The sequence below is a fragment of the Comamonas odontotermitis genome, from assembly GCF_014207855.1.
Classification (GTDB): Bacteria; Pseudomonadota; Gammaproteobacteria; order Burkholderiales; family Burkholderiaceae_C; genus Comamonas; species Comamonas odontotermitis_A.
On record NZ_JACHKZ010000019.1, the window covers coordinates 1 to 82,710 of the forward strand.

An 82,710-nucleotide genomic window follows, 5' to 3' on the forward strand; every position below is an offset into this window, starting at 1 on the left:
CAGTTTGTGGTGCGGTACTTGCGCCGACCCCAGTTCGTCTCACTCATCATCCGAGCCTACTACCGCTGCGGCCCGGATTTGTGCAACAAAGCCGTGCCAAAGTACTGTATTTGACTAGACAGCAGGGCCGTGTTGCTTTGCACAGCTTGCTAGCTTGGATGTTTCCGCCTGGGCCGTTGCCCAAGCTCTCATTGGCGGCCGGCAAAAATAGCTGATTCACAGCTCAGTAATATAGAGATTTTTTCAATTTAACTAATCGTAAATAAAGATCTTTCCGCGACACCTCCAAAATCGTCATTCTGCAGAAATTTAGGCTCCACTCTTCCTTTAGAGAATTTCAAATTATAATAAACCTCATCAATATCATCCGATTCACATATTTCAAAATATATTGAATACGAACCGACATCTATTTCAATATTTATTTTGTGTTTTGTTACCACTGACGCGATATATAAATCATTTAAGCTAACAACATCAAATGGAACAACCATCGCCCTCAATGCATTTGAATCAGGGGCATAATATTCTTGCAAAGAGATATTTATTTTTGCAGCGAATGCACCGTCAACAATCGGATCGAATATAACATGTCCATGATTTATTAGAACTCCCTGAGCCACACTTTCATCATTCCATTGGACATTGCTATCCAAGAATGGTACTGATCGGACCTGAATTTGATGGTGTGATATCTGCAAATCTACTTCTTGATTCATGTCATTCTCCTATGCGCACTCTGATTTTTGTACCATCTGGCAAATCTTGCAATATATTCCCAATACTTGAGCCTGCTCCACGATTATCTGATGGATCAATATGTCTAACACTGGCACCTTTCCCTCCCTCTTTAAAGACAGCCATAGGCCATTCGTCTCTATCTTTTTGTGGAGCAGTTTTTATTCCTTTAAGACTTGCTCGCCTGTTGGTATTGGCGCCACTTCGGTCAATAGTTACTATATCTGGATGCCCCGCTTTAATTGCGTCACCAATATGACCTGCCGTCTGCGGATATTGGCCTTTCGAAATAGTTAAATCATAATCATGAGTATTTTCATTTGATTTGGTTAGAGTGCACCCAAGCAGACCTATTGGATCGATCCAAGTAATAGGATTAGGCGAATAACTCCCTAAATTGATTCCTCCAGCCAACCCAATCGGATCAGGGCAGATGAACCGCCCTACATCCGGGTCATAGTACCGGAATGTGTTGTAGTGCAGCCCGGTGTAGCGGTCAAGGTACTGGCCTTGGAAGCGCAGGTTTTGCTGTTGATCGGCTTTGGCGGGACTGTCGCCTTCGTCGAGTTTGTGAACCGGGCTGCCTGCAAGTGTCTTGACTTCCCACTCTTCGGCAACCGTTGATCCCCAGGTTTTGTAGCTGGCCTGCCAGATCACCTGCCCTTGGGCATTGGTCAGCTCTTGCGGCATACCTACCTGGTTGGTTAAAAAGCAGTAGAACTAATTTGATCGCTATTATTGCCAAGCTGTACTGCCATCATGTCTCTAGTCCTCGATGCGCAGGGTTTACGTCTTCTGTCTAATGATTCTAAAAAAACAAAATCGCTCAATTCTTAATTCCATTTATTACTTCATTAGGCCCAATTTAACCAACTCATTAAAAATAGAATTCACTTTATCCATCTCACCCGGTCTAGGTTGAAATTTATCCTTCAATAGCTTGACTTTTTCATAAGCAAACTCTATCTTGCTCAAATCATTGTTCTTAATTGCATATCCAATCATAAAAAGAACAAACTGCATATATGGCTGAGACGGCCATTTCCAGTGGAAAGAGCTCATATTCTTCTTTACCACATTAGATTCATCAGAGTATGGCTCATAAAAGATGGATTCAGTCTCTTTGATTTTATCTCTAAAAAAATCAATCAGCAACTTCACATCAGATTCTACTGTTAATTTAAAAGAGCTGAAATCAATATTCCTGGAAACAATTCCAACGATCAAAGGATCGTCTTGGGTAAAAATTGAATCGAGTTTGCTTTTTAAAATGGCACTATATTCGTTATAGGAAACATCCTGAGATGAATATATGGAATATTCTTCCCTGCCAGACAAATTAAAGCTCACCCCCCATGTGTTTGCGCCATTTTTTTTTCTTAGCCCATAGATTTCTGGATTACCCAAATCTTTCTCCCACCCACTCTTCTTTAATTCATCGAAGAGTAAATCACCTATTTTTTTTTGAAAATCACCCCTCTTACTCATGGCAACTCCTATTTCCTTAATATCTTTCCTGTAGCAGGGTCAACAGTAACTTCAACTGTTCGTACAGGGCCTGTTGGATCTCCCTTTTTTATTCCTGTAGATGGTTCTCCTGGTCGACCCTCTACGCGTCGGCTACCCCATACTGTTCCCTCACCAGAAGCAATTTCTTTATCTCGTGCAATTTGCTTCGGGTCTCTGGTTGCATTTCCTGTCTTGGTTTCAACCTGAATAACCTCACCAGTCTTACGATCTCTAACGATAATATCCCCTTGCCTCCAATTCCCCTCTTTTGGGGTCTTTATTCTAACTTCTGTATTGATCAACTCGTATCTTCTAGAGCGACTTAGTCGATCTGCCAATTTATCTCTACCTGCATCGCCTTGTATTTTATTATCCGAGCAATTTAATCCCCAAGGATCAATCCATCCTATCGGGTTGAATCCATAAGAACTTAAATTAATACCTCCCATTAACCCAATCGGATCAGGGCAGATGAACCGCCCTACATCCGGGTCATAGTACCGGAATGTGTTGTAGTGCAGCCCGGTGTCGCGGTCAAGGTACTGGCCTTGGAAGCGCAGGTTTTGCTGTTGATCGGCTTTGGTAGGGCTGTCGCCTTCATCAAGTTTGTGAACCGGGCTGCCTGCAAGTGTCTTGACTTCCCACTCTTCGGCAACCGTTGACCCCCAGGTTTTGTAGCTGGCCTGCCAGATCACCTGCCCTTGGGCATTGGTCAGCTCTTGCGGCATGCCTACCTGGTCGGTGTGGAAGTAGTAGACCTTGCATAGCTGGGCTTGGTCAGCGCTTGCCGTCACCCTTTCTGTTCCGGTACCCCAGTCCTGGATTTGCAGCGCTTGCGCTTTTTGCCGCGCCGTTTCGTTCAGCGATGCCCAGTAACGGCTTTCCGCATCGTCGGCCGCAGTTTTTGAAGGATTTGAGCCTGTAGCGCCTGTCTGGCTTGCGCTGAATGCAACACTATTGATAGCATCTGGCGGCTGCGCATCATCTACAGTGCCCAGCCCACCTTGGTCTGTTTTCTCTCCGTCTGCATCCAGCCTTGCCAGTGGTACGTAGCTGCCGGGCTCGTACACGTAGCTGATGGTGTTGCCACCCCGCCTCTCTTCGATCAGCCGCATGCCTTCCCAGATGAAGGTGGTGGTGCCAAAGCTGTCGTGTTTGGCGACTCTGCGCCCTATGGCGTCATAGTCAAACCGTGTGGTTTGTGTTGCCTGGTGTTCGGTGCCAGGGCGTCTGGTTGTGATGACTTCGATCAGGTGGTTTTCTTCATCCCACCTGAATTGCTGTTCGGTGTGTCTACCTACAAGTTTGCGGATCAGTCTGCCATGGCCATCGTAGAAGTAGCGCTTGTCTTCAAACACCCGCACCAGGTTGTCACGCACGTAGCCGCGTTGCGACAGGGCCGTGCTGCTGCGCACTGCCTGCTGTGTAGCGGCATCCTGGATATTGCCAGCCGGATCGTAGCCAAAGCTTTCATTGGCCGCCTGCGCAAATGGCTGGCGTACACCAGCCAGAGGGGCGTGCTGGGTGTGCAGGATGCGGCCCGTGGCGTCGTACTGGTGGCCGGTGTCGCCTTGCAGGCTGTGGCGGCTGGCTCGCAGCTCACCCACCTTGTCGTACTGCCAGGCCTTGAGCAGCCCTTGCGGGCGCTGTACCTGACTGGCGGGGTCTTGCTGCAACGCGGCCAGCGCGCTGCGCCATTGGCCTGCTGCAGCATCGTGGGGCCCAAACGGCTGGCTGGGTGTGTCGGCCGCTTGTGTCCAGGCCCCGGCAAGGCGCCCTACAGGGTCGTGGCTGTAGCGGGTGTGGGCGCGGCCCTGGCTGCGCAGTATTTCCTGGTGCAGGTCGTCACGCTCGATGTCGCAGATGAGCTGGTGCACAGCCTGCGCATCTGCGGCTGCCGTGTTTTGCTGGCTGTAGTTGACCTGGTGGAGGTGGCCCGAGCCGTAGTAGAGGTAGTTGAGCGCTCGCTTGTGCAACGGCTGATGGGGCAACTGCGGCAGCACGGTCTGCGTGCGGTTGCCCAGAAGGTCGTGCTGGTGCTGGAGTGTGTGGCACTGGCCAGTGGTGTGGTCAATGCTCTCTTCCTGCACCACGTCGCCCATCAGGTTGTAGGCAATGCGTGTTGTGTGCAGCGGTTGGGTCTGCGGGCTACTGCCGGGGGGTGTAGTGTCTGCGGGGCCGGTGTCGATGATTTTGAGTTTGACAGCCTCCACCAGTTGGTCAAGCAGGTCGTACTGATAGCGGTAGAGGTATTCTGCAGTTCGCTTTTCTACCAGCCTGCCCACTTTGTCGCGCACCAGCTCGATGCGACGAGGCTGTACGCCTGGCGCGGCAGCCTGGCCAGCATGGGTTGTTCCCCAACCGGGCACCTCTGGCGTCGCACCTGCGCCCGAGGTACCAGCTGCGCTGCCGATGTCATCGCCCAGCCCTGGGTGGTAGGTGACAGCAATGGGCATGCCTGTCAGGTTGTATTCAATGTCTACCTTGACACCGCCAACGCGCGTTTCCTGTACCAAGCGATCGGCCAGGTCGTAGGCAAATTCAAAGGATTCACCGTTTTCGTTGACGAGCCTTTGCAGCCGCAGCGCGCTGTCGTACCCAAAGTTGACTTCTCGTTGCTCCTTGTCGATGGTGCGCAGCAACTGGCCGCGGCTGTTGAAGGAGAAGCCGGTGACGCGGCTCAAGGCATCGGCAATGTTTTGCAGCATGCCGCTTTCGTCGTAACCATAGTTGGTGTTGGCGCCATCTGCCGTGGTGGATGCGAGCAGGCGCCCTTGTGCATCGTGCACATAGCGCGTGACTGCGCCGCGCGCGTCCGTAGCGGTGCTCAGGTTTCCCCAGCCGTCATAGGTGAAACGCGTGGTTTTGTCAGAGCAATCGGTGTATGACGCAAGCTGGGCTCTGGGCGTCCAGGTCAAATACTTGACGCCGCCTTTGGCATCCACGATCTTGGTGGCAAGGCCTTTGTCGTCGTACACATACTGGGTAAGGCTGCCATCGGGCGCTTTAATGCTGGTGAGATCGCCCGAGTCGCTATAGGTGTAGAGGTAGGATTGGCCATTGGGTAGGCCTTGGAGCCATGGCAGGCCCATGTCGTTCCAACCCGTGGCGGTAACCCGGCCAATGGGGTCGGTCACACCGCTGACGTTGCCTTTGGCGTCGTAGCGTACCAGCGAGGTATTGCCACCGGGCTCTGTGTATTTGCTGACCAGCCAGCGGTCGTTGTATTCGAGCTTCCAGTGCTGCTGCTCTGGCCGGATGGCTTCCAATAATTCGTAGTGCGGATTCCAGGTGCACAGGTAGCGTCTGCCCAGATGATCCACGACTTCGGTTCCGCCAAAGACGTCGTTAGGCCCAGGAGCCTGCGCGTCCCACTGACCCTGGAGCAGTCGATAGGCAAAATGGTAGGTTTCACCATCATTGGTCCAGTTCTTGACGACCCGGGGCCGATCTTCGAACTGCTGCCATTCGTAGTAACTCTCCAGTCCCGAAGCATGCGCGTGCATGCTCATCAGCCGTTGGGCGTTGTAGGCAAAGCGCCGTGAGATTTTCTGGGTGCGGTCAATCACATGTTGCAGCTGACCGTGGGCATCGTAGCGGTACTGCACGAGCGGCCCCACATTCTCGCCAGGTGCTGCCTTGGTGATGGCAATGCTTTGGAGCTTGCCGCCAAGCTGTGTTGCATAGTTGAAGCGCAGAACGCGGCCGGTACTATCCGTGCATTCTTCCAGCTTCCCTGTGCCTGGTTGGCGGCGCAGCGATATGTAGTTGGCATGCCGGTCTTCGATGCGTTCCAGATCGTGAATCAGCGCATTTTGGGTAGAGTCGGCACGTGCCTGTTCTTCGAACAGGTAGTACATGCCATCGGCTGCGGACACAAAATACCGGTCGCCCTCTGTGCGGTACAGAGACAGTTGCTCTACCTCGTGGTACCACCCTTGAGCACGCGGGAGATCAGGAAATTCGATTTCCCGCCCGCCATAGCTGATGAACTTGAGCGTACGCTCGCCATCCTGCGCCGTTTCAATCTTGAGCTGCAGGCACAAAGGAGTGCTCCAGCCTTGGCCGAGCAGCGCGTTGTCCCTCGTATCCGCACTGCTGTAGATGCGGTGCCAGTCAAGCGGCAAGGGGCCTGGCAGTGAAAAATCCACTTCAGGTTGCAAGACCTTGATGCCTGTCGCCAGATGCACCGGGTTGCCCATGACTTGCTCGACCTCGGTCAAGATACCGTTGACGGCAAAACCAACCGACGCACCAGCCTGAAAAAGGCACGGCAGGTTTTTGGCGAGCCGCGGCACTGCAGTCAAGCACTTCCAGGCCTTTCTGAGGTTATGCAACTGCCATAACACATTGGCAACCCGCAGGATCGTAGAGACCTCGCTCGCAACATCACGAACGCGGGCCTTTGGATCTCCGATGAACACATCCGGAGAGCCACTCTCGATCCGCGCGCCACATTCGACTTTGTCTCCCACCCGAGACGCCACGCAGGTATTGACAAATACCGTCTCTGCCCCTTCGGCAATCAGTATCTGCGGGGTATGCTTGCTACAAATAACTTCATCGATCGGAGAATCGGGTGTTGCTCTTGCTGCGCCGGTGGATTCGCTGTTGATGAACACATCCTGAGAGGCAGTAATGATCTCTCCAGTGATCTCGTATTCTTCGGGGCATATCTCGTCGACGAGAGGCTCCATGGCCTCAGCCCCTAACGATGCCCCATACACGCTGCCAGCCACTCGTGCCGCTACCACCACCAGACCCACGGCGATCACCGCGCCGGTACCCAGCGAGATGCCGGTCAAGAAGGTACCCAGGGCCACAGCACCCGTCACCAGTGCTGCTGCGGCAATTCCCCCCAGCATGCCACCTATGGCACCGCCGATACCGCCAACGACAAGTTTGGTAAGGTAACGCCAATTGGGGTTTTTCTGGTGCGCAATCGGATCGTGCAGCCGCGCTGCTGGGTGACTGGCTACCGACATCAGGCCCCCTCTCTGAACCTGAAGCTCTGGAGAATTTTTTGCCAGTACTCTTCGTCGGCTGCAGACATGGTGCCGCCAGTACTGGCCGTAAAAATAAGCAAATCATCAGAGGCAGGCAGCTGCATCACCACCTGCTGCTGAAAAGTTGCGACACCGTTTTGCTTGAACTGCAGTTTCAGCAAATAGCCCTGCAGTTTCTTGGTGGACGAGGCTTGCACCGCCATTGGCACCTGACCATTCGACTTGAAGCCACTCAAATAGGACTTCATCTTCTTGAGCTGCCGCTCAATGAATTGCTCCAGGCTCTCGCCAGCTTCAAGCACATCGCGGGTCACCACAATGGAGATGCCGACGCCATCTTCAGGCATCAACACATTGGTGGTGCGGTCAATGTGGGGCTTTGGCAAGTCAAGCGTGCCTTCTTGGATATGGTATTTCATGAACATCAATTGGTCGTAAATATCGATCTTCAGCCTGCAGCACCGCCCCCGCCGCCTTCTTGCGCCTTGACTGCCAACGGCGCAGCACAATTCAGCAGGATTTTTCCACCACGCTCGTCGAGTTGCTCCGTAAAACTGATCAGACCGATCTTTCCTACGATCAGTACTTCGCCTGTGTCTTTGAGCGTCAGCGATGCGCCGTCGCCTTTGCCTGCAACCAAGGTGATGCTGCTGTTCGCTTCCAATCTGATGTGTTGACCTGCCTTGATAAGCACCGAGTCATCATTGGCCCGGATGTTGACGTTTTGCTTGGCCATCACAGATGCATCATTGTTTGTCGACGCCATGGTGATGCGCTCTTTGGCTGTGAGATTGAAGTTGCCCGTTTGTGCGTCGTGAGCAATATCACCACCCGTCACCGTCGTGCGCTGACCACCAGCAGTGACGTGAGTGAGCATGCCTGCTTTTGCAAGCAGACTCAGCTGATCCTGCGTGGAGGAAACCGTGACGCTGCCCGTGCCACGCATCGTGACCGACTGCCCCGAGCTGATCACCACCGGCTTGGGACTGATCATGGAGTGCCCCTCGGGACTGACGATCGACACAATGGGCTTGTTGATGTCCTTGGATCGCGTAAGCAGATCATTAGCCCCCGGCAGCGCAGGATCGGTATTCAGCGGCATCTGCATCTCGGGTCCCGTTCCTGATTTGCTTCCGGCCGCCGCAAAGGCCTGCATGGCAGCAGCCATGCCGCCCAGCGAGGTCTTCGCAGCCTCTTTTCCCACCATTGAAAGGATGCCGGAGGCAAGCTCTGACATGTGGTCTTTCTTGATATCGTTCAGGCCTGAAATCACTGCATCCATGGCAGATACGGCAGACGATGCTTCCTGCATCAAAGTCTTGCTGTCGGCCAGGTGTTCGCCCAGATGCTCAAAGCCGTCCGGATTGTCATGGGTGATTTTGTTTTTGAAGTCCTGCGTATACGTGGTGATCAGCAAGCCTTTATCCGCGCGGATAGCTCCCCACTCATTGGTTCGTAACTCAAAGCCGTAGCTGCGTTTGGCTTCCGTGCTTTGGTTCATCAGGTAACCCATATGCAAATGGGTGTTGCCATGGTCGCTGGACAACTCCAAATGCTCGATGCCCTTTTGGTCCTCGAAGCGCAGCATGTTCTTGCCCCCACCGCCCTTGCTCCAGTTGGTCTGCGTACCAGATTGGGTCTTGTGTTTGGGCAGCTCCCACGGGGGCATCTGCATGGCGTTGTAGACACGGCCTGTGATGATGGGGTAGTCCGGGTCACCGTTCAGAAAGTCCACAATGACTTCCTGCCCGATGCGCGGGATGTGCATGCCGCCGTAGTTGCTGCCCGCCCAGGTCTGGCTCACACGGATCCAGCAGCTGCTGTTTTCGTCAAACGTGCCGTAGCGATCCCAGTGGAACTGCACTTTGACCCGCCCGTATTTGTCGGTGTAGATTTCTTCGCCCGCAGGGCCTGTGATGACGGCTGTCTGCGGCCCCGTGGTGTGGGGCTTGGGGGTGACGCGCTGGCTTCTGTAGGCGGTGCTTTTGGGCATGACTGCAAAGCTCAGCCGGTAGGTGGTGCCGCTGTCGATGCCTCCTCGCTTGGCTGCGCCCGAGCCCCCTGCACCATCACTGCGGCGCACGTTTTCTTCAAACCGGTAGTGGGCCGATTCGATGAGGTATTCCTTGTTCTGGTCCCCCCGTGGGTATTTGCTGAAGGTAAAGAGGTAGCCGGGGGCGATGTTGCGGGCGTTGCCTTCGCCTTGCGCGATTTCCCGCTGTGCCTTTTGCTGCTCGATGCGGATGCGCGCGTAGTTCTCGCCGTCGCCATGCTCGGTGTAGCCGCCCGGCCATTCGTATTGCTCGCGGCTGTCTTCGCTGTGGCCTGCAGGCTGCTGCTGGCGGGTGTCGAGGATGGCCTTGGGCTTTTCGAAGTCGTAGTCGTCGGCTGCAAAGTTGCCGCTGGCGATGTCTTCGGCATAGACCCATGCGTCGATGAAGTCTTCATCGTGGACGTGTGCCGCACGGCTTTCCGGGTAGTACGGGATGGTGCTGGGGCCATTGGGCAACGGGCTGTGGCTGCCGATATCATCGGCCAGCACGAGGGTGTGGCTGCCCATGCTGTGGCTGAAGTAGTAGTAGCCGCCTTCAAGCTCCAGGAGGCGAGAGACGAAGTTGAAATCGCTCTCGCCGTATTGGACGATATAGGGCCATTCGCGGTAGGTGCCCGTCAGCTTGTCTTCGATGGAAAAGCCATATTTGCCCAACACTTCTTTGATGATGTCGGGGGCTTTTTTGAACTGGAAGATTTTGAAATCACTGCGGCGCGTGGCGTGCCACAGCCAGGGGCGCAGAATGCTTTCGTAAAGGTAAAAGTCACCGTCTCTGCCGACGTAGGTGAACTGCGTCACCTGCCCCGAGATGAACCGTTTGCCCCCGCCCCCCTTCTCGGTGGTGAGGTCGACTTCGACGCTCATGTCCTTGCCCAACAGGCTTTTGGCTGAGATGGATGAGTTCTGGCTGATCAGCCGCACCCGAAACTCAAACAGCCGCGATATCTGCTCGGTTCCCTCCAGCGAGCGAAATTCCAATTGATCGCCCAATGGGCTGTGGGCGATAAAGGTGCGGTTCATGTACCCAAACTCCTCAAAGCAGTGCTATCAATTTATTCAGCTTTACCGACTATCAATCGGGTTGAAGCAATAGAAATTTGATCGTATGATAGCTAAAAAATTTTGGGAAATTTCCAACGATAGCCAATGGTCTAGTTATCATTTTTGAACGAAAATGATGTAAATTGCAACTTCAATTGCGGATAGCTATCGAGAAATTTGGTCTATCCAATTACTGCGGGGCACAGATATGACGACAAGCATGAACATCAAGCAGCGCTTGGCTGCACGAGGCAAAAGCGGACAGAAATTCATTGCCCGCAACCGCGCCCCACGGGTTCAGATCGAGTACGACGTCGAGGTCTACGGGTCTGAAAAAAAGATACAGCTTCCTTTTGTCATGGGAGTGATGGCTGATTTGTCAGGAAAACCTGCGGAGCCGCTGCCAGAAATCAGTGACCGCAAGTTTCTCGAAATCGATGTCGACAATTTCGACAGTCGCATGAAGGCCATCAAGCCCCGTGTTTCCTTTCAGGTGCCCAATACCCTGACTGGCGAAGGAAACATGGCTATCGACATCACGTTCGACAGCATGGATGACTTCTCTCCCGATGCCGTTGCAAAAAAAGTGGATTCGCTCAACAAGTTGCTGGAAGCTCGCACGCAGCTGGCCAATCTGCTGTCGTATATGGACGGTAAATCTGGCGCGGAAGACCTGATTGCGAAAGTGCTGGCCGATCCAGCACTGATGAAGGCTTTGTCTTCAACCCCTAATCAATCCACCGACAAGCCCGCAGCCGAAGAGCAGTAAGCGCACTTTCCTGCCAGCAGTAAATTAGAGGACAAAGTATGGCGACCACTGAAAAGCAAGGCCTCGGTCAGACCGTGGCTTTGGAGCGCGATGAATTTGCAGCGCTGCTCAACAAGGAATTCAAGCCAAAGACTGACCAGGCACAGGAAGCGGTTGTTTCTGCTGTGCGTACCTTGGCCGAGCATGCGCTGGCCAATACCAATATCATCTCCGGAGACGCATATCGCACCGTCGAGGGAATGATTGCCGAGATTGATCGCAAGCTGTCTGAGCAGGTCAACCAGATCATCCATCACCAGGATTTCCAGCGCCTTGAAGGTAGCTGGAGAGGTCTGCACTACTTGGTCAATAATACCGAGACGGATGAAATGTTGAAGATTCAGGTTTTCAACATCAGTAAGAAAGATTTGGGAAGGACGCTGCAACGCCACAAAGGCATTCTGTGGGATCAAAGCCCAATCTTCAAGAAGGTTTATGAAGCCGAATATGGTCAATTCGGTGGTGAACCCTTTGGCTGTCTGGTTGGCGATTACTATTTTGATCACAATCCCCAGGACGTGGCTCTGCTGACAGAGATGTCCAAGATTGCAGCTTCTGCGCATTGCCCGTTCATCTCCGGAGCAGATTCAAGCCTGATGCAGATGGAGTCGTGGCAGGAACTCGCCAATCCACGTGATCTGACCAAGATTTTTGGAAATACCGAATACATCAAATGGCGCGCTTTGCGTGACTCCGATGATTCTCGCTATCTCGGACTGACCATGCCGCGTTATCTGGCACGTCTGCCCTACAGCACCAAAGACAATCCAGTGGACGGCTTCGATTTCGAAGAAGATACAGCGGGCGCCAACCACAACAATTTCTGCTGGTCGAATTCTGCCTATGCCATGGCGACCAATATCAATCGTTCCTTCAAGTATTACGGTTGGTGCACCTCCATTCGAGGAGTTGAGTCGGGCGGCATTGTGGAGGATCTGCCTGTTCACATCTTCCCAAGTGACGATGGCGGCGTTGACATCAAATGCCCTACTGAAATTGCCATCAGTGATCGCCGTGAGGCTGAGTTGGCCAAAAACGGTTTGATGCCGCTGGTCTACCGCAAGAACAGCGATGTGGCCGCCTTCATCGGTGCTCAATCGCTGCAGAAACCCGCTGAATACTACGATGCAGATGCAACTGCCAATGCCAATCTGTCGGCCCGGCTTCCCTATCTGTTTGCCTGCTGCCGGTTTGCGCATTACCTCAAGTGCATTGTGCGTGACAAGATTGGCTCGTTCAAAGAGCGCAATGATGTGGAGCGCTGGCTGAACAACTGGATCATGAATTATGTCGACGGCGATCCAGCCAATTCTTCTGAAGGCATCAAGGCGATGAAGCCATTGGCTGCCGCTGAGGTTGTAGTTGAAGAGATTGAAGACAACCCTGGCTACTACACCGCCAAGTTCTTCCTGCGCCCTCACTACCAGTTGGAAGGCCTTACGGTTTCGTTGCGGTTGGTTTCCAAATTGCCCTCGGTCAAACAAGCAGTTACCCAATAATTTTTCCCGCTAGCAGTTATTTATTTATTCATTTGGAGGTACAGAAATGGCGATTAATCGTTTGAACAGCCCAGTTGCCAACGTTGCTCCTGAGCAGCGCCTGGGTGGTGTAGTAGATATTTATTGCAAGATTGATGGCGTCGATGGCGAAGCACAAGACGCAAAACACCAGGGCTGGATCCATGTAGAAGCTATTGCCGGTGGCGTAGCGAACGCTGGCGCATTTGCGTACGGTGGTGGTGGTGGCTCTGGTAAGGCACAGTGGCAGGACATTACCGTCCGGGGCAAGTTTGACAAGTGTTTCGCTACCTTGATGCAGAAGTGCGCAACGGGCGAGCACATCGGCAAGGTTGAAATCTCTGCCTGCAAGGCTGGTGGCGAGCAACAAGAGTTCCTGAACATCAAGATGGAAGATGTGATCATCTCTTCATTGAACCTGTCGGGCGCGGAGTCTACCGAGCCTATGTTCGACTGCGGTTTCAACTTTGCCAAGGTAACCGTAACCGGCAAGGGCCAGGACAACAAGGGCAGCATGGGCGGTGCAGTTACTGCGGGCTACAACGTCAAGCTCAACCAAAAGATTTGAGCGGATCACACTCCCGCTCAATGGAGGGGCTATATGCCCCTCTTTTTTTCTTATCACGCCTCACTTGACTGTCCAAATCATGCCCGATCAATCGCTTGTAGAAAAGGTTTCGCAGGTTCAAGGCTCGATCCGTCAAAAACCTTCCGACGACAAGCTGCGAATCCATCTTTTTCAACTGTATGTCCAAGAAGGCAAGTGGCAAAAGGCGCTGGTGCAACTGCAAATGGCGGCGCAACTCAATGCTTCGCACAAAATGATGGCGCAGGCCTATCGGCTTGCCATCCGTGCAGAGATGCTGCGTGAAGATGTGTTCAAGGGAAGGCGATCTCCCAATGTACTGGGGCAGCCGCTGCAATGGATCAGCTTTCTCATCGAGGCGCTGCAAGAGGATGGAAAAGGTAATCCTTTGGCAGCACTTGAGCTGCGGCTTCAGGCCCTCGATGAGGCCAACGCAGTATCGGGCAGGCTGAATGAACAACCTTTCAATTGGATCGCCGATGCCGACTCCCGGCTTGGCCCCGTTCTGGAAGTATTGGTCAATGGCGACTATTATTGGCTGCCGTTTGAAGCGATTAGCGAGGTCAAGATCGATGCGCCAGTGGACCTTCGGGATCTGGTGTGGATTCCCGCGCACGTGAAGCTTGTGAATGAGGGGTATCACCCCATGCTCCTGCCCGCTCGCTATCCGCTTCTTGACATGCCAATGGAGGATGCGCATCTACAGTCAAAAATCTCGACCTGGACAGCCATGGAAGGAGATTTGTTGTGCGGCCAAGGCGTGAAGGTCCTGTCGACCGACACCAGTGAGGCATCTCTTTTGGACGTTCGATCCATCCATCTGCAAAGCGCATTGTCAGAGAGTTGAAGGTATCGCTGTTCATGAGTCAGAACGACCATTCGCTTCCCAGCCACGGAAATGCAGACAACTTGCTTCCAACGCTTCTGGATCGCCTTACAGACCATGCACCCCAACGCGAAAAAGACACGCTGTCTGAAATAGTCGTCTCTCGTAAACAGCTGCGCCAGATTATTCTGCGAGACCTGTCCTGGTTACTCAATGCGACCAATGCAGATTCCGATTCTGCCTTTCGTGAATTTCCGCAGGTCCGGCGTTCTGCACTCAATTTTGGACTGCCAGCATTTTCGGGCAAACGCGCCTCGGATGTGAAGCTCGGCGAGTTGGAAGAAGAAATACGCCGCGCCATTGCGCTGTTTGAACCCCGCGTGATGAGCAGCACACTGTCTGTGCGGGGGATTGTGTCCTCGGATAATGAAGCGGCCCACAACATGGTCGTTTTCGAGATTCGCGGCCAGATCTGGGCGCACCCCTATCCAATAGAAATGTTGCTCAAATCAAGCATTGACCTGGAGACTGGGTCCGTGTCGCTGCTGGATCAGTTAGGAGACAACTGATGGACCCTCGCCTACTCGATTACTACAACCGCGAGCTGTCCTATATGCGTGAGCTGGGGCAGGAATTTGCACAGGAGCACCCCAAAATTGCCGGACGCCTGGGCATCAAGGGAACCGACATCGCAGACCCGTTTGTCGAGCGCCTGCTGGAAGGCTTTGCGCTGCTGACAGGCCGTATCCAGTTAAAGATGGATGCAGAATTTCCCAGGTTTTCTCAGCGCCTGCTGGAACTCATCTACCCGCACTATCTCGCGCCAACACCCTCGATGGGCATTGTGCGTATGCATCCCGGGAAGGCTGACAGTGGAATCACAGGGCCGTTCCTGGTGCCCCGTCATACACTCCTGCGAGCACCCATCTCACCCGGGCAGGTCACTGCCTGCCAATTTCGGACTGCGCACGATGTGGAGTTGCTCCCCCTTGCTATCCAACAGGCCTGGATCGAGGGAAAGTCCAGCGACGTACGTATCCCCCATAGCACCAAAAAGGTCGCCAGCAGCCTGCATCTGAGCTTTGCTTCTGTTGACAACCGTCCCATTGGCAAGATTGGGTTTGACAAGCTTCCCGTCTATATTGGTGGGCCATTGGAGCGTGCACTTTTCATGCTCGAGCTCATCTGCGGCCGCAGGGTTGGAGCAGCCCTTCATTGGAGCGAAGCAGGCAAGGAACGACAGGCGTGGCTGTCACCCGAGCAGATCGCAGGCATGGGGTTTGATGCGGAGGAAGCACTGATTCCTTACGGCGCTCAAGGCTTCAGCGGCTATCGCTTGCTGCAGGAGTTTTTTGCGTGTCCTGATCGATATCGGTTCTTCAACATCAAGGGGCTTGACCCGCTGCTACGCAGAATTTCAGACACGCAGTTCAGGCTGGTTCTCCATTTCGATCGGCCCGCAACCGAGCTGGAAAAGCTCATTGACCAGCATAGTTTTCACCTTTTCTGCACGCCCATCGTCAATCTGTTCCCCAAGCGGGGGGACCGCATCGATGTTTCAATGGCTCACTTTGAGCACCATCTTCTCGCTGACAGAACCCGTCCGCTGGACTATGAGGTCTATTCCGTGTCGGCCATTCATGGGTTTTCCGCTGAGAACACTGAAATTCAGACATTCCTGCCAATTTACGAGACACTCGGCGCTCTTCAAGAGGCTGACTCCCAGGCCTATTTTTCTCTGCGCAGAGAGCCGCGCAAGCTCTCTGAAGTAGCCAAAAGGCATGGGCCGCGGACTGGGTACATTGGCAGCGAAGTCTTTGCTCAACTGGTGGATCGGCAAGATACACCTTATCCGCAGACGCTCAACCGGATCGCACCTGACATGTTGTGCACCAACAGAGACTTGGCTTTGCTGATCAGTACTTCGGGGGAGCGGAACTTTCAACTGGCTGTATCGGCCCCGGTGAAACAGGTAGAGCTGGTGACGAATTTGACCCGGCCAACGCCCGCGATCGCGGAAATGCGCGCAACATGGCGTCTGCTAAGCCATCTGCAGCTGAACTACCAGACGCTGACGGATTCCAGCCCGGAGGAAGGCGCAAAAGTCATGCGTGAGCTGCTGAACCTCTACGCACTTCTGAGCCACCAGGACGGTATACAGCAAGCCGACTCGGTTTCGTCCATGCGCGTGTCTCCAATGCATGTCAGAGCGCCACAACCAGGCCCTATTCTCTTTGGCCGGGGAGTTGACATCCAGCTTGTGATTGACCAATCCAAATTTGGTGGAAGCAGCCCCTGGTTGTTTGGCGCGGTGCTCGAGCGGTTTCTATCGCGCCATGTCAGTATCAATTGCGCGACCCGTCTGAAGATGGACACGCTGCAACATGGCTCCTTTGCAAGCTGGCCTACACGAATGGGCTTGCGGCCCAACGCATGAATTCTCTTCTGCCATGTCTGTAGAAATTGATCCGCCGCAACCTCCATATGCTTCAGTGACTGCGCTCGATCCTGCCGAGCAAATGCTGGCACGCAACGCACTGCCTGCAGAAGCATTGGATCTCTTTGCACTTCTGCGGCATATAGATGCATTGAGCAAAGGAGCGAAGCTGGGCTACTCGCATACACCTCGTGATGAGCGTGTGCGTCTTGGCCAGAACCCTTCCACCCTGTTTGCGCCATCTACCATCTTTAGCATCGATAGCCCAAGGCGCGATAAGCGTCCAGTCATCAAGATTCTGAGTTTTGGCGTTTTTGGCCCCAATGGCGCCCTGCCTCTGCATTTGACGGAATATGTACGCGAGCGCCTGCACAACAACCTCGATAGCTCGCCAGCGGACTTCATTGACATATTTCACCATCGCCTCATATCGCTGTTCTACCGCGCATGGGCCGATTCTCAGTCTGTGGTTCAGCTCGACCAGCCTGGTATAGACAAATTCAGTTTTTATGCCGGCGCTTTGATTGGCATGGGGTTTGAGGGCAGTTGGAGACGGAACACCGTTGAAGACAGCGCCAAGCTTTATGCTGCTGGCCATCTTTTGCGCCTGACGAGAAACCCCGAGGGCCTGGAAAACCTGTTGGCCCACTATTTCGGCACACCATGCCGGATTACCGAATTCAACAGCACATGGATTCGCATTGACGAGGACGAACAAACCCGCCTCTCTGGGTGGGGTATGAACAACCAGTTGGGCGTGAATGCTGTCGCGGGAGCCAGGATACAAGATGTGCAGAGCAAATTCAGGATCGCTCTGGGAGCCATGCCGCTTGTCCTCTACGAGAGCTTTCTGCCGAGTTCTCGCAACAACCGCAAGATCCGGGATTGGGTTCGGGACTATGTTGGCATCGAAATGGACTGGGATTTACAGTTGCTTCTTGCGCCCGAGGAAGTGCCTCCAAGCAAGCTTGGCGGTACTACACGCCTTGGATGGACGAGCTGGCTCGGGGAGCGAAAAACCAAGGCACCGGCAAACGATCTGCGCCTGAACCCTGAAAAGGATGCCACAAGGTTCGTCAAGCTGGCACCCGCTTGACGAACCATCAAGCGCTTACTCGAACTGTAGCACCAGCCCCTGATCAGGCACGGCGGTGAGCCGCACCGTGGAGAGTGTCTGCGCATTCATTGTCCGGTGCAGAACCTCTTTGCTGATCCCCGCCAGAACGTTGGTCGAGAGGATTGCATCAACCATCCGGCCTCCCGACTCGATATCGGAGGCTCGTTCGATGATGGCTTTCACGGCATCCTCTTGCCAATGGAAGTGGGCACCGTGATTGTCCCGAATTCGAGACTGGATACGTCCCAGCTTGAGTTCCACGATCTTTGCCATCACATCGGGGGCCAGCGGGAAATAAGGCACAACGGTCATGCGCCCCAAGAACGCAGCGGGAAACACTTTCAGCAAGGGCTCTCGCATGGAGCTGGCGAGCACGCCTGGGTTCGGAATCAAATCCGGATCACCGCACATGTTCATGATCAGATCCGACCCAACGTTGGAGGTCAGAATGATGACCGTATTCTTGAAATCGATGAGGCGGCCCTCCCCATCTTCCATGAAGCCTTTGTCAAAAACCTGGAAAAAGATTTCGTGAACGTCCGGGTGGGCCTTCTCGATCTCGTCCAGCAGTACCACGCTGTATGGCTTGCGGCGAACAGCTTCCGTCAGCACGCCCCCTTCTCCATAACCGACATAGCCCGGCGGCGCGCCTTTGAGGGTTGATACCGTATGGGCCTCCTGGAACTCACTCATATTGATGGTGATCAGATTTTGCTCACCTCCATACAAGGACTCCGCCAATGCCAAGGCCGTTTCCGTCTTGCCTACACCGCTTGGCCCCACCAGCATGAATACCCCAATGGGCTTGGAGGCATCCTCCACCTTGGCACGCGAGATCTGAATGCGCTGGGCAATCGTTTCAAGACTGTGCCCCTGCCCTACCACGCGCCGGCCCAGGGTGTCGGCCAAGGCGAGCACCGCAGCGATCTCATCCTTGACCATGCGCCCAACAGGAATACCCGTCCATTCGGAAACCACAGTTGCCACAGCCTGCTCATCAACCGAAGGCAAAACCAGCGGCTGCTCGCCCTGTATCGCGGCAAGTTCCGCCTGAGCCTGCGCCAATTGCTCCACCAACTGAGCGCGCTCCTCCTCGGTCAAGGACGATTCCACCGCCGCATCCGAATCATCTGAAGTTGGAGCGACCGATATCGGCGCTGGCACAGCATCCGAAGGCACAGCAGCATCTTCTTTGGGGATCGGTGAAAGACTTCCGAAAGCAGCTTGCGGATTGAGTTTCTGGCGCAACTCGAAAACCTTCGCGACGACTACATGTTCGCGCTCCCAGCGTTCGCGGCTCTCGCGCAGGGAAGCATCCAGAGCGCTGAGCCTCGAGGCAATGAATTGCGCGCGCTCTGCATGCCCGATACCAATCGATTCTTCACGAAGAAGGATGTCTCTTTCGGTACGAAGCAATGCTATCTCGCGCTCAATGGCTTCGATATGGACGGGCGTTGCATGCTGCGTCAACGAGACACGCGCACAGGCTGTGTCCAGCAAGCTGACAGCCTTGTCAGGCAATTGGCGCGCAGGAATATAGCGGTGAGACAGTTGCACCGCAGCAGCAATGGCCTCATCCAGAATCAAGATCTTGTGATGCGCTTCCATTTGCGCAGTGATGCCTCGAAGCATCGCAATGGCCTTCTCCTCCGAGGGCTCATGGATCTGCACCACCTGAAAGCGGCGCGTCAATGCGGGATCTTTTTCGATATATTTCTTGTACTCTGCCCAGGTGGTTGCACCAATCGTGCGCAAATTGCCGCGTGCCAATGCAGGCTTGAGCAAGTTCGCCGCATCCCCTGTGCCCTGCGCACCACCTGCACCCACCAACGTATGCACTTCGTCAATGAACAGAATGATTTTGTTGGCACTTGCCTGAACTTCGTCGATGACCTGGCGCAGCCGCTGCTCAAACTCACCCTTCATGCTGGCTCCCGCCTGGAGCAGACCCACATCTAGCGTATATACCGAGACATCTTTTAATGGCGGAGGGACATCCCCAGTTGCAACCCGGGCGGCAAAGCCCTCCACCACCGCCGTCTTGCCGACTCCGGCCTCTCCGGTCAGCAATGGATTGTTCTGTCGGCGGCGAAGCAAAATGTCCACAATTTGACGGATTTCATCATCACGCCCAGTGACAGGATCCAGCTTGCCTTCTTTAGCCTTGGCGGTCAGATCAACCGCATATTTTTTCAACGCGCTGCTTTTGGAATGGCCCGGGCCCATGGCCTGGCTCGCCTCACCAGGCTGAACACCCAACTCGCCGGAGCCATCCGTGGCTCGCAGCACATCTTCGGGAGAGCCTTTGGTCCACTGAGTCAGACCATCTGCCACCTGATCAGGCTGGAGTTTGCGAAACTCCGCAGACATGCGATGCAGGACAGCACGCAAGTTGGTCGTTTTCAGGATACCTACCAGCAGGTATCCGCTTCGGATCACCTCATCGCCATAGAGCAAAGTGGAATAGATCCAGGAGCGCTCGATGGCCAGATCAATATGCTCGGAAAAATCCACAATGGCCGTCGCTCCCCGGGGAAGCCGGTCCAGTTCGGCAACGATGTCCTTTTCCAGTGCTGCCTGGTTTATGCCGAAGTGCTTCAACACTCTACGGAAATCTGAATCCTGATCCTGGAGGATTTGTTGAATCCAATGCACGAGCTCGACGTATGGGTTGCCTCTGATTTTGCATGCAACAGTTGCAGCTTCAGCCGCACGAAATAGTTGCTCATTCAACTTGCCAAACAAGTGGCTGCGGCTGATCTCCGACATTCCGTCCCCCAAAAAAATGTCTATCAACAAACAGGACGCCGTATGACCTGCCCAAGAGAGCAGGAATGCAGCGCTTCCGGACCGGGTTGCAGGCACTCAACTCTGCAAACGCATGCAACGCCATTACTTTTATTCAAAATAAACAGCCGCTATTGAGTAGCCCAAATAACATGCATCTACACTATCATATTCGAATCTAGGCATTGGGCGCATGTGGCGCGTGGCGGGAGCAAGAAAAGTGGAAGATTTCAATGTAGACGTGAATTGGGCGGTGCCTATTTCAGACACAGAGCCTTCAGGAAAGAACACTGAATTCGAAACAAAGTACGCAGAACTGGAAACTGCAGCGCTCTTCAGCCCTGAGCAGCAATACGGCGACACCGTCATCGCCAGCAAGGAGCCTGATTGGCAACAGATGCTCAGGCTGGCCGCCGATCTCTCATCTGAGACAAAAGACCTGAGAGTCATGCTTCTCCTCACCCGCGCATTGACGCGTATGCACGGCCTGCAGGGATTGCACTATGGGCTCAAGAGCGTAAATACGGTGTGTCAGCTTTTTTGGTCGTCGGTACATCCCCAATTGGAGATTGACGGAGCGCAAGATCCGCAGATGCGCTATAGCGTATTTAGCGATTTTGGCGACATAGGAGCACTTGTGGCCGACATGCGCCAAAGCATCCTGCTCCCAAGCCATATAGGCGCTTTCAGTATCAAAGATCTGGAGCGATTGGCGGACAACGGCTCCATCGATATCAACGGCATATCCGTCACCCCAACCCAAATCTCACAGATCGTGCAGGAGCAGGCACAGTCTCCAGATACCGAATTGCTGGCTCTTCCTGAACAGATCATTGCAGAAATTGCAGCTATACAACTCAGATGCCAACAGGAGTTGGGAAGTGAATTCGAGCCAGATCTTCTGCCCCTGTCCCGTCCGCTCCAGAAAATTCTGAAGCTGATTCGAGCAGACGGCCCGGGCACGGATCCAGCCCAGACAAGCGAAGGAGGTGCTTCCGGGGCTGTAGAGGCGATGCCAATGCCTGCGGCGGCTGGAGATATCCGGTCCCGCAAGGATGCTGTCAGGCAGCTGGAGCTGGTTTGCCAATACCTTGAAAAAAATGAGCCGACCAACCCAGCCCCATTGCTGATCCAGCGGGCAATCAAAGTCATGGAGATGAGTTTCATGGATATCGTGAAGAACATGGCGCCCGACGGACTCAACCAGGCCATGTTCATTACCGGCGCTGAAGCGTCAGACGATTGAATGCTGTTCTTCAGATACTCCCTCCCAGAGACAGCAGGTTGACATAGGGAATCGCCATGTTTTTGCAGTTAAGAGCCAATGTTGTCTATGCCAACGGTACCGAAAATATTGTTCAGCACGTCTTTGATTCTCAAGGCGGGACCATTGGACGTGACACACACTGCCAGATGGTTCTTCAGGATCCGTTTCGCAGAATTTCCCGCATTCAGGCGCAGATTGTTTTTGATTCCGGCCTGTTTTCGCTCATCAACGCGAGCACGTCCAATCCGATTTACGTGGACGGGCAGGAACTGAGTCCTGGTGAGACCTGTGCAATTCACAGCGGCTCTAGTTGGCAGACGGGCAACTACACCATCACCGTGGAACACGTAGGAGAGGCGCAGCCAGTCGACCAGCGCCCCTTACAGAGCCAACCTGCAAAGCAACCTGATGTGGCGCCCGCCGCAAGTCTTCTGCCATCGCATGTGCCTCGCGGTCCGTTTGATGATTTGCTTGGTGAACCGGTCCAAGCCCCATCGGAGCAAGCCTCTCGTGACGAGGGGTTGGTTCATAGCACCGCAGCGCTGTCACCGTTTTCCGCGCCCCTGGCAGCAACCGCGATTCAGGAGCCGGCACCCATGCAGCCATCCGTGGCGCTTCACCAGCTCGGCGCTGATCCGTTTGCAGATTTACTGGCTACTCCACTGAGCAACCAGGTCGCGTCGGCGCCTGTGCGTTTGCATACGGGCGATGCAACCAACCCGCTCCAGGGCCGATCACTGATTCCAGACGATTTCAATCCGCTTGCATTGCAAGGTATATCGCCTCGCAACACTGCAGACCCTCTTGCGTACGTCCAAGACGAACAGAGCATCCAGGAAATGTTCCCTGGCCGCTCTGTCGATGCGATTTTTCACCCTGGCGAAGGCAACATTGGAGAGTTGATTCAAGACCCGCTGAATGCCAGCCAAAATCAAGCGCTGGTAGATGCAAATATTCATCTTGATCCGCTTGAGCTCTTTGCAAAACAGGGGTCGCAGGATCGACTCGACCCTTCAGTTCTGTTTCAGGAACGCACAACGCAGCCTCGTTCCGTCTCAGACCATCGGGTAGAGGTCGGGTCGTTTTTTAGAGCGCCACGTGCATTTGATCCATCTCAAGAAAAGTCCAGCGCTGAACCAGCTCGTGGTGATGTGCTCGCACCACTCCCTGAACAAAGCCAGCCATATTCACCAACACCTGCAAGCAACGCTGAGGTTCATAGGGAAGATTCACTGGAATCACTTTTCAATATTGATTCCGCCCCTATCGAGTCTATCGATTTGGGCTTGCACACTATCGCCTCCACAGAGGCTCCCAGTGATAGAGCCAGTGATAAACCACGGCACGTTGACCAAAAAGAGATGGAGCACTCCGCAACAAGCGTCCGGTCAGATGCAGAGGCGACTCCCCTTGCGGCATTGCCACAACCTGTGCCACAGGCCGCTGTTGTCGAAATTGCACCCGCGGATGCAGCCTCTGATCGCGCACCTTTGCCAGCGAAAGCCGGATCAAGTGGCAATGACACACCCTCCAAAGACTCCGAACATTCTGCAGCAGATCTGCTGAACAGTTTCAAGGCCGGAGCGGGCCTGTCAGACTGCAAGTATCCAGAAAATTTAACCCCCGAGTTCATGCACATGGTCGGGCAAATGCTGGGGGCGTCCGTGCAAGGCTGCATGGATCTTCTCAGCTCCAGGGCTGCAGCAAAGCAGGAGGTCCGAGTTTCTGTGACGCTCATCAATGCAGAAGCCAACAATCCACTGAAATTTCTTCCTGCAGGGCCTTCGGCTCTTGCGCAGATTTTTGGACCGCGCATGCCCGGCTTCCAAGCTGGCCCCGCCGCCATAGACAGCGCATTTCAGGACCTGCGCGCCCACGAGATGGCAATGATGGCAGGCATTCAAGCGGCTGTTCGAGGTTTGTTTGATCGATTCGATCCTGTGCACCTGGAGGAGCAGCTCCAAGCCCTGGGTAAATCCAAGGCACTCTTCAGTAGCCAAAAAAATGCCCGGTTGTGGGAGCTGTATTGCAGCCGCTACGAATGGTTGAAGGACGAGATGAAGAACCAGAGTCCGGCCGCATGGGGTACAGAATTTCTGAGCGCCTATCAAGCAGAAGTATCACAAAACAGAGAAGGCAATATAGCGTGACGCCGCAAGAAAATACCTATTCAGGATCGTCGTTGGGATTGGTACATCACTCACAGACTCACAAGGGAGACCGTACCTACAACGAAGACGCATATTGCCATGCAAGGGATAAACATATCGTGTCATTCGCTGTGGCAGATGGCATGGGTGGCGCCGCTGGTGGGCTGCAGGCCTCCCACCTGGCCATGCAGGCGGTAAGAACGTCCGCCCTGACACTTGAGCCCCAGACGTTTCACGACCAGATGTTGGCGATCTCTGAATTGATTCAGGCCGAGCAGCAATCGCACCCAGAGCACAGCAGCATGAGTACGACCGTGGCAGAACTGCGGATCGACACATATTCCCAGAAGGCAATATGGGCCCATTGGGGCGACTCGCGGATCTATTGGTTTCGAGCCAAGGAGCTGGTGGCCATGACCATTGACCATAGCGTAGTACAAAGCCTTGTCAGCGCAGGATTGCTATCTGCCGAGGATGCAAGAACCTACCCCAAGAAGAACATATTGCTGGGCGCGGTCGGAGTGAACAGTGAGGTCGGGCCTGAAGTTTTGAGTCATCCTGTGGATGTTTCCTCGGAAGACGCCTTTTTGCTTTGCACGGACGGCATCTGGAACAATTTGAGTCCAGAGCAGATTCAGGAATCACTCAAGCAGTCATCGTCGGTGCAGGATTGGATTTCTGATCTCATGACAGCTGTTGAGCAGGCGGGTCGCGGGAAAAATGACAATTTCACAGCCACAGGCGTCTGGATTACCAGCGACAGCGAGCGAACCTTGCTGCTGAAAAGAGAAGGTCATGAGAGCGCCATCTCGGACGCCCTTGGATCATAAGGAAAACATCGAGCCATGAGGCGCTGAGACCCTCAGGCCCTGAGGCCAAAGCACGCGCTCCTCACCTGCTTGCCGAAGGAAATAAAGACAGTCCCAGCTTTGCCGTTGACGCTACCCTCCGTCAAAAATAGCGAAATGCGGGACGCTGACCATCCAATATCTGTGTGGTCAGCGCCCCGCATCAGGCTTGGGCTCTCCTACCGGTTTTCCCGGTTGTTCCATACCCCTCAGGAGGCCACCAGCACCTCCACCATGTAGCGCCGGTTGCCTGCGGCATCCAGCTCCACTTCGCGCCCGTGGATATCGGATTCAAATCCAGGCAGTTCGGCGTCCTGCTTTTCGGCAATCTGCAAATAGGTGAAGATGGCTTCTGCCTTGTCGTCATACCGTTCGCCAGGCATGATCAGTGGAATACCTGGTGGATACGGCACCAGCATGGTTGCGGCAATGCGCCCCTTGAGCATTTTGGCCTCCACCTTCTCGACCTGGCCTTGCACCATCAGGTTGTAGGCATCCGCAGGAATCATGGCCATATCGGGTTTTTCTACATACATTTCGCGCATCACCTGAGGAACGTCGTGGTTCACGTTGAACTGGTGCAGACGATCGCACAAATCGCGCAGACCCATGTCGGTATATACCTGCGGGTGGTGTTCCACGAGATCGGGAAGCACCAAGGCCAACGCCGTATTGGCTTCGTAATGCTGCTTGAAGCTCATCAACTCCGCAACCAAGGTACCCCACTTTCCCTTGGTGATCCCCATCGAGAACAGAACCAATAGCGAGTAAAGGTTGGTTTTTTCCACCACGATGCCGCGAGTCCACAGAAACTTGCTGACTACGCTGGCAGGAATGCCTTGCTGGCCCATTTGACCGTCCATGCTCAGCCCAGGCATCGTGAGCGTGACCTTGATCGGGTCGATCATCACAAAGTCATCGCTGAGCTTGTCAAAACCATGCCATTTTGCCTGGGGATGCAGTTGCCATTCCTTGGGCTGGGCAGGTGGAACATGGGCTGACGATTTCAGCAGTCCGTCCGCCACCGACTCGGGCTGCCAGACTTCAAACCACCAATCGTTCCTGTCCAGATCGGATTTGATCTGCAGCATGGCCCGTCGGAAAGCCAGGGATTCATCATGCATCTCCTGCACCAGTGACTCCCCTGCTGCCCCCTCCATCATCTTGGAGGCAACATCACATGCAGCGATCACCGGGTAGAGCGGACTGGTAGAGGTATGCATCATGAATGCTTCATTGAAGCGCCCCATATCCAGCTTGCGCTTACGGCTATCGCGCACATGCACCATGGATGCCTGCGAAAACGCTGCCAGCAGCTTATGGGTGGAGTGCGTGGTGAAGACAATGGCATCCTGCTCGCGCGGCTTGCCCTTTGCCATGCCGTAATAGTGCTCATAGAACGGATGAAAGGCGGCATAGGCGTACCAGGCTTCATCAAAGTGCAGAAAATCGACCGCACTGCCAATGCTCCTGGCAATTTTTTCGGCGTTGTAGCACAGGCCGTCATACGTGGAGTTGGTCACTACCGCGATGCGCAGCTTGGCGCCATTTTTGATGGCTTGCGCTGCCAGCGGAACTTTTGCAATGCTGGCCTGCATTGCCTCGGGCGAGAACTGATCTTCGCTGATCGGCCCGATGATGCCATGTGCATTTCTGCTAGGCGAAAAGTACACAGGAATGGCTCCCGTCATGATCAACGAGTGCAACAGCGACTTGTGGCAATTGCGATCCACAAACACCACATCGCCCCTTGCCACGGTGCCATGCCAGACAATTTTGTTGGCGGTAGAGGTGCCATTGGTCACAAAGAACGTGTGATCTGCCCCAAAATTTTTGGCGGCATCGGCTTCAGCCTGTCTGATCGGTCCGCTGTGATCCAGCAGTGAACCCAGCTCCGGCACGGAGATGGAGAGATCGCTGCGCAAGGTGTTCTCGCCATAGTATTGGTGGAAGGCTCGCCCCACTGCCGATTTGGTGAAGGCCACTCCTCCTGCGTGCCCCGGGGTGTACCAGGAATAGTTGGATTTCGCGGTGTGCTTGATCAGGGCCTTGAAGAATGGCGGCAGCAGATGCTCCATGTACTCTTCAGCGGCGCGCATCACCTGGCGTGCAATGAAACTCTTGGTGTCCTCAAACAAGTAGAAATAGCCGCGTGCATATTTCACGAGATTGGTGGGGATCTTCTCCACCGATCCACGCTCGCCATAGAAAAACACTGGCAGATGAGGATGCCGCGCCAGATTGTCTTCCAGCAGATCCTGAATCTTGCGGAACTGCACGACCACATCTTCCTGCGCATCGATGGAGATCAGCACCGCCGATGCAGCCAGATAGGTACGCGCCGCAACACGCGCATCGTCAAGCGTCAGGTTGGCCATTACGCGCTGGTTCGAGTTTTCCAGCTCTTCGGCCAGTGCGCGGATGATGCTGCCCCGCAAACGGGGTGAGTTGAACTCGCTGTCGATGATGACGGTCGGATAGTCCAGTGCTTTGAAGAACATTGTTCAGACTCCTTTGTGTTGATGGAGAAAAAGGTTGGAGGGAAAGCCAGGCTCGTGCGTTCAGCCGTGCTCAAGCGGCATTGCCGGCATCGGCGCGCGCCTTGTCCAGTCGCAACATGCGGGTGCTGACAAAACCATAGAGCGTGAACCCGACGATGGTTGCCAACCCGCCCAGCATCAGGGCCTCAGTGCCTGAGCTGTATAGCGCCAGATAGCTGTAGGCAGCTGCTATCCAGGAGATGATGTTGACGAACAAGGCTTTCTTGGGCGGCACGCCAGCAACTTTCTGGATGGTCATCAACGCCGCCATCGACATGATGTAGGGCACGATGTTCGTGACGACGGCCAGATTCACCAACTTGTCGAACTGCTTGGTCAAATCCGGGCTCATCGTGAGCAGGGCCAGACCCGTTTGTGCCGCAAGCAAGATCAGCATGGCAACAATGGGCGTACCGGCCTTGTTCACCTTTGCAAAAACCGGCAGGAAATAACCCGTGTCAGCAGAACTCTTGAAGACCTGCGCAATGGTGAACTGCCAGCCCAACAGCGAGCCAATGCATGCAAGCACCATCAGCCCCATGACAATCTGGCCGACAACGGGTGTGAACATATGGGCGAACACCAGTCCAAAAGGCGCTGTGGACGCTGCCAACTCAGGGTTGGAAACAATGCCGGCCATGACATTGGTTGATGCGATATAGATCACCGCAGCGCCAATGGTGCCCCCCAGAACGGCAATGGGAATGTTCTTTTCGGGATTTTCGACGGCATCGGCATTGGCACAAGCAGATTCCATGCCCAGAAATGCCCAGAGGGTGATTGCAACCGACGAGCTTGCCGCCTGAGCCAACGACAGATTGTGCGGATTCCATGCCTGCGCATAGGTAGCGGCGCTGAACCAGAACCAACCGATAGTGGAAACCCCCGCTACAGGAAGAATGACACCCCAGACAGTGACACCGCCAATTTTGCCCGTCACGCCCGCCCCTCCAAAATTGGCGAAGGTGGTAATCCAAAGCAGTGCGATAGTGGCCAAACTAACGCCAACGGGGCTTAGCTGCACAGAAAATAGCTCGGTCAGATAACCTACGGCAGTAATTCCGATGGCGACGTTTGCAATCAGCAAAGAGAAGCCATAGGTGTAATTCACCATATAGTTTCCTGAACGTCCAAAAGCGTATTCGGCGTACCCACCCATGCCACCGGACTTGCGACTGAGCATGCCGCACTGCGCAAATGCATATGCCAGCGCGAGAGAGCCCGTCGCGGTAATCAACCACGACAGAATGGAAATGGCGCCTACTTGCGCCAATTTGGTGGGTAGCAGCACAATGCCAGAACCCAGCATATTGACTGCTGTGAGCATGGTTAGCTGCGTAACCGTCATTTTTTTTGCCTGTGACATCTTTGTCCCTATCTCTAATGATTAAAAACTACACTCGGCGTCAAATAGCAAAGGAAGAAAATCATTTCAAAATATCATCCATATAAAATCAATAACCAATTTTAATTCATATTAATTTCATTAATTTCTATTAATATAAACTAAAACAATAGATTAATTAAATCAACAAAGAAAATTATTTAGATTTAATTAAAAAATCTACAGTTTTCAATTTATGAACGTTTGCAATCAGGTTAATCCCTTTATGCTTCATTTATACTGAAAATACTGTTGTTTTTTTGATGCATTTGATTCAAATCAATGATTGACAATTGAGTTGAATAGAAATATTTAATAAATATCATCCAACTCGAATTCACTGAGATAATTTTCGCCCTTCCCGGTGAATTCACCCCAAGAGGAATGGGAGTCTTTGTATGGTTTGCTGCCGCAGATCCCCCTCTCCAGAACTTGGAGCCGGTACCAGGCTTGGAGGCAATACACGACTGGGCCACAGCAAGATTGAACGCCCCAAAGAAGCATTGCTGAGCGACTGGCACCACGAATCCTGCTCTTGCCTCTTGCATTGGTGGTCAGCAAGGCGTCATAAGCAGGCCTTAGCAGCAGGGGGTTACGGCGCGTCACGCATCCACAAAACATGCAGATCCGCTATGCGCCCAATGGGCTGGGGATCGGGAGCCGCCAGAAAAAACAAAAGGACGCGGCTTCCTTTGAAGCCACGCCCTCACCATGCGTGGTCGGGTGGGTGGGATTCGAACTCGTGCACTCTGCATCCGATGGCAGGTGCACGGCCAGACTGGGGCGCAGTCCGGCGAACGGATCATCCCAAGAGCCTGTTCAAAGCCTCCTCATATCCATGGCTCATAGCTGTATGGATCCCTCACCGAATAAGACCCGACAGAGCTCGCCATGAAAAAACCCGCTGCAATCGCTTGCAGCGGGTTTTCAATAATGGTCGGAGCGGCGGGATTCGAACTCGCGACCCTCTGCTCCCAAAGCAGATGCGCTACCAGACTGCGCTACGCTCCGACAAGCCGTTATTCTAAACGCTGCAAAGCGGTCAAAAACCGAAATTGCAGCCTGATCTTCAAAAAATATGAAAAAGAAAAAACCCGTTGCAATGGCTTACAACGGGTTTTCAATGAATGGTCGGAGCGGCGGGATTCGAACTCGCGACCCTCTGCTCCCAAAGCAGATGCGCTACCAGACTGCGCTACGCTCCGACATGTGATGATTGTAACCAGCTTCTGGACTGCTTTTGGGAAAAACTGCCACAATTTTTGCAGCAGGCTTTGCAGTACTGGTTTGCGCTACAGGCCAAAAAGACTCAAATTCTTCTGGCACTGCAACTTGCATTAACGGTTGGTGGCTGGAGCCGGGCCGCGACCAGGCAGGTGACGGAACGTGATGCGGCCCTTGGTCAGGTCGTAGGGCGACATCTCCAGCGACACCTTATCACCCGCCAGAATGCGGATGTGGTGCTTGCGCATCTTGCCACCCGTGTATGCAATCAGTTCGTGGCCGTTGTCCAGAGTCACGCGAAAGCGCGAATCGGGCAACACTTCGGTCACAGAGCCTTGCATCTCGATCAGTTCTTCTTTAGCCATAAAAGTCGGTGAATCCTTGTCCTAGTTGTGCAGTACAGCGCCTGCTCCGTTGCGGGTTTGCCAGCTGACTCTCTACCAGCCAAGCCATCTAACATGGCTGAGGCAGTCAACGGATACGGCTTGGTCTAAAGCATTCATGGCCGCTCGCGGACTGGTGCAGTGGGCCCCCGAATCCGTCTTGCAGGCACTGGAACTACGCCGTACGCTGCCGCACTCCTAAATGCATTAGTTTGCAAAGCCCGCTATTGTACTATGCATGCAGTTTTTATGCATGCACGCCATGTGGCATGACCGTTTTGGTATTTGATTTTTCAGTCTTTTGCCTGCGAACTGTGCGGCAATATGGCCATACACCCCACTCCTATGCGCAATTCCCTTGATTTCAGTTCCTGGCAATCGCTGCTGTCAACCGTGCTGGGGCTGTTGTTTGTCACCCTGTTGATGCTGGGCATCCGGCTGGTGTTCATGCAGACCGTGCAGCGCAAGCGCGAGCGGGAAAACCGCCAGATCAATGAGCGGCTCAAGACCTTGATTGCGGCGTACAAGACGCTGGGCAGCTCATTCACCGGCGAGCTGTCAGTCGATCCAAGCCACCTGAAGGAGCTGCGGGCCTTGAATGACGCAGAGGAGGCCCCCGCTCAAGATTGGGAAGCATTCAAGGCCCAGACGGAGCGCCGCAGGCGCATGCGCGATGCCGTGGAGGCCGCGCTGTCGGACATCATCCTCCTGGGCACAGAGGAGCAAGTGGCGCTTGCCGCCCGTGCCGCGCAAGACATGGTGGCAGGCCGCGCCGTGCGCACGAGCGAGCTGGTGGTGTCGCTGCGCAACTTCATCCGGCAGGCGCTTGATCTGGAGGCTATTGCCGAGTCCGTCGCCATTCCCGAACAAGGCCCACAGCGCATTGCGGCCGGGGGTGGCCCGGGCAAGCGTGGCGCTGGCACTGCTGCCAGCAGCGGCCCAGGCGCTGGCGGAAGTAAAGGCGGCAGCGGAAATGGAGGCGCCATGGGCGCTGGCGGTTTGGCCGTTGGCGCAGGTGCAGGGGTACATGCCGCCAGCACAGCGCCGTCGGACGGTGTCCAAACCCCTGCGACACCTGCGGCGCGAGAGACCGACCCTCTGGCTTGGGTTGATAATCCGCGTTAAGGAACCCCTGCAACCTGCGTTTCATGACCATGACTGCCCTATCTCCCCGCTACTGGCTGATGAAGAACGAGCCAGACGAGTATTCGATTGACCACGCGCTGGCGGCGCCCCAGCAGACCATTGCCTGGGATGGGGTGCGCAACTACCAGGCGCGCAATTTCATGCGCGATGACATGCAGGTGGGCGATGGGGTGCTGTATTGGCATTCCAGCTGCGCCGAGCCCGGCATCTACGGCATTGCCCGCATTGCAGGTAATTTGCGCACCGACGACAGCCAGTTCGACCCCGCTTCGCCCTACTTCGACCCCAAATGCAGCCCGGATAAACCGCGCTGGTTGATGCTGGATGTGCAGGCCCTGCGCAAGGTGGGGCCCATTACGGTTGCAACACTGTGCCAGTATCCGCAGCTCGAAGACATGCGCGTGCTGCAAAAGGGCAACCGCCTTTCGATCACTCCTGTGGATGCGCGCCACTGGGATTTCATCATGCGATTGATCGAGGGCCGCGTCTGAACCTGGCTGGCCCCAAGCTAGGCAGCGCATTGCCCCCAGACCCAGGTACGCGGTCTTCCCTTCCCCGCGCGCCTGAAAAAGACCCCAACCATATCCAGCACGAGCATGAGAATACGCCACGCATGGGGGTAGAGCGCGAGGCAACTTCCACCATGCAGCCAGTCCCGTTCATGGGGGCGGCACTTTCAGCCGCTATGCTTGCAAGCCATGACCGCCGCCGCTGCTCCACACCAACCTATTGATACCGGGCCACCGCGCCATGGCGCCTGGCAGGTGTTCTGGGTGTTTCTGCAGCTGGGGCTGACCTCGTTTGGCGGGCCGGTCGCGCATCTGGGTTATTTTCGCCAAGCCCTGGTGGTGCAGCGCCAGTGGCTCACCGATGCCCAGTATGCCGATCTGGTGGGGCTGTGCCAGTTTCTGCCCGGGCCCGCCAGCAGCCAAGTAGGCATGGCATTGGGCTTGATGCGCGCCGGGTGGCGTGGCTGCCTTGCCGCCTGGCTGGGCTTTACCATGCCCAGCGCTGTCGCCTTGATGGGCCTGGCTGCGGGCCTGAATCATTGGCCGCACCTGGCAGACAGCGCCATCGTGCACGGGCTCAAACTGGTGGCCGTCGCGGTAGTGGCGCATGCGGTCTGGGGCATGTGGCGCAATCTCTGCAAAGGCTGGCTGCGCAAGTGCCTGGCGGTTGGCAGCGCAATCCTGTTGCTGGCATGGCCTGGGGCAGCGCTTCAAGTGCTGGTACTTGCCATGGGTGGGCTGGTGGGATGGCGCTTTCTGCGCGCGCCGCCTGGCACGGCGCAGCAAGCGGGCCCTGCATTGTCGCTGCCACTGGGCCGCACGGCGGGGTTGAGCCTGTTGCTGCTGTGCGGGCTGCTGCTGTTGTGTTTGCCGGTTGCCGCGCAGATGTGGCCCAACGTTGCCATGCGGGCGTTTGCGGCCTTCTACCAGGCTGGTGCGCTGGTATTTGGCGGTGGCCATGTGGTGCTGCCATTGCTGCAGGCCAGCGTTGTTTCCCCCGGCTGGGTGAGCGATGCCCAGTTTTTGACCGGCTATGCCGCCGCGCAGGCCGTACCCGGCCCCTTGTTCACGCTGGCAGCTTACCTGGGGGCGTTGCTTGCGCTGCCTGCGCCCTGGGCAGGCTGGGCTGGCGGCCTTTTGATGCTGGCCGCCATATTTCTGCCCGCCTTCTTGCTGGTGGCCGGCGCCCTGCCCTGGTGGCAGCGGCTGCGAGAAAACCTCGCGGCGCAGCGCGCGCTGGCGGGCATCAATGCGGCAGTGGTGGGTGTGCTGCTTGCTGCCTTTGTCCACCCGGTGTGGACCAGCGCCATCCGCCAGCCCAGCGATGCATGCATTGCAGCCATTGCCTTTGCACTGCTGCAGTGGCTGCGGGTACCGCCTGTTGTGGTGGTGCTGCTGACTGCTCTGGCCGCCTGGGGCATGCAGCTATTGCATAATGCCTGAAGTGACCGCGGGTGCCCATCCAATAAGCGCCTACAGCTATTGATTTGATACCGATCTGCTTTTCAAGGACAACGACCATGGCTTTTGCCGACAACCTCAAGACCCTGCCCTCCATTGCCCATGTTGCCGAGCTGCAGCTGATCGATGCGGACGGCAACCTGGCTGCAAGCATCCCCAACGCCCCGGGCAAGGCAGGCTCGGTCACCGTCTACAACGCGCTGGCGGCCAAGCATGGCAGCATCAATGTGGCGGCGGGCCAGGAAGGCCTGCAGCTGTTTGCCGAACACACCGAAGACGCCAAGGCACGCCCGGGCGCACACCCCAATATCGACCGCCTGCTGGAGGTGATCGCCACCGGCAAGGGCTATGCGGTAAAAGTGATCGCAGCCTGAAAGGCTTCGCAGGCTGCGTCTGCCGGTCATCCAGTCTCCTGGGCCACTGCGCGCTTAGCGACGCAATTGTGGTCTGAGCGGCCCCGCCTTACTCCGTTCCGCGAAACCGCAGCGTGGACTGCCGTACCACCTCTGGCAACTGCTGTGCCTGGCTGTAGGCATCACGCAGGCGGCGGGCATCGTTCATGCCGTCGTTCACCGTCTTGCGCAGTTGCTGCAGGGCTTCGCGGCTGCCCTCGGGCACATGGCTCTGTATTTTCTGCATCGTGAGCAGAATATGCTCGCGCAGGCCAAACTGCTCGCTGGTGGCCGGATCTACATACGTGCCTTCCAGCCCGAAGCGGCATGCCTGGAAGCGGTTGTAGGTGTAGACCAGGTAATCGTCTTCCTGGGGCTCGAACGGGCTCTCGCTCAAAAACCAGCTGCCCAGCGCCTGCACATAGGCGGCCAGCGCCGCAGCCCGTTCGATGGACAGCGGGGTATCGAACACCCGCACCTCCACCGTGCCAAACTCGGGCTTGGGGCGAATGTCCCAGTAGAAATCCTTCATGCTGTGGATCACGCCAGTGGCAGTCATCTTGTCGAAGTAGCGTTCAAAATCCTCCCAGTGCAGCGCAAACGGCGCGCGACCCGAGAGCGGAAACGCGAACACCGAATTGAGCCGTGCCGAATCGAACGCCGTATCCTGCCCCTGTACATAGGGGCTTGATGCCGACAGCGCAATGAAGTGCGGAATGTAGCGCGACAGCCGGTGCAGCATCAGCAACGCATCGTCGGCGCTCGGGCAGCCCACATGCACATGCTGGCCAAAAATGGTGAACTGTTTGGTCAGGTAACCATAGAGCGCCGTGATCTCCTTGAAGCGCGGCTTGTCGTAAATGCGCTGCTGGTGCCACTGCTGAAACGGATGCGTGCCGCCACCCGCCAGTGCGATATTGAGCCGGTTTGCGGCCTTGACCAGCGCGTCGCGTGTGGTCGTGAGCTGCTGCAGCGCGTCCTGCGCATCGCGGCAGATGCCGGTCGAAATCTCGATCATGCTCGTCGTCACCTCGGGCACGATCGAGCCAGGCACCTGCGCATTCTTGAGCAGGGCCAGCATATCGGGGGCATACGGCGTCAGGTTGTAGTGGTTGGTATTGACCAGCTGCAACTCCAGCTCCACGCCCAGCGTCAGCGCATCGGATTGTTGAAAGGCTTCAAGCGTCATGGCGTTTCTCCTTGGCGTTCAGGGCAGACAGGCCAATGCCCCGGTGCGCCTCACCGCTGCGCCACAGGGCCAGCGATGCCACCAGCACACCCAGCACCTCGCACAGCACCACCATGGGCAGCGCAATCGCCGTCAGTGCCCCTGCTACCCCTGCATTCACCGCCGCCCACTGCATGGCCAGCGCAGACGCCAGCACCAGCGCGAGGCCCGAGCTTGCCGATTGCGCGCAGGCCACTGGCCACTGCCGCTGCCACCCCAGGCCGGTACCCAGGCCCAGCAACAGCACGCCTCCCATCTTGCCCACCAGCCGGGCCAGCGCGGCAGCGGCAATCACGCTCACCAGGCCCACCGTTGGAACCACCTGACCCGCCATGCTGGCAACCAGCACAAACATCAGCAGGCTCAGCATCGTATTGGCTGCCGTGAAGGCACTGGGCCATACCAGCGGCTTGGGGCTCATGTTGCGCAGCAACAAGCCGGCTACCAGAAAGCCCAGTGCCGCAGAGCCACCCCAGCGCGTGGCCAGCAGGCTCACTGCCACCAGCGCAGCCAGCATATACAGCGCGGTTGAATCACTGCGAGATGACTGCCAGCGCAGCACCGGCCACAGCGCCACCGTGGTCAATACGGCCCACAGCACCGTCAGCCCCAGGCTCAGCAGCAATTGGCCAAGCCCCATGGCTGTGAGCACCAGGCTGGCTTGGGCATCTTCCACCCCGGCGCCTGCTGCCGCGGCAGGCGACCAGGCAACAGTAATCACCAGGCCCAAAACCAGCGCATACACGCCGCTCAAAGTGGCCAGCAACAGGCTGCGGTCAGTGACGGCGCCGCTCGCACGCAAATCGGACACCACGCGCAGCAACACTGCGGGTGACGCCGCCATGGCCACCACGCCAACGCCCAGCGACACGGCCCAGCCCATGCCCAGCAACTGCAACACCCCCGTTACCAACACCAGTGCAGCCACCGATTCCGCAAAGCTCTGCAGCAGCAACCAGGGCTGACGCAGCAACCAGGGCAGTGAAATCTGCGAGGCCGCCATCAACAGGCTGGTACCCACCGCCGTCTGCAGCAGCACCTGCGTGTTGCCCTGCAACGGCCAGGGCAGATCACCAAAGCCCAGCCAGCCTGCCAGCAGCCCCACCACCGTATAGCCCAGCAGGCGCGGAAAACCGCTGAGCCTGAACACCAGATGGCCCGCAATGGCAGCAGCGGCAACCAGCACGCACCAGCTCATCAGCGGGCCAGCGTGCGCATCCAGCCAACTGCCGATGTGCGGTGAAGGCAAGATCGGTAGGGAATTCGGAGCCATAGGCGCCCTCCTGTATCAGATGCCGCGGCAGCCCCAGGCAGCGCCGCAGACGGGTTGGTGCAGACAGTGTTGCCAAAAGTGACGACCTGGGTCGCAAGACATGGCCGGCCAGCAGCCAGAAGACGCAACACCTGCAAGACAGCGGATGGCATGAAAGTACAGATCACAAAACCTGCTGCACTTGCTACAGCTGCCACGCCGCGAATGAAAACAAACCGCAAGCTCATTTACATAATAAGTGGCAAGATTCAAACGCCTACCCCAAGGCCATCGAGAAAAGGCTTTGTCTTACAGCGGCACGACACTTTCCCTCGAGAAATTGCCTGTAATCAAAAATCCCGCTGAAGCTTGCTCAATGGGCACATTAAGCTCTATAAACAATAGCAATCAACTGCCTGCATAACACCGTTTACCAAGCCCTGCAGTGGGCATCCGGCGACGAGATGCGCACCGTTGGCGAGCGCCAGTCGCCATCAATTCAGGATTCACTGCCCTCGCCAGCGGCCTCACCTTGATCCTGGTCATCGCCTTTCGCGGCCAGCATGTGCCCGGTGCGGCTGCGGGCCGTGGCAACCAGGGTGCTGATCGCCTGGGTTTCAGGCAGATTTTTCCAGTAGCGGCGCGGCATTTCGCGCAGCATGGCCTGTTCCTTGAGGCGCGCGGGGTTGAAGGTGGATTGGTAGTAGGCAAGCCAGAGCGACTCGCCCGCATCGGGCCCGGGCGCCTGGGCCGCCGTTGCGCCGGGCGCCCAGCGCAGGGTTTGCAGATCCCACAGCACGCTGCAATCGGGGGTGAGAATGGCCCAGCGCATATTGGTGAAGCGCCGCATGAAAAAGCCTGAGGCTGCGCGCACGATGTAGTGCTCTGGCTCGAACCAGGCCATGTGCAGTGGCTCACCGCTCGCGTCCTGCGCGGGTCGAAAACGCACAAACGCATGCATTTTGTGGATTTCGCGCCCTACGGCATGGGCGAGGCGCTCCAGATCTCGCCAATCAGTATCCAGCGCATCGCCTGCCAGCCGGGGCGTGCGCAGCACGCGCCAGAGCCAGCGGTAGCACAGCGCAAACCGCCCCGGGTTGCGATGGCAGCAGGCATCACGCAGCACGGCCAGCTGTGGTTTTCGGATATGCACGGGCCTGCCAGGCGTCGGCGCCAGGCGGTCCAGCGCATCGGGGCTCAGTACCCGGTCTTGCTCAGCTGGGGAAGCGCTGTTGGCAAACAGGTCGTCCTCCGCTACGCGGGTGGCCAGCGTGTCATTCCACCGCCAGTGAATGTCGTCAGGTGCAGCGCCCAGCGCCAGCAATGCCCGCGCCGCTTGCCGAAAGCCCGCAAAATCATCGGGTGCCTCCAGCATGACGGTCAGCATCTGCCCATTCTTCAGCAAGGCCTGCATGGTCAGAACAGTGCCATCTGGCCCGCAGCAGCCAGGCGCATGCCACTGTGCCTGCGCTGCGCGGCGCCCTGCGCCATCTGCGCGATCAGCTGTTCGCGCAATTGGACGCTCTCCAGCGCGCCTGGGCGCGGGTGGTAATCGGCCAGCTCCACAAAGGCCAGTACCTTGGCGCTGGCCACATGCAGTTGCTGCAGATCGGCCAGCCGCAAGCTGCGCACGCTTCGCGCGGCCAGCAGGCGCTCCACGCTGCGCCCGCCCAGGCCGGGTACGCGCAGCAGCCATTCCCTGGGTGCGCGGTTCAGGTTGATAGGGAAATGCTGGCGGTGCGCCAGCGCCCAGGCCAGCTTGGGGTCGATTTCCAGATCCAGCATGCCAGCGGCGCCGGGGGCGATGATCTCCTCATGCGCAAAGCCGTAAAAGCGCATGAGCCAGTCGGCCTGGTACAGACGGTGTTCGCGGATCAAGGGCGGCGCCTGCAGCGGCAGATCTGCCGATGCATCTGGTATCGGGCTGAAGGCCGAGTAGTACACGCGGCGCAGACGGTGGCCGGTGTAGAGCGCGCTGCTGGTGCGCAGAATGACGGCATCGCTTGTGCCATCGGCCCCCACGATCATCTGCGTGCTTTGTCCGCCCGGCGCGTAACGCGCTGGCGTGGCGCGCCGCGCACGTTGCGCGCCGGGTAGCGAGACGGGCTTTTGGGCAGCGTGCGCCACGCTCTCTTGCCTTGCCTCTTCGATATGCCTGGCGACGTCGCCCATGGCCGATGCAATGCCAGAAGCATTTTTTTCGGGAGCAAGCTGCTGGAGGCCTTGGGAGGTGGGAAGCTCGATATTGATGCTCAGGCGGTCTGCATAGCGCCCGGCAAGCGCCAGCAACTGGGGGTCTGCATCGGGAATGGTCTTGAGATGGATGTAGCCGCGAAAATCATGGTCTTCGCGCAGGCTGCGTGCCACTTCCACCAGCTGCTCCATGGTGTAGTTGGACGACTGGATGATGCCGCTGGAAAGAAACAGCCCCTCGATGCAGTTGCGGCGGTAAAAGTCCAGGGTGAGCGCCACCACCTCAGCCGCCGTGAACCGCGCCCGCAGCACATTGGAGCTTTTTCGATTGATGCAGTAGCGGCAGTCGTAGATGCAGAAGTTGGTGAGCAGTATCTTGAGCAGCGAAACGCAGCGGCCATCTGGCGTGTAGCTGTGGCAGATGCCCATGCCTTCTGCCGACCCCATGCCCTTGCCATCCAGCGAGTCACGTCCCTTGACGCCGCTGGAAGCACAGCTGGCGTCGTACTTGGCAGCGTCGGCCAGGATGCGGAGCTTGGCGATGGTTTGCATACGAATACTGTAAATAACAACAGTATTTTAGCAAGCTTGGCATGCCAATCCGCCCAGCGACCCTGTGAATAGAAAAATATCGGTATAGAGGGCCTTCGACCCTTTTCCACAGGGCGCACTGCGCTCTCTATTGAATGGAGATACAACCGGACTCAGGCAGCCAGCTGGCGAATGCGCTGCACCTGGGCAGTTGGATCGGAAGCGCTGGCGCCAAACTCCGTGGCAAACCACTTTCTCTCGTCCAGTTGCCGCGCGTCCATCAGGTGCAGATCGGCTGCCGTTTCGGTGCGGGGCAGCAGCACCAGGGCTTCGGCGCCGCGCTTCCATACCGTGTTGGGCAGGTCTTGCATATGAGCGGCGGTGTGAGGCTCTTGCAGCACGGGCGGGCCAAAACGCTGCCGCAAATCGGCCAGCAGCGGTGCAATGGGCACATCCTTGTATTCCACCGCGATGCTGACCACGGCTCTGTCGCCCTCCGCGCGCAACTGCGGCTCGGCAAACAGCGGCGCTTCCCCCGTGCGCCAGGGGCGAATGATACCGTCCGGCATCTGCTCTGCCACGATGCCCAGCCTTTGAAACGGTACCCCCAGCACATTGCCATACAGGCCCCATGCAGCCTCTGCCAGAGCCTGCGCGTTCTCCACCGTGGCCGCTGTGCCTGCGGGCCAGTTGGCCAGGACCAGCGCCACGGCCTTGGCCCAATCGGGCTCGCCTGACATGGCGCGGGCCTGCAATCTGGCGGCTGCCGATACGGGCGATGTTGCCTGGGGATCAGCAACGCCCAGCTCGGCCAGTGCCGCGAGCCACAAGCGATCTCGCAAACGACTGGCCTGCATGTCGAGCCCCCAGTCCGGTACCACGGCCAGCGCGGGTTGCGCCGTCAATGCCAGTACCACCGGCAAACCCAGACACAATGGCGGCGCCGATTCGCTGCCGTCGCCAGTCTTGCGCGGCAGGGTGAAAAATTGATCACTGGCAAGGTCTGGCATCAGGGCGCTGCCGGTTTGGGCAACCGCCTGCGATGCGGCGCCCTGCTTCTGGCAGGCTGCCAGCGCTGGCAGCAGAAACACGCTGCTGCTCCATGCCAGCCAGCGCCTGCGTGTCGATGGTTGTGTATGCATTGCCGCGCATTGTAGGGGCCGGTTAAGCGCGCGACAGCTCGCACGGTGCGAAACCGCACGCAGCACCCACAATGCTCTTGCCTGCGGCCATCCCCATCCATACCCAACGTACACGACGCGCGCAAAACACACAGCGTGCGCCCATGTGCATTGCATGCAGGCAATTGACCTTATAAGGAGACCCGTCCATGCCCCTGTTCCGCTTTTCTCTGCTCGCTACTGCACTGGCTGGCCAGATGCTCGCTGCCCCCGCCTTTGCGCAGGACAAGCCCACCGTGCAGTTCATTGCTACCGGCGGCACGATTGCGATGAAGATCGATCCGGTGAAGAACGCGCCGGTACCGGCCATCTCGGGTGACGACCTGCTTGCCACCGTGCCAGACGTGGGCATGTATGCGCAAATTCAGGTGAACAACCTCTCGAACGTGCCGTCCGACTACATGGACCCGGCCCGCTGGGTGCAATTGACGGCTGCCGTACAGGCCGCCTTGGAAAAACCCGAGGTGGCAGGCGTCATTGTCTCGCACGGCACCGACACCCTGGAGGAGACCGCCTTCTGGCTTGATGTGACCGTGCAGTCGCCCAAGCCCGTTGTGCTGATCGGCGCGCAGCGCAATGCCTCGGTGTCGGATTTTGATGGCCCACGTAACCTGCTCAATGCCGTGCGCATTGCCGTCGATCCTCAGTCGCAAAACAAGGGCGCCATGCTGGCCATGAACAACCAGATCAACGCCGCCCGCTACGTGACCAAGACGCACACGGCCAATGTGGAGACATTCCGCTCCGGCGAATACGGCTTTCTGGGCGAGGTCTACCCCGACCGCGTGGTTTACGGCAATGCACCGGTGCGCCGCCAGCACATCGCCATTGCGACGCAGACCATGCCCGAGGTGGAAATCTTCCCCATGTACGGTGGCGCCAACGGAGAGGCGGTGCGGCAGGCGGTGGATCGCGGCGTCAAGGGTATCGTCATCGACGCGCTGGGCATGGGCAACATGAATGTACCCATGCTGAACGCCTCCAAGTACGCCATGGGCAAGGGGGTGCCCGTGGTCGTCACCACCCGCGTGCACAACGGCCGTGTGATGCCCAGCTACGGTTTTGAAGGCGGCGGCAAGACCTCGTACGACGCAGGCGCCATCATGGCTGGCGACCTGAAGGCGCCCAAGGCGCGTATCCTGCTGATGCTGGCACTGCAGGCGGGCCAGAAGGAGCGCGCGCAGCTGCAGGCGCTGTTCGACAAGTAGGCTGGCCCGGTAGTCTTCCCGCCCCCGCTCCTGCCCATGTCTGCGCAGACCAGGCAGGTCACTTACTGGTTGCAGGGGCCAGCTGGGCCGCTCTCAGTGGCTGTAATCTACGGGGTCGCGGTAGGCCGCCTCGTCATGCATGGCCCAGTAAGCTTCCTGCAGCCGCTGGGTGACGGGGCCAGGGCCAGGCAAACCGGTGAGCGCCACCCCGTCAATCTTGGAGATGGGCATGACGCCGCCAGCCGTCGAGGTGATGAACACCTCGTCTGCCGTGCGCAGCGCCTGCTGCGTTACCGGCTGGGCATGCGCGGTAATGCCCAAGCGCTGGCACAGCTCCAGCGCCGTCTGGCGCGATATGCCCATCAGAACCCCGCGCGCCGGGGTGCTCACCACACCGTCCTTGACCATGAAGAGGTTGAAACCCGGCCCCTCGGCAATATGGCCTGCTCCATCCACCACGCAACTGGTGTCATGCCCGCCGTCGTACGCGTCGAACAGCGACTGCACCAGATCGAGCCAGTGGTAATTCTTGACCGTGGGGTCGACCGACTCCGGGGCGATGCGCACGCGCTGGCTGATGTGCAGGTCCAGCCCCTGCTTCTGTTTTTCGGGGCTGGCAATCCATACATAGGGCAAGGCGTAGGCATAGAAGCGGTTTTCTGCCAGACGCGGATCGCGCACCCCCTTGGGCGCCACGCCGCGTGTACACACCATGCCCACATAGGCGCTTTGCAGGCCAGCGGCGCGCACGCAACCGTGCAGGATTGCGCGTACCTGGGCCTTGTCATACGTAATCTGCATGCGCAGCGCCTGCATGCTGGCAAAAAACCGCTCAATGTGGGCATCCAGGCGAAAGAAAGCGCCCTGCCACACACCCACCACGTCATAGGTCACGTCCGATCGGGTAAAGCCCCAGTCAAACAGAGAAACCTTGGCTTCGGACAGTGGCACATAGGCACCGTCGGCAAAGGCGCAACCGCCGTCCAGGCTGGATGCGGCGGGCGGAGTGGGAAGCGTCATGGCAAACCTCATGAAGTGAACATGGCAAACGCCCAGCTTAGGCTCGCCACCGGCGCATGGCTGTCGCCTTGGGTGCATCAGCGCCTGCCAGCGCAGCACGCCCTGAGAACTATCAGAAATTTACTCCGCCGTTGCCCCCGACTGCTTGACCGCCCGGCCCCACTCCACGATCTCGCTCGCCACAAAGCGATCCATCTCTGCGGGCGTGGTGGGAGCGGGCTCCGACCCACGGTCGCGGATGAACTTTTGCATATCTGCGCTGTTCAGGATGGCCACGGCTTCCAGGTTCAGCCTGTCCACCACGGCCTGCGGCGTGCCTTTGGGAGCCATCAGACCCAGCCAACCCACAGCTTCAAAACCCTTGAACTCGGGCAGACCGGATTCGGCAATGGTGGGCACATCCGGCAACTGGCTTGACCGAGTGGCCGATGTCACCCCCAGCGGCACGGCCTTGCCCGCCTGGATATTGGCGAGCGCGGCAGTGACGGAGTCCACCATCAGCGGCACCTGGTTGCCCAGAAAATCGGCCTGTGCCGGGCCGCTGCCTTTGTAGGGAATGTGTTCCAGCTGCAATTTGGCGCGCGCTTTCACCATTTCTGCGCTTAGATGCTGGGTGTCACCGATGCCGGCGCTGGCATAGCTGAGCTTGCCTGGCTCTGCGCGGGCCTTGCCCACCAGATCATTCATGGTTTTGATGCCGGTGGCCGGGTTGGCCAGAAAGACGAGCGGCACCTTGGCAACCAGGGTGATGCCGACCAGATCGACACGCGGGTCAAAGTTCACCTTTTTGTAGAGCGTCTGGTTCACGGCCATGGCGCTGCCAGCCACCAGCAGGGTGTAGCCATCCGGGGCGCTGCGCACAACCTGCTCGGTACCGATGTTGCTGCCAGCACCTGCCTTGTTCTCCACCACCAGTGGCTGGCCGAGCTTTTGGCCCAGTTTTTCTGCAATGGCCCGGGCGAAGATATCGGTCGCCTGGCCGGGCGGGAAAGGCACGATGAGCTTGATCGGCTTGTCGGGGTATGCAGCAAGCGCAGGCGACGATGCCACCACCAGCAAGGCAGCGGCAAGCAAGGATGCAGAGGGGCGGCGCGGGCTCGTGGGTGCAGCAGGTGTTTTCATGGGGCGTGTCTCCGGCCGTCCAAAGGCCATTTGGCAGCCGCCTCTATGCCTGCGCAGTAGTACGACGCGGGAGCGCTGCCGGGTGTTCTCGATAGCGCCGATCTTCGTCGATACCCCGTCATCCTGTAATAGCGACGTGTCTCCGAGATAACTGGTCACACGGCGAGAGGCTAAAAAGAGGCCGAAACACAGGGATTTGACTTTCGCCGCAGAACCAGGAGGACCGGTCCCAAGGACGCGCATGGGGCGCAGGTGTTCCGGAAGGAGGCCCAGGCCATTACCAGTGCCAGCGGCAGCGATCAGGTTCCAGCAGTAATGACCGGTGTCAATTACAGGTGTCAATTACCGGTATACGGCAGCGATGAATGGTGCACCACGATGCGCAGCTTGCCTGCATCGTCCTTGACGAAGCTCCAGGTCTTGTCCACCGAGGTCACTTTGCCATCCTTACCTGTGAAGATCACATTGCCCATCGTGCTGGCGGATCCACCAGCGATGAAGATACCTGCATTGGCAATTTCACACTTTGTCCACCCCTTGAGCGCGAAGCCCGTGTCTTTGGGATAGGCCGGGTCTCCGCCCACAAAGTAGGCAAGCGCGCCTTCGCGGCTGGTACGGAAAGCCTGGGGCGCCATGGCCAAGGTTGGCTTGAACAGCACGGCCCCCATCTGGTAGCCATATGCCTCGTCGATGACTTTCTCTGCGAGCGCCTTGGCTGCCGCCGGGCCGCTGCTGGTGTTGGTACTGCTGATATCCACCAGCGCCTTGCACCAGGCCTGCTGCGCAGCCAGCACTTCGGCTTCGGAGATGGCGTGGTTGACGACCGGCCCCCTGGCAGCTGCAGGCAATGCGGCGATACCCATGAGAATGCTGGCGACGGTGATGCAGGTGAGTTTTTTCATGCTTTGGATCGATTGAAGTGGTCAGATCCCACTCTGGCGCGAGAGCCAGCGTGGCACTACAGTTCACCAAAGCAACATGAGCGGCCTCTGAAGCCCGCGTTAAGGCAACGTGAGCAGAAGATGAACAGGTGATGAACACGCCCCATCGCCCTGCTTTGCAAGCTGCGCGCAAGGCATGCCGCAACCCGCTTGAACCACGAATGGCACGAGAAGAAAGCGCAGATCAATCCGCCATGGCATCCAACCGATAGCCAAAGCCCCGCACGGTCTTGATGAGCATCAAATCATGACCGTCATCAATTTTGGCGCGCAGCCGCCGCACATAGACGTCGACGACGTTGGTCAGCGGGTCTTCATTGGTTCCCCAGACATTGGAGAGAATGCGTTCGCGGCTGTACACGCGGCCCGGCGCGCTCATGAGCAGCTCCAGAAATGCCAGCTCTCGCGCGGTCAGCATGATGGGTTGCCCAGCCCGGCTGGCCTGCATGCGCTCCAGATCGAGCACCAGATCAGCCACCTGCAACGTGCTGGCCCGGGGCCGTTGCTCCCGCCCCCTGCGCAGCAGCGCCTCGATACGGGCCAGCAACTCTTCAAACACGAACGGCTTGGTAAGGTAGTCATCCGCCCCCAGTCGCAGGCCGTTGACCTTGTCTTCCGTATTGCTCAGCGCGCTGAGCATCAGCACAGGCATGTGGCGGCCTTCGGCGCGCAGGGTCTGGCACAGCTCCAGACCGCTGAGCCCGGGCAGCATCAAGTCCAGCAGCAGCAACACGCCGGGTTCGGCGCCACGCGCCATGGCCAGGCCCTCCGGGCCGGTGCGAACCAGCTCTACCCGATAGCCCTCAGCCTTGAGGCCGCGCTCCAGAAAATCCGCCACCCGCACATCGTCTTCCACCACCAGGATCTGGTTGTTCATGCTGCCACTCCTGCCTCTTGCCCTGTGCTCTGCGCGACCCTGCGCGCTGGTGTCGCCATCCACGGCAACGCAATGCGCACCTCCGTGCCCTGCTTTGGCACGCTGGCAATGGCAATACGGCCCTGGTGCCTTTGCACAATCGACTGGGCAATCGACAGGCCGATGCCTGTGCCATCCGCCCGGTGGTCGCGCGCGCGCCGTCCGCGCAAAAATCGCTCAAACACGCGCGGCAGTTCATCCGCATCAATGCCTATGCCCTCGTCACGCACCACCACTTCGATCTCGGGCTTCTCGCCTTCGCCTGCTCCCCTCTGCAGAGCAATGCGCACCGTGCTGCCCCGCTCTGAATAGCGCACGGCATTGTCCAACACGATTACCAGCGCCTGGCGCAGCCGGTCCGCGTCCGCGTACACGGCCACGGAGCCGGTTGGCATGGCGGTGCCAGCATCGGCTCCATCATTGGTATTCCACACCACCCGTACGCCGTGCGGAGCCCCCAGCGCAGCGGCCTGATCTACCACGTCAGCCAGCAGATGACGCAGGTCCATCCAGGATGGGTGCATCACCAGTTGATCGGCCTCCGCCTTGGCAGTGAACAGCAGATCGTGGATGACACGGGTGAGCTGATCCACCCCGCCTACGATGCGCCCAAGCGCCTGGCGATACTCTTCGGCCGGCCGGTCGCCTCCGCGCAGGGCAATCTCGGCTTCGCCGCGAATTGAGGTGGCGGGCGTGCGCAATTCGTGGCCCAGATCGGCAAACAGCTGGCGGCGGCGATGGTCCAGATGCTGCAAGGTCTGGTGCGCTGCACTCAACTCCTGGGTGCGCGCCTCTACCGCGTCTTCCAGCTCGCGCCGCGCCGCGTCTGCCCTCGCGCGGTGCTGCTGCAGCTCGGCAGCCATGGCATTGAAGTGCTGGGCCACACGGTCGAATTCATCCTTGGAGCCAGTGGCCACGCGATGATCCAGCGCCCCGGCCTGCAGAGCCTGCGTGCCTTGCAGCAAGCGGTCCAGTGGGCGCTGCAGCCGCCGCTTGAGGTTCAACGCCAGCACCACGGCCAGTACCAGCGTGACGACGGCCATGCCAATGGCCTGCACGCGCAGCGAATTCAGCCCGCGTTCGGTAGCGGCACGCGCTATCGGGACAGCAGCACGCTGGCGGGCAATGGCCCCCTTGATCAATTCGCGCAGATCGCGCCCGCGAGCCAAGTCGAACACCTGTGTCAATTCCGCCCAGAGCGCCGGGAAATCGGTGCCCTGGTCCAGCGGCACCAATTGCGCCAGCCTTGCCTCGACGGCCCGGATATTGTCATGCAGCAGCTCCGTCACGCTCACGAGCTGGGGCACTTCGGGCGGCATGCGCACATTCTCGCGGTGCACCATTTCTGTCCATAAGGCCAGGTCGCGCCGTGCCAGGTCGTCCAGATTGGCGGCGCTGGTGTACATCGCATCCACCAGTCGATCACGCTGCTCGGGCTGGACGCCAGTGTTCATGAGGCGCTGCATGGCCCAGACTCGCAGGCGCTGCTTGTTGGCAGAAAGATCCAGCAGCTCGGCCTGGATATCGCTGGCAAGCCTGCTGTGCTGCGCATAGTCGTTGACGCGATTGGTTCCCCAGTACACAAAGGCGGCCTGGACGCACACCAAAGCTACCAGGGCAGCAAATGCCAGAGAAAGTCGAGCGCGGTACATGATGGGAAAACGCCCCTCCGCAATCACGGAGGGAAATCAGGGCGTAGCTGACAGGTTCCAACAATCACCTGCCGAGACCGGACTGGAGCGGCCGCTGCATTGCACCTTCCTGACCACGGCTTGACCCGGGCATGGAGGCGGCGGCTCCGTCACAGGAACTTTAGCCTACCGATATGCAGTTTTCGGGAGCAAGCCCCATTGATTATTTTGAACTGCGAACTATGCAGACAGGTGCAGCTTGTCGGAACGCCCGGCCAGTTCAGAGCCGCTTGTGACAGTGATCTTGTACTCTCCTACGGCCACACGGTCACCGGCATAGAGGACTTGCCGTTTGACGCGCACGCCATTGACGAATGTGCCGTTGGCACTGTCATGGTCTTCCACCGTCAAGATGCCGAGGTAGTAGGTAAAGGCGCCGTGGTCACGGCTGACACTGGGGTCTTCCAGTTGAATTCTGCAGCTTTGACCACGGCCGATCAATGTGCTGCCCCTCCCCAATGTGAGGGAGCCTGGAGACATTCTGGAGCGAGAACTGATCTGGATTTTTGGAAGCACTTTAGACACCTGTCAAGTCATCAAAACCACAAAAAAATGGCCTCAGAGGTGCTAACACTTTCAGATAAGTAGGCCCGAGGTTGAAACGAAGCGAGGCCGCAATGGCGTGCCCGAGGCACACAAAGCGGAGGCTGCGAAGCACCGCGGTCGCGTTGGCAACTCTTTAATGGAAACAAAGCGTAATTGTCCCGCATGGTGAAGGTTTTGATTGAGAACAATAGCAAACGCGCACATTGCAAAATTTCATGCTGCAGCGCCCTGTCAGCAGCTATTGCACGGGTGATCCGCGTAATGCACGTAATGGGTGTATCGGATGCATTGCAGCTGCCTTCTGTCTGGCGAGCAGATCATGCCCCGCATCCACTTCTGCCTCTGGCCATAGTTTGGGAAAGAGAAAACGCAGCGCATGCTGGGGCATGCCAAAGCGCACCTTTCCTTGCGAACTGTCGCTTTTGAGCAGGCCACGCTTGATCAACGCGCCCAAGGCATCGGTTGCCATGCGGTCACCCAGGCCCAGCACCCTCGGCCACATCCCAGTCCTGTTCGGGCAGGCGGCCAAACAGTTCGCGGTGCAGATCCTGTATGCCTGCCAAGCTGTAGAGAGCGCGCGCGCCCTCTTCGCCCTGATAGCGCTGCTCCAGCGCAGCTTCTGCCTCGATATGGGCAACAGCCAGACGCTGTTTGGCTGCCAGTTCTTTGTTCGCCGAGAAATCCCTGGACAAGGCCTGCTCGATCTCGTGTGGGCGGGTATGCAGGCCCTCGATGCGATTGGTGTAGTAGGAATTCATGCTGCGCAGCAAGGTACGCAGCTCGGGCGGAATGCGTTTGCCCGCCAACGCAGTTGCAGCACGCGCCACGTCACCCACCCTGGAGAGCAAGGGCTCCATGGCACGGTCTGAGGGCATCAGGGGTTCAAACTGGTGGGGAGACGCATATAGCGCAACCATATGCCAAATTTACATCATCATCAAATAATTGATTTCATTAGATAAAATATCAAAAATCAAAATAATATTGCCAAGTTTTTTGCCACGATAATTACTAGGTCGGCGCTATGTGTACAAACGCCCCCAGGTTGGTCGATTCTGAGGGCATTGCCTGCAACGCTGCGCCCGCTACATCGCCCACCAGCTTCAACAACAAAAAAAGGCAGCCCGAGAGCTGCCTTTGGCATTGACGCAAATCCGCCGATTTACTTGCGAGCGGGCGGAACGTCCGTGCAAGTGCCGTGCGCCACTTCTGCCGCCATGCCGATGCTTTCGCCCAGTGTGGGGTGTGGGTGGATGGTCTTGCCGATGTCCACGGTGTCTGCGCCCATCTCGATGGCCAGGGCGATTTCACCAATCATGTCGCCAGCGTGCGTGCCGACGATACCGCCCCCCAGAATCCTGCCGTGGCCATGGGCCTCTGGCGAGTCATCGAACAGCAGCTTGGTGAAGCCTTCGTCACGGCCATTGGCAATGGCGCGGCCCGACGCTGCCCAGGGGAACAGGCCCTTCTTGACTTTGATGCCCTGCGCCTTGGCCTGGTCTTCGGTCAGACCCACCCATGCCACTTCGGGGTCGGTATAAGCCACGCTTGGGATCACGCGGGCATTGAAGGCGGCCGAGGCCAGCTCCTTGTTGCCCTGCAGTTCACCAGCGATGACTTCGGCGGCCACATGCGCTTCATGCACGGCCTTGTGTGCCAGCATGGGCTGGCCCACGATGTCGCCGATTGCGAAGATGTTGGGCACATTGGTGCGCATCTGGATGTCGACATTGATGAAGCCACGGTCGGTGACGGACACTCCAGCGGCTTCGGCGCCGATCTTCTTGCCATTGGGCGTGCGGCCTACGGCCTGCAGCACCAGGTCGTATACCTGGGGCTCGGGCACGGTGACGCCGTCCTTGGCGGGCTCGAAGCTGACCTTGATGCCTTCGGGCGTGGCCTCGGCACCCACGGTCTTGGTATTGACCATGATGTTGTCAAAGCGCGGCGCGTTCATCTTCTGCCAGACCTTGACCAGATCGCGGTCAGCGCCCTGCATCAGGCCGTCCATCATCTCCACCACATCCAGGCGTACGCCCAGCGTGCTATAGACGGTGCCCATTTCCAGGCCGATGATGCCGCCGCCCAAGATCAGCATGCGCTTGGGCACGCTCTTCAAGGCCAGTGCGCCGGTCGAATCGACAATGCGCTCGTCCTTGGGCAGGAAAGGCAGATGCACGGCCTCGGAGCCTGCAGCGATGATGGCTTTCTTGAACTGCACGACTTTCTTGGTGCCGGTCTTCTCCTGGCCGTCGCCCGAGGTTTCCTGCACTTCGATGTGGTTGGCGCTCACAAAATTGCCATAGCCGCGTACGATGGTGACCTTGCGCATCTTGGCCATGCCTGCGAGGCCGCCGGTCAGCTTGCCGATCACTTTTTCCTTGTGGCCCCGCAAGGTATCGATATTGACCTTGGGCGCGCCGCCGTAGTCGATGCCCAGCGCAGCAAGGTGGCTGACCTCGTCCATGACCGCGGCCACGTGCAAGAGCGCCTTGGAAGGAATGCAGCCCACGTTCAGGCACACGCCGCCCAGCGTCTTGTAGCGCTCGATCAAAACGACCTTCAGACCCAGGTCTGCCGCGCGGAAAGCAGCAGAGTAGCCGCCAGGGCCACCGCCCAGCACCACCACGTCGCAGTCTTCATCGACTTGGCCGCTGTAGTTGCTTGCGATGGGGGCAGGAGCCGCTGGCGCTTGCGCTGCGGGCGCCGGAGCCGGTTGTGGTGCGGGTGCCGATGCGGCGCCCTCCGCCGCTTCCAACGACAGGATCACTGAGCCTTCGGCAACCTTGTCGCCGATCTTGACCTTGAGTTCCTTGACCACGCCAGCGTGGCTCGACGGGATTTCCATCGAGGCCTTGTCCGACTCCACGGTGATCAGCGACTGGTCCTTGGCGACGGTATCGCCAGGCTTTACCAGCAGTTCGATCACGCCCACTTCAGCGAAATCACCAATGTCGGGGACTTTGATATCTACGATTGCCATAGTGTGCGTCTCCGATTACAGGATGATGCGGCGGTAATCCGCCAGCACCTGGCCCAGATAGGCATTGAAGCGTGCGGCAGAGGCACCGTCGATGACGCGGTGGTCGTACGACAGCGACAGCGGCAGCATCAGGCGCGGCACGAACTGCTTGCCGTCCCACACCGGTTTGATGGCCGATTTGGACAGGCCCAGAATGGCCACTTCCGGCGCGTTCACGATGGGCGTGAAGTGCGTGCCACCAATGCCACCCAGCGACGAGATGGAGATGCAGCCGCCTTGCATGTCGGCAGCGCCCAGCTTGCCGTCGCGCGCCTTCTTGGCCAGCTCGCCCATTTCTGCGCTGATCTGGATGATTCCCTTCTTGTCGGCATCCTTGAGCACCGGCACGACCAAGCCATTGGGCGTGTCAGCGGCAAAGCCGATGTTGAAGTACTGCTTGTAGACGAGCGTGTCGCCGTCCAGGCTGGTGTTGAACTCAGGAAATTTCTTGAGTGCAGCAACCAGCGCCTTGATGACGAAGGCCAGCATGGTGACCTTGACGCCACTCTTCTCGTTTTCCTTGTTGGTGGAGACACGGAAGGCTTCGAGCTCGGTGATGTCCGCTTCGTCGTTGTTGGTGACGTGCGGGATCATGACCCAGTTGCGGTGCAGGTTGGCGCCCGAGATTTTCTTGATGCGCGACAAATCCTTGCGCTCCACGGCGCCGAACTTGCTGAAATCCACCTTCGGCCATGGCAGCAGGTCCATGCCTACGCCAGCGCCACCGGCAGGTGCCTTGGCAGCCTGGGCCTTGGTCTGCACGGCACCAGCCATCACCTGCTTGGTGAAGTTCTGCACGTCGTCCGCCGTGATGCGGCCCTTATTGCCCGAACCCTTGACCTCTTCCAGCGGCACGCCCAGTTCACGCGCAAACTTGCGCACCGAAGGCGACGCATACGGCAGGCTGCCGGTAGGCGCCACGGTCGGATTGTGTGCGGGCACAGCAGCGGCAGGTGCGGCGCTCGCGGGCGCTGCCTGCGAGGATGCCGGCGCCGCTGCAGGCGCTTCTGCCTTGGGGGCGGCCTGTGCAGGTGCTGCAGCAGCTGCGGGCGCAGTTGCCGTACTACCTTCGAGAACCGCCACCAGATCGCCCACGTTGACCTTGTCGCCGATCTTGATCTTGAGCTCCTTGACCACCCCGGCGGCGGGCGACGGGATTTCCATCGAAGCCTTGTCGGATTCCACGGTAAAGAGCGACTGCTCCTTGGTGACGGTGTCGCCCACCTTCACCAGCAGCTCGATCACGGCCACATCCTTGAAGTCGCCAATGTCAGGGACGTTGACGTTGATGGGGCCCGACGCAGCAGGTGCTGCTGCGGGTGCGGGGGCCGGTGCAGCCTGCACAGGTGCTGCGGCCGGAGCCTGGGTAGCCGCTGCAGGTGCGGGTGCCGCAGCGCCACCGGCTGCTTCCATCTTGATGATGACCGAGCCCTCGGCAACCTTGTCGCCGATCTTGACGAGGATTTCCTTGACCACGCCTGCGTGGCTGGACGGAATCTCCATCGATGCCTTGTCGGACTCGACGGTGATCAGCGACTGGTCCTTGGCGACAGTGTCGCCAGGCTTGACGAGCAGCTCGATCACGCCCACTTCTGCAAAGTCACCAATATCGGGAACTTGAATGTCAATCAATGCCATTGTGTTGTCTCCTGCTGGCTTTAAGCGTAGAGCGGGTTGATCTTGTCGGCGTTGATGCCGTACTTGGCAATCGCATCGGCCACCTTCTGTGCAGGCAGCTTGCCTTCATCGGCCAGCGCCTTCAGGGCTGCCACGACGATGTAGTGGCGGTCGATTTCGAAGTGCTCGCGCAGCTTGCGGCGGAAGTCCGAGCGGCCAAAGCCGTCGGTGCCCAGCACCTTGTAGGTGCGGCCAGCAGGAACGAACGGACGAATCTGCTCGGCGTACGACTTCATGTAGTCGGTCGAAGCGATCACCGGGCCGGTGCTGCCTGCCAGCTCTGCCGTCACGAAAGCCACCTTGGGCGCTTCGGTCGGGTGCAGCATGTTCCAGCGCTCGGCATCCTGGCCGTCGCGGGTGAGTTCGTTGAACGATGGGCAGCTCCACACGTCGGCGGCAATGCCCCAATCCTGGGCCAGCAGTTCCTGGGCGAAGAAGGATTCGCGCAGGATGGTGCCCGAGCCGAGCAGCTGCACGCGCTGCTCGCCCTTGCCACCCGACTTGCACAGGTACATGCCCTTGAGAATCTTGTCCTCGGTGCCGGGCGTCAGGCCTGGCATGGCGTAGTTTTCGTTCAGCAGCGTCAGGTAGTAGAAGACGTTTTCCTGGTTCTGCACCATGCGGCGCAGGCCGTCCTGCATGATCACGGCCACTTCATGGGCGAAGGTGGGGTCGTAGCTGATGCAGTTGGGAATGGTACCCGCCAGGATGTGGCTGTGGCCGTCTTCGTGCTGCAGGCCTTCGCCGTTGAGCGTGGTGCGGCCCGAGGTGCCGCCCAGCAGGAAGCCGCGTGCCTGCAGATCGCCTGCGGCCCAGGCCAGATCGCCAATGCGCTGGAATCCGAACATCGAGTAGTAGATGTAGAACGGAATCATGATGCGGTTGCTGTGGCTGTAGCTGGTTGCCGCTGCAATCCAGCTGGACATGCCGCCCGCTTCGTTGATGCCTTCCTGCAGGATCTGGCCCTTGGTGTCTTCCTTGTAGTACATCACCTGGTCCTTGTCGACCGGGGTGTACTGCTGGCCATGCGGGTTGTAGATGCCGATCTGGCGGAACAGGCCTTCCATACCGAAGGTACGGGCTTCGTCCACCAGGATGGGCACCACACGGGGGCCGACTTCCTTGTCGCGCAGCAGTTGCGTGAGGAATCGCACATAGGCCTGCGTGGTCGAGATTTCGCGGCCTTCCGGCGTGGGCTCCAGCACTGCCTTGAAGGTGTCGAGCGAAGGCACGGTGAACTGCTCGTCGGCCTTGGCGCGGCGCTGGGGCAGGTAGCCGCCCAGGGCCTTGCGGCGCTCGTGCAGGTACTTCATTTCCGGAGTGTCGTCAGCCGGCTTGTAGAACGGCAGGTCGGCGATCTGGCTGTCCGGGATGGGGATGTTGAAACGGTCGCGGAAGGCCTTGATGTCCTCGTCAGCCAGCTTCTTGGTCTGGTGGACATTGTTCTTGCCTTCGCCAACCTTGCCCATGCCAAAGCCCTTGACGGTCTTGACCAGCAGCACGGTAGGCTGACCCTGGTGGTTCTGTGCCGCGTGGAAGGCAGCGTAGACCTTTTGAGAGTCGTGGCCGCCGCGCTGCAGGTTCCAGATCTCGTCATCGCTCATGTGCTCGACCATCTTGAGCGTGCGTGGATCGCGGCCGAAGAAGTTCTTGCGGACGTAGGCGCCGTCATTGGCCTTGAAGGCCTGGTAGTCGCCGTCGTTGCATTCCATCATGATCTTGCGCAGCGCGCCATCGTGATCCTTGGCGAGCAGTGCATCCCAGCCCTTGCCCCAGATCAGCTTAACCACGTTCCAGCCAGCACCGCGGAACTCGCCTTCCAGTTCCTGGATGATCTTGCCGTTGCCACGCACCGGGCCGTCCAGGCGCTGCAGGTTGCAGTTGATGACGAAAACGAGGTTGTCCAGGTTTTCACGCGCAGCCAGGCCAATGGCACCCAGGGATTCGACTTCGTCCATTTCGCCGTCGCCACAGAACACCCAGACCTTGCGGTTTTCGGTGTTGGCAATGCCGCGGGCATGCAGGTACTTCAGGAAACGCGCCTGGTAGATCGCCATCAGCGGGCCCAGCCCCATCGAGACGGTAGGGAACTGCCAGAAATCAGGCATCAGCTTGGGGTGCGGATAGCTGGAGAGGCCCTTGCCATCCACTTCCTGGCGGAAGTTCAGCAGTTGCTCTTCGGAGATGCGGCCTTCGAGGTAGGCGCGGGCATAGATGCCGGGCGAGACGTGGCCCTGGATGTAGAGGCAGTCACCGCCGTGGTTTTCGCTCTCGGCGTGCCAGAAATGGTTGAAGCCGGCGCCAAACATGCTGGCCAGCGATGCGAACGAGCCGATGTGACCGCCCAGGTCGCCGCCTTCGGGCGGGTGAATGCGGTTGGCCTTGACAACCATGGCCATGGCGTTCCAGCGCATGTAGGCGCGCAGACGCTGCTCAATTTCGAGATTGCCGGGGCTGCGCGCTTCCTGCTCAGGCTCGATGGTGTTGACGTAGCCGGTATTGGCAGAAAACGGCAGGTCCACGCTGTTCTGGCGAGCATGCTCCAGCAGTTGTTCGATCAGCGAATGGGCGTATTCCGCGCCTTCTCGGTCGATCACTGCGGACAGCGCATCCATCCACTCGCGGGTTTCTTGGTTGTCGGTTCGGGGGGCGGCGCCTACGGCCTTTTGTTCAGATGGCTCGGACATGCTATGCGTCTCCTTTGGATTGAACTATTGCGAATGACTTTGCCAGAGTTTCTCACATTTTCCGCATATTTCAAATAGCGGTCTTCATTTTCATATTATGGAAAAATGCTGCAAACGCACAATTGACGGGCGTTTGCGCTGGCTGCAGACACCACGATACGCCAGTTTCAGACGGTGATTCGCCTGCCCTCGTCTACACTCTGGGCCATGAATCCGAACGAGAGTTCCGTCGCCGAAACGGAAAACAGCCGCCCCAGCCTGGTCCAGATGTGGCGCACCTGGTGGAAGGGTTTGTCGCCTGCGCGACAGGATCGCTATGCATCGATTGCCCCGCTGGTGGCGGTCGTGATGTTTTTTATCGCCATCGTTGCAGCCTTTTGGTACCTGCGTATCGAAGAATTCGAGCGCGAGCGCGAATCCATGCGCCGTGATGTGGAATACGCCCAGCAGCGCATTCGCCTGCGCCTGTCCGAGCGGCAGGAGCAATTGATGCGTCTGGCGCGTGACGTAGGCAACCAGGACATCGACAAGAACGGCTTCAACGACCGTGCCGACACCATGATCAGCCAGTACGCCGAGCTGCAGGCGCTGAGCTGGCTGGACGCCAAGCGCCAGGTGCGCGCCACGCAGTTTGGGCCGAGCGTGGCCTCCGAAGACCTGCTGACCGTGGACGAAGTCATCAGCAAGAAGGAGTTGATCGACCTTTTTGATATGGCGCGCGACCTGCAGCAGCCGGTGTATTCGCAGCCGTTGTCTACCAAAGGCAGCTCGCCCATGCTGCTGCTAGAGGTGCCCGTCAGCCAGAAGGGGCGTTTTGGCGGCGTGCTGCTGGCGGAATTCTCCATCGACAACCTGCTGCGCTACGCCACGCCCACGGAAGTACTGGCGCGCTATGCCGTCACGCTCAAGGATGGCAATGGCACGACCATTGCCGGCACTCCGCTCGCCCCGCGCGCAGCGGCCCAGCGCCTGCTGCCCTGGCGCACCGTGCCCAATGAGTATGAGATCCCCATCGCACCGGTCGGCAACAGCCTCAAGCTGCGCGCCCAGGCCTACCACACCTCGCTGGGCCTGGTCAGCAACGGACTGTTCTGGCTGGTGGGTGTGCTCAGCTTCATGACGGCCTGGCTGCTGCTGGCCACCTGGCGCCACACACGCAAGCGCATCCGCGCGCAGGAAGCGCTGCAGGGCGAGACCAATTTCCGCCGCGCCATGGAAAACAGCGTGCTCACCGGCATGCGCGCGCTCGATCTGCAGGGCCGCATCACCTATGTGAACGCCGCGTTCTGCCAGATGACCGGCTGGAGCGAGGGCGAGCTGGTGGGAAAGATGCCGCCCTACCCCTATTGGCCCGAAGGCGACCAGAGCACCTACCACGACATGCTGATCGACGAGATGAGCGGCAAAGTCTTTCCCGGAGGCTTTCAGATGCGCGTGCGGCGCAAGAACGGCTCCATGTTCGAGGCGCGCCTTTATGTGTCGCCACTGATTGACGGCCACGGCCGCCAGACCGGCTGGATGACCTCGATGACCGACATCACCGAGCCCAACCGCATCCGCGAGCAGCTGTCCGCGTCGTATGAACGCTTCACCATCGTGCTTGAAGCGCTGGACGCCTCTGTGTCCGTAGCTCCACTGGGCAGCGCAGAACTGTTGTTTGCCAACAAGCTGTACCGCCAGTGGTTTGGCTCGCAGACCGTGGGCCACCTGCAACTTGTCGCCCAGGCCGGCGTGCTGCCCAGCAACAACCAGGCTTCCACCAGCCTGGACGACGAAGACGGCCTGATGGGCCTGCCCAGCGACGAAATCACCACCGCTGTGGCAGGCAACGCAGAAATCTACATTCCAGAGCTGGGCAAGTGGCTGGAAGTGCGCTCGCGCTACCTCAACTGGGTGGATGGGCGCCTGGCCCAGATGGTGATTGCCACCGACATCACCCAGCGCCGCCTGGCCGAAGAACAGGCCGCCCGCCAGGCCGAAAAAGCCGCCACCGTCAGCCGCCTGGTCACTATGGGAGAGATGGCCTCCAGCGTGGCGCACGAGCTGAACCAGCCGCTGTCAGCCATCAGCAACTACTGCAGCGGCATGGTCTCGCGCATCAAGAACGGTACGCTGAGCGAAGAAGCACTGCTGGGCGCGCTGGAGAAGACCGCCCACCAGGCGCAGCGCGCCGGACAGGTGATCCACCGCATCCGTGCATTCGTCAAGCGCAGCGAGCCCAACCACGAACTCGCCGATGTGGCGGAGATCGTCAGCGAAGCGGTGGAACTGGGCTCCATCGAGCTCAAGCGCCACAACGTGCGTCTGTCGCACCATGTGGCCGCGCGCCTGCCCCAGATCCGGGTCGACAGCATCCTGATCGAACAGGTGCTGATCAATCTGATGAAGAATGGCGCCGAATCGATTGCCAATGCGGGCCGCCCTCCGCACCAGCGCATGGTGGAATTGCGTGTGGTGCCACGCAAGATTGGCGACGCGGATGTGATAGAGTTTTCTGTTCAAGACACGGGGCGCGGCCTGTCACCCGAGGTTCTGGACAGATTGTTCCAGGCCTTCTTCTCTACCAAGAGCGAAGGCATGGGCATTGGCCTGAATCTTTGCCGCTCGATTGTGGAATCGCACCATGGCCGTATGCAGGCCGATAACATCTACAATGGCAACGAGGTGACGGGTTGTAAGTTCAGCTTCTGGATTCCGGTGGCCCGTGCTGCTGAATCTGCTGAATCGCCGGCGCGACAGCAATACTGATAGAAGGAATTGTGCATGAGCTTGATCCCGAAGAAGGGCACGGTATACGTGGTGGATGACGACGAGGCAGTTCGTGATTCGCTGCAATGGCTGCTGGAGGGCAAGGACTACCGCGTACGTTGCTTTGACTCTGCCGAGTCGTTCCTGGCGCGCTACGACCCACGCGAAGTGGCCTGTCTGATCGTGGATATCCGCATGGGCGGCATGAGCGGCCTGGAACTGCAGGATCGCCTCATCGAAAACAAATCCCCGCTGCCAGTCGTCTTCATCACCGGCCACGGCGATGTGCCGATGGCCGTGGACACGATGAAAAAAGGCGCCATGGACTTCATCCAGAAGCCCTTTGACGAAGCCCATCTGGACTCCCTGGTCGAGCGCATGCTGGACAAGGCCCGCGACTCGTTCGCAGGCCACCAGCAGGCCGCAAGCCGCGATGCCCTGTTGGCCAAGCTCACCAGCCGCGAATCGCAAGTGCTGGAGCGCATCGTGGCCGGGCGCCTGAACAAGCAGATCGCCGACGATCTGGGCATCAGCATCAAGACCGTTGAGGCGCACCGCGCCAACATCATGGAAAAGCTGGGCGCCAATACCGTGGCCGACCTGCTCAAGATTGCACTGGGATCGCAAGCGCCAGCCAAGGCATCGTGATAAATTAGCGGCCTTCCCGCCCGGACAAAGAACTACGGTTTTTATAGCTACATGCGCTTGTACCGCCTGAGGTACGGCGCATTTTCTTTTGGCATTTTGGATCCAGACATGACTGCTCAACTGATCGATGGCAAGGCCCTCTCCCAGCAACTGCGTGCCGATGTGAAAGCACGCGCCGACAAGCTCAAAGCCCGGGGGATCGTGCCCGGCCTCGCCGTCATCCTGGTGGGCGACAACCAGGCCAGCCAGGTCTATGTGCGCAACAAGGTCAAGTCCTGCGAGGAATGCGGCTTTCACTCGGTACTGGAAAAGTACGATGCCAGCATGACCGAGGCCGAGCTGCTCGCTCGCGTCGAGGCGCTCAACAACGACCCCAGCATCCATGGCATCCTGGTGCAGTTGCCCCTGCCCAAGCACATCGACGACCACAAGGTAATCGAAGCCATCTCGCCCAAGAAGGACGTGGACGGTTTTCACGTGGCGAGCGCTGGCGCACTGATGGTGGGCGAAGTCGGCTTCAAGGCCTGCACGCCCTACGGCTGCATGAAGATGCTCGAATCCATCGGCATGAAAGACCTGCGCGGCAAGCATGCCGTGGTAATCGGCCGCTCCAACATCGTGGGCAAGCCCATGGCGATGATGCTGCTGGCTGCCAATGCCACCGTCACCATCACCCACAGCGGCACCACCGACCTCGCGGCCATGACCCGCCAGGCGGACATCGTGGTTGCCGCCGTGGGCAAGGTGGGCGTGCTGACGGCCGACATGGTCAAGCCCGGCGCCGTGGTCATCGATGTGGGTATGAACCGCGATGCCGATGGCAAGCTGTGCGGCGACGTGGATTTTGACGGAGTCAAGGAAGTGGCGGGCTACATCACTCCCGTGCCCGGCGGCGTAGGCCCGATGACCATCACCATGCTCATGGTCAACACGCTGGAGTCGGCCGAGCGGGCCTGAGGGCTCCCGCCACAGGCAAACAGGGCCTTTGGCCGACCTGTTAAAAACTATTAAAACGATAGCTGCTGGTGTGCACCCATTGCGCGCCAGCGGCTTTTTTTCATGTTCAAATGGCTGTCAATGCCCTGTTCACCAGCAGTAGTTCAGATATTGCGCCAATAATGCATTGATTGCAGGCCAATGCGCCCCATCTAACCAGCACCATGACCAATCCATTGCTCGACTTCAGCGGTCTGCCCCGCTTTGACCAGGTACAACCCGAACACATTGCGCCCGCCATCGACCAGTTGCTGGCCGAGAGCGAAGCCGCCCTCAAGACGGTGACAGCGCCGGATTTTCCCGCGCAATGGAGCGAAATTGCCAAGGTGCTGGATGTGACGACCGAGAAGCTCGGCCGCGCCTGGGGCATGGTGGGCCACCTCAATTCGGTGGCAGACACGCCCGAGCTGCGGGCTGCCTACAACGCCGAAATGCCCAAAGTCACCGCGTTCTGGACGCAACTGGGCTCGGACGAAGCACTGTATGCCAAGTACAAGGCCATCGACCCCGCCACCTTGAATGCAGAGCAAAAGCAGGCCTGGGACAACGCCATGCGCAACTTTGTGCTTGGCGGCGCCGAGCTGCAGGGCAAGGCCCGCGATGACTATGCAGCATTGCAGGAAAAAAGCGCCCTCGCCTGCCAGAAGTACAGCGAAAACGCCATGGATGCGACCGACCAGTTCGCCTACTACGCAACGCTGCAAGAGCTGGATGGCGTGCCTCAGGATGTGATCGCAGCAGCCCGGGCTGCTGCAGAGGCCGACGGCAAGGAAGGCTACAAGCTCACCCTGAAAATCCCCAGTTACCTGCCCGTGATGCAGTTTGGCAGGAGCAGCGCCCTGCGCGAGACGCTCTACCGCGCCTACACCACCCGTGCCAGCGAATTTGGCGACGACAAACTCGACAATACGCCGCTGATGGTCGACATCCTGAAAATGCGCGAGGAAGAAGCGCATCTGCTGGGGTATGCGAATTTCGGTGAACTCTCCGTGGCGCCGAAGATGGCCAAGTCTTCCCGCCAAGTGCTGGACTTCTTGCAGGAGCTGGCCAGCAAGGCCAAGCCTTTTGGCGAAAAAGACGTGCAGGACCTGCGCGACTATGCCCGCACGGAGCTGGGTCTGGCTGACCCGCAGGCCTGGGATTGGGGCTATATCGGCGAGCACCTGAAGGAAGCGCGCTACGCCTTCAGCGAGCAGGAGCTCAAGCAGTACTTCCCCGCTCCCAAGGTGCTGGCAGGCCTGTTTCGCATCGTCGAGACGCTGTTTGGCGTGCAGATCAAGCAGGATATGGCGCCAGTGTGGAACGAGGCAGTGCAGTTCTACCGCATCGAGCGCAATGGCGAACTGGTAGGCCAGTTCTACCTGGATCCGCCTGCACGCAACGGCAAACGTGGCGGCGCCTGGATGGACGATGTGCGCACCCGCTGGCTGCGGCCAGACAACGGCCAGCTGCAGACGCCGATTGCCCATCTGGTGTGCAACTTTGCCGCCGGCGTGGATGGCAAGCCGCCGCTGCTCACGCACGACGACGTCATCACCCTCTTCCACGAAACGGGCCATGGCCTACACCACATGCTCACCCAGGTGAACGAGCGCGATGTCTCGGGCATCAGCGGCGTGGAATGGGATGCGGTGGAGCTGCCCAGCCAGTTCATGGAGAACTTCTGCTGGGAGTGGGAAGTGCTGCGCCACATGACCGCCCATGTCGATACCGGCGAGCCGCTGCCGCGCGCACTGTATGACAAGATGATTGCGGCCAAGAACTTCCAGTCGGGCATGCAGACCTTGCGCCAGATTGAGTTTGCGCTGTTTGACATGCGCATTCACACCGAACTGCAGGGCGACGGCATCACCGCCAATGCCATCTACGACGTAATGCGCGATGTGCGCCGCCAGGTGGCGGTGCTGCCCCAGCCCGCCTTCAACCGCATGCCCAACACCTTCACGCACATTTTTGCGGGCGGTTACGCTGCGGGTTACTACAGCTACAAATGGGCAGAAGTGCTGAGCGCCGATGCCTTTGCAGGCTTTGAGGAAGCCGCCCGGGCCAAGGGCAGCAGCGACGTGGTCGATGCCGAAGTGGGCCAGCGCTACCTGCATGCCATTCTGGAAGCTGGCGGTAGCCGCCCTGCGATGGAATCGTTCAAGGCCTTCCGGGGACGGGAGCCGCAACTGGATGCCTTGCTTCGCCACCAGGGCATGCAGGCGGAGCCAGCCACCGCCTGAGAGAACACATACCCACGACCCTCACCAGGGGTGCAGGGCCGCAGAGCCTCGCAGCAACCTACCAAGGGCTTGCTGCGAGGCTTTTTTACAAACGCATACGCAAAACCCCGCCTGTGTAGCGCCAAGCCTTGGTTCCAGTTGCACGCCGCCATGGAAGCAGTGCATCTTTTGGGCATAATGGGCCGGATAACACGACAATGAATTGAGGGATCACATGCAGATCAGAGCTATTGTTTCCGTCCCGGCTGCCGCAATTGCCGCAGCCTTGCTGGTGTGCGCAGCCGGCCCGGCTGCTGCCCAGAAGGTCTATCGCATCGTCGGCCCCGATGGCAGGGTCACCTTCTCCGATCGCGCACCTTCGAGCGACACACCGTCTCAGTCGGTATCCGGCGCAACAGGCAGCGAGTCTGCGGGCGCCAATCTGGCCGGCCTGCCGCTGGAAGTCAAACAGGCAGCAAGCAAGTACCCTCTGACCTTGTACACGGCCAAGGAGTGCAGCGGCTGCGACGCAGCACGCAGCTATCTGCAAGGCCGCGGTGTGCCATACGCCGAAAAAACCATCACATCCAACGAAGAGATCGCTGCGCTCAAGAAACTCAGCGGCGCAGACAGCGTTCCATTCGCCACGCTCGGCGGCCAGCATCTCAAGGGCTTCAACAGCAATGACTGGGGTGCATATCTGGACGCAGCCGGTTACCCCGCCAAATCACAATTACCCGCGAGCTACCGCCAGGCAGCTGCCTCGCCGATGATTCCCAAGGCTGTCAAGCCCGCAGGTGCGGCTGGCAAGGGTGCAGCCGCATCCGACGAGGATGCAGCCCCCGCAGGAGGCAATTCCATCGTGCCGCAACGGGTGACGCCAGACAACCCGAATGGCATCGTGTTCTAGACGCTGCTGGCTCCATAAAAAAAAGCCTGCGCAAGCAGGCTTTTTGGTGTCTGAGACTATCAACCGATAGCAAATTGCTCTTCAGGCAAACTCCAGCGTCTCCACGCCCTGCTCGGTACCCAGCAGGCACACGGCTGCTTTCTGATGGGCAAAAACACCTACGGTGATGACGCCGGCCCATTGGTTCACTTCTGTCTCGAATGCCAGCGGGTCGGCAATCGCAAGACCGGTCACATCCAGAATATGTTGGCCATTGTCGGTCACCAGCGGCTGGCCGTCTTTCATGCGCAAGGTGGCGGTGCCTCCTTTGGCAGCAAAATGGCGAGCAATCTGCGCAGCAGCCATGGGAATCACCTCCACAGGCAGAGGAAAAACACCCAGCGTCTGCACGCGCTTGGATGCGTCGGCAATACAGACAAAGCGCTCGGCAAGCGACGCCACGATCTTCTCGCGGGTCAGCGCCGCGCCGCCGCCCTTGACCATATAGCCCTGGTGATCGATTTCGTCCGCACCGTCGATATAGACGGCGAGGTTGGTCACCTCATTCGCGTCGAACACCTTGATACCCAGTGCCTGCAAGCGCTCGGTGCTCGCCACCGAGCTGGACACCGCGCCAGGGATCTGGTCCTTGATGGTGGCCAGGGCATCGATGAATTTGTTGACCGTGGAGCCGGTGCCCACGCCTACAATCTCGCCCGCCACCACGTATTGCAGGGCCGCACGGCCAACTTCGGCCTTCAATTCGTCTTGAGTCATGTTGGTGCCTGTCAGATCAGCGAAAATACAAACAATTGCGCAATTATCCCATCCCATGTCCCTGATTCCCTATTCCCTGTCCCGAGCCATCCTGTTTGGCATGCAGCCCGAGGCTGCGCACGACTTCACCATGGACATGCTGGCCAAGGGCCAGAATTCCCCGCTGGCCTGTGCCTGGCGCCAGACGCGGGTGTCCGATCCGGTGACCCTTGCAGGCCTGAGTTTTCCCAACCGTGTGGGTATGGCTGCGGGGCTGGACAAGAACGCACGCGCCATCGACGGGCTGGGCGCCATGGGATTTGGCTTTGTCGAAGTGGGCACCGTCACGCCACTGGCCCAGCCGGGCAACCCCAAGCCGCGCATGTTCCGCATTCCCGAGCGCGACGCCCTCATCAACCGCCTGGGTTTCAACAATGGCGGCCTGGAGGCCTTTATCGCCAATGTGAAAAAGGCGCAGTTCCGCAACCAGGCCAACCCACTGCTGCTGGGCCTGAACATTGGCAAGAATGCCGCCACCCCGATTGAAGAGGCCACCAGCGACTACCTCCGATGCCTGGACGCCGTCTACCCGCACGCCGACTACATCACCGTCAACATCAGCTCGCCCAACACCAAGAATCTGCGCGCGCTGCAAAGCGACGAAGCGCTTGACGCCCTGCTCTCGGCCCTGGTGGCACGCCGCGAACAACTGGCGCGCGAGCATGGCAGGCACAAGCCGGTCTTCCTCAAGATTGCCCCAGACCTGACGGAAGAGCAGGTCGCCGTCATTGCAGCCAGCCTCCAGGCCCATGGCATGGATGGTGTGATTGCCACCAATACCACCATCAGCCGCGACGCGGTGCAAGGCCTGCAGCACGCGGAAGAAACCGGAGGCCTCTCGGGCCGCCCGGTATTCGAGGCGAGCAATGCAGTCATTCGCCAGTTGCGTGCAGCGCTGGGGCCTCAGTTCCCGATCATTGGCGTGGGCGGGATTATGAGCGGCGCCGATGCGGTTGAAAAGATCAAGGCAGGCGCCGATGTGGTGCAGATCTATACCGGGCTGATCTACAAGGGCCCGGCCCTGGTTCCCGAGATCGCCCAGGCGCTCAAGGCGCAGGGCGGACGGCGCTAAGAGCCGCTCATACAACCCAGCAAATCACAGATTTGCGGTTGAGACGAGGCCCCGGGCCGCGCTAGGCGAAGCCGCAGACAGTACAGACGTACGACAAGGCTGGGCGCCCCCGGCTAGGCGCCCCCGGCTAGGCGCCCCCGGCTAGGCACCCCCGGCCAAGCAACGACGTATCAAGGGTTGTATTAGCGGGTCAAAGCCTGCTCCAACTCGCGCACCGCATGTGCGAGGCGCTCCACCCCCTTCTCAATCACTTCGGGCTGCAGCAAGGCGTAACCCGTGACCAGCCCGCAGGGCCGGGGCAATGCCCGGTCTGGAGCCTGCGGGTGGAACAAGGGGCTGAGCGGATGGACCCGCACTCCCAGCCGTTGCGCTGCAGCCACCAATAACGGCTCTGCGCTTGCGGGCAAGGAAGGCAGCCTCACGACCACATGCAGACCGCTGGCGGCGCCCTGCACCTGCGCCTTGGCGCCCAGATGGCGTTGCAGGGCCTGCAAAAGTGCCGTCTGGCGTGCCTGCTGCAAGCGACGCATGCGGCGCACGTGCCTGTCGTAGCTGCCATCTTCCAGCAACAGCGCCAGGGCGCGCTGCACGCCAGTGGCAGCATGCCGGTCAGTAACACGCTTGGCCGCCGTGAATGGCTCAATCAGCGAAGGCGGCAGCACCATATAACCCAGCCGAAGCTGGGGCGAGAGTGTTTTCGAGAACGTTCCCACATGGATCACGCAGCCATGCGCATCCAGCGATAGCAGCGTGGCTTCCGGGCGCACGGCGTAGCGGTACTCGCTGTCGTAGTCGTCTTCGATGACCCAGGCTTTGCTGCGCCCTGCCCATTCCAGCAACTGTCGCCGTCGGCCAATGGGCAAAAAACCTCCCAACGGAAACTGGTGCGTAGGCGTTACGTAAGCCAATTTGGCGTTGGTCAGGCAATCCAGTCCGTCAGTCTTTGCACCGTGTTCGTCGATAGCCAGAAAGCGCAGTCGTGCGCCATAGGCTTCAAAGGCATGGTGCGCCATCCGGTAGCCCGGGTTCTCGACAGCCACCTCGTCACCCGGGTCCACAAGCAGACGCGCGCACAGGTCCAAGGCCTGCTGCGAGCCGCTCACGATCACGATCTGCTCGGCGCTGCACGCCAGCCCCCGCGTCCGGCTCAAATGGGCCTGCAAGGCCGCGCGCAACGCGATGCTGCCGCGCGGATCGTCATACTCCAGCCGGTTGCTGCGCTGGCGCTCGGCAGCGCGCAAGGCTTTCGTCCAGGCCAGGGTTGGAAAATCGGCGCCCGACAAGGGGCCATAGACAAAGTCGATGTTCTGTGCGCCCGCCGTCGGGTTGGGCGTTGCCAGCCCCAGGGCCGCAATGCGCTGGCCGATGGCCGACAACGGCCTTGCCAGGTGCGCAGGCTTGGCGTTCGATGGCACTGATAGCAATGATTGCGGCGAACCTGCCATTGCAGCCGCACCGTTCGCCACGCGGCTGGCCGCCCCCGGGCGGGTTTCGATAAAACCATCTGCTGCGAGCTGTTCATACACCAGCGTGACCGTTGCACGGGAGAGACCCCGCTCTGCCGCGAACGCGCGGGTCGATGGCATGGGGGCTCCAATGGCATAGGTGCCATCGGCCATCCGCGCCCGAATCTCTTCGTAGAGCGCATGGCTTAACCCGAGGCGCCGGTGCTGCAATGAGGCCATCAACTGGTATGGTAAATATTCAGAAAACTGGCTATTTTATGCATACCACAAATGCGGCACAGTAGCGCCTGGCCGGTGCAATCCGGCTTTTTTTCCAAAGACCACCATGTACCTCCCACCCGCATTTGCCGAAACCGATGTCCAGGAACTCCATCGCATCATGCGAGAGAACGCCCTGGGCATGCTCATTACCCATACCGCCAACGGGCTGGAGGCCAACCATCTGCCGCTGCTTCTCGACGATGGCGTGCTGATTGCTCACGTAGCGCGCGCCAATCCACTGTGGCGCGAGGTTCGTGATGGCGATGAGGTGCTGGCGGTGTTCCGTGGCGCGCAAGGCTATATCTCGCCCAACTGGTATCCCAGCAAGCAGGAGACGCACCGGCGCGTCCCCACTTGGAACTACGAGGTGGTGCACGCCCATGGAACCATCCATGTGCGTGATGAAGAAAAGTTCGTTCGCCGCGTGGTGGGGCTGCTGACACGCCAGCATGAAGCGGGCCAGCCCAAGCCCTGGAAGATGGCGGATGCTCCTGCAGACTTCCTTCAGGAGCAGCTGGGCCACATCGTAGGCATCGAAATCCGCGTGCAGCGCCTTGAAGCCAAGCGCAAGCTCAACCAGCACCACGCCACACCCGACCGGGAAGGCGCCATGGCCGGGCTGGAGACGCAGGGCAACCACGCCCTGGCCCAGGCTATGCGAAGCACGGCCTTGCCAACGGGATAAATCGGTTCCTACGGGCACGCCAGTTTCCGTATGATGCCGCGCCCGGTAAAACTGCCAGGGGCCTTGGCGTTATGCGGGCACTTTGCAAGTGCGTGCGGGCATGCCCAGCTTGGCGAGCAGGCGCGCGTCGGCATCCGCCTCCGGGTTGCCGGTCACCAGCAGCTTGTCGCCATAGAAGATGGAGTTGGCGCCGGCCAGAAAACACAGCGCCTGTACGGCTTCTCCCAACTGCTGGCGGCCTGCCGACAGGCGCACCCGGGCTTTGGGCATCAGAATGCGGGCAACGGCAATCACCCGCACAAAATCCAGCGGATCGACCGGGTCGCTGTCGGCCAGCGGCGTGCCCGGTACACGCACCAGGCTGTTGATGGGCACCGATTCCGGATAGGGCTCCATATTGGCCAACTGGGCCAGCAGGCCCGCACGGTGCACGGGGGCCTCCCCCATGCCGACAATACCCCCACAACAGACGCTGATTCCGGCCCCGCGCACCGCAGCCAGCGTGTCAAGCCTGTCCTGGTACTGGCGGCTGCTGACCACATCGCTGTAGTATTCAGGCGCGGTATCGAGGTTGTGGTTGTAGTAATCCAACCCTGCCTCGCGCAAGGCCTGCGCCTGGTGCGGGGCCAGCATGCCCAGCGTGGCACAGCTTTGCAGGCCCAGGCCCTTGACGGCCGCAATCAACTCGCCCACCTTCTCGATATCGCGGTCCTTGGGGGCACGCCACGCAGCTCCCATGCAAAAACGGGTGGCGCCAGCATCCCTGGCTGCCTGGGCTGCAGCGGTTACCTCGGCAACGCTCATCAGCTTCTCAGCCTTCACCCCGGTATCAAATTCCGCCGACTGCGGGCAATAGCCACAGTTTTCTGGACAACCGCCTGTCTTGACAGACAGCAAGGTCGCCAGCTCCATGTCGCCCTCTGGCCAGTGCGCGCGATGCACGGTCTGCGCGCGGTACATCAACTCCATAAATGGCAGATTCAGCAGTTCCTGCACGGCCTGCACCGGCCAGCGCTCTGTTATGGCGGGTTGCGCCTGCTTTACCGCAGGGTGCCAGTGCACGGCAGTGGTGGCGGGTGCCGATCCGGAAATATGAGATGGGCTGGACATGGGGCTCCTCAATGAAGGCCAAAGCCGATCTGGCCTGGCATGGAGCCCATTGTCTGCAGAAGCAGCGCCGATCCCAAGCGCATGGCATGCCCTGCGGGAGTCGGTTTTGGCAGATATCCAGATGCGGCATATTTGCCTGCAGATAGAAGCTCATAGCCTGCACGAAGACAGGCAAATACAGCAAGCCGCGTCAACCGCCCTTCAATTTCCTTCAAATCACGGAAGTGCTGCGCGTCTACTGCGGTCTGTTACCGGCCGTTTGGTGGCAATTGACGTGGTTTGCCCGAGGGAGACGAGCGCTGCTGGATGAAATGCCACAGAAGTGCTTCAATTGCCGCAACAGGACTGGCAGGATTTGGGAGCTTTTAGCGCCATGGCGATGTATTCAATCCCGAGTGGCATTTACGGGTATTTCGGACTGCGCACAAGAAAGCGCTACATCAGCGAGAAGTCCGGTGCTTGAACCAATCAGGGAAGTCGGCCCACGATGTATTCCGTGGGCCCAAGGCAGATGGCGCGATGTGGGAGTGTTCCCGCTAGGGAACCTCTGCAAAACCCTCGCCAGATGGGATGGACGCGGATCGGGATGAGCCGCAAGGCGTCTTTTGAAGGCGAGCCGTAGCTATTGGCGAGGAAGACAACGCAGCGGATCGCCCGAGACCGCGTTCAGACCACGGCAGGGAGTTTTGCAGAGGTTCCCTAGGGCGAGGCAGGGGCCGCCTCGTCCTGCAACTCTTCAAAGAACACGATGCGATTGCCAAACGGGTCGGCAATGCGCAATTCCTGCATGCCCCAGGGCATGCGCTCCAGCCCTGGCTTGGCGTTGCGGTAGTTCTTGGCCAGCAAGGCCTGCTGGAAAGCCGCCAGCCCCGGCCATTCAATGCGCACATTGGCGCCGGGGCTTGCATCCCCATGATGCTCGCTCAGGTGCAGGATGCAGACGCGGCCATCCTGGCCTTTGAGGCTCACTTGTTGGTAGAGCGGGAAGTCATCGCCAAAACGGTGCGTCCAGTCTTGTGTAAAGCCCAGAAATGCCTGGTAGAACTCGACAGCCTTGGCTTCATCAAAGCTGCGCAGTACGGGAATGATGGGGTTGCTCAGCATGGCTAATACCTTGATTCGCTATCATTTTTGCTATGGTGACGCTTGCAGACAGGCGCAAGCGGCAGATGGGGTAAGAGCCGCCCCCTTCAACCCAGTGCAGCAATCACCTCGGCAGAGGCTTGTACCAACTCGATCAGCACGCCTTCGCCGGCAATGGGAAACTCATCATTGCTCTTGGGGTGCAGAAAGGTGATGTCATAGCCCGCAGCGCCTTTGCGGATGCCACCTGGCGCAAAACGCACACCGTTGGCAGTCAGCCATTGAACAGCGGCAGGCAGATCATCGATCCACAGGCCGATGTGGTTGAGCGGGGTGGCATGCACAGCCGGCTTTTTCTCGATATCCATGGGCTGCATGATGTCCACTTCCACCTTCATGGCACCTTTGCCCATCGCCAGAATGTCTTCATCCACATTCTCTCGCTCGCTCTGGAAGCTACCCGTCTGCTCCAGCCCCAGCATATCCACCCACAGCTTTTTCATGCGGCCCTTGTCGGTGCCACCGATGGCGACTTGCTGAATACCTAAAACTTTGAACGGGCGCGCTTGTGACATATATATGTATCTCCTTGAACAATACCACTGGGCGCATCCCTGGGCGCGCCGCTGCCACCATTGTGCCAAGGCTTTGCTGTCACATGCCTGACTACGCAATGCCCCCTGCCACCCTGTCAGACGTCACGCCCTTCCCTGCGATGTGCCGCAGATTACGGGATTGACAGTAGATGCGAACCAACCGCCTCCATCTTTGTAAGAATTAAAAATCAGCAACATTTTTTGAAAAAATAGTAATAAACTATCTCTAGAATAGCGTCCATCAACTCCAAATATGAGCATCGACTCAATTTGCAACCGCCATTTTTGAAGACACTCCACTCCATGCAAGGCCCAAGTACCTGTCAATGCCCTCAACAGGCTGAGCAATTGGTGACTCAGCCATGGCAGTAGGTACGACCATGGACTACTATGCCTCGCAACGCCCCACCGCCTCAGGCACGGCGGCGAGTGGCACGGCGGACTCACATTGGCGACGCAGTCTGCGCACGCTGCGCAGTATCTGGCCCTTCATTGCGCTGGCGCTGGTACAAGCCACATTGGCGCTCATCAGTCTGCAGACGCTCAGCGCACTGCGCTCCTTCAGCACGGGAGAGAGCCAGTGGAGCAAAGGCCAAAAGGACGCCATCTATGCCCTGAGCCATTACGCCACCACAGGCGATGTCAACGCTTACGACCAGTTCATCAAGGGCCTCAGCGTTCCCCTGAGCGACTTGCAGGCCCGCAAGCTGCTTGAGGCGCAAGGCAGCAAGGCCGAACCCCAGGCATCACTGCTGCTCGAACAAGGGCGTAACGATCCCCAAGAAATCAACGAACTGCTCTGGCTGACGGGCTACTTCAGAGACACGGCCCTGGTCGGCCCCCTGCTGGACAAATGGCGCGCCAGCGACAGCGCATTGATGGAGCTGCAAGCCGTTGGCAACTTGATTCATGCCAGTCTGCAAGCCAACGCCCCCACCTCCACGCAACAGCAAGGCTGGCTGACCAAGATCAATGCCCTGCAATCCCAGCTCGCGGCGATCGAGCAGGACTTCTCCAGCATCCTCAACACATCGGCGCGCAAGCTCAAGGCAAACCTGCTGTGGCTCAACATTGGTGGCGCCCTGCTCATGCTTGTGCTGCTGATGTGGCACACCAGCCGTCTCAAGCGCGATACCGAACAGGTGGAAAACACCCTCGACATGGTGAGCCAGCGCGCCACCACCACCCTGGCTGCGATTGGCGACGCCGTCATCACCACCAATGCGGCAGGCGACGTGCTTTATATGAACAAGGCCGCCGAACAGTTGCTGGGCGCCAGCCTTCACCAGCTTTTCATGCGCAACCTGGCCGAGCGCATGCGCACCCCGCCAGCAGAGCTCGAAAGCTACCTGGTCCAGGACGCGATCCTGGATGCTTTGAGCGGCAAATCGCTGGTCAATGAAGCCATATTCACCATTTACGACAGCCACCGCCGCGCACGACAGGTAAAAATGGCCTACACGCCGCTTGGAACGCATACCGGCACCACCGAGGCAGTCTTTGTTTTCCATGATGTAAGCCAGGAGCAGACCTTCATCCGCGAGCTGGCTTGGCAAGCCACGCACGACCAGCTGACGGGCCTGGTCAATCGCTATGAATTCGAGCGGCGCCTGGGGCTGGTGTTGACCCAGCCGCACAAGCACGATGGCCCCGCTGGTGCCATCATGTATCTGGATCTCGACCAGTTCAAGGTCATCAACGACACCGGCGGCCACTCTGCGGGAGATGCCATGCTGCGAGCCATCAGCACCATGCTGCAGCATGGCCTGCGGGCAGAAGACACCCTGGCCCGCGTGGGCGGTGATGAATTCGCCATCCTGCTGGAAAACTGCTCCTTCGATCTGGCCAAGGAGCTGGCGGAGCAGATCCGCGATGCCGCGCAGCATCTGCGCATCCAATGGGGAGAGCGCAGCCTCAGCTCAAGCATCAGCATTGGCCTCGTCAAACTCTGCGCACCCCTCGACTCGGTGGAAGAAGTCTTCCGCGTGGCCGATATGGCATGCTTTGGCGCCAAGCAGCGTGGCCGCAACGCCGTGTATGCCTACGATCCGGCTGTAGATCAGGAAATTGCCCGCTATGTGGGCGAGATGGAATGGGTGGAGCGCATCAAGACGGCGCTCGAAGGCGACCAGTTCATTCTGCACGCCCAGCCAATCCATGCTTTGAACAACAGTGCGGAGGCCGCTGCCGGCCATGCTCTGCATGTAGAAGTGCAGATACGCATGCGCATGCCAGACGGCAGCGTGATCAGCCCTGTGCACTTCATCCCCGCCGCAGAGCGCTATGGCCTGATGCCGCTGGTGGATCGCTGGGTGGTCAACAAATCGCTGGAAACGCTGGCGGCCATGCAAAAGGCCTGGCATGTGATGCCCATCTCATGCTGTGCCATCAATCTCTCGGGCACGACGCTGGGCGATGAAAAGCTGCTGGATTTTCTGCGCCACCAGATCGAACTGCATGGCATCAACCCGCGCATCCTGTGCTTTGAAATCACCGAGACAGCAGCCATCACCCATCTGCCCAATGCAATCCGCCTGGTCAAATCGCTCAAGGAAATGGGCTGCAAGTTCTCGATGGACGATTTCGGCGCAGGCGTCTCGTCCTTCGCATCCCTGAAAAATCTGCCAGTTGATTTTCTGAAAATCGACGGTGCCATTGTGGCTGACATGCAGCGCGAACCCGCACACCGCGCCATGGTGGAAGCCATCAACCACCTGGGCCACGCGCTGGGCATGAAGACCATCGCCGAATTTGCAGCCACGCCAGAGATCGTGGAGATGCTGCGTGACATGGGCGTGGACTATGCCCAAGGTTATGCAACTGGTGCGCCCAAGCCCTTTCCGGGGGTGCACGCCTCCCCCGCCGCCAATGAGGCCGCTGCAGCAGCCGCCCCTGCTGCCGGTGCCAGGCTCGGCAGCCCTGCGCCAAACCTGCCGCTGTCCATGGCACGCGGCGTGATCTAGAAATCCTCTTTGAACAGGTTCTTAGGCGCGGGCGCCTGGCTACTTCGGCCCCGCTCTCAAAAACAAAGCCCGATGCGATCGGGCTTTGTTTTTGCGGGCCGCTGTGGGGTCAACCGGGTCTGCGCACCTTGCCAGGCTTGCCTGCCTTGCCGCTGACTTTGACACCTGCGCGCGGTGGCAAGCCCGTGTGCTGTGTCAGCATCTGGCCTGCCTTGGGCTGCTGCGCCGAGCGGAACCGGACATCGCCCTTGGGCTCTTGCTGGGCCTGCGGACGGCGAGGCGCCAAGGCAACCGCCTTGCCATCCTTGTTCACGGTGTAACCCAGTCCGCCGCCACCGGGCTTGGCCGCGGTGCTGTTCTTCTTGCGCGCACTCTGGTAGCTGCCATCCACCAGGGGCTGAAAGGTTGGAATCAGGTGGTGCTTGCCGTTACCGATCAGATCGGAGCGGCCCATGGCCTTGAGCGCATCGCGCAGCACAGGCCAGTTGTTCGGATCGTGGTAGCGCAGAAACGCCTTGTGCAGGCGCCGACGCTTTTCGCCGCGCACGATGTCCACCGACTCCTCATCCGCATCGCGCATCTGACGCCGCACCTTGGTGAGCGTGTTGCGGCCGCTGTGGTACATGGCCGTCGCGGTGGCCATGGGACTGGGGTAGAAGGTCTGCACCTGGTCGGCGCGAAATCCATTCTTCTTGAGCCAGATGGCAAGGTTCATCATGTCCTCATCGCTGGTGCCCGGGTGGGCGGCAATGAAGTATGGAATCAGGTACTGCTTCTTGCCCGCCTCTTCGCTGAACTTCTCGAACAGCTGCTTGAAGCGGTCGTAGCTGCCAATGCCGGGCTTCATCATCTTGGACAGCGGACCGGTCTCGGTGTGCTCAGGCGCAATCTTCAGGTAGCCGCCCACATGGTGTTGCACCAGTTCCTTCACATACTCGGGCGACTTCACAGCCAGGTCGTAGCGCAGGCCCGAGCCGATCAGGATCTTCTTGATGCCAGGCAGCTTGCGCGCGCGGCGGTAGATCTTGATGAGCGGCGCGTGGTCGGTGTGCAGGTTCTGGCAGATGCCGGGAAAGACACAGCTGGGCTTGCGGCAGGCCGCTTCAATTTCGGGGCTCTTGCATCCCAGGCGGTACATATTGGCCGTAGGGCCGCCCAGGTCGGAGATGGTGCCGGTGAAACCCTTGACCTTGTCGCGGATATCCTCCACCTCCTGAATGATCGAATCCTCGGAGCGGCTCTGGATGATGCGGCCCTCATGCTCGGTGATCGAGCAGAAGGTACAGCCGCCAAAGCAGCCCCGCATGATGTTGACCGAGGTGCGGATCATCTCCCAGGCAGGAATCTTGGTCTCGCCCTCGTGGCTGCCCTGCTCGTCTGCGTAACGGGGGTGTGGGCTGCGCGCATATGGCAGACCGAAAACCCAGTCCATCTCGGCGGTGGTGAGCGGGATGGGGGGCGGGTTCAGCCACACATCACGGGCCGTGGCACCTTCACCATGCGCCTGCACCAATGCGCGGGCATTGCCCGGGTTGGTTTCCAGGTGCAGTACCCGGTTGGCGTGGGCGTAAAGAATCGGATCGGCCTTGACCTGCTCGTAGCTGGGCAGGCGCAGCACCGTCTTGTCACGCGGCGGCTGCTTGCCCTTGGCACGCAGCGAAAGATTGGGGACGAACTGGATGGGCTGAATGGCTGGCCCTGCCTCGGCATTCTTGAGGCTGCCAGCGCTTATGGCATTTGCGCTCAACGCACCTGAATCAGCGGCATCTTCCTTGGAGCAGGTCTGCCCCTGGGCTTCGGCCTGCTCGCTGGTCGTCATATACGGATTGATGTGGGGTTCCACAACACCGGGCTCGTCCACAATGGTGGAATCCACTTCATACCAGCCCTCTTCCGATGCGCGGCGGAAGAACGCGGTACCGCGCACATCGGTAATGCTTTCCACAGGCTCGCGCGCCGCAATGCGATGCGCCACCTCAACCAGCGCCCGCTCGGCATTGCCGTACAGCAGGATGTCACACTTGCTGTCCACCACGATGGAGCGGCGCACTTTGTCGCTCCAGTAGTCGTAGTGGGCGATACGGCGCAGGCTGCCTTCAATGCCGCCCAGCACAATGGGCACATCCTTGTAAGCTTCGCGGCAGCGCTGGCTGTAGACGATGGCCGCGCGGTCAGGCCGCTTGCCGCCTACGTCGCCAGGCGTATAGGCATCGTCCGAGCGGATCTTGCGGTCTGCCGTGTACCGGTTGATCATCGAATCCATGTTGCCCGCCGTCACGCCCCAGAACAGATTGGGCTTGCCCAGGGCCTTGAAGGCCTCGGCACTGTGCCAGTCGGGCTGGGCAATGATGCCCACGCGAAAGCCCTGCGCTTCCAGCACACGGCCGATCACCGACATGCCAAAGCTCGGGTGATCGACATAGGCATCGCCCGTGACCAGAATGATGTCGCAGCTGTCCCAGCCCAGCTGATCCATCTCGGCGCGGCTCATGGGCAGGAAAGGCGCCGTACCAAAACGCTTGGCCCAGTAAGGCTTGTAGCTGGTCAGCGGCTTGGCGGCACGCTCAAAAAAGGAGACGTCAATGGGGGCAGTCATGGGGCAGCAGTCATGTAAAGCACGCTCTGGCTCGGGCAGGCCACAGCAGGAACAGGCCCGATATTCTAGGTAAATAGCCCGTAGCGCGCTTTCATACGGGTATTGTTGCTATTAGTTTTATAGTTTTCGCAACTTGCAGCGCAGGCGGCCAACAGCGAAAGCCCCCATACAGATATTGCGCTGCATCAATGTTCCGCACATTGTCGCATGTTTGACTCGAATCGCAAAAACCAAGGGCAGCCACTGCTGCCCTCTTTCAGTCTGTCAGTGGTGGCTCCATCAGCCCGGTATCCACCCTGTTTCAGACTCCAAACATACCGGATTGCGGAAAGCAACCGTTACCACTCTCCGCATTCGCGCACACGCTGCGCCAGATCCACATAGCCATCGTCATCATTGGCGCTGGGATGTGCAGGCAAGGCAGCCACAAGTTCGGTCGCATAAGCAGGCAGCTCCATGCCTGCTCGACCAAAGCCATGGTTGTTCAAGGCGTCCAAGTTGGTTTGCAGTTGGTGTTGCATATACGCTCCCCGAAAAAGATCTGTGTGAATAAAAGGGCTGAAGTTGATAAAAAAGAATCGAGGTAGACTCGCGCCTTGCCTCGTTGTCCCTGTTTGCCTGACGCTGTACACCGGCCTGGATGCACCCCGTCATTGAAACAATGGTATGTGTCTAACGCATGACGTTGCTGTCCCGTTGACGCCATCATGTTGTAAGCAAACATCTCTTTCTTCGTCCGATGCCCTACACCCTGGCGCAAGCCGTCCATAGCGATCTGCTGATCAAGAAAAGCCGATTCATCGGCTGCGTGCAGCCCGTTGCAGACCGTGCGCAAGCCCAGACCATCGTGCAGCGTCTGCGCGCCGAACACCCCAGCGCCAACCATGTATGCTGGGCCTTGCTGGCAGGCGGTCAATCGGCAGCGGTGGATGATGGTGAGCCCAGCGGCACCGCTGGCCGACCCATGCTCGATGTGCTGCGCCACCAGCAGCTCGAAGGCGCGCTGGCCACCGTGGTGCGGTACTTCGGCGGCGTCAAGCTGGGTGCTGGCGGTCTGGTGCGCGCCTACACCGATGCCATTGCCCAGGCACTGCTGCAGGCAGAAAAGGTGGAACGCCGGGCCATGGCCTGCCTGCAATGCAGCATTCCCTATGCGCTGGAAGGTACGCTGCGCCGAGAAATTGCACAGGCCCACGCCCAGTTGCTGGCCATCGAACATGCAAGCCAGGTGGTCGCCACCATCGAACTGCCAGCCAGCGCTGCCCCCGCCTTCATCGAGCGAATGAACGATCTGGCCCAAGGCCGCATTGGCTGGATCGATATACCCGACCTGCTCTAGCCTGGGGGAGCACCACCCGTTGAACAGCAACCACCGCACAACATTGCCGCTGGCGCGGTTGGGTCAACATACCTATTTTTGTGTTTAATATTCGTATCGTTAAATTCAAAAATGTATGCCTTTGCGCATCGTTATTGGCAGGAGTGATCGATGGCAATTCATTTGTGGGACTATGCACCGGACGCCTTGGAAGTGGCGATGAGCGAGCTTTTGGTGGCCACCGCCGACAATGCAGATACGCTGATTGACCAGAACGTGAAAGAGGTGCTGCACGGCCTGCGCGAGCACCTGAACATGGATGTGATCTTTGTATCGGAAATCCGCGACGGCAGGCGCATGTTCAAGTACGTCAACCACAAGCCCGACCGCGCGCTCATCGAAACAGGCGGCGGCTCTTCGCTGGAAGAATCCTTCTGCCAATGCGTGCTGGATGGCCGGCTCCCTCGTCTGGTGCACGATGCCGCGGCCTACGCCGCACAAGCCCAGTTGCCTCCAACGCCCTTTCGGATCGGAGCACATCTGAGCACGCCCATCGTGCTATCGGATGGCCAAGTCTACGGCACGCTATGCTGCTTCAGCACCCAGCCCGACCCCAGTCTGCAGGAGCAGGATCTGCAAAAGCTCGAGTGCATTGCCAAATACACGGCCAAACGGATCGATGTACGCCGCAATCTTGAACGCGAAGCCGAAAGCGGCCAGTGGAAGCTCCAGCCCCTGGAGGACGGCCGCCCCACGCTGCCCAAACCCCGTGCGCGCACCTGACCGGGCACCGGAAATACCGCAAGAGTCGCATTGCTGCCACGAAGCTGGAAAGCACACCGGAACGCACCTCTTCTGCGACTACAATAAGCCCCACTCTGCGGGTGTCGTTCAATGGTAGGACTCTTGCTTCCCAAGCAAATAACGTGGGTTCGATTCCCATCACCCGCTCCAGGATCAAAAGCAAAAAAACGCGCCAGGTAGCGCGTTTTTTATTGCTGGTACTACCGTACGTCGCTTAGTGCGTGTGCAGGCCACCGTTCACAGAGAACTCGGCGCCAGTTGCATAGCCGCCGTCTTCCGACGCCAACCAAGCAATGATGGCTGCAATTTCCTGCGGCTCGCCCAGGCGCTTCATAGGGATGGTGCCGACGATCTTCTCCAGCACATCGGGGCGGATGGCCTTGACCATGTCCGTGCCGATATAGCCAGGGCTTACGGTGTTGACCGTGACGCCCTTGCCTGCCAGCTCCTGCGCCAGCGCCATCGAGAAACCGTGCATGCCTGCCTTGGCGGCCGAGTAGTTGGTTTGCCCCGCCTGCCCCTTGGCGCCATTGACCGAGCTGATATTGACGATGCGGCCCCAGCCCTTTTCCACCATGTCGCCAACGACCTGTTTGGTCACATTGAACATGGAATTCAGGTTGGTTTCGATCACCGTCTGCCAGTCTTCGGGGGTCATCTTGATGAACATGCGATCGCGGGTGATACCGGCGTTGTTCACCAGCACATCGATGGTGCCGTGTTCCGCCTTGGTCTTGGCAAATGCCTCGACCGTGGACTCCCAGCTGCCGACATTGCCGACCGATGCGTAGAAGGTATAGCCCTGTGCCTTTTGCTCGTCCAGCCACTTCTGGAAATCACGCGTGGGGCCACAGCCCGCAATCACCTTGAATCCGTCTTTGTGCAAGCGTTGGCAAATGGCCGTTCCAATGCCTCCCATACCGCCGGTTACATAGGCCACTTTTTGACTCATTCATATCTCCTTGGTATTTCGTGGATTGATAGCGCACTACCACTTTAACCAAGAAACAAGGCCCCGAGACCCTCGTTTACGCCAAGCGCTCAGAATCTTGGTTTGGCGCCATTTTTTGATGAAAATGTCATGCGCAAACAACAAAAACGCGCTCCTTGGAGCGCGCTTTTTTTCCTTTGAATTCGAGCCATTTTAAAGGCTATCGAAACGAAGGGTTCGATTGCAGAAAGTCACAAAGCTGCCATCAATGCATGACGGCCTTCGTGGGCGATATCTGCCTATACACGCTCCACAGCCAGGGCTACACCCATGCCACCGCCAATGCACAGACCGGCAATGCCGCGCTTGGAGCCGCGGCGCTTCATCTCGTGCAGCAGCGTCACCAGGATACGAGCGCCGGATGCACCGATGGGGTGGCCAATGGCGATGGCGCCGCCATTGACGTTGACCTTGCTCGTGTCCAGACCGAGCTCCTGGTTCACGGCGCAGGCCTGAGCTGCAAATGCTTCATTGAGCTCGAACAGGTCAACCTCGCCCTCTTTCCAACCAGTCTTGGCCAGCACCTTGCGCACGGCGTGCATCGGGCCCATGCCCATGATCTTGGGATCGAGCCCTACGGTGGCAAAGCCTGCAATGCGTGCCAGTGGCTCTGCCCCCAGTTCCTTGGCCTTCTTGGCGCTGGCCACCACCAGTGCAGCGGCACCATCGTTCAGGCCCGAAGCATTGCCCGCCGTGACGGAGCCTGCCTTGTCGAACGCAGGCTTGAGGCCAGCGAGTGCATCCGCATTGGTTTTGCGATTGATGTATTCGTCGGCCTTGAATTCGATGGGGTCGCCCTTGCGCTGTGGAATGGCAACTGTGACGATTTCTTCCACAAAGTTGCCCGCGTCCTGAGCGGCGGTAGCCTTTTGCTGGCTGGCCAGTGCAAAGGCGTCCTGCTTTTCGCGGTCGATATGGAATTCCTTGGCCACGTTCTCGGCGGTGATGCCCATGTGGTACTGGTTGTACACATCCCACAGGCCATCGACGATCATGGTGTCGGTCATTTTCCAGTCGCCCATGCGCTGGCCGTCACGCGAACCATTCAGCACGTGGGGCGAGAGGCTCATGTTTTCCTGGCCGCCGGCCACTACCACATCGGCATCGCCATTGCTGATGGCCTGCGCCGCCAGCATGACGGACTTGAGGCCCGAGCCACATACGGCATTGATGGTCAGCGCAGGCGTTTTCTTGTCCACGCCTGCCTTGATCATGGCCTGGCGCGCCGGATTCTGCCCCACACCAGCTGCCAACACCTGGCCCATGATGACTTCATCCACCTGGTCTGCACCTACCTTGGCACGCGCCAGTGCTTCCTTGATCACCGTCGCGCCCAGGTCCGTTGCGGGCACCTTGGCCAGCGAGCCACCGAACTTGCCGACTGCCGTACGCACGGCCGAAATGATGACGATGTCTTCCATGGTTCTTCCTTTAAAAATAGGCTTTGGCGCCTGTCACATTTAGCTTTTCAGCTATCAAATTCGATACTCGCTGTGGCCACTGCTTGCAGGAGCCATCACATTATTGCATTGCAGCATACTCGCCCTTTTGCGGCCTTGGCATTTGCATGCCAGATGGCACGCCGCTCGGGCAAGGGGCAAAGCGCAAGCCTTGGGCGCGCCTCTTTGGGCGGCACAGGCGCGCAGCAATCAGGCCTTGGCCTTGACGTAGCTGCCCGGCGCAGGCTCCAGCGCCTTGTAGGCGGTGCGTGCCTTGCCGTAGGTCTTGGGCGCAGCCACTTTTTTGCCACTGCTTTTGGCAAGCCAGTCCATCCAGTCCGTCCACCAACTGCCGGGCAACTCGTCCGCTCCCTGGAGCCATTCATCAATGCCTGTGGGAAACTTGCCGTCCTCACGCAGCCAGTGGCTGCGCTTTTTCTTGGCAGGCGGGTTGATGACACCGGCGATATGGCCGGAGGCGCCCATCACGAAACGCTTCTTTCCACCCAGCACCTGGGTGCTGGCGTAGGCCGCGCCAATCGGCACGATATGGTCTTCACGCGAGCCATAGATATAGATGGGCATGTTGATCTTGCTCACATCCAATTGCTCCCCGCACACCGTGAGCGCGCCGGGCTGCACCAGCTTGTTTTCCAGGTAGAAGTTGCGCAGATACCATGCGTAGTAAGGGCCAGGCAGGTTGGTGGAGTCGCTGTTCCAGTACAGCAGGTCAAACGGCGGCGGCGTCTCGCCTTTAAGGTAGTTGCCCACCACGTAGTTCCACACCAAATCGACGGGCCGCAGAAAGCTGAAGGTCGATGCCAGATCCTGCCCAGCCATCAGGCCGCCCTTGCCCATGGTCAGTTCGCGGAACTTGACGAAGTTCTCGTCGATGAACACGTCGAGCACGCCGGTGTCCGAAAAATCTACCAGGGTGGTGAGCAAGGTAGCACTGGCCACCGATTTGTCACCCCGCGCCGCCAGCACCGCCAGGCCATTGACGAGCATGGTGCCGCCCACGCAAAAGCCCAGCGCATTGATCTGCGCCTGGCCGGAGATGTCCTTGACCACCTCGATGGCCTTGATGACAGCGTCGCCAATATAGTCGTCCCAGGTTTTGTTGCCCAGGCTCTCGTCAGGGTTGCGCCAGCTCACCACGAAGGTACGGTGCCCGTTTTCCACCGAATGGCGGATCAGCGAGTTTTCAGGCTGCAGATCCAGGATGTAGTACTTGTTGATGCACGGCGGCACAAACAGCATGGGGCGCTCGAACACCTGAGTGGTCAGCGGTTTGTACTCGATCAGCTGAAACAGCTCGTTCTCGAACACCACCGCACCCTCGCTGGTGGCCACGTTTCTGCCCACCTCGAACTGTGATTCGTCAGTCATCGAGACATGGCCCTGGCGCATGTCGGCCAGCATGTTCTGAATGCCCTGGGCGATGCTCTGGCCGTTGGTGTCGATGGCCTTTTGCTGGGCCTCGGCATTGAGCGCGAGAAAGTTGCTGGGTGCCGTTGCCGCCACCCACTGCTCCACACCAAACCGGATGCGGGCACGGGTTTTTTCATCACCCAGCACGGCATCAACCATGTCCATCAGCGCCTTGGCATTGAGGGCGTAGCTGGCAGCGGTGAAGGCAGCCATCGGATTTTGCTGCCAGGCATCGCCTGCAAAACGCCGGTCCCTGGGTACGGGTACCACGCCCCTGGCGCTTTCGGTCCACAGCGCCATGGCATCCTTGGCGTATTGCTCCTGAATGGCTCGCAGCTTGTCGGCATCGAGGCTGACGGGAGCGCCGCCGACTTGCGGCTGGGCCAGGCCATTGAACAGCCCCGTAGGTGCGCCCATGGCGTTCATGGCGGGCATCCCCTTTTGTAGGCCCTGTAACGCCTGGGTCCACATTTGCCCATACTGCTGGCCCAGCTGCGACAGCTGCGCCATCTGATCACTTCCCGGTCCCCAAAATTGCTCTTGCGTCATCGCTGTCTCCTGGTTGGCCGTATGCCCACGAAATGAAATTCACACCATCTTAGGCCCAAAATCCCCGTCCCAAGCCCCGGCACGCGCCGACTTCGGGTAAATTCCGAGCATGTATCTGGTTTTGATTGGCTGGCTCTATGTAGTGCTCATGATGGCCGTGGTCGAAGCGGCCAGCCCGCAAGGCACGGTGCTGGGCGCCGTGATTACGCTGCTGCTCTATGGCGCGCTGCCCATCGGCATCCTGATGTATATCGGCGGCACGCCAGCGCGCCGCAGAGCCCGCCGCCTGGCGGAACAGGCGCAGCTAAAAGAGGAGGCACTGCAAGCCGCGCAGGGTTCAACCCCCTCGTCCACCCAAACACCCAGGGAATGATCCGCCTCGCCTAGATGTTTGATCCCATGTTTTGATGATGCAATCTTTTCCCCTGAATGGAAAGAAACACTATGGGCCAGGTTCTACACGGCTGCACCACAACGATAGAGGCGATCCGTCGAGCGATACAACATAGTCATGCGGTGCTAACCGACAACGGTAGCCTTTGTCCACGATGACCATGGCGGGCCGCTTGTCCGTGCCAGTGAGAATGCCGACTTGCTTAAGTGCCTCGACCAACGTGAGGCCGTTGTAGGGATTGCCCGGCAGGGTTCAGGGTTGACTATCTAGCCGCAGCAAGACTTTTAACAATAGCATCAAAGTCTTTTACTCTTTCCGATTTAATGAATTTTCGAACTGCTTTAAATGAAAGCCGATAGTCTCCTCTACATATGATAAGAGAGCGAACATCTTCTGAAAATCTAAATTCCATTCCAGACAAAGATATCCATGGAGTAAAATCCTTGGTTTCTTTCATTCGCTGAACGCAATCAGGCTGATCTTCAGCAATTTTATTTGCAATAGATTTCATCAAAAGTCGCCACAATTCTTTTGGGAAAAAATTATTTTTAGAATTATCTGAGATAAACCATTTCTTATAATCTATTTCCACCCCAGTTTTAAGATCAAAAGGGCTTTGTTGCATAAATCGGTTTGAGACTGAGTCTCCCCAAACCCCAGACGTAGTTATGCCACGGCCACCGTTTGGGGCGTGCCCAGCTCGGTGA

The 82,710-nt window shown here is 58.6% G+C and carries 62 protein-coding genes and 3 tRNA genes; 27 read left to right on the forward strand and 38 right to left on the reverse strand.

Translation table 11 applies throughout. The features are described 5' to 3' along the window. Positions 1 to 248: 248 nt before the first annotated feature. The 6 genes from comJ to HNP33_RS14300 all read right to left on the reverse strand — a co-directional run bounded on the left by comJ (position 249) and on the right by HNP33_RS14300 (position 10,326). Positions 249 to 719, reverse strand: a complete 471-nt coding sequence (gene comJ, locus HNP33_RS14275) for a competence protein ComJ (RefSeq protein ID WP_184709699.1) — start codon at positions 717 to 719, stop codon at positions 249 to 251. Between the two features lies 1 nt (position 720). Then, positions 721 to 1,428, reverse strand: a complete 708-nt coding sequence (locus HNP33_RS21340; protein WP_184709698.1) for an RHS repeat-associated core domain-containing protein — start codon at positions 1,426 to 1,428, stop codon at positions 721 to 723. Positions 1,429 to 1,584: 156 nt separating this feature from the next. Continuing rightward, on the reverse strand, positions 1,585 to 2,226 hold the full coding sequence (locus tag HNP33_RS14285; protein WP_184709696.1) for a hypothetical protein: 642 nt from the start codon (positions 2,224 to 2,226) through the stop codon (positions 1,585 to 1,587). Positions 2,227 to 2,234: 8 nt separating this feature from the next. Then, positions 2,235 to 7,232, reverse strand: a complete 4,998-nt coding sequence (locus tag HNP33_RS14290; RefSeq protein WP_184709694.1) for an RHS repeat-associated core domain-containing protein — start codon at positions 7,230 to 7,232, stop codon at positions 2,235 to 2,237. Then, positions 7,232 to 7,678 carry a DcrB-related protein gene (locus tag HNP33_RS14295; protein ID WP_184709692.1) on the reverse strand — a complete coding sequence of 149 codons (447 nt, stop codon included), beginning with the start codon at positions 7,676 to 7,678 and terminating at the stop codon, positions 7,232 to 7,234. Before HNP33_RS14295 ends, HNP33_RS14290 begins: the two co-directional genes overlap by 1 nt. 23 nt (positions 7,679 to 7,701) lie before the next feature. Then, complete coding sequence (locus HNP33_RS14300; RefSeq protein ID WP_184709690.1) at positions 7,702 to 10,326, reverse strand: type VI secretion system Vgr family protein; 2,625 nt, start codon at positions 10,324 to 10,326, stop codon at positions 7,702 to 7,704. Positions 10,327 to 10,567: 241 nt separating this feature from the next. Between HNP33_RS14300 and tssB the strand changes: the two genes are divergently transcribed. From tssB to tssG, 7 genes are all read left to right on the forward strand, one after another. Next, positions 10,568 to 11,116, forward strand: coding sequence for a type VI secretion system contractile sheath small subunit (gene tssB, locus HNP33_RS14305; protein WP_184709688.1), 549 nt, complete (start codon positions 10,568 to 10,570; stop codon positions 11,114 to 11,116). 38 nt (positions 11,117 to 11,154) lie between these two features. Continuing rightward, a complete protein-coding gene (tssC, locus tag HNP33_RS14310) occupies positions 11,155 to 12,654 on the forward strand; it encodes a type VI secretion system contractile sheath large subunit (RefSeq protein ID WP_184709686.1) in 1,500 nt (499 codons plus the stop codon). A gap of 46 nt (positions 12,655 to 12,700) precedes the next feature. Beyond that, on the forward strand, positions 12,701 to 13,240 hold the full coding sequence (locus HNP33_RS14315) for an Hcp family type VI secretion system effector (protein WP_184709684.1): 540 nt from the start codon (positions 12,701 to 12,703) through the stop codon (positions 13,238 to 13,240). A 79-nt stretch (positions 13,241 to 13,319) separates the two neighbouring features. Beyond that, positions 13,320 to 14,105 carry a type VI secretion system accessory protein TagJ gene (locus tag HNP33_RS14320; protein WP_184709682.1) on the forward strand — a complete coding sequence of 262 codons (786 nt, stop codon included), beginning with the start codon at positions 13,320 to 13,322 and terminating at the stop codon, positions 14,103 to 14,105. Positions 14,106 to 14,119: 14 nt separating this feature from the next. Further along, the gene (gene tssE / locus HNP33_RS14325; RefSeq protein WP_184709680.1) at positions 14,120 to 14,653 is read left to right on the forward strand and encodes a type VI secretion system baseplate subunit TssE; all 534 of its coding nucleotides are present in this window, start codon (positions 14,120 to 14,122) and stop codon (positions 14,651 to 14,653) included. Next, on the forward strand, positions 14,653 to 16,521 hold the full coding sequence (gene tssF, locus HNP33_RS14330; RefSeq protein ID WP_184709678.1) for a type VI secretion system baseplate subunit TssF: 1,869 nt from the start codon (positions 14,653 to 14,655) through the stop codon (positions 16,519 to 16,521). The genes tssE and tssF overlap by 1 nt, the downstream gene beginning before the upstream one ends. A 13-nt stretch (positions 16,522 to 16,534) precedes the next feature. Then, on the forward strand, positions 16,535 to 17,617 hold the full coding sequence (tssG, locus tag HNP33_RS14335) for a type VI secretion system baseplate subunit TssG (RefSeq protein WP_184709676.1): 1,083 nt from the start codon (positions 16,535 to 16,537) through the stop codon (positions 17,615 to 17,617). 15 nt (positions 17,618 to 17,632) lie between these two features. Here the strand turns inward: tssG and tssH are convergent, their stop codons facing one another. After that, positions 17,633 to 20,407 (reverse strand): type VI secretion system ATPase TssH, encoded by a 2,775-nt coding sequence (gene tssH, locus HNP33_RS14340; RefSeq protein ID WP_184709674.1) that lies wholly within the window; start codon positions 20,405 to 20,407, stop codon positions 17,633 to 17,635. Positions 20,408 to 20,645: 238 nt separating this feature from the next. On the opposite strand from tssH, the gene tssA reads away from it, so the two are divergent. From tssA to HNP33_RS14355, 3 genes are read left to right on the forward strand one after another with little or no spacing between them, the layout of a single operon-like run. Beyond that, the gene (tssA, locus tag HNP33_RS14345; protein ID WP_184709672.1) at positions 20,646 to 21,671 is read left to right on the forward strand and encodes a type VI secretion system protein TssA; all 1,026 of its coding nucleotides are present in this window, start codon (positions 20,646 to 20,648) and stop codon (positions 21,669 to 21,671) included. Between the two features lie 56 nt (positions 21,672 to 21,727). After that, a complete protein-coding gene (gene tagH, locus HNP33_RS14350; RefSeq protein WP_184709669.1) occupies positions 21,728 to 23,842 on the forward strand; it encodes a type VI secretion system-associated FHA domain protein TagH in 2,115 nt (704 codons plus the stop codon). After that, positions 23,839 to 24,672: a PP2C family protein-serine/threonine phosphatase gene (locus HNP33_RS14355; protein ID WP_184709667.1), complete on the forward strand. Its 834-nt coding sequence runs from the start codon at positions 23,839 to 23,841 to the stop codon at positions 24,670 to 24,672. The genes tagH and HNP33_RS14355 overlap by 4 nt, the downstream gene beginning before the upstream one ends. A 227-nt stretch (positions 24,673 to 24,899) precedes the next feature. Here HNP33_RS14355 and HNP33_RS14360 read toward each other — a convergent pair whose 3' ends face one another. From HNP33_RS14360 to infA, 5 genes are all read right to left on the reverse strand, one after another. After that, the gene (locus HNP33_RS14360) at positions 24,900 to 27,191 is read right to left on the reverse strand and encodes an Orn/Lys/Arg decarboxylase N-terminal domain-containing protein (protein WP_184709665.1); all 2,292 of its coding nucleotides are present in this window, start codon (positions 27,189 to 27,191) and stop codon (positions 24,900 to 24,902) included. Between the two features lie 70 nt (positions 27,192 to 27,261). Beyond that, positions 27,262 to 28,596 carry a putrescine-ornithine antiporter gene (potE, locus tag HNP33_RS14365; protein ID WP_184709663.1) on the reverse strand — a complete coding sequence of 445 codons (1,335 nt, stop codon included), beginning with the start codon at positions 28,594 to 28,596 and terminating at the stop codon, positions 27,262 to 27,264. Positions 28,597 to 29,548: 952 nt separating this feature from the next. Next, positions 29,549 to 29,625 (reverse strand) — tRNA-Pro (locus HNP33_RS14370). A 117-nt stretch (positions 29,626 to 29,742) separates the two neighbouring features. Next, positions 29,743 to 29,819: transfer RNA gene (locus HNP33_RS14375), tRNA-Pro, on the reverse strand. 132 nt (positions 29,820 to 29,951) lie between these two features. After that, the gene (gene infA, locus HNP33_RS14380; RefSeq protein WP_184709661.1) at positions 29,952 to 30,203 is read right to left on the reverse strand and encodes a translation initiation factor IF-1; all 252 of its coding nucleotides are present in this window, start codon (positions 30,201 to 30,203) and stop codon (positions 29,952 to 29,954) included. Positions 30,204 to 30,566: 363 nt separating this feature from the next. Between infA and HNP33_RS14385 the strand changes: the two genes are divergently transcribed. From HNP33_RS14385 to HNP33_RS14400, 4 genes are all read left to right on the forward strand, one after another. Next, the gene (locus tag HNP33_RS14385; RefSeq protein WP_233464535.1) at positions 30,567 to 31,346 is read left to right on the forward strand and encodes a hypothetical protein; all 780 of its coding nucleotides are present in this window, start codon (positions 30,567 to 30,569) and stop codon (positions 31,344 to 31,346) included. Between the two features lie 23 nt (positions 31,347 to 31,369). Then, positions 31,370 to 31,858, forward strand: a complete 489-nt coding sequence (locus tag HNP33_RS14390; RefSeq protein ID WP_184709659.1) for an EVE domain-containing protein — start codon at positions 31,370 to 31,372, stop codon at positions 31,856 to 31,858. 207 nt (positions 31,859 to 32,065) lie between these two features. Beyond that, the gene (chrA, locus tag HNP33_RS14395; RefSeq protein ID WP_184709657.1) at positions 32,066 to 33,319 is read left to right on the forward strand and encodes a chromate efflux transporter; all 1,254 of its coding nucleotides are present in this window, start codon (positions 32,066 to 32,068) and stop codon (positions 33,317 to 33,319) included. 77 nt (positions 33,320 to 33,396) lie between these two features. Next, positions 33,397 to 33,711: a DUF2322 family protein gene (locus HNP33_RS14400; RefSeq protein ID WP_184709655.1), complete on the forward strand. Its 315-nt coding sequence runs from the start codon at positions 33,397 to 33,399 to the stop codon at positions 33,709 to 33,711. Positions 33,712 to 33,799: 88 nt separating this feature from the next. On the opposite strand, the gene HNP33_RS14405 is transcribed toward HNP33_RS14400, so the two are convergent. From HNP33_RS14405 to HNP33_RS14425, 5 genes are all read right to left on the reverse strand, one after another. Then, positions 33,800 to 34,918 carry a YbdK family carboxylate-amine ligase gene (locus tag HNP33_RS14405; protein ID WP_184709653.1) on the reverse strand — a complete coding sequence of 373 codons (1,119 nt, stop codon included), beginning with the start codon at positions 34,916 to 34,918 and terminating at the stop codon, positions 33,800 to 33,802. Next, positions 34,908 to 36,230, reverse strand: coding sequence for a cation:proton antiporter (locus tag HNP33_RS14410; RefSeq protein WP_184709651.1), 1,323 nt, complete (start codon positions 36,228 to 36,230; stop codon positions 34,908 to 34,910). Before HNP33_RS14410 ends, HNP33_RS14405 begins: the two co-directional genes overlap by 11 nt. Positions 36,231 to 36,708: 478 nt before the next feature. Beyond that, positions 36,709 to 37,623, reverse strand: a complete 915-nt coding sequence (locus tag HNP33_RS14415) for a TIGR03915 family putative DNA repair protein (RefSeq protein ID WP_184709649.1) — start codon at positions 37,621 to 37,623, stop codon at positions 36,709 to 36,711. 2 nt (positions 37,624 to 37,625) lie between these two features. After that, a complete protein-coding gene (locus HNP33_RS14420; protein WP_184709647.1) occupies positions 37,626 to 38,954 on the reverse strand; it encodes a putative DNA modification/repair radical SAM protein in 1,329 nt (442 codons plus the stop codon). 152 nt (positions 38,955 to 39,106) lie between these two features. Beyond that, the gene (locus tag HNP33_RS14425) at positions 39,107 to 40,075 is read right to left on the reverse strand and encodes a hypothetical protein (RefSeq protein ID WP_184709645.1); all 969 of its coding nucleotides are present in this window, start codon (positions 40,073 to 40,075) and stop codon (positions 39,107 to 39,109) included. A 188-nt stretch (positions 40,076 to 40,263) separates the two neighbouring features. Here HNP33_RS14425 and HNP33_RS14430 point away from each other — a divergent pair, with 188 nt between their 5' ends. Continuing rightward, positions 40,264 to 41,322 (forward strand): asparaginase, encoded by a 1,059-nt coding sequence (locus HNP33_RS14430; protein WP_184709643.1) that lies wholly within the window; start codon positions 40,264 to 40,266, stop codon positions 41,320 to 41,322. A gap of 93 nt (positions 41,323 to 41,415) precedes the next feature. Here the strand turns inward: HNP33_RS14430 and HNP33_RS14435 are convergent, their stop codons facing one another. The 10 genes from HNP33_RS14435 to aceE all read right to left on the reverse strand — a co-directional run bounded on the left by HNP33_RS14435 (position 41,416) and on the right by aceE (position 54,944). Beyond that, complete coding sequence (locus HNP33_RS14435; protein ID WP_184709641.1) at positions 41,416 to 42,342, reverse strand: aminotransferase class IV; 927 nt, start codon at positions 42,340 to 42,342, stop codon at positions 41,416 to 41,418. Between the two features lie 120 nt (positions 42,343 to 42,462). Then, complete coding sequence (locus tag HNP33_RS14440; RefSeq protein ID WP_184709639.1) at positions 42,463 to 43,464, reverse strand: tripartite tricarboxylate transporter substrate binding protein; 1,002 nt, start codon at positions 43,462 to 43,464, stop codon at positions 42,463 to 42,465. A 338-nt stretch (positions 43,465 to 43,802) separates the two neighbouring features. Then, positions 43,803 to 44,366, reverse strand: a complete 564-nt coding sequence (locus tag HNP33_RS14445; protein WP_184709637.1) for a hypothetical protein — start codon at positions 44,364 to 44,366, stop codon at positions 43,803 to 43,805. 223 nt (positions 44,367 to 44,589) lie between these two features. Continuing rightward, the gene (locus HNP33_RS14450; RefSeq protein WP_184709635.1) at positions 44,590 to 45,282 is read right to left on the reverse strand and encodes a response regulator transcription factor; all 693 of its coding nucleotides are present in this window, start codon (positions 45,280 to 45,282) and stop codon (positions 44,590 to 44,592) included. Further along, complete coding sequence (locus tag HNP33_RS14455; protein ID WP_184709633.1) at positions 45,279 to 46,973, reverse strand: sensor histidine kinase; 1,695 nt, start codon at positions 46,971 to 46,973, stop codon at positions 45,279 to 45,281. Before HNP33_RS14455 ends, HNP33_RS14450 begins: the two co-directional genes overlap by 4 nt. Positions 46,974 to 47,192: 219 nt before the next feature. After that, positions 47,193 to 47,492 carry an FHA domain-containing protein gene (locus tag HNP33_RS14460; protein WP_184709631.1) on the reverse strand — a complete coding sequence of 100 codons (300 nt, stop codon included), beginning with the start codon at positions 47,490 to 47,492 and terminating at the stop codon, positions 47,193 to 47,195. A gap of 539 nt (positions 47,493 to 48,031) precedes the next feature. Next, the gene (locus HNP33_RS14465; RefSeq protein WP_233464536.1) at positions 48,032 to 48,433 is read right to left on the reverse strand and encodes a hypothetical protein; all 402 of its coding nucleotides are present in this window, start codon (positions 48,431 to 48,433) and stop codon (positions 48,032 to 48,034) included. A gap of 287 nt (positions 48,434 to 48,720) precedes the next feature. Next, the gene (gene lpdA / locus HNP33_RS14470) at positions 48,721 to 50,541 is read right to left on the reverse strand and encodes a dihydrolipoyl dehydrogenase (RefSeq protein ID WP_184709629.1); all 1,821 of its coding nucleotides are present in this window, start codon (positions 50,539 to 50,541) and stop codon (positions 48,721 to 48,723) included. A gap of 15 nt (positions 50,542 to 50,556) precedes the next feature. Next, positions 50,557 to 52,218 (reverse strand): dihydrolipoyllysine-residue acetyltransferase, encoded by a 1,662-nt coding sequence (aceF, locus tag HNP33_RS14475; protein WP_184709627.1) that lies wholly within the window; start codon positions 52,216 to 52,218, stop codon positions 50,557 to 50,559. A gap of 20 nt (positions 52,219 to 52,238) precedes the next feature. Beyond that, complete coding sequence (gene aceE, locus HNP33_RS14480; RefSeq protein WP_184709625.1) at positions 52,239 to 54,944, reverse strand: pyruvate dehydrogenase (acetyl-transferring), homodimeric type; 2,706 nt, start codon at positions 54,942 to 54,944, stop codon at positions 52,239 to 52,241. Between the two features lie 207 nt (positions 54,945 to 55,151). Between aceE and HNP33_RS14485 the strand changes: the two genes are divergently transcribed. The 5 genes from HNP33_RS14485 to HNP33_RS14505 all read left to right on the forward strand — a co-directional run bounded on the left by HNP33_RS14485 (position 55,152) and on the right by HNP33_RS14505 (position 62,450). Then, entirely contained in the window at positions 55,152 to 57,692 is a 2,541-nt protein-coding gene (locus HNP33_RS14485) for a PAS domain S-box protein (protein ID WP_184709623.1), read from the forward strand. Positions 57,693 to 57,707: 15 nt separating this feature from the next. Continuing rightward, positions 57,708 to 58,340: a response regulator transcription factor gene (locus HNP33_RS14490; protein WP_184709621.1), complete on the forward strand. Its 633-nt coding sequence runs from the start codon at positions 57,708 to 57,710 to the stop codon at positions 58,338 to 58,340. Positions 58,341 to 58,448: 108 nt separating this feature from the next. Next, a complete protein-coding gene (gene folD, locus HNP33_RS14495; RefSeq protein ID WP_184709619.1) occupies positions 58,449 to 59,297 on the forward strand; it encodes a bifunctional methylenetetrahydrofolate dehydrogenase/methenyltetrahydrofolate cyclohydrolase FolD in 849 nt (282 codons plus the stop codon). A 203-nt stretch (positions 59,298 to 59,500) separates the two neighbouring features. Continuing rightward, positions 59,501 to 61,561, forward strand: a complete 2,061-nt coding sequence (locus HNP33_RS14500; protein ID WP_184709617.1) for a M3 family metallopeptidase — start codon at positions 59,501 to 59,503, stop codon at positions 61,559 to 61,561. A gap of 214 nt (positions 61,562 to 61,775) precedes the next feature. Beyond that, positions 61,776 to 62,450 (forward strand): DUF4124 domain-containing protein, encoded by a 675-nt coding sequence (locus HNP33_RS14505; RefSeq protein ID WP_184709615.1) that lies wholly within the window; start codon positions 61,776 to 61,778, stop codon positions 62,448 to 62,450. Between the two features lie 81 nt (positions 62,451 to 62,531). On the opposite strand, the gene rpiA is transcribed toward HNP33_RS14505, so the two are convergent. Further along, a complete protein-coding gene (gene rpiA, locus HNP33_RS14510; protein WP_184709613.1) occupies positions 62,532 to 63,206 on the reverse strand; it encodes a ribose-5-phosphate isomerase RpiA in 675 nt (224 codons plus the stop codon). Positions 63,207 to 63,261: 55 nt separating this feature from the next. Between rpiA and HNP33_RS14515 the strand changes: the two genes are divergently transcribed. Beyond that, positions 63,262 to 64,317 (forward strand): quinone-dependent dihydroorotate dehydrogenase, encoded by a 1,056-nt coding sequence (locus HNP33_RS14515; protein ID WP_184709611.1) that lies wholly within the window; start codon positions 63,262 to 63,264, stop codon positions 64,315 to 64,317. A gap of 182 nt (positions 64,318 to 64,499) precedes the next feature. Here HNP33_RS14515 and HNP33_RS14520 read toward each other — a convergent pair whose 3' ends face one another. Then, positions 64,500 to 66,002: a PLP-dependent aminotransferase family protein gene (locus HNP33_RS14520; RefSeq protein WP_184709609.1), complete on the reverse strand. Its 1,503-nt coding sequence runs from the start codon at positions 66,000 to 66,002 to the stop codon at positions 64,500 to 64,502. A gap of 106 nt (positions 66,003 to 66,108) precedes the next feature. Here HNP33_RS14520 and HNP33_RS14525 point away from each other — a divergent pair, with 106 nt between their 5' ends. After that, entirely contained in the window at positions 66,109 to 66,729 is a 621-nt protein-coding gene (locus tag HNP33_RS14525) for an FMN-binding negative transcriptional regulator (protein ID WP_184709607.1), read from the forward strand. A 69-nt stretch (positions 66,730 to 66,798) separates the two neighbouring features. Here the strand turns inward: HNP33_RS14525 and bioB are convergent, their stop codons facing one another. The 3 genes from bioB to HNP33_RS14540 all read right to left on the reverse strand — a co-directional run bounded on the left by bioB (position 66,799) and on the right by HNP33_RS14540 (position 69,497). Beyond that, positions 66,799 to 67,839, reverse strand: coding sequence for a biotin synthase BioB (gene bioB, locus HNP33_RS14530; protein ID WP_184709605.1), 1,041 nt, complete (start codon positions 67,837 to 67,839; stop codon positions 66,799 to 66,801). Between the two features lie 699 nt (positions 67,840 to 68,538). Continuing rightward, complete coding sequence (locus HNP33_RS14535) at positions 68,539 to 68,943, reverse strand: glyoxalase superfamily protein (protein WP_184709603.1); 405 nt, start codon at positions 68,941 to 68,943, stop codon at positions 68,539 to 68,541. Between the two features lie 86 nt (positions 68,944 to 69,029). Then, positions 69,030 to 69,497 carry a VOC family protein gene (locus tag HNP33_RS14540; RefSeq protein WP_184709601.1) on the reverse strand — a complete coding sequence of 156 codons (468 nt, stop codon included), beginning with the start codon at positions 69,495 to 69,497 and terminating at the stop codon, positions 69,030 to 69,032. A 383-nt stretch (positions 69,498 to 69,880) separates the two neighbouring features. On the opposite strand from HNP33_RS14540, the gene HNP33_RS14545 reads away from it, so the two are divergent. Continuing rightward, positions 69,881 to 72,481 (forward strand): putative bifunctional diguanylate cyclase/phosphodiesterase, encoded by a 2,601-nt coding sequence (locus HNP33_RS14545; RefSeq protein ID WP_184709598.1) that lies wholly within the window; start codon positions 69,881 to 69,883, stop codon positions 72,479 to 72,481. A 109-nt stretch (positions 72,482 to 72,590) separates the two neighbouring features. Here the strand turns inward: HNP33_RS14545 and HNP33_RS14550 are convergent, their stop codons facing one another. Together HNP33_RS14550 and HNP33_RS14555 are read right to left on the reverse strand one after the other, a co-directional pair. Then, positions 72,591 to 75,077 (reverse strand): YgiQ family radical SAM protein, encoded by a 2,487-nt coding sequence (locus HNP33_RS14550; protein WP_184709597.1) that lies wholly within the window; start codon positions 75,075 to 75,077, stop codon positions 72,591 to 72,593. A 338-nt stretch (positions 75,078 to 75,415) separates the two neighbouring features. Continuing rightward, a complete protein-coding gene (locus tag HNP33_RS14555) occupies positions 75,416 to 75,598 on the reverse strand; it encodes a hypothetical protein (protein WP_184709595.1) in 183 nt (60 codons plus the stop codon). A 218-nt stretch (positions 75,599 to 75,816) separates the two neighbouring features. On the opposite strand from HNP33_RS14555, the gene HNP33_RS14560 reads away from it, so the two are divergent. The 3 genes from HNP33_RS14560 (at position 75,817) to HNP33_RS14570 (ending at position 77,349) form a co-directional block, all read left to right on the forward strand. Next, positions 75,817 to 76,416, forward strand: a complete 600-nt coding sequence (locus HNP33_RS14560; protein ID WP_184709593.1) for an IMPACT family protein — start codon at positions 75,817 to 75,819, stop codon at positions 76,414 to 76,416. Positions 76,417 to 76,566: 150 nt separating this feature from the next. Next, positions 76,567 to 77,178 carry a GAF domain-containing protein gene (locus HNP33_RS14565; RefSeq protein ID WP_184709591.1) on the forward strand — a complete coding sequence of 204 codons (612 nt, stop codon included), beginning with the start codon at positions 76,567 to 76,569 and terminating at the stop codon, positions 77,176 to 77,178. A gap of 97 nt (positions 77,179 to 77,275) precedes the next feature. Then, positions 77,276 to 77,349 (forward strand) — tRNA-Gly (locus tag HNP33_RS14570). A gap of 64 nt (positions 77,350 to 77,413) precedes the next feature. Here the strand turns inward: HNP33_RS14570 and phbB are convergent. The 3 genes from phbB to HNP33_RS14585 form a co-directional block, all read right to left on the reverse strand. Continuing rightward, positions 77,414 to 78,151 (reverse strand): acetoacetyl-CoA reductase, encoded by a 738-nt coding sequence (gene phbB, locus HNP33_RS14575; RefSeq protein ID WP_184709589.1) that lies wholly within the window; start codon positions 78,149 to 78,151, stop codon positions 77,414 to 77,416. A 278-nt stretch (positions 78,152 to 78,429) separates the two neighbouring features. Next, a complete protein-coding gene (locus tag HNP33_RS14580) occupies positions 78,430 to 79,611 on the reverse strand; it encodes an acetyl-CoA C-acetyltransferase (protein WP_184709587.1) in 1,182 nt (393 codons plus the stop codon). A gap of 228 nt (positions 79,612 to 79,839) precedes the next feature. Then, positions 79,840 to 81,609 (reverse strand): PHA/PHB synthase family protein, encoded by a 1,770-nt coding sequence (locus HNP33_RS14585; protein WP_418903848.1) that lies wholly within the window; start codon positions 81,607 to 81,609, stop codon positions 79,840 to 79,842. Positions 81,610 to 81,718: 109 nt separating this feature from the next. On the opposite strand from HNP33_RS14585, the gene HNP33_RS14590 reads away from it, so the two are divergent. Beyond that, the gene (locus tag HNP33_RS14590; RefSeq protein WP_184709703.1) at positions 81,719 to 81,982 is read left to right on the forward strand and encodes a hypothetical protein; all 264 of its coding nucleotides are present in this window, start codon (positions 81,719 to 81,721) and stop codon (positions 81,980 to 81,982) included. Between the two features lie 283 nt (positions 81,983 to 82,265). Here HNP33_RS14590 and HNP33_RS14595 read toward each other — a convergent pair. Next, the coding region (locus HNP33_RS14595; protein WP_221452086.1) for a hypothetical protein at positions 82,266 to 82,710 on the reverse strand (445 nt) is incomplete at its 5' end.

Bases quoted from the DNA above. Each gene is read 5' to 3' on its own strand.
- aceF (WP_184709627.1), bottom strand. From the start codon at position 52,218: ATGGCATTGATTGACATTCAAGTTCCCGATATTGGTGACTTTGCAGAA.
- HNP33_RS14505 (WP_184709615.1), top strand. From the start codon at position 61,776: ATGCAGATCAGAGCTATTGTTTCCGTCCCGGCTGCCGCAATTGCCGCA.
- HNP33_RS14460 (WP_184709631.1), bottom strand. From the start codon at position 47,492: ATGTCTCCAGGCTCCCTCACATTGGGGAGGGGCAGCACATTGATCGGC.
- HNP33_RS14550 (WP_184709597.1), bottom strand. From the start codon at position 75,077: ATGACTGCCCCCATTGACGTCTCCTTTTTTGAGCGTGCCGCCAAGCCG.
- HNP33_RS14405 (WP_184709653.1), bottom strand. From the start codon at position 34,918: ATGACGCTTGAAGCCTTTCAACAATCCGATGCGCTGACGCTGGGCGTG.
- tssE (WP_184709680.1), top strand. From the start codon at position 14,120: ATGAGTCAGAACGACCATTCGCTTCCCAGCCACGGAAATGCAGACAAC.
- HNP33_RS21340 (WP_184709698.1), bottom strand. From the start codon at position 1,428: ATGCCGCAAGAGCTGACCAATGCCCAAGGGCAGGTGATCTGGCAGGCC.
- HNP33_RS14425 (WP_184709645.1), bottom strand. From the start codon at position 40,075: ATGCATACACAACCATCGACACGCAGGCGCTGGCTGGCATGGAGCAGC.
- HNP33_RS14555 (WP_184709595.1), bottom strand. From the start codon at position 75,598: ATGCAACACCAACTGCAAACCAACTTGGACGCCTTGAACAACCATGGC.
- HNP33_RS14520 (WP_184709609.1), bottom strand. From the start codon at position 66,002: ATGGCCTCATTGCAGCACCGGCGCCTCGGGTTAAGCCATGCGCTCTAC.
- aceE (WP_184709625.1), bottom strand. From the start codon at position 54,944: ATGTCCGAGCCATCTGAACAAAAGGCCGTAGGCGCCGCCCCCCGAACC.
- HNP33_RS14545 (WP_184709598.1), top strand. From the start codon at position 69,881: ATGGCAGTAGGTACGACCATGGACTACTATGCCTCGCAACGCCCCACC.
- HNP33_RS14590 (WP_184709703.1), top strand. From the start codon at position 81,719: ATGTATCTGGTTTTGATTGGCTGGCTCTATGTAGTGCTCATGATGGCC.
- HNP33_RS14440 (WP_184709639.1), bottom strand. From the start codon at position 43,464: ATGAAAACACCTGCTGCACCCACGAGCCCGCGCCGCCCCTCTGCATCC.
- comJ (WP_184709699.1), bottom strand. From the start codon at position 719: ATGAATCAAGAAGTAGATTTGCAGATATCACACCATCAAATTCAGGTC.
- HNP33_RS14415 (WP_184709649.1), bottom strand. From the start codon at position 37,623: ATGCAGGCCTTGCTGAAGAATGGGCAGATGCTGACCGTCATGCTGGAG.
- HNP33_RS14300 (WP_184709690.1), bottom strand. From the start codon at position 10,326: ATGAACCGCACCTTTATCGCCCACAGCCCATTGGGCGATCAATTGGAA.
- HNP33_RS14390 (WP_184709659.1), top strand. From the start codon at position 31,370: ATGACCATGACTGCCCTATCTCCCCGCTACTGGCTGATGAAGAACGAG.
- HNP33_RS14420 (WP_184709647.1), bottom strand. From the start codon at position 38,954: ATGCAAACCATCGCCAAGCTCCGCATCCTGGCCGACGCTGCCAAGTAC.
- tssH (WP_184709674.1), bottom strand. From the start codon at position 20,407: ATGTCGGAGATCAGCCGCAGCCACTTGTTTGGCAAGTTGAATGAGCAA.
- HNP33_RS14295 (WP_184709692.1), bottom strand. From the start codon at position 7,678: ATGTTCATGAAATACCATATCCAAGAAGGCACGCTTGACTTGCCAAAG.
- HNP33_RS14430 (WP_184709643.1), top strand. From the start codon at position 40,264: ATGCCCCTGTTCCGCTTTTCTCTGCTCGCTACTGCACTGGCTGGCCAG.
- HNP33_RS14455 (WP_184709633.1), bottom strand. From the start codon at position 46,973: ATGTACCGCGCTCGACTTTCTCTGGCATTTGCTGCCCTGGTAGCTTTG.
- HNP33_RS14485 (WP_184709623.1), top strand. From the start codon at position 55,152: ATGAATCCGAACGAGAGTTCCGTCGCCGAAACGGAAAACAGCCGCCCC.
- HNP33_RS14385 (WP_233464535.1), top strand. From the start codon at position 30,567: ATGCGCAATTCCCTTGATTTCAGTTCCTGGCAATCGCTGCTGTCAACC.
- tagH (WP_184709669.1), top strand. From the start codon at position 21,728: ATGTTTTTGCAGTTAAGAGCCAATGTTGTCTATGCCAACGGTACCGAA.
- HNP33_RS14560 (WP_184709593.1), top strand. From the start codon at position 75,817: ATGCCCTACACCCTGGCGCAAGCCGTCCATAGCGATCTGCTGATCAAG.
- HNP33_RS14585 (WP_418903848.1), bottom strand. From the start codon at position 81,609: ATGACGCAAGAGCAATTTTGGGGACCGGGAAGTGATCAGATGGCGCAG.
- HNP33_RS14290 (WP_184709694.1), bottom strand. From the start codon at position 7,232: ATGTCGGTAGCCAGTCACCCAGCAGCGCGGCTGCACGATCCGATTGCG.
- tssG (WP_184709676.1), top strand. From the start codon at position 16,535: ATGTCTGTAGAAATTGATCCGCCGCAACCTCCATATGCTTCAGTGACT.
- chrA (WP_184709657.1), top strand. From the start codon at position 32,066: ATGACCGCCGCCGCTGCTCCACACCAACCTATTGATACCGGGCCACCG.
- tssB (WP_184709688.1), top strand. From the start codon at position 10,568: ATGAACATCAAGCAGCGCTTGGCTGCACGAGGCAAAAGCGGACAGAAA.
- tssF (WP_184709678.1), top strand. From the start codon at position 14,653: ATGGACCCTCGCCTACTCGATTACTACAACCGCGAGCTGTCCTATATG.
- HNP33_RS14320 (WP_184709682.1), top strand. From the start codon at position 13,320: ATGCCCGATCAATCGCTTGTAGAAAAGGTTTCGCAGGTTCAAGGCTCG.
- HNP33_RS14515 (WP_184709611.1), top strand. From the start codon at position 63,262: ATGTCCCTGATTCCCTATTCCCTGTCCCGAGCCATCCTGTTTGGCATG.
- HNP33_RS14580 (WP_184709587.1), bottom strand. From the start codon at position 79,611: ATGGAAGACATCGTCATCATTTCGGCCGTGCGTACGGCAGTCGGCAAG.
- HNP33_RS14490 (WP_184709621.1), top strand. From the start codon at position 57,708: ATGAGCTTGATCCCGAAGAAGGGCACGGTATACGTGGTGGATGACGAC.
- HNP33_RS14445 (WP_184709637.1), bottom strand. From the start codon at position 44,366: ATGAAAAAACTCACCTGCATCACCGTCGCCAGCATTCTCATGGGTATC.
- phbB (WP_184709589.1), bottom strand. From the start codon at position 78,151: ATGAGTCAAAAAGTGGCCTATGTAACCGGCGGTATGGGAGGCATTGGA.
- HNP33_RS14410 (WP_184709651.1), bottom strand. From the start codon at position 36,230: ATGGCTCCGAATTCCCTACCGATCTTGCCTTCACCGCACATCGGCAGT.
- HNP33_RS14540 (WP_184709601.1), bottom strand. From the start codon at position 69,497: ATGTCACAAGCGCGCCCGTTCAAAGTTTTAGGTATTCAGCAAGTCGCC.
- HNP33_RS14285 (WP_184709696.1), bottom strand. From the start codon at position 2,226: ATGAGTAAGAGGGGTGATTTTCAAAAAAAAATAGGTGATTTACTCTTC.
- HNP33_RS14565 (WP_184709591.1), top strand. From the start codon at position 76,567: ATGGCAATTCATTTGTGGGACTATGCACCGGACGCCTTGGAAGTGGCG.
- HNP33_RS14465 (WP_233464536.1), bottom strand. From the start codon at position 48,433: ATGCCCTCAGACCGTGCCATGGAGCCCTTGCTCTCCAGGGTGGGTGAC.
- HNP33_RS14450 (WP_184709635.1), bottom strand. From the start codon at position 45,282: ATGAACAACCAGATCCTGGTGGTGGAAGACGATGTGCGGGTGGCGGAT.
- HNP33_RS14360 (WP_184709665.1), bottom strand. From the start codon at position 27,191: ATGTTCTTCAAAGCACTGGACTATCCGACCGTCATCATCGACAGCGAG.
- HNP33_RS14315 (WP_184709684.1), top strand. From the start codon at position 12,701: ATGGCGATTAATCGTTTGAACAGCCCAGTTGCCAACGTTGCTCCTGAG.
- potE (WP_184709663.1), bottom strand. From the start codon at position 28,596: ATGTCACAGGCAAAAAAAATGACGGTTACGCAGCTAACCATGCTCACA.
- tssC (WP_184709686.1), top strand. From the start codon at position 11,155: ATGGCGACCACTGAAAAGCAAGGCCTCGGTCAGACCGTGGCTTTGGAG.
- rpiA (WP_184709613.1), bottom strand. From the start codon at position 63,206: ATGACTCAAGACGAATTGAAGGCCGAAGTTGGCCGTGCGGCCCTGCAA.
- folD (WP_184709619.1), top strand. From the start codon at position 58,449: ATGACTGCTCAACTGATCGATGGCAAGGCCCTCTCCCAGCAACTGCGT.
- lpdA (WP_184709629.1), bottom strand. From the start codon at position 50,541: ATGGCAATCGTAGATATCAAAGTCCCCGACATTGGTGATTTCGCTGAA.
- HNP33_RS14435 (WP_184709641.1), bottom strand. From the start codon at position 42,342: ATGACGCTTCCCACTCCGCCCGCCGCATCCAGCCTGGACGGCGGTTGC.
- bioB (WP_184709605.1), bottom strand. From the start codon at position 67,839: ATGTCCAGCCCATCTCATATTTCCGGATCGGCACCCGCCACCACTGCC.
- HNP33_RS14535 (WP_184709603.1), bottom strand. From the start codon at position 68,943: ATGCTGAGCAACCCCATCATTCCCGTACTGCGCAGCTTTGATGAAGCC.
- HNP33_RS14400 (WP_184709655.1), top strand. From the start codon at position 33,397: ATGGCTTTTGCCGACAACCTCAAGACCCTGCCCTCCATTGCCCATGTT.
- HNP33_RS14500 (WP_184709617.1), top strand. From the start codon at position 59,501: ATGACCAATCCATTGCTCGACTTCAGCGGTCTGCCCCGCTTTGACCAG.
- infA (WP_184709661.1), bottom strand. From the start codon at position 30,203: ATGGCTAAAGAAGAACTGATCGAGATGCAAGGCTCTGTGACCGAAGTG.
- HNP33_RS14525 (WP_184709607.1), top strand. From the start codon at position 66,109: ATGTACCTCCCACCCGCATTTGCCGAAACCGATGTCCAGGAACTCCAT.